Annotated in this window: 89 protein-coding genes (1 of these 89 running past the window's edge); 39 read left to right on the top strand and 50 right to left on the bottom strand. The window is 52.2% G+C overall.

Annotated elements, in window-relative coordinates:
• Together HF324_RS11830 and HF324_RS11825 are read right to left on the bottom strand one after the other, a co-directional pair.
• Positions 1–2,464, bottom strand: the 5' portion of a protein-coding gene (locus HF324_RS11830; RefSeq protein WP_168802660.1) for a PAS domain S-box protein. The gene continues 1,733 nt to the left of window position 1, outside the view; the window shows 2,464 of its 4,197 coding nt (coding positions 1–2,464); it begins with the start codon at positions 2,462–2,464; the stop codon falls past the left edge of the window.
• Positions 2,465–2,537: 73 nt separating this feature from the next.
• Positions 2,538–3,749 carry an MDR family MFS transporter gene (locus tag HF324_RS11825; protein ID WP_168859846.1) on the bottom strand — a complete coding sequence of 404 codons (1,212 nt, stop codon included), beginning with the start codon at positions 3,747–3,749 and terminating at the stop codon, positions 2,538–2,540.
• A 270-nt stretch (positions 3,750–4,019) separates the two neighbouring features.
• Here HF324_RS11825 and HF324_RS11820 point away from each other — a divergent pair, with 270 nt between their 5' ends.
• Together HF324_RS11820 and HF324_RS11815 are read left to right on the top strand one after the other, a co-directional pair.
• Positions 4,020–5,219: a sensor histidine kinase gene (locus tag HF324_RS11820; protein WP_168859845.1), complete on the top strand. Its 1,200-nt coding sequence runs from the start codon at positions 4,020–4,022 to the stop codon at positions 5,217–5,219.
• A 243-nt stretch (positions 5,220–5,462) separates the two neighbouring features.
• On the top strand, positions 5,463–7,055 hold the full coding sequence (locus tag HF324_RS11815) for an ABC-F family ATP-binding cassette domain-containing protein (protein WP_168859844.1): 1,593 nt from the start codon (positions 5,463–5,465) through the stop codon (positions 7,053–7,055).
• Between the two features lie 26 nt (positions 7,056–7,081).
• Here the strand turns inward: HF324_RS11815 and HF324_RS11810 are convergent, their stop codons facing one another.
• The 8 genes from HF324_RS11810 to HF324_RS11775 all read right to left on the bottom strand — a co-directional run bounded on the left by HF324_RS11810 (position 7,082) and on the right by HF324_RS11775 (position 16,441).
• Positions 7,082–8,269, bottom strand: a complete 1,188-nt coding sequence (locus tag HF324_RS11810; RefSeq protein ID WP_168859843.1) for a M20 metallopeptidase family protein — start codon at positions 8,267–8,269, stop codon at positions 7,082–7,084.
• Entirely contained in the window at positions 8,262–9,317 is a 1,056-nt protein-coding gene (locus HF324_RS11805) for a dihydrodipicolinate synthase family protein (protein WP_168802655.1), read from the bottom strand. Before HF324_RS11805 ends, HF324_RS11810 begins: the two co-directional genes overlap by 8 nt.
• Positions 9,318–9,350: 33 nt before the next feature.
• Complete coding sequence (locus HF324_RS11800) at positions 9,351–10,370, bottom strand: NAD-dependent epimerase/dehydratase family protein (RefSeq protein WP_168859842.1); 1,020 nt, start codon at positions 10,368–10,370, stop codon at positions 9,351–9,353.
• A 60-nt stretch (positions 10,371–10,430) separates the two neighbouring features.
• On the bottom strand, positions 10,431–11,606 hold the full coding sequence (nagA, locus tag HF324_RS11795) for an N-acetylglucosamine-6-phosphate deacetylase (RefSeq protein WP_168802653.1): 1,176 nt from the start codon (positions 11,604–11,606) through the stop codon (positions 10,431–10,433).
• Positions 11,587–12,963 (bottom strand): sugar MFS transporter, encoded by a 1,377-nt coding sequence (locus HF324_RS11790; protein ID WP_168802652.1) that lies wholly within the window; start codon positions 12,961–12,963, stop codon positions 11,587–11,589. The genes nagA and HF324_RS11790 overlap by 20 nt, the downstream gene beginning before the upstream one ends.
• A 98-nt stretch (positions 12,964–13,061) precedes the next feature.
• Positions 13,062–14,402, bottom strand: a complete 1,341-nt coding sequence (locus HF324_RS11785) for a Gfo/Idh/MocA family oxidoreductase (RefSeq protein ID WP_168802651.1) — start codon at positions 14,400–14,402, stop codon at positions 13,062–13,064.
• Positions 14,403–14,437: 35 nt separating this feature from the next.
• Positions 14,438–15,451 (bottom strand): Gfo/Idh/MocA family protein, encoded by a 1,014-nt coding sequence (locus HF324_RS11780; RefSeq protein WP_168859841.1) that lies wholly within the window; start codon positions 15,449–15,451, stop codon positions 14,438–14,440.
• 414 nt (positions 15,452–15,865) lie between these two features.
• Positions 15,866–16,441: a hypothetical protein gene (locus HF324_RS11775; RefSeq protein ID WP_168859840.1), complete on the bottom strand. Its 576-nt coding sequence runs from the start codon at positions 16,439–16,441 to the stop codon at positions 15,866–15,868.
• A 396-nt stretch (positions 16,442–16,837) separates the two neighbouring features.
• On the opposite strand from HF324_RS11775, the gene HF324_RS11770 reads away from it, so the two are divergent.
• The 4 genes from HF324_RS11770 to HF324_RS11755 are packed head-to-tail and all read left to right on the top strand — an operon-like array spanning position 16,838 to position 22,140.
• The gene (locus tag HF324_RS11770; RefSeq protein WP_168859839.1) at positions 16,838–18,082 is read left to right on the top strand and encodes an Nramp family divalent metal transporter; all 1,245 of its coding nucleotides are present in this window, start codon (positions 16,838–16,840) and stop codon (positions 18,080–18,082) included.
• Between the two features lie 22 nt (positions 18,083–18,104).
• The gene (locus HF324_RS11765) at positions 18,105–19,655 is read left to right on the top strand and encodes a PQQ-dependent sugar dehydrogenase (protein WP_168802647.1); all 1,551 of its coding nucleotides are present in this window, start codon (positions 18,105–18,107) and stop codon (positions 19,653–19,655) included.
• Positions 19,656–19,659: 4 nt separating this feature from the next.
• Positions 19,660–21,024, top strand: coding sequence for a putative oxidoreductase C-terminal domain-containing protein (locus tag HF324_RS11760; protein WP_168802646.1), 1,365 nt, complete (start codon positions 19,660–19,662; stop codon positions 21,022–21,024).
• Positions 21,025–21,069: 45 nt separating this feature from the next.
• Positions 21,070–22,140 carry a LacI family DNA-binding transcriptional regulator gene (locus tag HF324_RS11755; protein ID WP_168802645.1) on the top strand — a complete coding sequence of 357 codons (1,071 nt, stop codon included), beginning with the start codon at positions 21,070–21,072 and terminating at the stop codon, positions 22,138–22,140.
• Positions 22,141–22,143: 3 nt separating this feature from the next.
• On the opposite strand, the gene HF324_RS11750 is transcribed toward HF324_RS11755, so the two are convergent.
• The 13 genes from HF324_RS11750 to HF324_RS11690 all read right to left on the bottom strand — a co-directional run bounded on the left by HF324_RS11750 (position 22,144) and on the right by HF324_RS11690 (position 37,458).
• Positions 22,144–23,715 carry an SLC5 family protein gene (locus HF324_RS11750; protein WP_168859838.1) on the bottom strand — a complete coding sequence of 524 codons (1,572 nt, stop codon included), beginning with the start codon at positions 23,713–23,715 and terminating at the stop codon, positions 22,144–22,146.
• A complete protein-coding gene (locus HF324_RS11745) occupies positions 23,712–25,070 on the bottom strand; it encodes a hypothetical protein (RefSeq protein ID WP_168859837.1) in 1,359 nt (452 codons plus the stop codon). The genes HF324_RS11750 and HF324_RS11745 overlap by 4 nt, the downstream gene beginning before the upstream one ends.
• 12 nt (positions 25,071–25,082) lie before the next feature.
• Positions 25,083–25,847 carry an SDR family NAD(P)-dependent oxidoreductase gene (locus HF324_RS11740; RefSeq protein ID WP_168802642.1) on the bottom strand — a complete coding sequence of 255 codons (765 nt, stop codon included), beginning with the start codon at positions 25,845–25,847 and terminating at the stop codon, positions 25,083–25,085.
• A gap of 10 nt (positions 25,848–25,857) precedes the next feature.
• Positions 25,858–27,036 (bottom strand): galactonate dehydratase, encoded by a 1,179-nt coding sequence (gene dgoD / locus HF324_RS11735; RefSeq protein WP_168802641.1) that lies wholly within the window; start codon positions 27,034–27,036, stop codon positions 25,858–25,860.
• Positions 27,033–28,355, bottom strand: a complete 1,323-nt coding sequence (locus tag HF324_RS11730) for an aspartate aminotransferase family protein (protein ID WP_168859836.1) — start codon at positions 28,353–28,355, stop codon at positions 27,033–27,035. Before HF324_RS11730 ends, dgoD begins: the two co-directional genes overlap by 4 nt.
• A 37-nt stretch (positions 28,356–28,392) precedes the next feature.
• On the bottom strand, positions 28,393–29,643 hold the full coding sequence (locus tag HF324_RS11725) for a glycosyl hydrolase family 28-related protein (RefSeq protein ID WP_168859835.1): 1,251 nt from the start codon (positions 29,641–29,643) through the stop codon (positions 28,393–28,395).
• Between the two features lie 37 nt (positions 29,644–29,680).
• A complete protein-coding gene (locus HF324_RS11720) occupies positions 29,681–31,147 on the bottom strand; it encodes a RagB/SusD family nutrient uptake outer membrane protein (protein ID WP_168802638.1) in 1,467 nt (488 codons plus the stop codon).
• An 18-nt stretch (positions 31,148–31,165) separates the two neighbouring features.
• On the bottom strand, positions 31,166–34,240 hold the full coding sequence (locus HF324_RS11715; RefSeq protein WP_168859834.1) for a SusC/RagA family TonB-linked outer membrane protein: 3,075 nt from the start codon (positions 34,238–34,240) through the stop codon (positions 31,166–31,168).
• A 366-nt stretch (positions 34,241–34,606) separates the two neighbouring features.
• Entirely contained in the window at positions 34,607–35,245 is a 639-nt protein-coding gene (locus tag HF324_RS11710; RefSeq protein WP_168802636.1) for a GntR family transcriptional regulator, read from the bottom strand.
• A gap of 96 nt (positions 35,246–35,341) precedes the next feature.
• Complete coding sequence (locus HF324_RS11705; RefSeq protein ID WP_168859833.1) at positions 35,342–35,929, bottom strand: TlpA family protein disulfide reductase; 588 nt, start codon at positions 35,927–35,929, stop codon at positions 35,342–35,344.
• A 76-nt stretch (positions 35,930–36,005) separates the two neighbouring features.
• Positions 36,006–36,587, bottom strand: a complete 582-nt coding sequence (locus HF324_RS11700) for a hypothetical protein (RefSeq protein WP_168802634.1) — start codon at positions 36,585–36,587, stop codon at positions 36,006–36,008.
• Between the two features lie 54 nt (positions 36,588–36,641).
• Entirely contained in the window at positions 36,642–37,103 is a 462-nt protein-coding gene (locus HF324_RS11695) for an SRPBCC family protein (RefSeq protein ID WP_168802633.1), read from the bottom strand.
• Between the two features lie 25 nt (positions 37,104–37,128).
• On the bottom strand, positions 37,129–37,458 hold the full coding sequence (locus HF324_RS11690; RefSeq protein ID WP_168802632.1) for an ArsR/SmtB family transcription factor: 330 nt from the start codon (positions 37,456–37,458) through the stop codon (positions 37,129–37,131).
• A gap of 100 nt (positions 37,459–37,558) precedes the next feature.
• On the opposite strand from HF324_RS11690, the gene HF324_RS11685 reads away from it, so the two are divergent.
• Together HF324_RS11685 and HF324_RS11680 are read left to right on the top strand one after the other, a co-directional pair.
• Positions 37,559–38,353 carry a DUF3658 domain-containing protein gene (locus HF324_RS11685; protein ID WP_168859832.1) on the top strand — a complete coding sequence of 265 codons (795 nt, stop codon included), beginning with the start codon at positions 37,559–37,561 and terminating at the stop codon, positions 38,351–38,353.
• A gap of 72 nt (positions 38,354–38,425) precedes the next feature.
• Positions 38,426–39,877 (top strand): sulfatase family protein, encoded by a 1,452-nt coding sequence (locus tag HF324_RS11680; protein ID WP_168802630.1) that lies wholly within the window; start codon positions 38,426–38,428, stop codon positions 39,875–39,877.
• A gap of 55 nt (positions 39,878–39,932) precedes the next feature.
• On the opposite strand, the gene HF324_RS11675 is transcribed toward HF324_RS11680, so the two are convergent.
• From HF324_RS11675 to HF324_RS11665, 3 genes are read right to left on the bottom strand one after another with little or no spacing between them, the layout of a single operon-like run.
• The gene (locus HF324_RS11675; RefSeq protein WP_220101300.1) at positions 39,933–42,692 is read right to left on the bottom strand and encodes a glycoside hydrolase family 78 protein; all 2,760 of its coding nucleotides are present in this window, start codon (positions 42,690–42,692) and stop codon (positions 39,933–39,935) included.
• Between the two features lie 18 nt (positions 42,693–42,710).
• The gene (locus tag HF324_RS11670) at positions 42,711–44,219 is read right to left on the bottom strand and encodes a RagB/SusD family nutrient uptake outer membrane protein (RefSeq protein WP_168859831.1); all 1,509 of its coding nucleotides are present in this window, start codon (positions 44,217–44,219) and stop codon (positions 42,711–42,713) included.
• An 18-nt stretch (positions 44,220–44,237) separates the two neighbouring features.
• The gene (locus HF324_RS11665) at positions 44,238–47,366 is read right to left on the bottom strand and encodes a SusC/RagA family TonB-linked outer membrane protein (RefSeq protein ID WP_168859830.1); all 3,129 of its coding nucleotides are present in this window, start codon (positions 47,364–47,366) and stop codon (positions 44,238–44,240) included.
• A gap of 319 nt (positions 47,367–47,685) precedes the next feature.
• Here HF324_RS11665 and HF324_RS11660 point away from each other — a divergent pair, with 319 nt between their 5' ends.
• Positions 47,686–48,291 carry a hypothetical protein gene (locus HF324_RS11660; RefSeq protein ID WP_168859829.1) on the top strand — a complete coding sequence of 202 codons (606 nt, stop codon included), beginning with the start codon at positions 47,686–47,688 and terminating at the stop codon, positions 48,289–48,291.
• Positions 48,292–48,294: 3 nt separating this feature from the next.
• Here the strand turns inward: HF324_RS11660 and HF324_RS11655 are convergent, their stop codons facing one another.
• Positions 48,295–48,660: a winged helix-turn-helix transcriptional regulator gene (locus tag HF324_RS11655; protein WP_168802626.1), complete on the bottom strand. Its 366-nt coding sequence runs from the start codon at positions 48,658–48,660 to the stop codon at positions 48,295–48,297.
• A gap of 81 nt (positions 48,661–48,741) precedes the next feature.
• On the opposite strand from HF324_RS11655, the gene HF324_RS11650 reads away from it, so the two are divergent.
• Positions 48,742–49,218, top strand: coding sequence for a group II truncated hemoglobin (locus HF324_RS11650; RefSeq protein WP_168802625.1), 477 nt, complete (start codon positions 48,742–48,744; stop codon positions 49,216–49,218).
• 58 nt (positions 49,219–49,276) lie between these two features.
• Here HF324_RS11650 and HF324_RS11645 read toward each other — a convergent pair whose 3' ends face one another.
• Positions 49,277–49,552 carry a hypothetical protein gene (locus HF324_RS11645; RefSeq protein WP_168859828.1) on the bottom strand — a complete coding sequence of 92 codons (276 nt, stop codon included), beginning with the start codon at positions 49,550–49,552 and terminating at the stop codon, positions 49,277–49,279.
• Positions 49,553–49,645: 93 nt separating this feature from the next.
• Here HF324_RS11645 and HF324_RS11640 point away from each other — a divergent pair, with 93 nt between their 5' ends.
• A complete protein-coding gene (locus tag HF324_RS11640) occupies positions 49,646–51,169 on the top strand; it encodes a sulfatase family protein (RefSeq protein ID WP_168802623.1) in 1,524 nt (507 codons plus the stop codon).
• A gap of 74 nt (positions 51,170–51,243) precedes the next feature.
• Positions 51,244–52,524, top strand: coding sequence for a hypothetical protein (locus HF324_RS11635; RefSeq protein WP_168859827.1), 1,281 nt, complete (start codon positions 51,244–51,246; stop codon positions 52,522–52,524).
• On the opposite strand, the gene HF324_RS11630 is transcribed toward HF324_RS11635, so the two are convergent.
• Entirely contained in the window at positions 52,521–52,925 is a 405-nt protein-coding gene (locus HF324_RS11630) for an Hpt domain-containing protein (protein ID WP_168802621.1), read from the bottom strand. The two genes, HF324_RS11635 and HF324_RS11630, sit on opposite strands and share 4 nt — an antisense overlap.
• A 160-nt stretch (positions 52,926–53,085) precedes the next feature.
• Between HF324_RS11630 and HF324_RS11625 the strand changes: the two genes are divergently transcribed.
• Both HF324_RS11625 and HF324_RS11620 read left to right on the top strand, forming a co-directional pair.
• The gene (locus HF324_RS11625; RefSeq protein WP_168802620.1) at positions 53,086–54,924 is read left to right on the top strand and encodes an ABC transporter ATP-binding protein; all 1,839 of its coding nucleotides are present in this window, start codon (positions 53,086–53,088) and stop codon (positions 54,922–54,924) included.
• Between the two features lie 52 nt (positions 54,925–54,976).
• Entirely contained in the window at positions 54,977–56,101 is a 1,125-nt protein-coding gene (locus HF324_RS11620; RefSeq protein ID WP_168859826.1) for a glycosyltransferase family 2 protein, read from the top strand.
• Here HF324_RS11620 and HF324_RS11615 read toward each other — a convergent pair.
• The 3 genes from HF324_RS11615 to HF324_RS11605 form a co-directional block, all read right to left on the bottom strand.
• The gene (locus tag HF324_RS11615; protein ID WP_246269503.1) at positions 56,057–56,773 is read right to left on the bottom strand and encodes a glycosyltransferase family 2 protein; all 717 of its coding nucleotides are present in this window, start codon (positions 56,771–56,773) and stop codon (positions 56,057–56,059) included. The two genes, HF324_RS11620 and HF324_RS11615, sit on opposite strands and share 45 nt — an antisense overlap.
• Before the next feature lie 572 nt (positions 56,774–57,345).
• The gene (locus HF324_RS11610) at positions 57,346–58,785 is read right to left on the bottom strand and encodes a DNA/RNA non-specific endonuclease (RefSeq protein ID WP_168859825.1); all 1,440 of its coding nucleotides are present in this window, start codon (positions 58,783–58,785) and stop codon (positions 57,346–57,348) included.
• 68 nt (positions 58,786–58,853) lie between these two features.
• Positions 58,854–59,270, bottom strand: a complete 417-nt coding sequence (locus tag HF324_RS11605) for a hypothetical protein (protein WP_168859824.1) — start codon at positions 59,268–59,270, stop codon at positions 58,854–58,856.
• Between the two features lie 194 nt (positions 59,271–59,464).
• On the opposite strand from HF324_RS11605, the gene scpC reads away from it, so the two are divergent.
• Positions 59,465–60,967 (top strand): succinyl-CoA:acetate CoA-transferase ScpC, encoded by a 1,503-nt coding sequence (gene scpC / locus HF324_RS11600; RefSeq protein WP_168802616.1) that lies wholly within the window; start codon positions 59,465–59,467, stop codon positions 60,965–60,967.
• Between the two features lie 78 nt (positions 60,968–61,045).
• On the opposite strand, the gene HF324_RS11595 is transcribed toward scpC, so the two are convergent.
• Positions 61,046–64,663, bottom strand: coding sequence for a T9SS type B sorting domain-containing protein (locus HF324_RS11595; protein WP_168859823.1), 3,618 nt, complete (start codon positions 64,661–64,663; stop codon positions 61,046–61,048).
• A 167-nt stretch (positions 64,664–64,830) separates the two neighbouring features.
• Here HF324_RS11595 and HF324_RS11590 point away from each other — a divergent pair, with 167 nt between their 5' ends.
• The 3 genes from HF324_RS11590 to HF324_RS11580 all read left to right on the top strand — a co-directional run bounded on the left by HF324_RS11590 (position 64,831) and on the right by HF324_RS11580 (position 68,880).
• Positions 64,831–66,069, top strand: a complete 1,239-nt coding sequence (locus tag HF324_RS11590; RefSeq protein ID WP_258539495.1) for a multidrug effflux MFS transporter — start codon at positions 64,831–64,833, stop codon at positions 66,067–66,069.
• 359 nt (positions 66,070–66,428) lie between these two features.
• Positions 66,429–67,436, top strand: a complete 1,008-nt coding sequence (locus HF324_RS11585) for a helix-turn-helix transcriptional regulator (RefSeq protein WP_168859821.1) — start codon at positions 66,429–66,431, stop codon at positions 67,434–67,436.
• Between the two features lie 205 nt (positions 67,437–67,641).
• A complete protein-coding gene (locus HF324_RS11580; RefSeq protein ID WP_168802612.1) occupies positions 67,642–68,880 on the top strand; it encodes a cation:proton antiporter in 1,239 nt (412 codons plus the stop codon).
• 43 nt (positions 68,881–68,923) lie between these two features.
• Here the strand turns inward: HF324_RS11580 and HF324_RS11575 are convergent, their stop codons facing one another.
• Positions 68,924–71,080 carry a glycoside hydrolase family 3 N-terminal domain-containing protein gene (locus tag HF324_RS11575; RefSeq protein ID WP_258539494.1) on the bottom strand — a complete coding sequence of 719 codons (2,157 nt, stop codon included), beginning with the start codon at positions 71,078–71,080 and terminating at the stop codon, positions 68,924–68,926.
• A 132-nt stretch (positions 71,081–71,212) separates the two neighbouring features.
• Here HF324_RS11575 and HF324_RS11570 point away from each other — a divergent pair, with 132 nt between their 5' ends.
• Complete coding sequence (locus tag HF324_RS11570) at positions 71,213–72,340, top strand: aminotransferase class V-fold PLP-dependent enzyme (RefSeq protein ID WP_168802611.1); 1,128 nt, start codon at positions 71,213–71,215, stop codon at positions 72,338–72,340.
• Here HF324_RS11570 and HF324_RS11565 read toward each other — a convergent pair whose 3' ends face one another.
• The 4 genes from HF324_RS11565 to HF324_RS11550 form a co-directional block, all read right to left on the bottom strand.
• A complete protein-coding gene (locus HF324_RS11565) occupies positions 72,341–72,736 on the bottom strand; it encodes a DUF1634 domain-containing protein (protein ID WP_168802610.1) in 396 nt (131 codons plus the stop codon).
• Between the two features lie 9 nt (positions 72,737–72,745).
• Positions 72,746–73,579 carry a sulfite exporter TauE/SafE family protein gene (locus HF324_RS11560; RefSeq protein ID WP_168802609.1) on the bottom strand — a complete coding sequence of 278 codons (834 nt, stop codon included), beginning with the start codon at positions 73,577–73,579 and terminating at the stop codon, positions 72,746–72,748.
• An 11-nt stretch (positions 73,580–73,590) separates the two neighbouring features.
• Positions 73,591–74,244: a FadR/GntR family transcriptional regulator gene (locus tag HF324_RS11555; RefSeq protein ID WP_168859820.1), complete on the bottom strand. Its 654-nt coding sequence runs from the start codon at positions 74,242–74,244 to the stop codon at positions 73,591–73,593.
• A 162-nt stretch (positions 74,245–74,406) separates the two neighbouring features.
• Positions 74,407–75,240 (bottom strand): aldo/keto reductase, encoded by an 834-nt coding sequence (locus HF324_RS11550; RefSeq protein ID WP_168859819.1) that lies wholly within the window; start codon positions 75,238–75,240, stop codon positions 74,407–74,409.
• A gap of 555 nt (positions 75,241–75,795) precedes the next feature.
• On the opposite strand from HF324_RS11550, the gene fusA reads away from it, so the two are divergent.
• Complete coding sequence (fusA, locus tag HF324_RS11545; RefSeq protein WP_168802606.1) at positions 75,796–77,844, top strand: elongation factor G; 2,049 nt, start codon at positions 75,796–75,798, stop codon at positions 77,842–77,844.
• A 45-nt stretch (positions 77,845–77,889) separates the two neighbouring features.
• Here fusA and HF324_RS11540 read toward each other — a convergent pair whose 3' ends face one another.
• Together HF324_RS11540 and dusB are read right to left on the bottom strand one after the other, a co-directional pair.
• Positions 77,890–80,157 carry a hypothetical protein gene (locus tag HF324_RS11540; protein ID WP_168859818.1) on the bottom strand — a complete coding sequence of 756 codons (2,268 nt, stop codon included), beginning with the start codon at positions 80,155–80,157 and terminating at the stop codon, positions 77,890–77,892.
• Between the two features lie 174 nt (positions 80,158–80,331).
• Positions 80,332–81,369, bottom strand: a complete 1,038-nt coding sequence (gene dusB / locus HF324_RS11535) for a tRNA dihydrouridine synthase DusB (RefSeq protein WP_168859817.1) — start codon at positions 81,367–81,369, stop codon at positions 80,332–80,334.
• A gap of 433 nt (positions 81,370–81,802) precedes the next feature.
• On the opposite strand from dusB, the gene HF324_RS11530 reads away from it, so the two are divergent.
• The 5 genes from HF324_RS11530 to HF324_RS11510 are packed head-to-tail and all read left to right on the top strand — an operon-like array spanning position 81,803 to position 87,925.
• On the top strand, positions 81,803–83,182 hold the full coding sequence (locus HF324_RS11530; RefSeq protein WP_168859816.1) for a mercuric reductase: 1,380 nt from the start codon (positions 81,803–81,805) through the stop codon (positions 83,180–83,182).
• 45 nt (positions 83,183–83,227) lie between these two features.
• Positions 83,228–84,190: an ABC transporter ATP-binding protein gene (locus tag HF324_RS11525; RefSeq protein ID WP_168802602.1), complete on the top strand. Its 963-nt coding sequence runs from the start codon at positions 83,228–83,230 to the stop codon at positions 84,188–84,190.
• Positions 84,177–85,745 carry an ABC transporter permease/substrate-binding protein gene (locus HF324_RS11520; protein WP_168802601.1) on the top strand — a complete coding sequence of 523 codons (1,569 nt, stop codon included), beginning with the start codon at positions 84,177–84,179 and terminating at the stop codon, positions 85,743–85,745. Before HF324_RS11525 ends, HF324_RS11520 begins: the two co-directional genes overlap by 14 nt.
• A gap of 12 nt (positions 85,746–85,757) precedes the next feature.
• Positions 85,758–86,906, top strand: a complete 1,149-nt coding sequence (egtB, locus tag HF324_RS11515; RefSeq protein WP_168859815.1) for an ergothioneine biosynthesis protein EgtB — start codon at positions 85,758–85,760, stop codon at positions 86,904–86,906.
• Between the two features lie 23 nt (positions 86,907–86,929).
• The gene (locus HF324_RS11510; protein WP_168859814.1) at positions 86,930–87,925 is read left to right on the top strand and encodes an L-histidine N(alpha)-methyltransferase; all 996 of its coding nucleotides are present in this window, start codon (positions 86,930–86,932) and stop codon (positions 87,923–87,925) included.
• Here HF324_RS11510 and HF324_RS11505 read toward each other — a convergent pair whose 3' ends face one another.
• Complete coding sequence (locus HF324_RS11505; RefSeq protein ID WP_168802598.1) at positions 87,926–88,402, bottom strand: DinB family protein; 477 nt, start codon at positions 88,400–88,402, stop codon at positions 87,926–87,928.
• A 12-nt stretch (positions 88,403–88,414) separates the two neighbouring features.
• Positions 88,415–88,849 carry a DUF2867 domain-containing protein gene (locus tag HF324_RS11500; RefSeq protein ID WP_168802597.1) on the bottom strand — a complete coding sequence of 145 codons (435 nt, stop codon included), beginning with the start codon at positions 88,847–88,849 and terminating at the stop codon, positions 88,415–88,417.
• Between the two features lie 270 nt (positions 88,850–89,119).
• Between HF324_RS11500 and HF324_RS11495 the strand changes: the two genes are divergently transcribed.
• Positions 89,120–91,822, top strand: coding sequence for a carboxypeptidase-like regulatory domain-containing protein (locus tag HF324_RS11495; RefSeq protein ID WP_168859813.1), 2,703 nt, complete (start codon positions 89,120–89,122; stop codon positions 91,820–91,822).
• On the opposite strand, the gene HF324_RS11490 is transcribed toward HF324_RS11495, so the two are convergent.
• Positions 91,816–92,727 carry a DsbA family protein gene (locus HF324_RS11490; protein ID WP_168802595.1) on the bottom strand — a complete coding sequence of 304 codons (912 nt, stop codon included), beginning with the start codon at positions 92,725–92,727 and terminating at the stop codon, positions 91,816–91,818. The genes HF324_RS11495 and HF324_RS11490 overlap by 7 nt on opposite strands.
• A 172-nt stretch (positions 92,728–92,899) precedes the next feature.
• The gene (locus HF324_RS11485; protein WP_168859812.1) at positions 92,900–93,763 is read right to left on the bottom strand and encodes an OmpA/MotB family protein; all 864 of its coding nucleotides are present in this window, start codon (positions 93,761–93,763) and stop codon (positions 92,900–92,902) included.
• 286 nt (positions 93,764–94,049) lie between these two features.
• On the opposite strand from HF324_RS11485, the gene HF324_RS11480 reads away from it, so the two are divergent.
• The 3 genes from HF324_RS11480 (at position 94,050) to HF324_RS11470 (ending at position 97,212) form a co-directional block, all read left to right on the top strand.
• Entirely contained in the window at positions 94,050–95,075 is a 1,026-nt protein-coding gene (locus HF324_RS11480) for a LacI family DNA-binding transcriptional regulator (RefSeq protein WP_168802593.1), read from the top strand.
• A 260-nt stretch (positions 95,076–95,335) separates the two neighbouring features.
• The gene (locus tag HF324_RS11475) at positions 95,336–96,421 is read left to right on the top strand and encodes an SGNH/GDSL hydrolase family protein (RefSeq protein WP_168802592.1); all 1,086 of its coding nucleotides are present in this window, start codon (positions 95,336–95,338) and stop codon (positions 96,419–96,421) included.
• A 122-nt stretch (positions 96,422–96,543) separates the two neighbouring features.
• Positions 96,544–97,212 carry a DUF1349 domain-containing protein gene (locus HF324_RS11470; RefSeq protein ID WP_168802591.1) on the top strand — a complete coding sequence of 223 codons (669 nt, stop codon included), beginning with the start codon at positions 96,544–96,546 and terminating at the stop codon, positions 97,210–97,212.
• A 170-nt stretch (positions 97,213–97,382) separates the two neighbouring features.
• Here the strand turns inward: HF324_RS11470 and HF324_RS11465 are convergent, their stop codons facing one another.
• Together HF324_RS11465 and HF324_RS11460 are read right to left on the bottom strand one after the other, a co-directional pair.
• Positions 97,383–99,596 (bottom strand): S9 family peptidase, encoded by a 2,214-nt coding sequence (locus HF324_RS11465; RefSeq protein ID WP_168802589.1) that lies wholly within the window; start codon positions 99,594–99,596, stop codon positions 97,383–97,385.
• Positions 99,597–99,712: 116 nt separating this feature from the next.
• Entirely contained in the window at positions 99,713–100,666 is a 954-nt protein-coding gene (locus HF324_RS11460) for a HEAT repeat domain-containing protein (protein ID WP_168802588.1), read from the bottom strand.
• 161 nt (positions 100,667–100,827) lie between these two features.
• Between HF324_RS11460 and HF324_RS11455 the strand changes: the two genes are divergently transcribed.
• The 9 genes from HF324_RS11455 to HF324_RS11415 all read left to right on the top strand — a co-directional run bounded on the left by HF324_RS11455 (position 100,828) and on the right by HF324_RS11415 (position 108,694).
• The gene (locus HF324_RS11455; protein ID WP_168802587.1) at positions 100,828–102,093 is read left to right on the top strand and encodes a dihydroorotase; all 1,266 of its coding nucleotides are present in this window, start codon (positions 100,828–100,830) and stop codon (positions 102,091–102,093) included.
• 6 nt (positions 102,094–102,099) lie between these two features.
• The gene (locus HF324_RS11450; RefSeq protein ID WP_168802586.1) at positions 102,100–102,636 is read left to right on the top strand and encodes a DUF4199 domain-containing protein; all 537 of its coding nucleotides are present in this window, start codon (positions 102,100–102,102) and stop codon (positions 102,634–102,636) included.
• A gap of 15 nt (positions 102,637–102,651) precedes the next feature.
• On the top strand, positions 102,652–103,599 hold the full coding sequence (locus HF324_RS11445; RefSeq protein WP_168802585.1) for a glycosyltransferase family 2 protein: 948 nt from the start codon (positions 102,652–102,654) through the stop codon (positions 103,597–103,599).
• Positions 103,600–103,709: 110 nt separating this feature from the next.
• Positions 103,710–104,831 carry a glycosyltransferase gene (locus HF324_RS11440; RefSeq protein WP_168802584.1) on the top strand — a complete coding sequence of 374 codons (1,122 nt, stop codon included), beginning with the start codon at positions 103,710–103,712 and terminating at the stop codon, positions 104,829–104,831.
• A gap of 24 nt (positions 104,832–104,855) precedes the next feature.
• Complete coding sequence (locus HF324_RS11435) at positions 104,856–105,881, top strand: GHMP family kinase ATP-binding protein (protein ID WP_168802583.1); 1,026 nt, start codon at positions 104,856–104,858, stop codon at positions 105,879–105,881.
• A gap of 17 nt (positions 105,882–105,898) precedes the next feature.
• The gene (locus HF324_RS11430) at positions 105,899–106,477 is read left to right on the top strand and encodes a D-sedoheptulose-7-phosphate isomerase (protein ID WP_168802582.1); all 579 of its coding nucleotides are present in this window, start codon (positions 105,899–105,901) and stop codon (positions 106,475–106,477) included.
• Positions 106,474–107,172, top strand: a complete 699-nt coding sequence (locus HF324_RS11425; RefSeq protein WP_220100729.1) for a nucleotidyltransferase family protein — start codon at positions 106,474–106,476, stop codon at positions 107,170–107,172. Before HF324_RS11430 ends, HF324_RS11425 begins: the two co-directional genes overlap by 4 nt.
• A 2-nt stretch (positions 107,173–107,174) precedes the next feature.
• On the top strand, positions 107,175–107,696 hold the full coding sequence (locus tag HF324_RS11420) for a D-glycero-alpha-D-manno-heptose-1,7-bisphosphate 7-phosphatase (protein WP_168859811.1): 522 nt from the start codon (positions 107,175–107,177) through the stop codon (positions 107,694–107,696).
• Between the two features lie 26 nt (positions 107,697–107,722).
• Positions 107,723–108,694 carry a hypothetical protein gene (locus HF324_RS11415; RefSeq protein ID WP_168859810.1) on the top strand — a complete coding sequence of 324 codons (972 nt, stop codon included), beginning with the start codon at positions 107,723–107,725 and terminating at the stop codon, positions 108,692–108,694.
• Between the two features lie 141 nt (positions 108,695–108,835).
• On the opposite strand, the gene HF324_RS11410 is transcribed toward HF324_RS11415, so the two are convergent.
• The 4 genes from HF324_RS11410 to HF324_RS11395 form a co-directional block, all read right to left on the bottom strand.
• Positions 108,836–111,367, bottom strand: coding sequence for a DNA gyrase/topoisomerase IV subunit A (locus tag HF324_RS11410; RefSeq protein ID WP_258539491.1), 2,532 nt, complete (start codon positions 111,365–111,367; stop codon positions 108,836–108,838).
• An 18-nt stretch (positions 111,368–111,385) separates the two neighbouring features.
• Complete coding sequence (locus tag HF324_RS11405) at positions 111,386–111,790, bottom strand: hypothetical protein (RefSeq protein WP_168859808.1); 405 nt, start codon at positions 111,788–111,790, stop codon at positions 111,386–111,388.
• Entirely contained in the window at positions 111,787–112,674 is an 888-nt protein-coding gene (locus tag HF324_RS11400) for a DUF1835 domain-containing protein (protein ID WP_168859807.1), read from the bottom strand. The genes HF324_RS11405 and HF324_RS11400 overlap by 4 nt, the downstream gene beginning before the upstream one ends.
• 99 nt (positions 112,675–112,773) lie before the next feature.
• Positions 112,774–114,675, bottom strand: a complete 1,902-nt coding sequence (locus HF324_RS11395; RefSeq protein ID WP_168802576.1) for a DNA topoisomerase IV subunit B — start codon at positions 114,673–114,675, stop codon at positions 112,774–112,776.
• Positions 114,676–115,013: 338 nt separating this feature from the next.
• Between HF324_RS11395 and HF324_RS11390 the strand changes: the two genes are divergently transcribed.
• Positions 115,014–115,163, top strand: coding sequence for a hypothetical protein (locus HF324_RS11390; protein ID WP_168802575.1), 150 nt, complete (start codon positions 115,014–115,016; stop codon positions 115,161–115,163).
• Positions 115,164–115,343: the final 180 nt, after the last annotated feature.

The raw sequence follows: 115,343 nt of genomic DNA, 5'->3' as shown, positions 1-115,343 counted from the left end.
CCTGGGCTTCATAAGGCTCACCGGTTTGCAATACCTTGTCGAGCAGCTCCCGGTACCCGTTGGTATGCAGTACCGGCGCAATGTCCAGCAGGGACTTGCCGATAAGCTCCTCTTCTTCCATGTTTACCGTCTCCAGGTAGCGGCTGTTGGCCAGTTCCACCACATGATCAGGGCCATGCAACAGCAGGATGGCCACCGGCGCCTGCCTGAACAGGTCGCGCAACTGGCTGGCCGCATGGTTGCGGGCTTTGGCAGTGTTAATATTGGCATCCACCCGGGACATCAGTTCGCGGGAAGAGAAAGGTTTGGCCAGGTAATCGTCCGCGCCGGCCCCCAGTCCTTCTACCGTGGCATCTTCGCCTGCGCGGGCAGACAGCAGCAGCACGGGCAGGTGCATGGTGAGAGGGTTCTGTTTCAACAGCTTCACCAGCGCGAAACCATCTATCAGCGGCATCATCACGTCACTGATCACCAGGTCGGGCGGACGGCGGGCAATGGCCTCCAGCGCGGCGGCACCATCCCTGACGGCAATCACTTCAAAATGATCGCCCAGCAATCTCCGGATATATTCCCGCATGTCGGCATTATCATCTGCCAGCAGCACGTAAGGTCTGCCTTCATCCGGACCGGTTGTTTTAGGATGTGCGGGATCGTCCCAGCGGGAAGCTTCTTCCATAAAGGCATAGCGGCTATCCGTGCCGGCATGGCCGGCAGTATGTATTACCTTGTCGGCGGGCAGATGGACATGTCCCAACGGCAGGCTGACGGTAAACACCGTTCCTTCTCCTTCCCGGCTGTTCACCTGTATGGTACCGCCATGAAGCTTTACCAGCTCGTTGACCAGCGACAGCCCGATACCGGTGCCTTCCTGGCTGCGGCCGTTTTTATTCTGCACCCGGTGAAAACGCTGGAACATCTGGGGCAGTTCCGCTTCCGGAATGCCCACACCGGTATCTTCCACGGTCAGCTCCACGTTTTCAGCGTATTCACGCAGGCTGATAGTGATCCGTCCTTCCAGGGTGTATTTAAAAGCGTTGGAGACGAGGTTCAGCACTATTTTCTCCCACATGTCCCTGTCCACATACACGGGCTGGGAAAGATGTTCATAATCAGCGACCAGCGTTACCCCCGCTTTTTTGATGGCAGGTTCGAAGTTGCTCACCAGGTCGCGGGTGAGCGCCGCTATATCCACAGGAGCATAGCTGGCCTGCATCCTGCCGGCTTCTATGCTGGAGAAGTCCAGCAGGGAATTGACCAGTTTCAGCAGCCGCCGCGTATTACGCTGTGCCAGTTGCAACTCCTCCTTCATTCCCTCCGGTAGTTCGCCGGCACGGGCCAGCATATCTTCCAGGGGTCCCAGCATGAGGGACAGCGGCGTCCGGAATTCGTGGCTGATGTTACTGAAGAAAATGGTTTTGGCCCGATCTATCTCCATCAGCGAATTAACCCGCCGTTGTTCTTCTTCATACGCTTTGGTACTGGCAATGGCGCCACCGATTTGATCGGCAACCAGCTGAAAGAATGCAAGGTATTTTTCGTCCGGCTTCCGGTGCGGGTTTAACCCGATGATCAGCACTCCATAATGCGCACCGGAATTGTTATGCTGTACCGGCAGCACCAGCGCCTTGTCCGGCGATAACTTCCAGGAGCCGGAGGGCAGCGGACCGGCCTTGAGCTGCAGCTGCTCCGTCAACAGGGGACTGTTGCGCCGGAGCACCTCTGCCAGCGGCCAGATCAGCGTACTGTCATCCGCGTTCGCCTCCCGGGGAAATACGTTCTCCGGCAGGTCATGGACCGTATAACCCTTCAGATGAGGAACGGCATGATCGATGGCATAGAAAAAAGCGAAAGGAAAATCGTGTTCATTCTCCTGCAGCGCGAGCAGGCTGTTGGTATAAACGTCCTGTACCCGTTTGCTGTTGAGATTATACCTCGCCAGGTCTTTGAGCGTGCGCATCTGCCGTGCCGATAAGATACGATCGGTATCGTCAGTATTGGCGCAGAGGATACCTGCCGGCACGCCGTCGTCGCCGGGGATGGGACTGTACGAAAATGTATAATAGGTTTCTTCCGGGTAGCCGTTGCGTTCCATGATCAGCAGCATGGCCTCGTCGTAGGTGCCTTCATTGTTGTGCAGGCATTGCTCCACGCGCGGCACGATATGGCCCCAGATTTCCGTCCATACTTTATGGGCCGGTTGTCCGAGGCTGGCCGGGTGTTTACCGCCCACGATGGCACGGTAAGCGTCGTTGTAAAAATTGATCAGCTCCGGGCCCCACCATACGAACATGGGCTGGCTGGAAGTGAGAATGATCCTCAGACAGGTTTTCAAACTCTGTGGCCATCCATCTGCCGGACCTATCGACGTCTTCTCCCAGGGATAATTCCGGATCAGCGCACCCGTTTCTCCTCCGCCGGCAAGAAAGGGATACCTGTCTGTATTAACTGTATCAACAATGGCCATCAGCGATATTTCATTTAAATCCGCTATAAATATAAGGATTTAAATGGTCCGGCTCACACGAAATGGTTATGGATCAAGCCGCCACGGCCTTTTTCAGGGAGAGGCGCCACAATCCCGCCGCACAGATAAGACAAACCCCTATCAATATAGACCACAGCATACCAAAGCCCCAACGCTCCGCCACCAGGGCGCCGCCGCCGGGACCTACCACCTGCGCTACCGACCAGGTCAGCGCATAGGCCGCCGCATAACGGCCCCTGTTAGTATCGTTGGAACGGCCCATGATCACCGCATTGATAAAAGGAAACGCCATCATCTCCCCCACCGTAAAAAACACCACTCCCAGGAAAGCCAGTGCAATCGGCACTACCGGGGGAATAATGAAAAACAGGTAACCCGCCGCTGTTACCACCACGCCGCCTATAATATAGTACATAGCTGATTTACGGCTCTCCCAGCGTCTTACCAGCACCATTTCAAACAGCGCGATAATAACGCCGTTCACCCCCAGCAGCAACCCGATCACCGATTCGTTGATATGCCAGTCTTCTTTCCAATAGATAGGCACCAGGCGGAAAATGAGCCCGAAAGAAGCGGTATACACCGTTACCCAGATAAGGAACCGGAACAGGAAAGGATCTTTCCAGATAGGCAGATCGCGGGCGATGCCGCTGACAGCGGACTTGCGCGGAACGCCTTTATAAGCAGGCAATAAAAAGGTAATTAACAGGCCGACGGTGATGTATACACCGCCTTCCACCCAGAACAGCAGGTGATAATTGATGGCTGCCAGTATGCCGCCGAGGGAACTGCCCAACGCCCAGCCCAGGTTCATGGCAAACCGGTTAAGCGAATAGGAACGGGTCAGGTTCTCCGGTTTGGAATAAGCGGCAATAGCTGCCCCATTGGCAGGCCGGAAGGCTTCCGCCACAAAACTCAGGATGACCGTCATCACACACAGCGCCGGGAAATGAGTGATATAACCAAAGGCGATGAACAAAACACCGCCGGTGACGGAAGTAAAAATCTGAACGGCCCGGAAGCCCAGTTTGTCAATAAAATAACCGCTGGCCAGCGATCCCAGTACAGCGCCTACGCCAAACAGGGTGATGATGAGGCCCGCATCTGCAATGTCGCGGTGCAGGTTTTTCGTGAGATAGATGCTCAGAAACGGCGCCACCATGGTGCCCGTACGGTTAATCAATATCACCAGGCTCAGTAACCATGTCTCTCTGCTCAGGCCACTGAAGGAAGACCGGTAGGTCTGCGTAATCTTCGCTATCATTCTCCTTTCGTTGTTTCTTTATGTGATTCGTCGGACCCTTTAAAAAAATATGGTACGCTTTTTAGTATGTAAATTTCACATTATGTAGTTATTTTTAATTAGTCCAGTTTGCAAATTTCAGGTAGACCAGTTCTAATCTTCCTATTTTTTTAGCTTTGCTATATGCCATCATCTATGAGAATTGACTTTAGAAAGCAGCTACAAGCGAAACTCCTGTACCTTGTGGGCCCTCCTGCTGAAGTAACCCTGGAAAACCGCATTTTTAATTCTATGTGCCTCCTAGCAATGGTGGTGAGCATCGTACAGGCGCCTTTCAATTATTTTACCGGCCTCCGGACAACAGGACTGATCTTCATTATCCTGCTGCTGGCCCTGGCGGGCCTGTATTATCTGTCCCGTTTCAAAAACCGGTCAGCACTCAGTATAGCCGTCTCCGTAGTGCTGGTCAACCTCCTGTTTGCCTGGATCTATTTTGTAAGTTCCGGCATTTCCGGCGCCAGCCTGTTGACCTTCACCCTTACTTTCTTCCTGGTGATGATCGTGGCGCCCCCCGGGCAATACGTGATATGGCTGGTGTTTAACCTGCTGCTGGTGACGACCATCATTCTTATCGAGTACTATCATCCTGAGCTGGTGCCTGACATGTATGTCAGCCGCGCATCGAAAATCGTGGACCTCTCCGCCACTTATCTGACCAGCGTACTGGTCATTTTCTTCGGTACCATCTACCTGAAAAATGCGTATAACCGCGAAAAGCAGCAGGGAGAAGAAAAGACGCGGGTGCTCGAAATGCTGAACACGGAAAAGAACAAGCTGTTTTCCATTATCTCCCACGACCTTCGCAGCCCGATGGCTTCCATACAATCTTATCTTGAACTGATGAAAGACATCCAGCTGCCGCCGGAGCAAAAGCTGCAGATGGAAGCGGAACTGCTGGCCATGGTCAATACCACGCAGGACATGCTGTACAATATGCTGCTGTGGTCTAAAGGCCAGCTGCAGGGCCTTACCGTACATCTCGCGCCTGTCAACGTGTTCAAGGCCGTGATGCCGGTGCTCGACATCCACACCACCTTTATCACCAACAAACGATTACACCTGACCACGGATATTGATAAAAACCTCACTGCCATGGCCGACCTCAACATGCTGCAGCTCATTATCCGCAACCTGGTAGGCAATGCCATTAAGTTCACCGCCCCCGGCGGCCAGATCATCCTCGAAGCGCGGCCGGAAAACCGGCAGTGCCTGATCACCATCCGCGATACCGGCACCGGCATAGACCCCAAACGGGTGCCGGAGATCTTCTCACTGAAAGCCCGCTCTACTTTTGGTACAGGCAACGAAAAAGGCATCGGCCTGGGCCTCTACCTGTGCGGAGAATATACCGCAGCGCAGCATGGCCGTATATGGTTCCAGAACAATCCAGACAAGGGTTGCTCGTTTTTTCTGTCATTTCCTTTGGCCTGATCCGAAAAAATTGTACCTTTGCTCCATCATGTGAGAATTACCCACACACATATAACCTTTTGTTCCGCTCCGGAACCCTGGCCATCAGGTCATTTTTCCATTTAGTCATTTAGTTTATTTACTGATTTTAATAAATCATACGGCATGGCCGGTGATTATTTTCTTATCTAAAATTTACACCCATGAAACAAGTAGCTCTCAACGCCGCCCGGAACCTTATTGTTTACAAGACAAACGACACGCATGCTACTGACCGCACAACATATCCATTTTCAACTGCCGCCCAACAGGGTATTATTTGATGACCTGCATTTCACACTGGACAAGAACGAACATGCCGCCATCACCGGCGATAACGGCGCCGGCAAGTCCACCCTGCTGAAAATACTGGCAGGCCAGCTGGCGCCGCAAAGCGGATCGATTGTGCGGAATGCACCGTTGTATTATGTACCACAGCATTTTGGGCAGTTCAACGACCGTACCGTAGCGCAGGTATTGGGCATCGACGCCAAAATACACGCGCTGCAGGCCATCCTGGCCGGCGACACGCAGGAAGCCCATTTCGACGCCCTGGGTGACGACTGGGATATTATGGAGCGCTGCGAACAGCTGTTCGCCCGGTGGAACATCGCCCATATTCCGCTAACGGCCGCCTTTTCACAGCTTAGCGGCGGTGAAAAAACGCGGGCGTTCCTCGCCGGCAGCGACCTCACTGTACCGGCAGCCATCCTGCTGGACGAGCCCACCAATCACCTTGACAAGACCGCACGGGCACAGCTATACGACTGGGTGGCCCGCAACAGCAAATCGCTGCTGATCGTGAGCCACGACCGGCAATTGCTGGAGCTGTGCAGCCCCATCTGGGAGCTGAACAACGCACGGCTGCAGGTGTATGGCGGCAACTACGCCTTCTACGAGAAGAAAAAAGCCGAAGAAACAGCAGCGCTGCAGCAACAGATCGCGCATGCGGAGAAATCGCTGAAAGAGGCGCGGGCTGCGCAGCAACAGGCCTTTGAAAGACAACAGCGGGAAAATGCCCGCGGAAACAAAAGCCGCAGCGAAGGGAACATTCCAAAGATCCTGATGAACGGACGCAGGGACCAGGCCGCCAAAACCACCGCCCGCACCCAGGAGGTGCATGCGGAAAAAGTAGCCGGCTTGCAGGCCACGCTGGACGCCGCTTCGGCCAACGACCAGGTGGCGCGTATCATGAAGGGGCATTTCGCCACGCCGCCGGGACATAAAGGCAAAATACTGGTACAGGCAGAACAGTTGAACTACGCCTGGCCCGATGGAGCGCCCTTATGGCCGCAGCCACTGGATTTTATTATCAAAAGCGGCGACCGGCTGGCTATTGCCGGCAACAATGGCAGCGGTAAGTCTACCCTCATCAAACTTATCACCGGCCAGCTGCCGGCCCAACAGGGACGCCTGTACGTAGCACCATTCAGCAGCCTTGTGCTGGACCAGGACTACAGCAGTATAGACCGCAGCAAGACCGTGAGGCAACAGGCGGCCGCCAGCAACGATATCAAATTGGACGAAGGGAAACTGAATACTATGCTGGTGCGGTTCCTTTTCGGGCCCGACGACTGGGACAAACCCTGCAGCGCGCTGAGCGGCGGAGAAACGCTCCGGCTGGCCCTGTGCTGTATGACGCTCCGCAGCCAGTCGCCCGACATGATCATCCTCGACGAACCGACCAACAACCTGGACCTGACCAACATCCGGATGCTGACACAGATATTCGCCGCGTACCAGGGTACGCTGGTCGTGGTATCGCACGACGCCCGCTTCCTGGAAGAAACGGGCGTCACGGAAATACTACAGCTATAGTTTTAAAATTTTTAAATTTTAAAATTTCAATTGCCCAGTGTTTTCAGGGCGAGGTAAGCCATCAGGCCCGCGCCGGTTTCCAGCGCATGTTCATCGGCATCAAAAGTGGCGGTGTGCAGGCCGGAGACGATGCCGCGGGCCTCGTTGCGCACGCCCAGGCGGTAAAAGCAGGCGTCCGCCTGCTGGGAGTAGTAGGCAAAATCTTCTGCCGCCATCCAGATATCCAGGTCCACCACATTATCCGTGCCCAGGAATTCTTCCGCATGGGTACGGGTAATGCTGGTTAATTTTTCATTGTTGATCAGCACCGGGTATCCCTGATGTATTTCGATGTCACACGTAGCTTCCATGCCTTTCGCAATGGAGATGGCCATCTTTTTGATTTTAGCGTGCGCTTCGCGCCGCCATTTTTCGTCGAGAGAGCGGAAAGTGCCTTCCAGCCTTACCTGGTCGGGGATCACGTTGGTAGCGCCATTCGCCAGCATTTTGCCGAAAGACAGCACAGACGGCAACAGCGGGTTTACACGACGGCTCACGATCTGTTGCAGGGCGATCACGATATGGCAGGCCACCACCACCGGGTCTATCCCCAGGTGAGGCATAGCGCCGTGGCCGCCTTTACCTTTCACTGTTATAAAAATTTCGTCGTTGCTGGCCATATAACGGCCCCCTCTGAATCCTACCTTGCCGGCCGGCAGTTCAGGCATGGTATGCTGCCCCAGCACATGATGCGGACGGGGATTTTCCAGCACGCCCTCTTTGATCATCATACTGGCGCCGCCGGGAATCAGTTCTTCCGCCGGCTGAAAAATGAATTTCACGGTGCCCGCAAAATCTTCCTTCATCCTGCTGAGGATGGTAGCGGTGCCCAATAAAGAGGACGTATGCACGTCATGGCCGCAGGCATGCATCACCCCATCATGCCGGGATTTATAAGGCACCTCATTGAGCTCCCGGATGGGCAGGGCGTCAATATCCGCCCGCAGCGCCACCACCTGGCCGTTTCCCGGCTTGCCGCCCTGCAACAGGGCCACCAGTCCGGTGTTGGCCATGGGTTCAAAAGGGATGCCGAGGTCCTTCAGTTTGCCGGCAATAAAAGCAGCCGTATTCACTTCCTGGTAGGAAAGTTCCGGATGTGCATGAAGATGGCGCCGGTTGGCGATCGTTTCTTCCTGGATACTGCCGGCCAGCTGCCGGATTTTTTCTTTAAGCATTGACAATATTTTTTTCCTTTTCCAGGAAAGCTTTCACGAAACTGTCGTCTGTCAGCTGCGGATAAGCAGCCGTCACACGGTCAATTTCTTCCAGTTGCCCGGGGGATAAAGTTTCAGCTTCATCCAGGCACCAGATACCTTCCAGTAGCCCCTGCCGCCGCAATACCTCGTGGATACCGGCGATAGAGCCGTGGAAAGCATTGGATGGATCGAACAGCGCCGCATTCATATCGGTGACTGCTATTCCTTCCGTCAACAGTTTTCCTGCGCCTGAATAATCCTCAAGTATACACTTTTTTACGCGATCGAAGAGCGGCACTACCTGACTGCTCCAAACAGACCAGTGCCCCAACAGTCCGCCGGCAAACCCTTTGGTCACCTCTCGGCCGTTGACAGTAAAGCGATACGTCGTGAGGAGGTCGGCCACAATATTGTCGTCGTTACCGGTATACAGCGCTATATCCTCACAGCGGGAAGAGTGGCAGACCGCTCTTACCACATCGAGGGTCTGGTAACGGTTGAACGGCGCAGTTTTGATCGCCTTCACGCCGGGTATCTCCACCAGCTGTTCCCAAAAACTATAACTCAGGATACGGCCTCCCACAGAGGGTTGCAGGTAAAAGCCGAAGATGGGAATTATTTCAGATACCGTCCGCACATGGGCTATCAGCTCGCCTTCCGACAAATGGTTTAAGCCACCCAAACTTAGTAAACCCAGATGGTAACCGTATTTCAGTGCCACCCGCGCTTCATCGGCGGCCTGTGCGGTAGGACCACAGAGGCCAGCCACTTTTATAAACGGACGTTTCAGCTGTGCGGCAGCTATTTCTTCCGATGCCAGGCGGAGTACGGTTTCATATAACCCCACTTTGGGATCGCGGATGGCAAACTGGGTGGTGTGTACGCCTACCGCCACGCCACCCACGCCGCTGGCGATGTAATAACGGGTGAGCCGCCGCTGGCGGTACTCATCGAGCCGGCGGTCAGCATCCAGCGCCAGCGGGTGCGCCGGGATAACGGTACCGCTGTATAATAAATCCGGTATCATGATTCGGTTGATTGTAGTAAATGATGGAGAAAATTAAAACTGGCCTTCCCTTTCCTGGAAGTGGGTGGCCTTGGAGATGGTGCGGCCGCCCTGTTCCAGCCAGGCTGCCGTGAGCCCGATCATCTGCTTCAGGGACACTTTCGGATAGCCGAACAGCCGGAAGCTCTCCGCTGCATTGCTTAGTAAGGCAGTGGATTGTTCTTCATTCACGAAAACGGGCTCTTTCCCGAAATGCAGGCCGAACTCCTTCGCGATCCAGCGTACAGGCGCTGTTTCAGGGCCGGTGATATTGAGCAGTTTTGCCGGCGCGGAGCAATGTGCGAAGGCACGCAGCGCCATCTCGTTGGCATCGCCCTGCCAGATAACGTTCACATGTCCCATGCGCAGGTCGATCGGTTTGCCGTCGCGTACAGACTTTGCTATTTCCAGCAGTACGCCGTACTGCAGATCGTTGGCATAGTTCAGCCGGTATATCAGCACCGGCGTACCGTATTGCCGGGAGAAATGCTGAAAGATACGTTCCCTGCCGAGGCATGACTGGCCATACTCCCCTACCGGCGCGGGCGCTACCGACTCGTCTGCACCACCCTGAAATACCGGCGTGAGCGGATATACGTTACCGGTAGAATATACCACAATGCGGGAGTTGCGGTACTTTTCCGCCACCCGTCCGGGCAGGTAGGCGTTCATGGCCCAGGTAAAGGCTTCTTTGCCGGTTGTCCCGAATTTGGTGCCGGCGAGGTACAATACGTTTTTAACGTCCGGCAGTGCGGACAGCTCGTCTTCATTCAGCAGGTCGGCGGCGATGGTTTCGATGCCGTCCTGTTCCAGTTGTTCTTTCAGTCCCGGTTCTGTTAACCGCGACACGCCGATGATCCTGCGGGGCACGCCGGACTGGTCGACGGCCTGTTTGGCCAGCTTCGCCAGGCTGGGACCAATTTTCCCGCCTACGCCTAGCAGAAGGATATCGCCTTCCAGCGCAGCCATCGCCGCCACCAGCTCGTGCGATGGTTGCAGCAGCGATGCTACCGTTGCCTGTATGTTACCTGTCATATGATGGATGGTTTTATGTTGAAAGATGATAAAGCGTTCTAAACCGTATAGCCGTTTAGGTTAGCATTCGCCTCCGATGAAGACGGTGCTTACCCTGATTTGTTCATCAAAGAAAATAATATCTGCGGCCTTTCCTTCCACCAGCGTCCCTGTATGGCCAGCGATGCCGGCGATGGCCGCGGGTGTGGCGGTAGCCATGCGCACCGCCTCCACCAGCGGTACTTCTGCGAGGTTAACCATCGTGCGCACCAGCTGGTCTGCCGTAGCCACACTGCCTGCAAAAGAGCTGCGGTCCGGTAGTTTGGCCACGCCATCTTCCACGATCACGGGGATACCGTTGTCCAGTCCGCCGAGGATGCTTTCTCCCGGCCCCATTCCGGCAGCGCGCATCGCGTCGGTGATGAGGGCCGTTTTTCCCGGGCCTTTTATTTTATAGACCAGTTTCAACAATGGCGCCGGCAGATGTACGCCGTCGGCGATAATCTCCACCGTCATTTCATCGATCAGGTAGGCCGCTTCGATAGCGCCGGCGTAACGGAAAGCATTGCGCCGCGTTACCCCCGACATCGCCGAATACATGTGGGTGATATGCGTATAGCCGTTCTCGTATGCTTCCAGCATTTCTTCGTAGATGGCGTCGGTATGAGCAGCTGCAGCAAGGATACCCCTGGAGCGCAGGTAGCGGCCGAAAGGCAGGGCTCCCGGTAGTTCCGGCGCAGCACTCCAGCGCGTCACCACTTTGGAAGCGGACAACACTTCCATGTACTCCTCCGCATCCGGATGACGGATGTATTTCGGGTCCTGCGCGCCCCGTTGGTTCATGGAAACATAAGGTCCTTCCAGGTGCAACCCCGCAAACCGGGCGCCGGAAGTATTATGTGCCGCTGCCGCTTCATATACTTCAACGGCCTTCAGCAGACTGGCTTTGTCGCTGCTCAATGTTGTCGGCACAATGGATGTAGTGCCAAATTCCCGGTGCTTTTCCGCTACTGCCAGAAAAGCTTCTACCGTGCCGTCCATAAAATCATGACCGCCGCCGCCGTGCACGTGCAGGTCTATAAAACCCGGAGACACATACTGTCCTTTCGCATCCACGACAACGGCATCCGGCATCTCCACATCACGGCCGCTGATGGCGAGGATGCGCCCTCCTTCCGTGACCAGCGTACCATTGCGGATGATCCGGTAAGGGGTGATAATGTGCCCGTTGACAATCTTATACTTTCTCTGTTCCATGTAATTCTTTTTCAGGGTAAACTTTCAACGAACGGGCCACCGGCGTCCAGTGCCTGATCTTATGCCCATAGAAAGCGTAAAATATCAGGTACAGGTAACAGGGAAACAATACCCAGTACGCATGACGCACATCGTAATGGTCCGCGAAATAACCGTATAACGGCGGCAGCATGGCGTTACCGCTTAATCCCATGATCATCAGTGAACCGCCCAGCTTCGTAAAGCGGCCCAGTCCATCCAGTGCCAGCGGCCAGATACCGGCCCATACCAGTGAATTGGCAAAGCCCAGCAGCACTACAAACCAGATGGAGACATCCGCCGTATGTCCCAGCAGCCGGACTTCTCCCCGCATATAAATAATACCGACGGTGAACAGCGCGCCCAATAAAGTACAGATACGCAACGCATTCACCTGGCTGAGGAGTTTAGGAATGGTGACAATTCCCAGCATATAACCGCAGATCGTTACGAACAAGGTGTAGGAAGGAAAAGTCTTGGCTTCCATCAACGGTATATGCATAGACGTGGCATAACCGATAATAGTATCGATGGCCACCACCTGTGTGCCCACGTGGAGAAATATAGCGACGGCGCCGAGGATCAGGTGCGGAAAACCGAAGATGGTCTTCTTACCGGCGTTGGCAGCAGCCACCGCCCCTTCTTCTTTCTCGGTATCGATATCCGGCAGCGGAGAATACCGGACCAGTAATCCTAACAAAAACAACACGATGGCCACCACACTGTAAGGTGTGATCACCCGGCGTATCAGTTCGTCCAGCGCCGCTTCTTTCGCATCGCCGGCCATATGCTGCAGTTGGGCAAACAACGTGCTGTCTGTAGGCTTCAGGATCACGGCGGCAAAAATCAGCGGCGCGATAATACCTGCGCCTTTATTGCAGATGCCCATGATACTGATACGCTGTGCCGCGCTTTCTTTCGGGCCCAGGATGGTGATATAGGGATTGGCGGCCGTCTGCAGCACAGCCAGTCCCAGCCCGATTGTGAAGAGTCCCAGCAGGAATACTTCGTACGTACGGGTGAACGCTGCCGGGACAAAGATAGCAGCGCCCAGCGCCATGGTCCAGAACCCCAGCATAATCCCCTTCTTGAAGCCTACTGCTTTCAGCAGGTAAGAGGAAGGCACCGACATGATGAAGTAGGAAATATAAAAAGCGAAGGCCACGAGATAAGACTGAAAGTTCGTCAGCTCGCAGGCGATCTTGAAGTACGGTATCAGAATGGCGTTCACCCAGGTAACAAAGCCGAAGATAAAAAACAGCATCCCGATAATGAGGATGGAGATAACAGTATCCCTGCGGCTTAGCTGTCCCGGATCTACCCGGTTAGTGTTTTGCATAAATTACGAATTACGAATTACGAATTACGAATTAAGCGCTTACTGACAGAATAGTTCCCTATAGAACTACCCATTCGTAATTCGTAATTCGTAATTAATTATAAAGTAGGTTCCCATCCTTTTTCGTACTCGCGTTTCCAATACTGTTGCGCAACCGCATCATTCAGGATGTGACCATTGCTGGTGTCGATATGCAGGGCGTTACCGGAGCGAAGGGAAATATTTCCCAGCTGGCACAGCAGGGTGCTTTGATAACCGCTGAGGATATCTGCGTTCAGCTTTGCACCTTTCCGGATACCGTCAAAGAAATTCCGGATATGCAGCGCATCGAGGCTTTCCGCAGGATTCATCAGGTTGCGCGGATCGATGATCGCCTGGTTCTTTACTTCCTTCACTACTTTGTTGTCCAGGTCATAAATCGTATAGGCGTTACCGTCAATCACCAGCGAGCCTTTTTCGCCGTAGAAGATGACGCCTACGGAGTTGCCTTCCACGGTGCGCCCGTTGCAGCTGCGGCCTTCCCAGGTCATGCTGGTATTGTTGGGAAATTCCAGCGTGATGACCTGTGTATCCGGCGTTTCCCAGTCGTCTGAATAACGGTACCGGCCCCCGGCGGAGACAACGCGGCTCGGATAGTCTGCTCCAAGCCCCCAGCGCATCAGGTCTATCATATGAGTACCATTGTTGAGCGCTTCGCCGGTGCCCCAGTTCCAGAACCAGTGCCAGTTATAATGTATCAGGTTATCTTTCAGCGCGCGGCGCGGAGCGGGGCCCTGCCACAGGTCGTAGTCGAGCCATTCCGGAACAGCCATTTCCTTGCCGTGGCCAATGGATTTACGGTTATTGGTATACCACCCTTTAGCGAAATAGGCGCGGCCGATGGTACCCTGGTGCACCTCGCGGACAGCTTCTTCCACATTGGGCCAGGAGCGTCGCTGGTTGCCCATCTGGATAACACTTTTGTATTTATCCGCCACTTTTACCAGCAGTTCCCCTTCATGCGGGTTATGACTGCAGGGCTTTTCGAGGTATACATGTTTGCCTGCCTTTGCCGCGAGGATGGCCGCCGGTGCATGCCAGTGGTCCGGCGCCGCCACGATGAGAGCGTCCATGTTTTTATTCTCGAGGGCTTTCCGGAAGTCCGGAACATCTTTTGGTTTCCTTTGGGAGATCTTAAACACACTGTCGATGCACTTTGCCGCCGCGCGGGTATCCACATCAGACACTGATACCACTTCACAGTTCTGCTGACGGGCATAGTTGTTGGCCAGCGCCAGCCCGCGGGAGTTCACGCCCATCATGCCTACCCGCATCCGCTCGTTGGCGCCTATGATGCGGGCATAACTTGCGGCGCTGATACCGGGCAGCATGCTACCCAGCACAACAGCTGCCGTGCCTTTGGTTGTTTTCTTCAGGAAGTCTCTACGGGACGCCTTCATAAGCTATCAGGTTTTTTGGTATTGGAATTACAGGTTTATATAATATTGATATTCGCCAGCGCTACCGGTTTACCGCCATTACGTTTGCTTTCCTGCGCAGCTTCCATAAAGGCCAGTATCTCCAGTGTCTCTTCCGGTTTTACCGGCGCCACGCCGGTACGGAAGAAAACAGCTATCTCCTGCAACAGCGCTTCGTAGCCTTTAAAGGGACCGAGCAGCAGGTTGCCTTTCTCGCCGAAAACGCGGCCGCCGAATTCATCCGGGCTGTTGCGCGTACCCCTGAAAGTACCGATGCGGTCATCTGCCCATTGTCCCACAACCACGTCGCTGCCGGGGGTACTGAAGCGGGTCACCGTCTTACACCCGCTGCCCATCACGGCAAAGAGTGTTTCTATGCCGTGGATGCCGTACCAGAAAAGGTCGGGGTGTGTTTTTTCCAGGGCTGCCGGACTAAAAGTGTCGGCGCCGGTTACTTTCCCGATAGCGCCCTGTTGTACCTGTTTTACGCTGTCCATAAAGCGCAGCGCGGAAGAAGAGAAAATAGGGGCGTTATATTTTTTTGCCGCTTTGGCGATGGCGATGCCATCTGCCAGAGAGGCCGCCAACGGCTTATCGATAAACACTTTTTTACCGGCTTTTATAGCCGGCATGGCCTGCGCCAGGTGCGGACGGCCGTCATTGGATTCCACCAGTATTACGTCCGACTTATCAAGCAGCGCCTGCATGGAATCTACGATTTCCACACCCATGGCTTTTATCTGTTCCGTATATCCCGGCAGTCTTTTTTTATTCAGTTCGATGTCCGGGCTTGTTTGCGGTAAAGCGGCCACCACCCGCATGCCTTCCAGCCCGGGGACCGTCGCCGGGTTATTGAAGCCTTTGGTAAAGGCGATAGCGTGAGAGGTGTCCAGTCCGATGATACCGATACGTATCCCGTTTGTTTGCTGCACCCCGCTCCTGCCGTACAAAGGCCGGATGCCTCCCAATAGTCCTGTTCCTATGCCTGCCAATGCGGTATTACGGATAAAATTGCGGCGACTGCTTTTCATGTTGGAATTTTTACGGTTGCTTTAATTGATCTGGACGAGCTGATGAATGTCCTTTTATATAGTATAACAGTTGGCCTGTTATCGAAAATTTCAGTTGATTGCTGCGCCGCCGGAAGTATTCGTTTTTCAATTTCCGGGTACGTACCCGAAAAATAGTTATTTTTTTGAAAACGCACAATGTTTTTTTTGTACAAGAGGAGATGACGGAATGTTTTCCGGGGAACGGGAGCTGCGGGGGATAAGCTGTTACAGAAAATGAGAGCTGCGGGGATGAGGCTGCGGGATGGGGAGTTGCGGGATGGACAGCGGTTACTGAAAGCCGGGAGCTGCGGGGATGAAGCTACGGGATGGGGAGTTGCGGGATGGACAGCGGCGCTCCGGATAAAAGGCGGAGCCCGCGTCCGTTAAACATGTTTATTGAACGTAGTTATCAAAATACGTATTGCCCAAAAACGAACCGTTCTCTTTTTCCGCTTCTATAAAATCCCTGTAAGAGAAGTTTTTACCCTGATGTTCCGGTTTCTTCTTTTCCTTCAGGTATTCGCCATAATAAGAGAATCCGCCGCCGGAGCTATGCCACTCCAGGAAAACCGGGCTTTTTTCACTGATAACCGTCAAATCGCCGGTGGTGGTTTTCTCTCCCATATTGACGATCGTATTGTTCGTATTGAAAAAATAATACAAGCCATCTTTATACCACACCTGGTTGGTAAACTCCTTACTGCGATAGTGATAATCGGTTTTACCCAGTTTTTCGTTCATCAGTTTGACCAATGCCGCTGTCTTGTCTTTTGTTTCCGTATGGAGGGTATAAGCGCCTACCTTGTTATTTTCAGGGGTTACGAAAAAGAGGGCGTAGTTGGAAAAGCCATTGCCTTCATCGTTGCCGGCCGCCATGCTTCCGGAAAAAGACTGGCCATACAACCGCAGCAGTTCCGGCTGTTTGGACGAGTACCCGATACACTCATTCAACTCCAGTTCTTTTTTCAAATGGTGTTTACTGATTATGCTGGTATCAGCGGGCAGGGAGAAGGCCGACAAATCAAAATCATTCTGTTGACAAGATAACATCATTACACACAACAAAAGGTACAGTACATTTTTTTTCATTTTCTATAAATTGATCAGCGGGCAATCGGTATTATTCACGCCTCACTGAAGGGTTAAGATTTAAAAGTATCACTTTTCCATCTTTTTTTGACGACCGTATGAAAAAATTCTTTTCTTTCCCGAAGAATGTACCTATCTTTCGGTAACGTACCCGTAAAAACACCGGCCTTCATCCAAAGTCAATACCGCAGAGGATTTCACACCTCTTCAGCCAATATCAGCAACACATTCGAAAAACGTTAAAAAGTCAACCTGATGTCATCAACCGGATCTACAATGGAAAAAGCTCCCGTTACCGCCGGGGGCAGCGCACAAAAAGGCAGTCAATACAAGGCATGGCTGCAGTCCCTCGGGCCGGGATTGATCACGGCCGCGCTGGTATTTGGTCCCAGCAAGGTCACCATCGCCTCCATTATGGGCGCCGGCTATGGCTTTTCCCTGTTATGGATTGTAGCGGTAGCTATCTTCTTCATGATCATCTTCACCACTATGGCAGCGCGGGTAGGTATTGCCACCAACGAATCATTGCTGAGCACCATCAGCCGTAAATGGGGCCGACCAGCGCGCATCGCCATTGGCGTAGGCGTTTTCCTGGTGACCGCTTCCTTTCAGGCAGGCAACTCCATCGGTTCGGGCATTACGCTGGCAGAAGCCACCCATACCAATAAAACTGTCTGGATCATCGCCTGTAACATAGCGGGCATCAGCATCCTGTTCTTCCGTACTTTCTACAGGATGCTGGAAAAGATCATGATAGCGCTCATCATCATGATGTTGTTTGCCTTTATCGTGACCATGGTCCTCTCCCATCCGCCGGCAGCGGGCATCGCATCCGGCTTCGTGCCTACGGTGCCGGCCGGCTCACAGAAACTGATCATCGCCTTCATGGCTTCGTGCTTTTCGATTGTGGGCGCCATCTACCAGTCCTACCTGGTACAGGAGCGTAAACGCATTCGTCCGGATGTGGTGCAGACCGGCAGGGAAACGCTGCCCGGCATGCTGATACTCGGCTTTATGAGCGCTACCGTTATGATATGCGCCGCTACCGTATTACATCCGGCCGGCATCAACATCACCACCGCCACCGACATGGCGATCGCACTGGAACCGGTATTTGGCAATGCTGCTTCCGCCCTTTTCCTCGTCGGCCTTTTCGGCGCCTCTTTTTCCTCTCTCCTCGGCAATGCCGCGCTGGGAGGCACCCTGCTGGGCGATGCGCTGGGATATGGCGGTCAGCTTAGTTCCCGCATGGTACGCACGTTTATCGCCGTTATCATGCTGATCGGCGCCGGCGTAGCCATCACCTTTGGCAAACTGCCGCTGGAGCTTATTGTGCTGGCACAGGCAGTCACCATCTTCATCGTACCGTTCATCGGTATCGCCTTGTACCTGGTAGCCAACGATGCCGCCATCATGGGCAAAATGAAAAACAACACCTTTACCAATATTGCAGGCGCCGCGGGCCTGATCATCATGCTGCTGCTGGCGGTGAGCAACGCCATTACGCTCTTCTTTTCTTAAACCAACTACCTGTTACCACCGTATGAAACGTACCGGCATTCTTCTTTTGATAGTCCTGATAGTGGCCGCCGGCGCTTACTGGCTGCTGCGGCCCGCAAAACCGGCGGAGTTTACCCAGCCCATCGAAGCCACGCTGCAACTCGATAAAACCATCCTGGGTATCAGCACCATCGCCTCCGATCTCAATGTTCCCTGGGAAATCGTCTGGGGACCTGACAATCAGATCTGGTACACCGAACAAAGCGGCAGCATCAGCAAAGTTGATCCGCATACCGGTATCAAAAAACTTTTGCTGACCATTCCGGAAGTATACCGTCATCGTACACTCGGGCTGCTGGGCATGGCCATTCATCCCGACAAGGACAAACCTTACGTGTTTATAGACTACACGCATCTGAACAAAGACTCCTCCATCGTGTCAAGACTGGTACGGTATACCTATACGGCCGATACGCTGAAAGATCCGCTGCTGCTGCTCGAACTGCCCGGCAACACCGGGCATAACGGTTCCCGGGTGGCCATCTCCCCCGATGGCAAAGTGCTGCTCTCCACCGGCGACGCCGCCCGCGATCAGAACGCTCCCGACACCGCGTCGCTCAACGGTAAAGTGTTACGCCTCAATACCGACGGCACCGTGCCCGCCGACAATCCCTATCCCGGCAACTACATGTGGTCCCGTGGCCATCGTAACATCCAGGGATTGGTATTCACGGACAAAGGCCTGCTCTTTGCCTCCGAACATGGCGATGCCACCGACGATGAACTGAACCGCATCGGGAAAGGCGGCTACTATGGATGGGCGCGCATCGAAGGATACGCGGACCGACCGGACGAGAAAGCCCATGCAGACTCTTTCCCCTTCATCGCGCCACTCAAAGCCTGGACGCCGACCATCGCACCTGCCGGCATCGATTACTATTCTTCCGGTAAAATCCCCGAATGGAAAAACAGCCTGCTGCTGGGAACACTCAAAGCGGCGAGTCTTCACGTAATACACCTGAACAACGCACAGGACGCCGCCACCGCGGAAGAGATCATTCTCGCCGGCAAATACGGCAGGCTGCGGGACCTCTGCGTTTCTCCGGAGGGCGACGTATATATCGCCACCAGCAACCGCGACTGGAATCCCGGCAAAGGTTTTCCTTTACCGCATGACGACCGTATCCTGCGCATCGCGGCACTGAAGCCCGGCCAGGCGGTACCTGCCACGGCTACACGGGAAAATGCACAACCGGCAACAGTAACGGCTGCCGCCAACAGCGGCGCCACGCTGTACAAAAATTATTGCGAAGCCTGTCACAAGCCTGACGGCAAAGGTGTACCGGCGTCCTTCCCCCCGCTCGCAGGAAACCCGCTCGTTACCGGCAAAGCCGCACCGCTGGTACAAACCATCCTGCACGGCCGCACCGGCGACTCCAAAAGCAAGAACAGCAGCTATGGCGAACAGATGCCGGCTTTCAACTTCCTGAAAGACGGAGAGATCGCCGCCATTACTACGTATATCCGTAACAGCTGGGGCAACCATGCCGACAGCATCAGCGCCGTAACTATCACCCAGGAAAGACAACCCTGACATCATGAAGCAAAATATTATCTTTGCCGGCATGGCAGCGGCCCTGCTGTCATGCGGCACTACTCAACAAAAACAATCGTCTATGCAACTGATCGCGTTAGATCCCGGGCACTTCCATGCTTCACTGGTACAGCAACAGATGTACCCCGGCATAGATTCCACTATCCGTGTGTTTGCACCCGAAGGACCGGAAGTAAAACAGTACCTCGCCAGCATCGGACGGTTCAATCAACAGACCGACCCGCCCGTACACTGGGCAACCGACGTATACACCGGCCCGGACTACCTGGAGAAAATGCTGCAGCAGCCCGCAGGCAATATCGTGGTAATTGCCGGCAACAACCGGCTCAAAGCCACCTACATCCGCCGCTCCGTCAATGCCGGTCAGCATGTGCTGGCAGATAAACCCATGGCTATCGACGCCGCAGGCTTCGACTCCCTGCAGGCAGCTTTCCGGGAAGCAGCAGCGAAAAAAGTACAGCTCTATGATATCATGACCGAACGGTATGAAATCAGAAATACCCTGCAGCGGGAACTCTCGCAGTTGCAGGATGTTTTTGGCACCCTGGAAACCGGTACTCCCGGCAACCCGGCCGTTGTCAAGAACAGCGTCCATCATTTCAAAAAGCTGGTCGCCGGCAAAACGATGGTACGCCCTGCCTGGTATATGGATGAGACCCAGCAGGGAGAAGGTATCGTAGACGTCACTACTCACCTGGTGGACCTCGTGCAATGGACCTGCTTTCCGGGTCAGACGATCGACTTTCAGCATGACATACAGGTAGACAGCGCCCGCCGCTGGGCCACCACCATGAGCCTGCAGCAATATGCAGACATCACCGGGCAGACCGCTTTCCCGCCTTACCTGGCGAAAAACGTCGGTAAAGACAGTCTGCTGCAGGTATATGCCAACGGCTCTTTTGACTATACGATCAAAGGCATCCATGCCAATATATCCGTTACCTGGAACTACCAGGCGCCGGAAGGCACCGGTGACACGCATTATTCGCTGCTGCGGGGCACAAAAGCGTCGCTGATCATCCGCCAGGGAGCGGAACAGCAGTACAAACCCGTACTGTACATCGAGTCTGCCCGGCATCACGATAGCGCCTATGCGAAAACTGTCGCGGCGCATATCGCCAAATTGGCGCAGCAGTATCCGGGACTTTCGCTGAAAGAAAATAACAAAGGCTGGGAAGTTGTCATCCCCGAAGCGCTGTCCAAAAAGCACGAAGCGCTCTTCGGCAGGGTGATGCAGCAATTCCTCGAATACATCCGGAACAACAACATGCCCGCCTGGGAAGTGCCCAATATGCTGGCCAAATACTACACTACCACGCAGGCGCTGGCGCTGGCAAAAAAACAGTAACCCCGGATTATAGTATATTTGGAAAAATTATAACCATCAACCGATATGAAGAAAAAAACGGCCGAACAACCCCTCGGTGTGAAGGAGATCGCCCGAAGGGCCAATGTGGCCATCGCCACGGTGGACAGGGTTATCCATAACAGGCCCGGCGTCTCCCCAAAAACAAAAAGTAAAATAGAAGCCATCATACAGGAGCTGAACTATCAGCCCAATATACTGGCCAGACGGCTGGCATCCCGCCATGTACTCCGGCTGGCTACCGTGCTGCCCAAAGTATCATCGCAGGAAACCGACTTCTGGACATTGCCGGTGGCCGGCATACAGAAAGCAGAAGAGGAAATCAAACAGTTCGGTGTGAAGGTAGATCCTTATTACTTCGACCTCAACGACCGGAAGTCTTTTGTAAAAGTCACCAGACAGGTACTTAAAAATCCGGTGGACGGTATCCTGCTGGCGCCTTCCTTTATCGAAGAATCTGTTTCGTTTATCCGTTCCTGCAGAGAGCGCAATATCCCCTACGTTTTTATCAACTCTGATATTCCTCAGCAGGAGAGCCTCTGTTACATCGGGCCTGACCTGTTCCGCAGCGGCTATCAGGCAGGACAGCTGATACACTACTGCACGCCCCGCAACGCACGTGTGCTGGTGCTCAACATCTCCCATGAGATAGAAGACCATCACCACCTGCTTCGCAAAGAAGAAGGGCTACGCGCCTACTTTAAAGACACCAAACGGCCTATCATCAAAAAAGACGTCCGTCAAACAGATCAGGCCTCTATTGAAAAAGAACTCTCGAAAGCGTTTCAGCAGTATCCCGACGTTCGCGCCGTTTTCGTTACCAACTCCAGGGTTGCCGCCGTTTCCCGCTACCTGGAGAAACACAGTCCCGGTAAAGACCTCCTGCTCATCGGCTACGACTTTACCAAAGAAAATGTTTCACGCCTCGACCAGGGACATATTGATTTCCTGATCTGCCAACAGCCCCAGGAACAGGGATATCGCGGTATTATGACGCTTTACCAGCATCTTGTTATGAAAGTGCCGGTAGAGAAAACGCATTTTATGCCGATCGATATTATCACGAAAGAAAACCATGCTTTTTATATCCAGCCGTAACGCTTATGCGTATACGATATAGAAGTATAACACAACCGCTGTAATCAATGCCCACCATAAGGTTGGGTTACGTAACCCTCGCGACTGCTGCAACAGGTCTGCCGGCAGCTTCAGGCTTTCCCGGTTCCAGATCAGTCCTTTCAGTTCGGCTTCCGGTACCGGTTTGGTCAGCAGGCTCACAACAATGCACAGCAGCACACAGCTCCAGAAAACAATGCCTGTCCTGTTAAAAAAAGGCATGGCGGGGAAAATGATTTCCATGGCCACCGACATCGGGATCGTGAGGATACCGGCTGCCAGCGCACCCGCGTGTGTGGTGCGTTTCCACAGGATGCCCAGCAGGAACATCGTTGCAATGCCAGGGGTAAACAACCCGTAGGCATTCATCAGGTACAGGAAGATCGGCTTTTTGGAATGGGTCAGGAACAGTCCTGTGCACAGGATACCGATGACAATAATCACGGCGCCGGCTATACGTCCAAAACGCACCGCCTCTGCCTCGGTCGCTTTCTTACGGAAATAAGGCAGGTAGATGTCAACCGTCAGGATGGTGGTGCAGGAATTGATGGCGCCGGAAAGATGTGACATCACAGCGGCGATAAGGCCGGCCATGACCAACCCGACGAGACCGGCAGGCAGCAACTTCTCCACCAGCGTAGGAAACAGCAGATCGGGTTTTTCCAGGTCAGGAAACAGTTTAGGCGCCACCAGCGCTGGCACGGTAATGATTACGGGCACCAGGAACTTCAGATAATCGCCAAAGACCACTCCCATACGGGCATGCCATTCGTTTTTAGCAGCCAGTACCCGTTGCACGATAAACTGGTTGGTAGCGCAGTAAAACACACTGATACAAAGCACCCCGCCGAGATACATCGTCCACGGGAAATCGGGGTCATTCGCCGGAAGGATCAGGTCCCAATCCTTAACCGTATCGGTAATGGCGCTCACGCCACCGGCGGCGTTCACCGTCGCGATGGTGAGCGCAATACCACCCATCACGAGTACTATCAGCTGCAACATCTCCGTATATATCACCGCCCGCAATCCTCCGGCGATCGTGTATACACCGGTGATAGCTGCCAGTATCACAACGCTGGTCATCACGGAGATGCCCAGCAGGGAATGTAATGACAACGCGCCCAGATACAGTACCGCACTGATTTCCACAAGCACATAGGTTAGCAGGATAAGGCCGGCGTAGGTAGTACGGGCGGCGGTGCCAAAACGTTTCTCAAGAAATTCGGGTACGGTATAAAAGCCGTTGCGGATATAGAAAGGCAGAAATATCCATAGCAGCGCATTAAAACCCATCAGGATAGCGCCCCACTCCATGGCGATGGCTACAAAGCCCCTGCTGTAAGCCACTCCCATCGCTCCTACCAGGTGATGGCTGCTGATATTGGCAGCAATAATACTACCACCGATCATCCACCAGGGCAGCTTATCGCCTGCCAGAAAATAGTCGCGTTTGGTCTGCTGTGCCTTACGCGAGGCATAGATGCCAAGGCCGATAACGCCGAGAATATATACGCCGAATATAATAGCGTCCGGCAAAGTGAGGTTCAGGTTCATGCAGTTTGAATCATTCGTTGGGAAATAGTGGTGGCGGAGCGTATCAGCCGCTCCAGGGAGCCTTTCTCAAAAGGCGTTTGCCATACCGCATAACTCTGATGGTTAAACGATTCCTCCGGCGGCAGATAACCGGCGTAACCATTGACGATATTCATCACGGCAACAGTTGCGGGAAACAGCTCCTGCCGCAGCGCCAGCTGGAAGCCGGAGTAGGCCTCATTGGGCTGGCCGGCCAGCATGGAATTGCCCAGCCGCCATATCCACAGCGGCATCCTGGCGACAGTCCCTTCTCCCACCGTTTTGCGGATACCCCGCTGCCGCCATAACCGTTCTTTGATGACGTGGTCTTCACAAGCTTCCCAGGAAGCTTCTATCTCTGCGAGCGAGGGCATTGGCTTCAGCACCATTTCCACTTCCGTCATTTCCGCCATGAGCGTAGTCGCTGCCGGCACAGGTGTTTTTTTCCAGATAGCCAGCGAGGCGCCGGATTCCACTACACCGGTGTAAGTCAGTTCCGTATCAGGCGGCAGCATGCCTTCCAGCACGGACAATACTGCAAACCCCAGTTGCCGCCCGTAGCCGTCTGCCAGCGATGTGTCACCGCTGTATTGCTCCGCCGGCGAGAGCTCGCCGGAAGCGCCCTGTAAAAACAAACAGAACGCACCGGTAGCCGGTTCCACCACGCTACGCATGCCGCCAATGTAATCGGGCGACAGCAGCTGGTTGTCCCATGCCAGCGTGGTAGGATGACATGCATAATTGACGATCGTACCGATGATACGGCCGGCGGCATCTGTGATACGGCCTGCCAGCAGCGTATCATCGGCGGCGGCAGCGGGATTATATCCTACCACCAGCCGGCTGCCGCCCGGTTCGGGAAAGTCGCGGTTGACCGCCAGGCCGCAGCGGCCGTACTGCCACGTCAGCGTGGCCGGTTGCGCGGAGGCCATGGCTTCCCTGGCAGCATCGATGGCTGCCTGCTGCACCTGCTGCAGGTACGGGATAATGAAATGACCACCGGGCTTACCGGCATCTTCACTGAAGGTGCTGGGGCCCGCGTGGGTATGGGTCAGACAGAACATCAACCGTTCTTCCGGCAGCGACAAAGCTGTCAGGATGCCGTGCCTTAAATTTCTTTCGTCCGCGGCGCTTTTCCACCATCCGAGATCAGCGGAAATGAGTACCAGCGGCGCTGTAGCAGCGGCTGTCTGAAAGGTAATACAGGTGAGGGTCAGCGGCATATGCACCCCGGCGGCCACATCGTGGGTGGCAGCGCCCCAGTTGCGGGCAAAGATGCCCACCGGCGGCGTGATGTCTTTTCTGGCAATGCCTATGATTCCGTGGTAGTTGGTCATGTCGTTGGTTTGTTACAAGAGAGACAGGCCGCCATCCATCAGCAGCACGCTGCCGGTGATATGCCTGTTTTCCGGATCACAGAGGCGCACTACTTCGCGGGCCACCTGCCGGGGTGTGATCAGCTGCCGAACAGGTGTTTTCAGGCGCGCATTTTCTTTCTGTTCCGGCGCCTGCTCCCATACTACGCGGCTAAGGCCGGCATCTACATAGCCCGGTGCGATCTCGTTGACCATAATGCCGTGCGGCGCCAGTTCCAGCGCCATACATTTGGATAACATGCGCAGACCGGCTTTGGACACCGAGTACGCCGGGATATGGCTATGCGCCACTTCCGCCGCCCAGCTGCCTACGAAGACAACGCTGCCGGTTATACGTTGTTCCAGCATACGCGCCGTGACCGCCCGCGCTACATAAAAAGCGCCGTCGAGGTTCACCCGCAGCTCCTGGCTCCACTGTTCCGCCGATATCTGGTACAGGCCGGCGATAGTGACGGTAGCAGCGTTGGCAACGGTGATACTCACCAGTCCCAACGCCGCTTCTGCAGCCTGCAGCCAGCGGTCAACCGCCGCTGCGTCGGACACGTCTACCTGCGTATAGTGACAGGGTGCGCCCATCGCCATCAGTTCCTCCAGCAACGGCCGGGCTGCTGCCTCGGGCTGCAGGTCCCCCAGCGCCACGCCGGCGCCCTGCGCCGCAAACGCCAGGGCCACTGCCCTGCCGATGTCGCCAAGGGCGCCACTGACCAGGACTGTTTTCTTCTCCAATAGTTTTTCCATAACTGCTGTTTTACCAGTCACCAACACTGCCATCTTTATAGAACGTCCGCTGTAACACCTCCTGTTGGAAAGGGTGTTTTTTCACGGCCGCTTCGTTGATCTCTATGCCCAATCCCGGACGGTGATTGGGTTTTACGATTCTTCCTTTTTTTTCTACCGTAAAGCCTTCGCTCACCACTTCTTCCCGCCACGGCACATCGTTGTGCACACTCTCACAGATAGCATAAGACGGCGTGGCAAAGCCCAGCTCAATCGATGCCGCGGTGCTTACCGGCCCCTGTGGGTTGTGCGGCGCTACCGCCACCCGGTAGGCTTCTGCCAGCGCGGCTATCCGTCTTACTTCACTCAGTCCGCCACAATGGGTGATATCCGGCTGGATCACGCTAACAGCGCGTTTCTCCAGCATATCTCTGAAAGCATGTACCCCCACCAGCCTTTCTCCACTGGCAATAGGTGTTTTCACGGCCCGTTGTATCCGGGCGATGTCTTCCATCGTCTCCGGCCAGCAGGGCTCTTCAAAGAAATACAAGCCGTACGGCTCCAGCGCCTTCGCAAATTGAAGTCCCATCAGCGGGCTGGGACGAGCGTGACAGTCCACCATGATATCGATGTCCTCTCCCACCGCTTCCCGCATAGCCCTCACACAAGCTTCCGCATAACGGACAGGCTTCAGTCCTTCCAGCGGCATGGTTTCCGGCACGGCCATGGATTTGAACGCGGTAAAACCGTCCTCCACAGCGCGTGCCGCCAGTTCACCAAAACGGCCGGCATCATCCGGGCGAGTTTCATAGAAGTCCTCCATTTTGCCGCCGCCCAGATGACAATACAGGCGGATATAATCTCTTACGCGGCCGCCCCACAGCTCATGACAGGGCACGCCGTGAATTTTTCCGAGGATATCCCACAGGGCGATGTCGATACCGCTGATGGCCGTACCGCGAACGATACCGTTGCCATGCCAGAAATGCTGGCGGTACATCATCTGCCACAGGTATTCAATACGGCGCGGATCTTCGCCGATCAGCAGCTGGCTGATATCTTCCACAGCGCCTACTACCGCTCTCGTGTGCCACTCCAGCGTCGCTTCGCCCCATCCCCACAGGCCGGGCTGGTCGGTGACGATTTTGATAAAGATCCAGTTGCGCATCCGCGCGTGACAAACCTGTGTTTCTATCGCCGTTATTTTCATAGCGCTGCCAGTATTGATTTGGTTTTATCTAATGTTTCTTCGATGTCTTTGGTGGTATGCGCATAAGAGATACTACCCTGTTTGATCGGTAAAGGGAAATTAAAAATTCCTTTTTCAATCAGTTTCAACCGGTATGTTTTATCAAACGTAAAATCATGGTGTTTCAATATGTCATGATAATCCACCGGGTTGTGGTCCATAAAATACACACAAAAAGCGGAACCCTGGCGGGCAATATGAAAAGGCCGGCCGGAAGTGCTGAAGATATCGTTTAAGCCCTCTTCCAGCATTTGTCCCAGGGCGTTCACATGATCGTACACTTTAAATTCAGCAGCAGCCAGCTTCCGTACGGTAGCGATGGCCGCCGCCGTGGTCAGCGGGTGTGCATTGAAGGTACCCGCGATCAGTACTTTTTTGCTTTTATCGGGATGAATGAAGTAATCCATGTATTTTTTCTTCCCGGCGATCACGCCTACAGGGTAACCGTTGGCCACCGCTTTGCCAAAAGTGCTGAGGTCCGGCGTCACGCCACACAGCTGCTGATAGCCGCCCAATGCATGCCGGAAACCTGTCTTCACCTCGTCGAAGATCAGCAGGAAGCCATGTTCGTCGGCCAGCCGGCGTAATGCTTCCAGGTAGCCCGCCTGTGGTTTTACCACGCCGATGTTCTGTAAGACAGGCTCCAGCAGGATAGCTGCTACCGGGTAACGTCGCAGGACATATTCCACAGAGGCGATGTCGTTATAGTTGATCACATGCACCAATGTAGAATGGCCCTCCGGAATGCCGGCAGAAAGGGAATCGAACGGATACTCTCCCGGGCTTACCCGTTCGCCCACATCCGCGAGGCTGCTGATCACGTTACAGGCCACGTCGTTATGCCAGCCGTTATAACCTCCCTGCATAACGATGATATGATTTTTGCCGGTAACGGCGCGGGCTATACGTATCGCGTGATAGGTCGCTTCAGACCCCGTCGTGGTGATTTCGATGCTTTCCGCCGAAGGTACGCTGTCACAGAAAAGCTGTGCAAACTCACCTTCGAGGTTGGTAGGACCGGCGCCCATCAGGAGTGTTTCGTTATCCAGCGCAGCGCGTACCGCCCTGTTTACGTCCGGGTCGTTGTGTCCCAGGAAAGACGCTGCGAAACCTGCCTGGTAATCGATGTATTCATTTCCTTCCAGGTCTTTCACCCGGCTGCCTTGCCCGCTGACAAAACAAATATTGGGATCTGACTTACGGTTCAGTGATACCACGCCACCGGGTATCCATTGTTCATTGCTCTTTAAAAGCGAAGATGATTTGGGCCATGCGTTCATAATAGCGATGCTGTTAAAATTTTATGTAAAATCTCACCTATTTCATGTTCCGGACAGACACCCCGGTGATGCGGCTGTTTTTAATGACCGCACCGGCAGCCTGCCACAGCAGGTCGCCCTGTATTTGCTGATGCCGGATGTCTACCTGATCGATGTTAAGAGAATCGATAATCGTATGTTTATCGAACGAAAACTGCGGATTGGCGTAGCGCCTTTCCTCCCGGCTCACGCGGCTGATATTCAGCCGGTCTATCACCGATTGTCTCACGCAGATAATGCCGTACTCCGTGGGATACCATGCCTGGGTGGAGCGGCCGTATACATTGGCACCCGACACATCCCTGACGGTTACGTTGGAGAAGTAGCCGGTCTTGTCGAAAAGGCTGTAAAACAGGACAGAAGCCATCGCTGTATTACCATGCACATTTTCGATGGTGATATCACTCACCTTCCTGTTTTCAAACGTATAAAAAGCCACCGCCTTCAGTGCAGGAATGGAATCGCAGCTATTCTCAGGGGTAATATTCCGTACGGTGACGTCCCGGTAATCCACCGCGGGAAAGGGGGCCATTCTCCCCTGAAAACAGGCGCCTCCCGCAGCAAATGCCACCAGGTCGTCGTTGGTAAAACCGGAGATATTTTCGATGCGGACATGATTGCCGCCGCCGGTCACCCCGTCACCGTTTTGGCCGAGGGCGCTGGTATGCCGCGCATCTTTGAATGGGTTTTGCTGAAAACGGATGTCGTGTATGTGTACGGTATCGCATTCCATGTAAGCAATGCCCCAGCTGCGGGTACTGTCTACCTGCAGGTTACTGACTTCCAGCTGCCGTACTTTGTAGAAGAACATGCCAAAACAAAATTCAGAGCTGTCGACCGTACTGCGGATACTGCGCGTCTGCGTCCAGCCGTTGCCGTTCCATTTGCCGCCGGTCACTTTAATATGTGCGTTGCCGTTGACCAGGTCTTCATTCTGCAACAGGTATTGGTTGCAGGATGGCTTCAGTTCGATGTAGGCGTCCGGGCTGGCTTCCAGCGTAAAATAGGATGGTAGCCTGATGGGCTGCGCGATCAGATAGTGCCCTTTCGGAACAAATATTTTCCGTGTACCGTTCTTCTGTGCTTTGGCAATTGCCCGTTGAAAAGCTCTGCTGTCGTCCGTTTTACCGTCCGCCAGGGCACCATGAGCGCGCACGCTGGTCACATGCTGTGCATGGGACATTATACCACCCAGCATTACCATGCCGGCAAGTATGATCCGTTTAACAATTCCTTCCTGGTATAACATCCCGTACAATTAAGCGTATGGTTGGTTACTGATGATTTTAATATCCTTCGTTCTGTTTCAGTACGCCGGGCGCATACTGATCGATCTGGCGCTGCGGCACCGGGAAAACCGCCATCGTAGCCCTGGGCGACAGCGTCGCTTTGGTGGCCGTGCCCGTGGCCGGGTTATAGTCCCGCTCCTCTTCTGTCATCACCGTCATGAAACGGCCGGTACGCACCAGGTCGGGCCAGCGTTCGTTTTCGTAGGCCAGTTCCAGTTGTCTTTCCAGCAGCAGCTTATCCAGGAAGCTGTCGGCCCCCGCAATGTCAGCAGCAGTGTAGTTGTGCGCAGCATCTCCGAAAGCCCTTTCCCTGATCATATTCAGCTGTATCAGTGCATTGGCTTTGTCACCGCTGTTGTACAGCGCTTCCGCATAAAGCAGGATGACATCGGCAAGGCGCAGCACGGGCAGGTCCTGACCGGAAGTAGCGCCGGTGAATTTGGTCGCGTACTTTTTCACATAAGGGCCCCATGCCGGCGGATCATTGGGAGAAGTGGCTTTCACCACGTAGTCGGAGATGGTGGACGCCTTGCGACTGTCGCCGTCCGCGTATTTTTTGTTCAGGCTCCAGGCAGGAAATGCGTACTGGTTGCCCGAGCCTACGACACCGGCGATGCCGCCGATCGGTGCATAGTCGATACCCAATGAATGGCCATTGGACCCATCGGTATATTTAATGGCGAGGATGATTTCTTTGTTGTCTTCTGAAGCCAGGCTCCACAGGGTGGCAAAGCCGGGTTCCAGCTGGTAGCCAAAATCACGGATGGCTTTTTCCAGGTAAGTTTTGGCATTGGCCCAATCTTTCCGGTATACGTACACCTTGCCAAGAAGCCCTGTGGCAGCGCCTTTGCTGGCGCGACCCCTGGCCGCGGTGGCGGGAGCCGGCAGCAGATCGATCGCTGCTTTTAAATCGGAGATAATCAACTCATAGATTTTATCGGCCGATTCCCGCGGCATATTCTTCGCTTCGCTGATAGACGGTGTTTTGGTCACCATGGGTACGCCACCAAACAGTTTCACCAGGTCGAAATAAAAGAGGGCGCGCATGAATTTCGCTTCACCGGCGAACTGCTCCTTTTTACCGGAGGCGTAATCTGTGGGGCGGTCAATATTTTCCAGCACAGCATTAGCGCGGCCGATGCCGTAAAAACATTTCTCCCAGAAATCAGCGACAGCAGTATTTTCCGCGTTTACGGTGAGATAGTCGAGATCATTTACGCCGGGCATGGCAGTGCCCATGTAGAGGTTGTCGCCGGGCATCTCCATCAGCAGGTAGTCTTTCGGCTTACGGTCCTGCATACTGCTGTAGATACCGATGACTGCCTGGTCCATATCGTTGGACGTTTTATAGAAGTTGTTGGTCGTCAGGGAGGAATCCGGCGTCATGTTCAGCAGGCTGTTGGTACAGCTGCTGCCGGCGAGTGCCAGGAGGAGTACCGGTATATATAGTTTGTTCTTTTTCATGGAATACGCTTTTGCTGATTAGAAGTTAAAGTTGAATCCCAGCGCATAGATGCGGCTGATAGGTTCTGCTCCGTAGTTGGCGCCCGGCATGCTGGCCACCCCGTTCACTTCTCCTTTCGTATAACCTTCGGGGTTATATCCATGGAATTCTTTTTTGGTGAAGATGAACAGGTTGCTGGCAGAAAGGTATACCCTGAAGTTGGTCACCCGCAGTTTGCGGATAAGTGTTTCCGGCAGGGTATACCCGAGGTTTACGTTACGAATGGCGAGGAAGGAGGCGTCTTCTATATAAGCGTCAGACATTGTCTGGAATCCCAATGTATTGAGGGCGCTGGCAGGCACTTTCCCGTTGCCCGGGTCCGATGGCGACCACCACTGGTTTTCCACCAGCGAGCGGCGCATTGCGCCGAGCAGGGCGCCCTGGTAAAACTGGTTTTCGTAGTTGTACATTTTGGCGCCAAGGGATGCCTGCATGGCGATGCTCAGGTCAAAATTGTTGTAGGAGAAATTGTTCACCATTCCAAGGATGGCTTTGGGCTGAAAGTTGCCCAGCAGCTGTTTGTCGTTGGCATCGATTTTTTTATTGCCATCGGTATCTTCAAATTTCGGATTGCCCGGGCGGGAGCCGGCGATGCCCGGGTTGGCCGCCACATCGGCGGCATCTTTATAGATACCGTTGATCTTATAACCATAGTAGGAGAACATGGGCTCCCCTACGCGGAGGATCCAGTTCATATTGGAAGAAGGGTCTGCGATGATCACATTGTTGACGCCGCCGAGGTCTTCTACCGTATTGCGGTTACGGGAATAGTTGAACGATGTTTGCCAGTTGAATTTGCCGACGATGTTACGGGTATTCACTTCAAACTCTATCCCGCGGTTGCGTATCTCCCCGATGTTGGTCATGGTAGTACCGAAACCGGTGGTTGCCGGTACAGGCATGCTGTACAGCAGGTCGGTGGTGCGTTTGTCGTAGTAATCGAAGACGATGCTGATACGGTTGTCCAGGACAGACAGTTCACCGCCGATATCGATGCCTTTGGTTTTCTCCCAGCCGAGCTGGCTGTTACCGTAGCTGATGGCCGCCTGTCCTTTGGACACCACGTTACCGGGAGAATAGAACGTGTTGCCCATCAGTCCGAGGTACTGGAAGTCGCCGATGTTGAAATTGCCCGTCACGCCCCAGCTGGCTCTCAGCTTCAGGTCACTGATCGGTTGGAAGTCTTTCAGGAAACTCTCCTGTTTTACGCGCCAGGCGGCGGATACGGAGGGGAAGTAACCCCAGCGGTTGTCCGGACCGAAGCGGGAGCTGGCGTCTGTACGGATGGAGGCTGACAGGAGGTATTTATCTTTATAACCATAGTTCACGCGGGTGAAGTAGGAAATAAGTCCCCATTTGCTTTTCACGGTATTGCTGTTGGGCGCCAGGGTAGCGTTGCCCATCGTATGTACGATATCGTTATTATAGCTGCCGGCGACAGCGTAGAGGTTTACCGCCTTGCTGTCGTTACGCTGATAGGAAGCGCCGGCGATGGCAGACAGGTCGTGGCCCCCCTTGAAGGTGGTGTTGTAGCTCAACACGTTTTCGTTGAGGATATTGATATTGTTGGTCGTAATATCGGTACCTGAATTTTTGGCGGCGCTGGTGGCCCAGGAAGCCTGGAACTCATCGCGGTTGCTGAAGTCCATGGTGGTACCCACGGAAGAGCGGAAGCTCAGGCCTTTGGCCAGGTTTAGTTTCAGATAGGCTTCACCGATGTTGCTGAAGCTGCTGCCATAGTATTCAGAGCCCTGCAGTGTAGCCATCGGGTTTACCTGTCCGGTGACTACAGCGCCCCAGTATTCGCGGGCTGTGGGATAGGTACCGTTGGGACGCTGCACGTCTACAAAAGAAGGATATTTGGAATAGTTAGGAATCTCTGAAGGGTTATAGCGGCGTTTGGAATAGGTGGGATTCAGCATAAAGCCTACACTCACCACTTTGCTGGCCTGCACATCTACATTGGCTCTGAGGCCGTAGGTTTTAAACCATGTGTTGACCATGGAGCCTTGTTCATCTTTATAAGTGGCCGCCACATAGTAAGTGGCTTTGTCGGTACCGCCGCTGGCGGAGATGTTATAGCTCTGGATGGGGGCGGTGCGCATGACAGCGTCCTGCCATATTACGTGACCGGTTTTCAATACGTCGCTTACCTGGTAGGCGGCGGGCCTTCTGGCGTCGCCCCATACCGGGAGACTAACGTCGCCGCCTACCCAGCCGTATTCGCGGTTCTGGTATTTAACAGCGTAGTTGTAGTATTCATCGCCGGTGATCCAGTCGTTGTGCACAATGGCTTTACCGAGGCCTGCATAGCCGTTGAAGTTAAATTTGGGTTTACCGGCCACGCCTTTTTTCATGGTGACGAGGATAACCCCGCCGGCTGCACGCGAGCCGTAGATCGCTGCGGAAGACGCATCTTTCAGCACTTCCACGGATTGCACATCATTCATGTTGATCATGCCGAGGTTACCGCCGGGGATACCATCGATGACTATCAGCGGATCGTTGCCCGCGCTGATGGAGCCGATGCCACGGATACGGATGGTGGGTGCGGAGCCCGCCTGACCGCGTGACTGTGAAATGTTTACGCCGGCCATGCGGCCTACCAGCGCCGCTTCCGGCCGGCCGGCAGGTACCTGGTCGAGTATTTTATTTTCCACTTTGGCTACAGCGGCAGTTACCGAACTTTTCTTTACTGCACCATAACCGATAACCACTGTTTCATTTAATGTTGTTTTGCTCTGAGGCAGGGAGATAAAAACAGTATTACGGTTGCCAACAGCCGTTTCTTTTTTATCATAACCGATGTAGGTGAAGGAGAGCACATCGTTGCTGGTGGCGCGGATGGTAAAACGGCCTTCCGCGTTGGTAGATGCACCGGTTTGGGTGCCTTTGATAAATACAGTGACACCCGGAAGCGCAGCCTGGGTAGCACTGTCGAGTACTGTCCCTTTGATTTCCCTGACCTCCTGTGCTACCAGCTTTTGTGGCTTGCAAAGACCTGCGGCGAGCGACAGCAGGGTTGCAAACAGGTAAAGGTGTGTTCCTTTCATAATTCTGGTTAGATAAAAATGGTTAGATAATCCCGTGCGCATGATAAGTCATGCGCCGGTGCTGTTGACATCTCATCCGCTTCAGTGGAGGATGATTTTTTCGCGATTTACTTTATGGACCGTTCACTGTTCCGTCAGATTGATAAGAACATATGCCGGCATTACAGGTTGATGATACGGGCGCGGCTACACGATGCGTCGGCACTGCCCGCAAGTTTCACATAACGTTGGCTTTGGTACCGGCCGGGATCGGTCAGTTGCTCGCCACTCTGTTTACAAATATATTCAAATTTTGTAAACAAAAAAATATTTGCGAAAAAATCCCGGAAGGGGAAATCCGGGAGTAAAAGGGAAAATAAGGAGGGGCTATTCTTCTTCCAGGGTGGTGACTTCTCCGCGCAGCAAATGCTTTACCAGCGCTTCTTCTGCCTTCTTCACATCTTTATTTTTCAGGGCCTGGAGGATGGCGCGATGCTCTTCATCGGTTTGTTCGTAGTCGTCCATCTGCACCAGCATCTTGCCCAGCTTCATATGAAACAGGGGAATATTGCTGGACTGGTAGATCTCCATCAGTTTGTTATTGCCGGAGAGCGCGATCAGGGTTTCATGGAATTTCATGTCCGCCTCGCAGGCGCCGCTCATATAGCCACTCTTCACCATATTGCTAAAGTCGTCGCAGATCTTTTCCAGTGCGGTAATATCTGCTTTACCGAGCTTCGGAACGGCCATACGGATGGCGCCCAGCTCCAGCAGTTCGCGCAACTCGCGGATCTGGCGGATATCTTCGGCCGTCATGGACTTTACAAAGTAACCACCCTTCTCCCCAAACACGACCAGATTCTCGCCCAACAGCCTGGTCAGCGCTTCCCGCACCGCCATCCGGCTAACCTCCGTCTTCTTGGCCCACACGTCTTCTTTCAGCCGCATACCCGGCACCAGCTGGTTGGACAGGATTTTGCGACGCAACTCAACATACACTTTATTGGCTAATGAATCTGTTTTCATAGTAAAATAATGTAAACTAAATATTTATTCAAAAGTAAACAATTTTGGAGATAGCTATGTGCTTTTAGCGGTCAACGCCCACAAAATTTACAAAAACTACGGTTTTTCGGCCAGCAACCGCTGGATATATTTTTCCAGCCTGCGGCTGCTGTAATCTGCCGCACCGGTTTCCCGGAATACGATCCGGCCCGCCTTATCTATGATCAGCGTGGTGGGCAGCGTACCATCGTATACGTTTTGAGGCACATTTCCTGTCAGCATAACAACGGGCAACACATAACCGTTGTCCCGCATGAACGCAGCTGCTTTTTCCGGCTGACCGTCGGCATCCACGATCAGGAACGCCATGCCGGGATTATCTTTCCATTGCCGGTACAACCGGTCAACAGAAGGCATCTCCGCCCGGCAGGGCGGGCACCAGGTAGCCCAGAAATTAATAAACACCACCTTTCCTTTCAGGGAAGACAATGCTACCGGTTCTCCTGTGGCGGCATTACGGAAAAGCATCTCCGGCGCCGGCCAGGCATCGTCCGCCGTTTTTGGGACTGCCGGCTGGAACAAACCCACTTTCATCAGCTGTTGCAGGAACCACACCTTCCCTCCGGGGATGAACAAAATGGCCAGCAATCCACCTAACAACAAGGTGTAAATAACATTGGATACAGAAAAAGAAGATCGGCGCATAAAGGGCAAGATAATAAAAATCCCAGGGCCATGGAGCGCCCCGGGATGTGATATCAATGATGTTGGTGAAATCCGGTCAACGGTTTTTGAAATACGCTTTCGCTACCTGTAAAAACTCTTCTTTTGTCATATAGTTGTCCAAAAAATCCTCCAGTGTCCCGTAGTTACGGATCTCACTGAAATACACTTCATGGTCCGTGCCATATACCGTCGGATTTTCCGGATGAGGGTCCGTCAGGCACACAAAGTAATGGTCCGGATAGCCATAGGAAGAGAAGACACAGATAAAGTCCATATCACTGCCCTGTACAGTTTCCCGGACCTCATCTTCTTCCACCAGCCCGTCCAGCTCCCCTTCATCGCGGGAGCCGGCCTTAAAAGGTGTAAAGAGCCATGAACGAAAGAAATCCTGCCCGTAAGGAATTTCATGGTCCGAGAAATAATGCGCCAGCAGCCGGCTGTAGAACATCTCCGGATCGCTGTTATATAATACCTGATGTTCTTCATAAAATTTATCCAGCCCATACCCTTCCCAGTCTTTGTTCCAAAGCGGATGACCGAAGGTAATGCCCTCCCATATTTCCTGAAAGGTGGCACCATTCGCCCGTTGAATGTTGCCACCCAGCTTTTCTATTTTGTCTAATGTCTCCTGCTTCATAATTCAAATGTAAGCCCTTCATCCGAAAAGCAACACATGGCCCCTGCTTTAGCCCTAGCAACGGGTTTCACTCTCAGGCGCCGGTATAAATTCCGGATCGAGGTACTTCGGCAGCGCATTGTTGATAAAGTAATTCCAGCCACCGGTGAAACTTTCTCTCGTAAAGGATTTCAGATGTTGCGGGAACGTCTCCAGTCCTTCGTGTGTCAATATCAATCGTGTTTTATCCCCCTCCGGCTGTAGTTCAAACGTCAGCAGGGATTCGCCTTCATAATTTTCATACTTCCAGGTGTAGGACAGTTTCCTTGCGGGAACTACGGCCGTCACCACACAATGATGGATGTATTCAACACCCTCGTCTGCGCCTGTAAAACTAAACGCAAACCCTACTTCAGGTTTAAAATCAGATACCTCAAAGTACCATACTTTCATTTTTTCTTTTACTGTCAATGCCTCCCAAACTTTATTGACAGGTGCATTCAGTAACCGTTCAACGACCAGCGGTTGATGTTTCATAAAGCGTGATTTATAGCGTGAATATTTATTTCTTCTTTCTTTTCTTTTTACTATCCTCTTCCAGGAAAGCCTCCAGGGCATCCAGTTTTTTATTCCAGAACCGGCGGTAGCGCTCCACCCATTCCGCCACTTCCTTTAGCTGATGCAAATCCGCCCTGCAGTGACGCTCCCTGCCCTGCTGCTGAATAACTATCAGGCCACATTCCGTGAGTATCTTCACATGTTTGGATATCGCGGGACGACTGATATCAAAATGGTCCGCCACCATGTTTAAGCTCAATGACCTGTCGGCCAGCAAGTGAATAATTTCCCTTCTCGTAGGGTCTGCTATCGCCTGGAAAACATCTCTGCGCATAAAAGTTGTATTTGTAACCGTTCAGTTACAAATATAGGTAACCGATCGGTTACAAAAAAATAAAAGTTTTCAACCGGGACGATTTGACTATTTTCATTGTATGTCAGACTTACACCTCACGGCCTCTATCATTGCCTTCGACATACTGTCAGCTGCTATCAGGAAAGGGCTATTGGCAGGGGAAGCGTATGCGGTCAACGATATACCCGGCACCGGCCCGTTGGACGACGGTATTAAAAGGAAAGCATTTCTCCGGAGCCTGAATTTCCGGAAAGAAGGTGTTAACTGGTCGGATGCCGAACCGAACGCCTTTGCGCCCTGGTTGCGGTTACAGCAACGATTGTGGCACCTACCGCCGACACAGTTGATTATATGGGCCGCGGGCGATGGAGACGACTATGTATTCCTCAGGATGGCTTGCCGCTGGCTGGAAAACATACCCGTTAATGTTATGGTGGTAAAAGTACCACCGAAACAAAACCACTATAGCCTTTATATATATTCCGATGAAGAACTGGCGCCGATGGCCCATCAGGCTGTACCTTTGGACGACATGAAGCGGCACGCGCTCGCCCGTGAATACGATACCATCGTATCCCGGCCGGAATTACTCAGAGAATGTGATAAGAACGGAATGTTGCAGTTTCTGAAACTTTCAGCTTATGACGACCGGCTGCTGGCAGAATGTAACCAGCGCTGGAAATCCGCAATCAGGGTGATTGGACAGGTGCTGGGACTGAGCAATACCCGCAACAATGTCAATGACGCATTCCTCTGCTCCCGGCTGGAACATCTGATCATTACAGGACGCATCATAGCAGATGCTCCACGCACCGAGTTGAGAGCCTTCCGGGTAAGACTGCCCTACAAACGAAAACCCGCCCGCAGCATTTAGCCATCGGCTTTTGAGAAAATAATACAACCCCGCCTCGGAATACCGGTGTATTTTCATGCAAAACTATTGCTGATGCGATTTCATGTAGTAAGATGGTGGTGTATGTTATGCCTTTTGCCGGTCAACATGCTTGTTCATGCACAATCACCCAAACGGTACAACGTACTGGTGCTTTTTACAGATGACCAGCGTTTCAACACCATCCGCGCGCTGGGCAACCAGGAAATTCACACCCCCAACATCGACCAGCTGGTCAAGAGTGGCACTACCTTCACCCAGGCGCACATCATGGGCTCCCTGGGCGGCGCCGTCTGTGCGCCCAGCCGCGCTATGTTACTGACCGGCCGCACCGTATTCCAGGTACATAGAGACGGAGGGCTTATCCCTGCTACCGAGAAGACCTTTCCGGAAATGTTCCGGGAACAGGGCTACCGCACTTTTGCCACCGGTAAATGGCACAGCGATTTCGCGTCTTTTAACCGCTCCTTCGCCAATGGAGACAACATCTTCATGGGTGGCATGCACCAGGAGAAAACAGGCGGCCACCTGACGCCCCGCCTCCACCACTATGATAGCAGCGGGAAATACAACAACGCTTTCACGGGCAATCAGTTCTCCTCTGTATATTATGCCGACGCCGCCATCCGTTTCCTACAGGAACCGCAACAGCAGCCATTCCTGATGTACGTGTCTTTTACCGCGCCGCACGATCCCCGTACGCCGCCGGCGGAATACCTGTCACGTTATGATACCTCCCGCATCTCGTTACCCGGTAACTTCCTGCCGCGTCATCCGTTCGACAATGGTGAACTTACCGTGCGCGACGAACAGTTGTTGCCCGTTCCCCGCGAGCCCGGCAGCGTAAAACAGGAGATTGCCAAATACTATGCGATGATCAGTGAAGTGGACCACGAAATAGGCAGAGTGCTGCAAGCCTTGCGCGAAAGCGGCCAGTATGACAATACCATTATTGTATTTGCGGGAGACAACGGCCTCGCAGTAGGGCAGCACGGCCTGCTGGGCAAACAAAACCTCTACGATCATTCCATGCGGGTACCGCTGATCTTCTGCGGCCCCGGCATTCCGGCCAACCGGCAAACGGATGCTTATTGTTATCTGAGCGATGTCTTCTCTACATTGTGCGATATCACCGGCATACCGCAACCCGCTACGGTGAGCGGCCAGTCCCTGAATAAAGCCTTTACGCAGCCGGCATTCAAAGGACGTCCCCGGCTTTTTATGAGCTACGCCAATTTGCAGCGGGCCATTGTAAAAGACAACATGAAACTGATCATATATAACGTTGACGGTGCACACCCGGTACAGCTTTTTAATCTCTCTAAAGATCCATTGGAAAAACACAACCTGGCGCCGGAAAAATCCTATCAGAAAAAAGTCGCTGCTTTACGTGCGCAGCTTTATGCAGACATGCACGCCTATGGCGACTTCTGCGATCCTGCAAAAAAAAGCTGGGGATTCCCCGGCAGATTAAAATGGGAAGACGCCCTGCGCATCCATCCATAAAAAACAGCCCCCACAGGCATTCGCCTATGGGGGCCGCATTCATCATCATCCACCATCAATTATCCTGCAGGATCTCATAATCCCCTGACGGAATCTCATACACCGCATATCCATCCTCCATCCGGAGGAATTTTACGTCCTTATTGTCTGCAAGCGGCTTTCCGCCCTCTTTTATATTTTTATTGTCTTTTGCCGGCACATACACTGTTGCATGCGTATTAACGGGAACGCTTATACGCCATTTAAAAGACTTGTCTGTCTTTTCCCAGTTGCTGCGTATCATGCCGTAACCCGAATGATAAGAAGCATCTGCTTTTTTCAGGTCTCCTGCTATCAGCGGTTTCATGATAATCTTCTTGAATCCGGGCGCATCAGGGTCCGGCTGGATGGCGCCGAGATGCTGGTAATACCACACCACCAGGTCACCCAGCAACATCACGTGGTTACCGGAGTTCATAGCCGGATCGGCAGTATTGCCGTTCCATAGCTCCCAGATAGTAGTAGCACCTTCCTTCGCCATATATCCCCAGCTGGGATAGGTAGTGTTGGTTGCCAGCTGATAAGCGATATCGCCACGGCCATAGTTGGTCAGCGTGCGCATCAGCCACTCCGCTCCTACCAGACCGGTACTGATATGACCTTTATAGTCGTTGAGCGTTTTGTCGGCGATATGCTGGAACACCTGCTTTTGTTTGTCTTCCGGCGCCAGCTGATAAGCCAGCGAGAAGATATTGGCAGTAGGCGTATTATTCGCATAGTACCCCCCTTCCTGGTTCAGGAATTTTTTATTGAAGGCCATTTTTACATTTTCGCCCAGCGCTTTAAAAGACGCCACATCAGCGGTATTACCGGTAATAGTGGCAAAACGTTCCATGAGCGTCAGCAGGTGATAATAAAAAGCAGTGCCCAGGAAATCGCCGGCAGTCTTGCGGGCCGGATCTTTGGAATGTATCAGCTCTGGTGACTCTGGTGGCATGCACCAGTCGCCGTAAGTATCTTTGGTGAGGATATACTCTTTCATGTATTTGTCCTTCATATAGGCCATCCACTTTTTCATGGAAGCGTAATGCTTACGAATAGGCTGGTCGTCCCCATATTGTTCATAGAGCAGGTTGGCAATGATCAGGTACGCGGCAGGCCACGTCATGTTATCGGAGTACATCCGCCAGTAAGTGGGCGCCACGTCCGGAACGCTGCCCGCCGGTGTTTGTGCATCTTCGATGTCCTGCAGCCATTTGGCGTACAGCAGGTGGTTATCGAAAATAAAACTCTCTCCACGGGCGCCCACGGCACGGTCTCCCAGCCATCCCATCCGCTCGTCACGCTGCGGGCAATCAGTAGGCATCCCACGGTAATTGCCACGGATGCCCCAGTAAGCATTCTTGTAAATCTGGTTGATCACCTCATTGGACGTTTCAAAATGGCCGGTAGTAGCCATATCGTCATACACCACCCTTCCCTCGATGGCCGACAGGTCCGGCTTCCCGGGGTACCCCGTCACCTCTACATAACGGAAACCATGGTAGGTGAACCGCGGCTCCCATTCTTCTGTATCCTTTCCGCTCAGTGTATACTTGTCCGTTACCTTCGCGGATCGCAGGTTAGCCATATAGAGCGAACCATCGTCGTTCAGCCTTTCTGCAAACCGTAGCGCCACCTGCGTTCCGCTGGCGCCTTTCACTTTCAGCCTTACCCATCCCACAAAGTTCTGTCCCATGTCGTAGATAAATACACCGGGCTTTATTTCCTTCACCTGCAGCGCCTTAACGGTATCCATTACACGGATATTGTTGTTCATCTGCGCTACGAGCAGTTCACCCGGTTTGGACACCAGCTGCACCGGCAGCCAGGAAGCAGCGTTAAAACCAGGCTTGCTCCATCCGGGCATTTCTTTAGTGGCGTCATATTCCTCACCGTCATACTCATTATTGGCGCCTACAGGGCCGGCAGCCGTCACCTTCCAGCTGTTATCGGTAACGATCCTGTCAGTCGACCCGTCTTCGTACACCACATTCAACTGGCAGATCATTTTCGGATAACCGAAATTGGTGACCGGCGGCAGGCCGGAGCCGTTGCCCCTCATGGAGAAATAGCGGCCGTTGCCAAGGATAGCGCCAATGGCATTATCGCCCTGCTGCAGCTGCGAAGTAACGTCATACGTATTGTAAAAAGTCCTTTTGTTGTATTCCGTAGGACCCGGCGCCAGTACGTCCTTACCGGTCTTGCTGCCGTTGAGATACAATTCATACAATCCTACCCCGCTGATATAAGCGGTCGCTTTTTTTACTTTTTTAGGGAGACGGAAATCTTTTCTCAGGTATCTTGCCGACAAGCGGGTAAAAGTATCCGTGGGCCTGTCGCCGGCGAAAGCGCTGTCCAGGCCGATCCATACCGCCTGCCAGTCGGACGGCTGCAACAACCCCATCGTCCAGGACCCAGGTTCGCTCCAAGCAGACTCTTTGCCGTCGCTTGTCCATACTTTAACTTTCCAGAAACAGGCATTGCCCGTCTCCAGCGGTTTACCGGCATAGGTTACGCCGAGCGACTGGTCCGAGCTGACTTTGCCGGAGTTCCACAAATCCGCCTTATCGGCTTTCAGGCTTTCCAGCGAAGAGGCGACCATAATCTGATAAGCCTGCTGCATCACATTCCGCTTATTACTGGTGATCTCCCAGCTCAGCCGGGGCACGGTAGCATCGATGCCAAGCGGGTTTTCACGGTATTCACAACGCAGACGGGTCAACGCCGTCTGACCTGTTTGTGCAGTACAGGCCACCGTGATAAACAATAACAAAAGAACAATCTGTCTGATCATGATAAAAGGTTTTGAATACTATTGCGGGTTTTGAGTCAGGTTATCGAGGTTGATGTCCGTTTGCGGAATGGGCAACAGCAACCGGTTCGTGGTCACCTGGTAAGCGTTGCCGGGTATATAGTTTTTCTGTTGTTTCTCCCGGACACCATGTGCATTCATGGTTTCCACGGCTTTACCGGTACGCACCAGGTCGTACCAGCGGTGATTTTCAAAGGCCAGCTCCACCTGCCGTTCGTGGTACACGGCTTTTCTGAAGTCCTCCTGACCGGCGATATTCAGGCCAGGATCGGGGTTCCCTGCCGTTTTCTTCGGCAGGCCCGCTCGGAGACGCACCTGGTTCAGCAAGTCAAACGCCTCTCCGTTAGGCACAAAAGACTGCTCATTCAGGCATTCCGCGATCATCAGGAGCACGTCAGCATAACGAAGCACCGGGAAGTTATCGTTCGTGCGGCCTACCTCCGTATAGCCGTGATTGTATTTCTTCACATAGGGTATCGCCACAAAACTACCGTTGGCCGCTTTATAGCCTTCCGCCAGCGAAACGTCCTTCCGTTTGTCATTCGGCTCATAGGCGCTGATCATATCCGTTGTAGGAATATTCCATCCGGAGCCGCTGCCGTTGATACTTGTCTTGCTGTCGCCTGTCACGGCGCTGCCGGAAGTATATGGCGCAAATATGTACATGAACGTACTGAACAGGCCTGTCTGCGAGCCCAGGTATTGTATTTCAAAAATGGACTCCGGCCCGTTCTTCTTTCCCGGATCAAAGTTGTCCGCATAATTGGGCACCAGGCCGTATCCCATGGCGGCCGCTTTTTTGAGCGCCGTCAGCGCCTCACTGTATTGACGGCGGGTCAGGTATACCTTGCCGAGCAACGTATAGGCGGCGCCGGATGTAGCCCTGCCGACGGAAGCGCCGGTATAGGATGCCGGCAGTTTCGCCGCCGCATCGGTCAGGTCTGCGATAATGCGTGCATATACTTCGTCCACCGTGGCGCGCCCTTTCGACAACGCTCCTCCGGGCGCCACCACGGAATGGTCCCGCAGCGGCACGCCGCCAAACTGACGCACGAGGTTAAAATAGTGAAAAGCCCGGAGAAATTCAGCTTCGCCGGTATATTGGTCCTGCTTTCCTGCGGCGAATCCCGATTTTACATTGGGAATATTATCCAGCACATCGTTGGCCCTTGAAATTCCAACATAGCTGTTCTTCCAGAAATTGGTGATACACTCCGCCGTGGCGCCTGCCAGGAACTCGTCCACAAACTCCCACTGTTCGTGGCCCCTGTCTGCGGTATTGTACTGAAAAGCGGTGTTATCGGAGCGCATCTCCCCGAAAATCCAGTAGCTCTCTGTCCCTAAAGGCTGCAGGATGTTATATGCGCCATTGACCGCCTGTTCTATCTCTCCTTCGGTTTTATAGAAAGCAGCGCCGTTGATGGATGTCTCCGGGTTGAGGTCAAGGAAACTTTTACCGCAGCTGCATAAACAGATACTGATACTTAAAAAATAACATACCCTTTTCATAAGACACATTTTTTCCTTTTAAAATGACAGGTTAATACCCAGTGTGTAAGTCCTCGCCAGCGGATAATTAGTAAAATCCTCGCCCGGCGTCAGCGCCGTACTGGTGGCGTTACCGGACACCGTTTTGCGGCTTACTTCCGGATTAGCGCCGGAATAGCGGGTGAACGTATGCAGGTTCTGCACACTGGCGTATATGCGTGCCCGTGAAATGAACCGGGTACGTTGCAGCCAGTCCTTGTTCAGGTTATAACCTAAAGTGATATTCTGAATGCGCATAAAAGAACCATTTTCAATCCACGACGAGTTGACATCGCGGTAAATTACCCGGGCGCCGTTGGTGGTGGGCGTTTTACCATCTCCAGGATTCTGGGAAGAGCGCCAGCGGTTCAGCACACTCCTGTCGGTATTGAAAATACCATCGATGTTCTCGAGGTACTGGTTGGCCGCTTTCATCACCTGGCCGCCCTGGGCGCCTGTCAGCACAATGCCCAGGTCGATGCCTTTAAAAGAGAAATTGTTGGTCAGCCCCCATACAAACTTAGGATTAGGATCTCCGATGATGGCAAAATCGTTGACCGGCTCTATCACGCCGTTGCCATCCACGTCTTTGTATTTGATGGAACCTACCACGGATGTAACATGCTTCGGCGATTTGTCCAGGTCTGCCTGGTCTTTATAAATGCCTTCCACTACGTAACCATAGAAAAGCCCAACAGGTTTACCGACTTCGGTAATATGGGTAAAAGAGCCTTCTCCGCTTCTGCCGCTGTAGATAGGATCGTTACGATCGTTGAGCGCCAGGACTTTGTTCCGGTTGAAGGCTATATTGGCGTTGGTGGTCCAGGTGAAAGCTCCGCTGATATTTTCGCTGCTCACACCCACTTCCAGCCCGTGGTTCTGCACTTTGCCGGCGTTGATGATCACGTTGGTGTATCCGGAAGAGAGCGGGATCTCTGAATTGTACAACATCCCTTTGGTGAGACGTTTGTAATAGTCTACGGTCACGGTAATACGATTACGGAAAAGACCTACGTCCACGCCGGCGTCCAGCTGCGAAGACTCCTCCCAGGTGAGGTCCGGGTTACTGAGTGACGAGGTGGCGCGGCCGCTGGCAATCTGATTGCCCAGCACATAGTTGTTGGTGATCACATTGGACATGTACGTATAGTTGCCGATGTTATAGTTACCGGAGAGGCCGTAGCTCACTCTTGCTTTCAGATCGCTCAGCCATGAAACCTGCTTCAGGAACGGCTCTTCTGAAGCCCTCCAGGCGATGGCGGCGGAAGGAAAGGTACCGTAGCGGGTATTGTAGCCAAAACGGGAGGAGCCATCGGAACGGACTGTTGCGGTGAACAGGTATTTATCTTTGAACGCATAGTTGACCCTGCCGAGATATGACAGGATGGCCCATTCCTGCACGTCCTGCGTATAGGAAGGAATGGTGGCTGCGGCGCCTATGGGCTTGATGAGATCATCAGGGTAGTTGCTGGCGTTGATCACCAGCACGTCTTCGCGGGATTTCTGGGCAGTGTAGCCCAGCACCAGGTTGAGCGAATGGTCTTTATGAAAGGTCCGGTCGTAAGTCAGCAGCATCTCTCCCAGCCAGTTGAGGCCATTGGCCTTGGACTGCGAAGAGTTGGGGATGCTGGGCGGCGGGTTGTTGACGCCTCCGAGAAAAGACGGATTGAAGACAAACGTTGATCCGTTACCGTAGCTGACATTAAAACTGCCTTTGGCTTTCAGTCCCGGGATGACTTCATATTCCGCATAAGCCGTGGCCAGCCCTGTGAGCGATTTAATTTTGGTGGCGCCATACTCGAGGGAGTTCAGCGGATTGGCAGCGCTGAACATCCCCGGGGAACTGATGTAAGGCGTGCGGGCGCCGTTTTTGTCCGTCACCGGGATGAGAGGACTTAACCACAGGCTGCGGGTCAGCACGTCTGTAAAACCATTTTCAAAATCGTTGACCGCCTGTGTATGATAAGTTGGCGCAAGGTTCAGTCCTATTTTGATTTTGCGGCCGATATTGCTTTCGATGTTAGCCCTGACGGTATAACGATCATAGCCCGTGTAGCGCAGTACGCCATCCTGTTTGAAATAACCGAAAGAAAAATAGTAGCGGGTGTTTTCTGAGCCGCCGCTTACGCTGACGGTCGTATTATGCTGAGGCGCTTTGCGTAATACGGTGTTGTACCAGTTGGTGCCTTCTCCGTACTGTTCCGGATGGCGGTACTCTTCGGGGATATCTGCATCGGTGGCTGTCTGGCCGCGGGAGGCGAAATCATCTACGATGATGTCTTTTCTGAACTGGGCAAACTCGCGTGCGTTGAGCATCTGCGGGCGGCCTTTTTGCGGCACCTCCTGCATACCATAGTAGCTGTTGACCTGCACCAGCGGTACGCCTTTCTGTCCTCTTTTGGTGGTCACGATGGCGACGCCGTTGGACCCGCGGCTGCCGTAGATGGCGGTGGAAGAGGCATCTTTCAGGATAGTGATATTCTCAATATCATCGGGATTGATGAAGCCCAGCGGGCTTGCCTGTTGACCGAAACTGGCGGCAATGGGAAATCCGTCTATCACAAAAAGGGGATCGCTGCTGGCGCCGAAGGAGCCGGAACCCCTGATTTTAATGGCCGCTCCGCCACCCGGTGTTCCCGACACGGCGCTCACCTGTACGCCGGGTATCTGCCCGGTGAGTTTCTGATCTACCCCTGCTACCGGTAGGTCCTGCATTTGTTTGCTGCTGAGCGTCGCTACAGCGCCGGTGAGGTCCTTTTTCTGCCGGGCGCCGTAACCGATAACGACCACCTCGCTCAGGCCGGCGGTATTGGCTGTTAGCAGAACATTGATGACTGCCTGTGTACCTACCACCACCTTTTTTTCTTCATAACCGATAAAGCGGAAAGACAGCGTTTCACCAGGTGCTGCCGTAATGTGATAGACGCCTTTGGCGTCCGTTTGGGTACCGATAGCTTTACCCGCAACCTGAACGGTGACGCCGGTCAGTGCACCGGAGGTGGAATCCGAAACGATACCGGTAATTTGTTTTTGCTGGGCCAGCACGAGCTGGGAACATAGCAATGGCAACAACCCACATAGCCAGGCATGGCGGTGCCATAGCCATAAACGTGCATAACGTTTAGACATAACGTGAAATCTTTTGTTGAACAATAAATGTTGACTATTGGAAAATTTCAGGCACAACTGTCCTGGCACGGGCTATAGTCCCGTGTAACAGCAACGGTTATACGGCATATTATTCATTATGGAATCTGGCTGTCACAGCCCGCTGGTTGATATACTCAATGGCCCCTCCGGCATAACGTGGAATTTTATCATGCAGTAATACAAAAGGTAAATTAGGGCAAAAATACCGGGCAACTATCCTGTCCCATGCTGAGGCGGTTAAAAAAACATGCGGGGGCATAATTGTTGAAGCGTTTCCGGTGTACCAATTTGTGGAATTATGCATCCGTCATTGGCAGCAAGCGGGCTCATTCCCGCGCAACACGAAGGAGGGCAATCCAACACCAGCTACTGCCGGCGTGCGGCAGATCCTGAAGCAGCGGTGGTGTTATATGAAGTAGCCCGGCGCAGACTGCTCGATGTAAATCAGTGGCACCTGCTGAGCGGGCCGCTCAGCGCCCGCTTCCAGCTGGTGGACCAGCAGGGCGAGCCTGTGTACCGCTCCGTCCGGGAGGGAGATTATATCCGTATCAATCTACCCGGGCCCGGCACCCACGCCGGCAGAGGGTTCGACTGGGTACAGGTGGAACAGGTGGGCAGCCAGGAACAGGTGTATACGGGCATGCGCGTGCGACCGTTACCGTTGCCGCATTCGGCTGACCGGGAGACAGCGCACTTTTTTAAACGTTACGCCACCAGTTCTTTTATCGTAGAGAAAAACGGGCTGGAAGTAAAAGCCAGCGTTTATGGCAGAAATGAGGTCCCGAATACGGGTGTGCGGGGATTTCTGGACAAAATCAGGAATTTATTCACCGCCATCGGCGCCATCCTGGGGATGTCCAAGGCACAGTGGGGCAGCCTGGTAAAAGGTCTTATTGATGGTTAACACCTATTTATACAAGTGCTGGTCCTGGACATAATCGATGCCGTGTTGTTTCAGATACCGGACACCCCAGCTGCTCGCAAATTCGTATAGTGGTGCCAGTGATTTGCCTTCGGCTGACAGGGAGTAACTGACCCGATAAGGTTTTTTTGAAAGAACAGTTTTGGTGACCAGCAAGTCGCGTTCCAGCTCTTTCAACTGCTGGCTGAGCATCTTCTCCGATATCCCCGGCAGGTTCTCTTTCAACTTTGTATAACTGCTCTGCTCCTGCCAGTGCAGGTGCGACAGTATCAGCAGTTTCCATTTACCGCCAATGAACCCCAGGGTGACGTCCACCGGGCAGGTATATGTTTTATCGTTTAGTGTGATCATAGTTCCCTACTTTTTGGTAAGTTCTTGCTCCCGGAATGCATCTTGTATACATTTGAAAGCAATTTTCACTAAATTAACAAGATGACGACCGATAAAAAAATTCCTACTTTATACGAATGGGCCGGCGGTATGCCGGTGTTTGAAAAACTGACAGATGCTTTTTATAAAAAGGTATTAAAAGATCCTTTACTGGAGCCGATCTTCAAGCATATGAGCCCGGAACACCAGCAGCATGTGGCGCATTTTATCGCCGAAGTATTTGGGGGGCCGACTACTTACAGTCAGGAGGAAGGATCTCATCACCGGATGGTGCATAAACATCTCGGCAAACATCTGACGGAACAGCACCGTCAGCGGTGGGTGGCGCTGCTACTCGAAACTGCAGACGAGCTGGGATTACCGGCAGATCCCGAATTCCGCTCGGCCTTTGTGGGCTACCTGGAATGGGGTACGCGCATCGCAGTGATCAATTCCCGGGAAGAGCAGCTGGAAATGGACAAGGAACAGCCCATGCCTAAATGGGGATGGGGAGAAACCGGCGGGCCGTACGTACCGTGATAAAAAGATGAAAAGATGAAAAGCTGATATTGTAACCATGCTACTCACCGTACTTTCATCACATCCATATTTTCTGTACCAACAAAAAAACCACCATCAATATATACATCCAGAAACAACAAATCGCCACTACGTATAGCCGTTTCGTTATTCTCAGGTAACGTATGTCTTCCGGCGTACGGGCAAATGGTTCGCTTTCCCTGAATACCCGCAGGGAAATTCTCTTGTGCGTCCTGATCACCCACCGGTTACGCAGCTCCTCGCCGCGCAGTCCGCAGTAAATACCCAATATTCCATAGATACAGCTTGTTGCTATGATAATAATCCCCTCCATCTACCCTAAAATATCAAATTTTTATAATATTACCTAGCAGTTCAAATAATAGATATCTTTATCCGCCACCGTTCCTTTATAACCAGAACAGATATGAAAACAATGAAACGCCTCTCCTGGCTGTTACTGGCTTTCCTTAGCCACACCGGTTTCAGCCAGCAGAAACAACCGAACATTATCTTTATTTTCTCAGATGACCATGCTTATCAGGCTATCAGCGCCTATGGCAGCAAACTGGCGCAAACACCCAACATCGACCGGATCGCCCGTCAGGGAGCGCTGTTCCGCAATGCGCTGGTCACCAACTCTATCTGCGGCCCCAGCCGAGCAACGCTGCTGACAGGCAAGTACAGCCACATCAACGGCTATACGCTGAATGAAAAGAAATTTAATGTCGGCCAGCAACTGTTTCCCAAACTGCTGCAGCAGCACGGCTACCAGACCGCATGGATCGGCAAATGGCACCTGGGCAACCTGCCCGAAGGGTTCGACTTCTGGCGTATCCTCAACAACCAGGGACAATACTACAACCCGGACTTCATCGGTCCCCGCGATACCACCCGTGTGGAAGGTTATGTGACCAACCTGATCACACAGTTCTCGGTAGACTGGCTTAATCGCCGCGATACCTCCAAACCTTTCTTCCTCGTGGTAGGGGAAAAAGCCACCCACCGCGAATGGCTGCCAGACATCCAGGACCTCGGTGCTTACGATGACAAAACCTTCCCGCTGCCGGCCACGTTCCGCGACAGCTATAAAAACCGCATCGCTGCACAGAACCAGGACATGACGATCGACAAGACCATGCGCCTGAAGGAAGACCTGAAAGTGCACGCCAACTACGAAAAAGGCATCTATGGTAGGTTTACGCCTGAACAGAAAGCCGCTTTCAAAGCGTATTACGAAGGGAAAGTCAGCAAAGAATTCGATGAGAAAAAACTGACCGGCGACGCGCTCGTGGAATGGAAATATCAGCGCTACCTCAAAGACTACCTCGCTACCGCCCGCTCCCTCGACCGCAACATCGGCGAACTGCTGGACTACCTCGATAAAAACGGGCTGGCAGACAATACGGTCGTTATCTACGCGTCTGACCAGGGCTTCTATATGGGCGAACACGGCTGGTTCGATAAACGTTTTATGTACGAAGAATCACTCCGTACCCCGTTTGTCATCAAATACCCCGGCGTAACCAAACCCGGCACCACCGTTAATGAGCTGATGCTGAACATCGACTGGGCGCCTACGATCCTGCAGATGGCCGGCGTAACGGTACCGTCGGACATACAGGGCACTTCCTTCCTGCCGCTGCTGCAATCCGGCGGAGACAAATCGAACTGGAGAAAAGCGGCATATTATCACTATTATGAGTTTCCCGAACCGCACCATGTATATCCCCACTTCGGCGTACGTACCGAACAATACACGCTGGTACGCTTCTATGGCGCGGGCGACAGCTGGGAACTGTATGACCTGAAAAAGGATCCGCAGCAGATCAATAACATCTACGGTGGTAAAGGCACAGAAAAAATTACCGCAGCACTGAAAGCCACGCTGAAAAAACTGATCCTTCAGTACAACGACCAGGAAGCACTGAAAATACTGGAGTCACACTGATACCTTGCCGGTCACGCAAACGGCCATACGTTGCGTGACTGGTCCCTCCCGCTGAAAAACCTTATCTTCGGCCTATGAAGAATTCCGCGACCTGGCAGTTTACCGTGTTAGACAGGCAACGAAGCTTATGGGGCGCTGCAGCAGTCATGGCCGGCTTTCTCGGCACCTGCATCCCTGGTTTGGTATTAAACTTTAGTGTTGGAATAGTCATTGGCGCCGTACTGCTGGTGACGCTCCCCCTCATGTATTTTATGATGACGTGGTCCTGGCGGCAGGAAACCATCACCCTTTATCATGATCGTATGGAGTCTGCTTTGTACGGTACTGTTTACTTCTCCGACATCCGGAAAATAACCCGTCCCTGGGGCGCCAACGCACCGGGAGTCAAACTGCGGCTGGCCAATAGACGTATTTCCTGGTATATGACCCGCAGCAGCCGCGCGGTCAGGCAGAACACACCGGAAGAAGTGGCCATCTTCGGAGACTTCCTCCGTCACCTCGAAGCAGCGCTCAGCAAACAGGAACAAAAACAGTTTAAAACCAGTGACGTCAAAACCGAAGACACCCATCCATCTCCGGCCGCTCAACTGAGCCAGATCAACAACCATCCTAATGATAACACAAGCCTCATTGTCGGCGCAACGTTTATCCTGCTGATAACGATGGTAGTGGCCATGTGTGCCACCCGCGGGAGGAAGCCCGATCTCGCCCGTATGAAAGCCGCTTCGCAGGAACGTTTCTACAGTAACAAACAAAAGCTGGACGAGCTGGTGGCACGAAGAATGGAAAAAGAAGGCGGCGCTTTTCTCTATACTAACGATCACGCAGCTACGATAAAATTGCTGCCTGAAATCAGCACCGGCAATCCGCTGAACATAGAACTGTTTCAATACACAGAAGCCAGCAGGGATATAGAGGCGATCCTCGCCAACCCGGACTCTGCGCAACTGGACATCTACATCATCGCCGGTGATTCCGCCATCCGCAGGATGAGGTCCGATACTTCAGAGCGGCAGTTTTTCTTCCGGGCATACGATCCCCGGCAACATATCCGTCCGGCGGGAAAGCCGTGGGGTGATACCACCGGGCAGTATAACGATCCCGTGCTGGATGTCAGCTGGACTGTTACACTGAAGGACACCTCCCATATGCTGTACGCCATAGACAGGAGCATCCCCGGCATCTCCATGATGCTCAGCCAGATCAGGCTGCATCCCTCCTTCCGCTTTTATATGACCGGCAAAGTAAAGCAAGGCATGAATGAAATGGCTTTCACGGAAGCGGTGATCACGCTCAATAAACTGCTGCATCGAAACAAGGTAGACACGATTACTTTCAGGATCACCCGGATTTAAAGGTCCCGCGATTGCAAAAAGGCCCGGAGCCGCTCGCGTTCCAGCCACACCGGCTGCATCGACAGCCGCACCCCCGTGCTGATCTCCCCGAAAAGCTGCGCGATGGTGTCCGGACTGCCGGCCATGCTACAGGATTCCAGCCGCCCGGAGGCCGACTGGACCCTCGTGAGGCCCACAATACCGGTGAACGCCCGCAGCTGATGCGCATAGTATTTGACCTGCTCCCGGTTATTCGCCGCAATGGCATTACCCAGTTGTGTTATCCGGGCGCCGATCTCCCGGAGAAATCCGTCGAACATATCAAAAGCATACGAGGGCTCATGCTGATAGAGTCTTTGCAGATAGGCGACATCCAGCGCCTGGTGACGGAATTCGAAGGAAGTGGAAGATGGTTTTTCCATATGGGGTATTTTGGGGGAAGATGACTGCTATAAAGATACCGAATTGGCCTTAATTTCTTTGACAATTCCCGGCAAAAGACTTAATTTTGCCCGCTGTGAGAGAAGCCGCATCAGCTTTGCTTTGATGCGGCTTTTTTATAGATAGTTATTATACAGTGATATGAAGACATACTTCCGACTTTTAGCTTTCGCCAAACCGATTAACAAGTTTGCTATTCCCTATATCCTCTGCACGTTGTTGTCAATTATTTTCAGCACACTGAACCTGGCGTTGCTGGCTCCCCTGCTGGCTACCATCTTCAGTAACGTAAAAGATATACCACCGAAACCGGATAACTGGATAGACATCTTCGCAGTGTTCAACTATTACACCGCTCTCGTTTTTAACAAATATGGCGCCGTACAAACGCTCCGCTTTGTCTGCGGCTGTATTGTGGCTTCTGTATTGCTCGGCAACCTGTTCCGCTATTTTGCCGAAAAAACCATGGAAAGCCTCCGTATCCATACCCTGCTGAACCTCAGAAGGGCTGTTTTCAATAACGTGATGGACCTCCACCTGGGCTACTTCAGCAATGAACGCAAAGGCGATATTATCTCCAAAATCGCCAGCGACGTCCAGACCGTACAATATTCCGTGACCGGCACCCTGCAGGTGATCTTCAAGGAACCGGTTACCCTCCTGTTTTACCTGGTGATGCTGTTCATCATCTCCTATAAACTGACGCTGGCCTCTATGCTGGTAATACCTGTTGCGGGTTTTATCATCTCCAAAATTGTTAAAAAGCTGAAAGAACATGCAGTAGAAGCCCACCGTACCTACGGCCTGATGATCAGCTACCTCGACGAAGCGCTGCACGGTATCCGTATCATCAAGGCTTTTAATGCCGTGAAATTCACTACCGACCGCTTCAATAACGAAAACCTCCGCTATTCCAAAATCGGCCGTGCCATGGCCAGAAGACAACAGCTGGCTTCTCCGGTGTCTGAAACACTGGGCGTAATCATGGTGGCCGGTATCGTACTGTATGGCGGTACGCTGGTCCTGTCTAACCAGGGCGACCTCAGCGCTGCTGCTTTCATCGCCTATATCGCCCTGTTCTCCCAGATAATGCGGCCCGCTAAAGCCATCTCCGCCTCTTTCAGCAGTATCCACTCGGGAGTAGCCGCCGGTGAGCGCGTACTGGAACTGATCGATGAAAGACCCGCCATCGTGGATGCCCCCGATGCGGTAAACATCACCGGCTTCGAAAAAGAAATTGAATTCAGGAACGTGTCTTTCGCCTACGGCGAAAAACCCATCCTCCGCAATATCAACCTGACGATCCCCAAAGGCAAAACAATAGCGCTGGTAGGGCCTTCCGGCGGTGGCAAATCCACTATGATGGACCTTATCCCCCGCTTTATCCAGCCGCAGTCCGGCGAAATCCTCATCGATGGCCGCAACCTGCAACAAGTAACCATGGAATCCCTGCGCTCCCAGATCGGCATGGTGAACCAGGAATCCATTCTTTTCAACGACAGCATCTACAATAACATCGCTTTCGGTAAGCCCGACGCCTCCCCCGAAGCAGTGGAAGCAGCCGCCCGCATCGCCAATGCCCACGAATTCATCATGGGTACCGCTGAAGGCTATCAGACCAATATCGGTGATAAAGGCTCCCGGCTCTCCGGCGGACAAAGACAAAGGCTCTGCATCGCCCGCGCGGTACTTAACAACCCGCCGCTGATGCTGCTGGATGAAGCGACCTCCGCACTGGATACCGAATCCGAAAAAATGGTGCAGGACGCGCTCAATAACCTGATGAAGCACCGTACCTCCCTGGTTATTGCACACCGCCTCAGCACCATCCAGAATGCCGACATCATCATTGTGCTGGAAAACGGACAAATAGTAGAGCAAGGCTCGCACCTCGAACTGCTGGCGAATAACGGCCTCTACAAAAAACTCATCGACATGCAGACCTTCGCTTCCAACAAGGAAGAATCGGTAACAGAATAGATAGATTAACAAGGATCTATATATTAATATAACTGTATGTATATTTACGGCCATGATTAAACCCGATGCGATCGATATTGTGGTGCCTTCGTTCAGGCTGACGGAAGCACTGCTGCTGAATATTATCCGGCTGGAAAAACCTGCCGGCTTTGAGGTGAATACCTACATCGTGGCCGACAACCCTGCGGCTGTTATTCCGGAAAAATTAAAAGAACTGCACCAGGCAGGCGAAATACACCTGCTGGTCAACGAAGTGAACCTGGGCTTCTCCGGCACCCGCAACAAAGGCATACGGGCAGGACATGCCAAATGGGTCCTCCTGCTGGACGACGATATCGTACCGCAACCCGACCTCCTGAAGGCATACGCAGCAGCCATCGCCCGGAATAACAATGCGCTGGGCTTTGCAGGCGTCACCTACTTCCCCGAAGCTATCAACGCCGCTACCCGCGCACTGCAAATAAACGGTTCCGTACATCACTTTAAACTGGCGCTGTATTATCCGGAGATCACCTGGGCGCCTACCACCAATATGATGATCAACCGGGAGAAACTTGACCCGGCACTATTTGATATCAATCTGAAAGCGGGAGGAGAAGACGTAGACTTTTTTGTGCGCCACTGGCTGCAATTCAACGAAAAATACCAGTCGGTGCCCAATGCTGTGGTCACACACCCCTGGCATGACAACGGCGCCGTGCAGACCCGGCGGATGTTCCGCTACGGCATCGCCGCCAATCAACTCGCCCATAAAGAACCGGAGAAAAGATATACCTACCGCGATTTTACCAATACGCCGGAAACCCTGCTGCTGCTGCTGGTCCTTTTTCCGGCAGCGCTGTTCACAGGAACCCTCAAAATATGGTTATGCCTGATAGTCGCCGTGCCGCTGGCCGAATACCTGACCAACTGGCTCAAGGCTATCAGCGTCGGCAAAACAGGTTCGCCGGCCGTAGCCTTTCAACTGATGTGGGTAAAAAATTGCTGGGAAGCAGGTTATCTGTACGACGCTATTATGGGCGGCCGCCCGGGGGGCTTTGCGAAAAGAATCGATATGGGCTTCGCGAAAGAAAATCCCAGCTCTTTTCGCACTAACCGGTGGAAAATCGTAAAAACCCTGTTGTTGGTGATTTTAGTGGTGGTAGCCGTTTGTACAGTAAGTAATGCCTCTTTTTAACGTATCCAGGTAAACCCGGTAATTGACATTCTCATGCACCCGGTCATTGAAGGGATGATGCAGGTGATAACAAACAGCCTTCATCTTTACCTTCTTCTGGCTAAGGCCGGAGTTGATAAAACGGGCAGCCAGCTCAATATCTTCATGGCCCCACCCTTTCAACTCATTATTGTACCCGTTTACACGCAGGAAATCCTTTTTCCAGAACGCGCAATTGGCACCGATAAGATTACGGGAACGCTTGCTTTTTTTGATCAGTAGCGGCGCCAGGAACGGAATACGCAGCGCATTGAACCGGTTCTTCACACCGCGGTCAAATGCAGTCACATTCTCAAACTCGCCGGAACGCAGAAAATAACGGGTCTTGTCTTCCGGCAGCAACACACGGCTGCCGCGGATATAATACCCCTCTTCCGCTTCACTGATGTGGTCCTTGATGAAGTTCTCGTGCAGTACGATATCGCCGTCAATCTGGATAATATAATCAGACTCTGTCCCGGTAATAGCCTGGTTGATGATGATGGTCTTCCTGAAACCTTCATCCGGATGCCAGAAATGTTTTACCGGAATAGTAGTACTCCGCTTGAACGCATCAATAACATATCTGGTTGCGTCGCCTGACCCATCATCCGCGATAATCACCTCGTTCGGCAAAACAGTTTGCCGCAGCACACTCTCCAGAACAAGTTTTAACGCTTCTGGCCAATTGTAGGTAGTTACTAATAAGGCCACGGACATGCTATCACCCATATAATCTGAATCTTATATTATTTTTTAATTTTTGTTTCACCGCGCGCGACTGATACTGTCTGGTATAACGCCTGCCTTCTGCTGTTTATTACGGCTGCATACCCGCTTACCCGGCGGTATTGGGTGCATGGATGCTGCTATCAGCGAAAATTGTAGGTCTTATGTCAGTTTCACATTCCGCTCGTCTCATTACAATACCAGCCATTCTCTATTGTAAGCTAACGAATTAAGGTCTTCATATGTTACACATACATTAATACAAAAGGTTAAATTCTTCAATAAAGCAAAAATAACTAATATGGTCTGTATGACAATTAGCGTATTTCTTACATTTATTATCTACCAGGAAAAAAACTTTACGCTATTAAAAATATGGCAATTTTATGCAATTTATAATTAATTATTACAATGACATAATAATTTTTTACCCTACAAGCGCTGCCTGTTTCCTGTTACAGGAAAAGTTTATCGCTGCAACTTTCATGCTAACCTCGTCAATCGCCGGTATCTATCTTCTTCACCAACTCCTCCCGCACAGCTGCCGGCACATTGGACAATAACTTATATCCCGTGGCTTTTTCTATTTCTTCAATGGAAGTAAGATAGGCTGACCACTTTGTGTTCACGTCATTGTTATTAGGCGTATTAACAGCAATCACCCGCGTTTGCCGGGAAACCCGCTTCAGATCATTATTCCCCTCCGGTAACACCACAATCACCTTCCAGATCCTCGCCGGCACATTCACCCGGTTATTGCCAATCTTTTTAGACATCCCCTTACTACCCTTTCCACCACTGCCGTAATTACCCATGATCACATACACCTCATTACCGTTCTTCACCAGCGAACGGGTGTAATTCTCCAGGTTGGACCATAAATGCTGGTTGTGATTAGGCGCCTGCGGGATCATATTGGTCATCAGGAAAGTAGCCTCATTGGCGTCGCGCGTAGCGGTACGGTCGCCCGACGGACAGTTATGCCCCCGGTCAAACCCGCTGCCATTATAGCTGAACTGGGTGACCTGGAACCACCCCTCCGGCACATCGGCATCCGGCCGGAAGTCATTGCCCCTCGCCATACGCCCCAGGTCCCGGGAGGAAATATGCCAGCTTACCCAATTCGGCGTGCCGTTATCCCGGTTGTAAGACAACGTATAATATCCTTTGTCCATCAGGTAGTTGTTGGACATCACCACCGCAGCCGCCGCATTGCTGGGATTGCCCAGCAACAGGTTGTCATCATCACCACGTACAGCCTCCTCTCCTTTCTCCGGCTTCACGGCAGGCATCTCCTTTCCGCCGGCACTCACCCTGATCGCATCAATATTGAGGCGGCTGCCGCTTTTGTCCGTCTTCCGTATCCGCAACCGGACCGTGGAAGAAGTCGTAACGGTAAAAGTGGCCGTCTGCAAGCTGCCGGAGGTTACTTCCACCGTATTACCTACCCGGGTAAAACGCTGCCCACGGTTCACCGATGCCCACAACTCCCACGATCCTGTCTCATCTCTTCCGTAAAGCGCATATTTTAGTGTAACCGTCACCGTGCCTTTCACAGCAATATCAAATTCCATGGTGGCCATCCCGTTATCACGAAGACGCAACGCCTGCGCACCCGCTTTATGGTCATCCTCCAGGCGCCCGGTCACGGCGTCTTTCAACTCCCAGCTGCCGCTGGAGAAGCTCACACTTTCCGTATTGTAATTGGTTTTACTGCCTTTCTCAAAATCTTCCTGTAAGAGGTACTTAGTGGTCTTCTTTTTTGAGTGCGATTTGGCAGCAGTCTTTTGCGGAGGCTCCTTTTCTTTTCTGCCGGCGATCTTCCTTGAACAGGTAGTTACAGCGAACGTGACAAGGATCAGTATAACGGCTACGACTAAACTATTATTCGATTTCTTCTTCGTCTTCTTCTGAGTCTTCTTCTTTGGCTTTGGCATAGGGTCGCGAAGATAGTAAAGAAGATGTTTTCACGCAAAGATATCACGCAAAGACGTCTTTGCGTGATCTAGTAGAACAACTGCGACAAAACATTCCCGGCATCATTGGCCTTTGGTTTCAGTCCCAGGAATTTAGTGTACTGCGCAGCCGTCAACAGCAGTTTGAGCCTGGAGAAAAGTCCGCTCTGCAGACCACTGAACTTAGAAGCATAAGCTGCGGGATTGCTCTGCTGCAATGGCATAATACCCGCTTTTTGTTTCAGGAAACCGGTCACCAGGTCGGTTACCTTGGGTTGCTGCGCTGCTGTAAGTCCCAGGGCCGGCGTCAGCTTCGACAGAATACTGCTGGCCACTCCGCTGTAATTGGCAAGAGGATTCTGCACCGTACCTGCCGTTTTCTTTGCCTGGTCCAGAATGCTCTGTGCTGGTACAGACGCGGTACTAAAAATACACACACATAACATGGGGATAAACACTTTTTTCATGTTGCAGGTTAATTTAGGTGATGGAAATGAAAGTGACAGCCTGTGTACTATAAATATAACAATAAAAACTGTCCGCCGGATTGGCCGGAATGAATAAAAATTTGTCCCGGATACACTAACCGGCCACCGGAAACCGTCCTAATATTGTATCCGCAATTCGCAAGCAACATTTGCCTTTGCCACATTCCTGCACCATGTACGAAGAACGCATCAAAAGAAGAGATTTACTACAGAAGATCACCAGCGCCGAACAAGCCGCCACGTTGTTTAAAGACCAGATGGTCGTCGCCTCCAGCGGCTTTACCAAGGCAGGCGACAGTAAAGCAGTATTAAAGGCACTGGCATCATCAGCTCCTGCTACCCCTCTCAGAATAACGCTGCTCACAGGCGCCTCACTGGGTCACGACACAGACGGGGCCCTGGCTGAAGCAGGCATATTGTATAAACGCATGCCTTTCCAGGTAGATCCTGCATTACGTAAGAAAATCAACAATGGCGAAGTGCTCTTTACAGACCAGCATCTCGGTGAAAGTGCCACCCTCGTGGAAGAAAAAATCATTCCCCGCCTGGACATCGCCGTTATCGAAGCCTTGCTGATTGAAGAAGACGGCAGCATCGTACCTACTACTTCTGTGGGCAACTCCGCCGCTTTCGCCGCCGCTGCAGACAGGATCATCGTAGAGATCAACCTCTCTGTACCTCTTTCGCTATACGGTGTACACGATATTTTCTCCGCCGGTATATGGCCGGAAAAACAAATCATCCCGATCACAGCATCAGGCGCACGCATCGGGCGAACGTCCATCCCGGTAGACCCGGAAAAGATTGTCGCGGTAGTGATCACCACCACGACCGACAGCCCGGCCGCTATCAACGAAAGAGACGAAAAAACCACGGCCATCGCCGCCCACCTGCTGGATTTCTTCTCCCACGAAGTCAGAAAAGGCCGCCTGCCACAGTCGCTGCGGCCGCTGCAATCCGGTATCGGCAAAGTAGCCAACGCTGTCATGGAAGGCTTTATGGACGGCGACTTCCATCACCTCACCATGTATTCGGAAGTAATACAGGACAGCGCTTTTAACCTGATAGACGCCGGGAAACTGGAGATAGCCTCCGCCTCTTCCATCACCGTCTCCCAGGCCTGCTACAACAGGGTCTTCAGCAACTTCGAAAAATATAAACCGCATATCGTCCTGCGGCCGCAGGATATCAGCAACGCAGCGGAAGTCATACGCCGCCTGGGCGTCATCAGCATCAATACGGCCATCGAATGCGATATCTACGGCAACGTCAACTCCACTCACATTGGCGGCACCGCCATGATGAACGGTATCGGCGGCTCCAACGATTTCGCCCGCAACGCCTACCTGGGCATATTCGTCACACAGTCATCTTCCAAAGCCGGCGGTATTTCGCACATTGTTCCAATGGCTTCTCATATAGACAATACTGAACATGATGTCGACATTATAGTAACAGAGAACGGCCTGGCTGATTTACGGGGACTTGCGCCCCGGGAACGGGCAAGACTGATCATATCCAAATGCGCGCATGCCAGCTACAAAGACGAACTGAACAACTATTTTACCAACGCCTGCAACCGCGGAGGCCACACGCCTCACCTGCTGCAGGAGGCCCTTAGCTGGCATAACCGCTTTATCGAAAACGGGACCATGCTTAAAACTGTTCATGTATAGTGTGTGTGAAAGGATGAAAAAAAGAAACCGGCTCTTCACTGCGAGCCGGTTTTCCTTTTTTTATAACAAGTCCTTCTTTTACCGGATAAGCGTCACCGCGCCTTTAATCAGTTTTACGGAACCGTCTGTATATTCCACCGTAGCAAAATAAACATAGGTGCCCATATCCGCCTTCTGTCCTTTTACCATACCGTCCCAGCCATAGGCACGGTCGTTGGCCGGCGTATTCACCGCCTCAAACACCTTGTTGCCGGAACGGTTAAACACCGACAAATTCCTTACCTGCCGGATATCCCAGCTGCCAATCACATAGAAGTAATCGTTCTGCCCGTCGCCATTGGGCGAAAAAGCATTCGGCATACTGATACCTGCATTGACAAAGGTCTGTATCTGCACGCTCGCCGTATCTGTACACCAGTAATCATTCCTGGCTGTCACAACATAACGCATGGAGGATGTGGCGGCAGCTACCGGGGACGGACAGGTCGCACAGGACAGGCCCGAACGGGGCTCCCAGGCATAAGCGGCGGCAGCGCCACCGGTGACCGCCGTACGCAAAGGCACGCTGGCCGGTCTCGGCAACGATATCAGCACCGGTGTGGCGCGAATGGCAAACCGTTCATAATCCAATGCACTCCGGTTATTGGTATAATCTGTTTCTTTCCATACAACGCCGCTTTTGTCATTAACCACCGCTACTACTTCTGCCGTGACCGGAGCGCTGACCACATGCGTAAACTCACGGCAATCGCCCTCCTGCGGCGCAGGCGTATAAAACAACGGCTCCAGTACTTTCGTACGTTCATTACCGGGATCACCGTTGTAAAAAGAAACCGGCAGCTTCCTGAAAATGCTGTCGTAACCGTTCGCCACACATACCTTAAACTTCACAAGGATATGCTCATTATCATAACAACGCGCCGATAATAAACTAACCGTCAGGTCCGGCGGAACAAGGTGCACATACTCCTCTCCTTTAAGCACACACCCGTAACGGTTTGTCAACGTTAGCCCTATCCGGCTGCTATCCAGCATCCGGACGGATGGCGCGGGACAGTCATTGCAGTCCATCGTATAAGCGTCACTGTTATCCCATCGGACCGCAGCCGGATCAAAACCGGTCACTTTGTAATAAAAATGAAAAGGCGCCTTGCGGAATACGGTCGTATCCTGCGGGAAGACTGTCAACACCGGCGGCACATAACCCAGCGTATGCGTATTGTTGGTATAATCTGTCTCATTCAAACCCGTAGTGGGCGGGAAGGGCCGGTGATCTTTATTCACCACCGCCACCACCTGCCCCGTGGCTGTATTCCGGAGATACTGCCCGTAACTGCTACAGGTGCCTGCGGAAGCCATTGGTGTAAGAAAGGTGTTGCCCAGCTTCACCGCGGCAGGATTTCCCGGCGCACGGTCGTAAAAGTCGACCTGCAAGGTAGCAGGAATATTGCCCGGAGCATAGGCGTTGCACAGGGAAAAGTCCACATGCAGGCTGTCGCCGCGGGAACAGGTCACCTTGTCCAGCTTGACGGTATAATCATCTACCGGGGGGATGTGCAAAGTGGCCATGGTATCGGCATAACACGCGTACTGGCTATAGCCGCGCACCTTCACGGCAGTAACCGTGTCTTTGCGATAGGGTGCGGTAAAAGTAGCGTTGATGCAGGTGCTGCAATCCAGATAGGGAGATGTTTCCCATACCGCGCTGGTGAGGGTACCTCCCCTGGAAGAAGGCTTCAGCACCAGCTGCTGCTGTGGCGTGAGCGTATAGTCGCCCGGCGCAAGAGACACATGAAAGCGGAAGCCTTTTTTAAAGCTGAAGTTGTTGCCATAATTGCTTTCTTCCACGCTGGTATTGGGCAGCACTACCGGGAAAACAGCGCCGTTGTCGTTCATCACCGTCACCAGCGTATCTATGCCTTCACGGCCAGCATCCACAATGGTGGTATACAATACGGATACGCATTTACCGGGCAGGTCTGCCGGCAGCAGGAAAGGTGTGCCTAACCGCCTGCCTTTGCCCGGCCGCGGATCATCGTCATAAAAAGAGACAGGGGTATTTTTAGGGATGGTCTGGTATCCCTTGTTTTCAAAATAAAGTTTCACGCGCAGCTTGTTCTGCTGATAACATTCCACCCCCGATACGTACACCACCCCGTCGGCAGTGGGATCGTCCACCACGATGGTCACCGGGTTGGTATAGTCTTCACAGTGTCCGTCGGTAGCGTACAGGCGTACTTTATAGTTGCCGGGCGAATTGAAAACATAATCCAGTTGTTCGTCCGTACTCACCACTGTTTCGGCCATGCCTTTGTCGTTGCTGACCAGCCATTTCCAGGCGGTCGCATTGCGGGAGCGGTTGGTAAACACTACATGGTCAGTCTGTATGCCCAGTTTGGAAGCGATTTTGCGTTTATCAGGATAGAATCGGGCCACTACGCCGCAGCTCACCGGCATGGCGTCTGTCGTGGAAGCCTGGCAGCCGGTCACGTTATCGGTTACACGCAATGCCAGCTGGTAGGTTTTCTGTGTGGTGACCGGCAGCGCCAGGGTAACGCCCGTTCCGGCAGGTGCGCCGTCTACCAGCCACTGTACGGATTGTCCTGCAGCTACGGCAGCCGTAAAGGTCACCACTTCCCCTACCACGGGATAGGCGATGTCGCGGGTGAAGGCGGCGGTGAGTGAGCCGGCGCAGGGATCGTTGCAGACGGTGCTGGCTTGCATCAGTGGCAGCGCGGCAGCGATGAAATTACGCATGCGTTCTGTCTGCCCCGGCGTGAAGCCCAGGATACAGCCGGTGCCCTGGCCATAGTCCATGAAATTGTCCGGCAGGTCGGGCACGTCGACGGTGAAGCCGGACAAGGTATCCGAGCTGCAGGAGTTTTGCGGGGCGCTGCAGGCGTAGCCGCCGGTGATGGTTTTTTCGGGCGGGGTATCGCAGACCATATCCCCGTCGGTGAGACAGTCATTGTTTTTACAATCCCGCGCCGCGAAGGTATGCAGCAGGCTGAGGTAGTGCCCCATTTCGTGGGCCAGCACGCCTGTGCCCAGTCCGGCGACCACAATATCTCCGCCGGCGCTGGCATAACCGCCCATGGTCAGCCGGCTCCATTTACCGCAGCTAAAGTCCTGCATATAGTCAGAGCGGATGGAGGATACCACCCAGATGTTAATATAACGGGCACGGTCCCACGCGCCCATATCCGTTACTTCTCCCCCTTCCATGTCTACGTCAAAATCGTTCAGATAGGAGTAGCTGCGGAGGATACCGCTGGTGCGGCCGCCGTCGGGGGCTGTTTGGGCGAGGCAGAAACGGATTTTAGTGTCCGTACGGCCGCCGGTAAAAGCCCCTGTGGCGCTGTAAGCTTCATTCAGTTGCCGGATGGCGTTGGCCACGTCCAGGTCCGTATAGGCGTTGAGGTTTTCATTCAGGATGTGCACCACTACCGGCAGGGTGATGATGGCCGGATCTGCTGCCGGTGCGCCCGGCGCTTTTACGTAATGACGTTGGAGCAACGCCTGGTTGATGGCTTGCTCCCGCGCCAGAAAAGACGGATCCTGCCGCCATTGCTGTAGTAAAAGATCAGTGCCGCAGGGCCGTACCGTGGCCGGCATTCCCTCCTGGGCATAGGTCAGGAGAGGGCCCAGCGCCAGCAATAAAGCGGCGGCCAGGCTTTTCAATATGGAAGTGCTCATCTCGACAATTATAGGAAGCGCAAATATATATAAATTAATTATAATTAATTTTCAACCGGTAGTTATCATTTTCGTCTATGTTGCTATCAATATTATCATTCTGCTAAGGGGATGCAGGTGTAAAACTGATGTTCTACTTTTGTTGTTTGACGCTAAACCAACAGACTGTGACACAAGAACATACCCGATCCGGCTATTTTTTCCTGATATTGATCCTGGGCGCTATGACGGCGTTGGCGCCTTTTTCCATAGATATGTACCTGCCGAGTTTTCCTGCGATCGCCAAAGATTTTGGCGTAGAGCAGGCGCGGGTGGGGCTGTCCCTCTCCAGTTTCTTCATTGGCATTTCGGCCGGCCAGCTGCTGTACGGGCCATTGCTGGACCGCTTTGGCCGTAAAACGCCGCTGATACTGGGACTGCTGGTATATATCGCGGCCTCTCTGGGCTGCGTATATGCGGGCACGTTGAATAGCCTCGTGGTCCTTCGTTTTATACAGGCGCTCGGCAGTTGTGCCGCTACGGTGGCCTCTGTGGCAATGGTGCGAGACCTGTTTCCCGTAAAGGAAAATGCGCGGGTGTTTGCATTGCTGATGCTGGTGGTGGGCGCCTCCCCTATGCTGGCCCCCACCATTGGCGGCTATGTGTCCGCTGCATTTCACTGGCATGCGGTGTTTGTGGTGCTGGGCGGTATCGGCCTGCTGCTCCTGCTGGCCACTGTCCTGTGGCTGCCGGAAAGCTACAAACCAGACACGGCCCTCTCTCTCAAACCGGGCCCTATCATTCAGAGCTTCTGGACAGTGGCAACCACGCCGCAGTTCTATACGTACGCCTTCACCGGCGCCATCGCATTCTCCGGGCTGTTTGCCTACGTATCCGGCTCACCGCAGGTGTTTATGGATGTATATCATCTCGACGGCAAGACCTACGGCTGGATCTTCGCCGGCCTGTCCATCGGTTTCATCGGCTGCAGCCAGGTCAACAGCGTGCTGCTCAAACGGTATGAAAGCAAACAGATCGTGCCCGTTGCGCTCACGCTCCAGGGCCTGATAGCCGTAATCATGGCGGTCAGCGCGTGGAACGAATGGCTCGGCCTTACCGGCCTGCTGGCGCTGCTGTTTTTTTTCCTCTGCTGTATGGGCTTCATCAATCCCAATACCGCTGCATTGTGTCTTGCGCCGTTTACCAGGAACGCAGGCACGGCTTCTGCCCTGATGGGCGCACTGCAGATGGGTATCGGCGCACTGGCTGCGACCGTAGTGAGCCTCTATGACACCCATAACGCCGTTCCGCTCGCCTTCACCATGTGCAGCGCTTCACTTCTCGCGATAGCCGTGCTATTCACCGGCCGCCGGCAGATTAAAACGACCGTCGCCGCCGAAAAAGGCAGCGCCGTACTGTCCCATTAGAAAAAAATGTGCATCTCCTTGTAAACAGGGAGATGCATATACACCGTTTTCCCCGATCTTTGCAACAGGTAAAGTAACTGTAGCTATCAACCCAATCTCTGCCGGAAAAAAATTTCTCCGGATGAAAGAAAGATGTTAATTTATAAACATATTTAAAGACTGGATAAATAGTCTTCTATTTTGTTTGAAAAAAACCCAATTTTGACATAGTACTTTTCTGCGTGATACACTGTTTTAAATAATGACAAAACAATTATCACCGGCACAAATAACCATTGATTTTTCAACTGACCTATTCCTGAAAGTAAGGATTATGTATTGATCGATTTAGTTTAATCGCATTTTTATTCATTTAATTTATGGATGATCAAAATACTATCAAGCCCATTCCGGAACGCAAAATACTCCTGATAGAACGAGATGACCAGTATTTTACCCCTTTGGAACTGATCCCTGACGATTTCAACGATACGGTAATTCCCTTTGCCCGTCAGTACTTCAAACAGGATAATGATTGCGATATGTTCTGTCAGAACATTAAAGTGAGAGATTTTTCCATCTGGCATCACGAGGTGCTGGCGAAAAAGAATATCCTGCTTACGCCTTATTCACCCCGTCATATCCTGGCGCTGCATTTTAACCAGGCAGACGCCGTGGTGGCGAACATTCACGGGAGAGGCGACTTCAACATGGTAGGCCGGCAGATCTGCCTGTTCAACCTGCCGGAACAAATGCATACCGTTCCGGTGATTCCCGGCATACAGATCAGCAGTTTCCATATCAACATCATCCCCGGTTGTATGGGCGCGCTGGTACGGGAATTCCCGGAACTGAAAGGCCTCCTCTCGAAAAAAATTACCGACCAGAGCGAACCGCTGAACCAGCGCGACTGCACTACCAACATCGCCATCCAGCTGTTGCTGGATGTGATCAAGGATTGCCGCCTGATAGAAGACCAGGCTGAATGCCTCCTGCGCCGCTGCTGCGTAGCGATCTTCAGCAACTACCTCTGCCAGGACGCCACGCCTGAAGGTATCCGCCGCCCGGTAGACGACGACACGCTGATCAAAGTCTTTGACTACCTGAAAGACAATGTGCACCTGGAATCACCCCTGATGCATACCGCCTTTCTCTTCAACCTGCCCAGCGCCGTGCTGGCAGGCGCCTTCGAAAACATGTTCTACATTCCACTGGAAGACTTTGCCTTTCAGCAGAAAATGCTCAAAGCCTACCAACGGCTGGTATATGAAAATATTTCCCTCTCCGACATCGCACAGAGCATCGGCCTGCCGGACGAAAACGTATTCACCATCGCATTCATCAACTATTTCCATTGCGATCCCGTATACATACGGAACGCACAATGACCATGTCCTTTGCATCTATCCGCTGCCGCCTGAAGTCTTTCAGGCGGCAAGCGGAATATCTTCTCCTTTCCTTCTGCTAAAAAAGTAGCCATTCCGGGCCGCCAGCAGGCCGATTTACAAATGTTTTTCTATCTTTAGCGCCCCCTATAGTGATAGCATTATCATTTTTAAATCTGTATTCTTTAACTGGCATTATCTGGAGGCTATGAACACTTTTACAATTATTACGGCTTTAATCACTATCAGTGCGCTGATTTCGTACATCAACAACCGGTTTATCAAACTGCCCGGAACCATAGGCGTGATCGTGGTTTCACTGCTATTGTCCTTATTGATCCTGTTTACCGGTAAAATTTTTCCCGATGCCTATGCGTTCATCAAGGAACTCACCAGCAGCATCGACTTTACACAAACACTGCTGGATATTATGTTAGGTTTCCTCCTGTTTGCGAGTGCCCTGCAATTTGATTTTCAGAAACTGAAAGAACAGCGCTATCCAGTACTGGTACTCAGTACCGTCGGCGTTATCGGGTCTACCTTCATCTTCGGCTACCTGCTGTATTGGGCTACCGGCATGTTAAATGTTGAACTGCCGCTGCTGTACTGCCTGTTGTTCGGCGCGCTCATTTCCCCTACCGACCCGGTGGCGGTGATGTCCGTGCTGAAAAAATCCAAAGTACCCTCTTCGCTGGAGACCATCATCGGGGGCGAATCCCTGCTGAATGACGGTACCGGCATCCTGCTCTTCGTGATCCTGAAAGAACTGGCGGCCAGCGCTGATGCGCACGTCTCCTTTTCCCACACCGTCGCCCTCTTCTCCCAGGAAGTATTCGGCGGTATCCTGTTAGGCGTCATATCCGGCCTGGTGGCTTACCGCACCATGAAACGGGTGGATGACTTCCAGATCATCGTCATGGTGTCTCTATCCATGGTGATGGTCATTTCCGTTACAGGCGCCATGCTGCACGTTTCTATCCCGCTGGCTGCGGTGTCCGCAGGTCTCATCCTCGGCAACACCTCATTGGGTACCAAACAGTCCGAAGACATGCAACGTTACTTTCATAACGTGTGGCACCTGATAGACGAACTGCTCAACACCATCCTCTTCGTGATGATCGGCCTGCAGATCGTGCTCATGCCATTCCTTAAAAACTACTGGCTCACCGGCCTCTTTGCCGTGGCCTTCGTACTGGTGGCCAGGGCCCTGAGCATCTATCTCCCTTCATTGCTGCTGAAAAAGTCGCTGAAAACAACCTACAAAGGCATCACCATACTGGTATGGGCCGGTCTTCGCGGGGGTATCTCCGTGGCACTCGCTATGTCGCTGCCCGAATCCCCCTATAAGGAAATCATCCTTTCAGGAAGCTATTTCGTGGTACTGTTCTCCATCATTGTCCAGGGCCTTACCCTCAAACGGGTGGTCAACAGGATGGTCGCCGCATAAACCAAAAAAAAATGCCAGGGCTTTCGTCCTGGCATTTTTCTTTTTATTTCACAACGATGTTGCGCGTCAGTCTGAAATCTGCGGATGATGACCCGATATGCACACCATACGTCCCTTTATACAATTTCCAGCGCTGCTGCTGCAGGTCCCACTTCTGCAATTCCGCCATCGGTATTTCCAGCGTTACGGCAGTTGTGCCGCCTTGCTTTACATGCACCCGCTTAAACGCTTTCAGCTCTTTCAGCGGCATCCTCTCCTGATTGGGATAAGTGATATACGCCTGCAACACCTCATCGCCATCCATGCTGCCGGTATTACGTACCTGAACGGACATACGAATAGTGTCATTCGCCTTGTAACCTGCTGCCGGCGCCTGTTGCCAGTCATAGGCAAACGTGGTATAGCTCAGACCGAAACCGAAAGGATAGGCCACCTTACCGGTAAAATAACGGTAAGTGCGGTTTTTCATGCTATAGTCCTTATAATCCGGCAGGTCTTGGAGCGACTGGTAAAAGGTGACCGGGAGGCGCCCTGCGGGCGAATACTTTCCGAAGATGATATCCGCGAGTGCATTCCCCCCTTGTTCTCCCGGGTACCACGCGAAGATGATCGCATCTGCATACGGTTCAATAGCGGAAACATCTACCGCGCTGCCGGCCGTTACCACGGCGATGATCGGCTTTTTGTGCGCAGCCCTTAGTTTCTGCATAAAAACCACCTGCGAACGGGGAAGGCTCAACGAATTTTTATCTCCTCCGGAAGCAGACAGGAAGGCATCCCCCTCTTCTCCTTCCAGCAGTGGCGTCAGTCCTATCACGGCAACGGTCACATCACAGTTCTGGGAAGCCCAGATACCGCCAAAATGCAGCGTGTCGGTAAAGTCGCACCCCTGGTCGTATTGCAGCGCCATACCGGGCCCCGCGGCTTTACTGAGGCCGGCGGTAAAAGTCACCATATTGCCGGATACGCCGTGATAGTTGCCCATCAGGGCTTCCAGCGAAGCGGAATTGGAACCGGTGACCAGCATGGAGGCGTATTTGTCGGCACGCAGCGGCAATACGCCGTTATTTTTCAGCAGTACCATACTCTCTCTGGCGGCCTGTAAGGCCAGTGCGGTATGCCAGGCGTTGTTAACGCTGTCGGCGCCGTAACCGCTGTAACGGCTGGCTCCCGGCGCATCGTACAGCCCAAGCTTCATCTGGGTACGCAGACTGGCGCTCAGCGCACTGTCTACCTCCGCCGGTTTCAGCCAGCCCTTATCGATCGCTTTTAACACATCGTCCTGTAAGATATTGGCGCAATCCAGGTTAACACCGGCTTTGATCGCGGCCGCAGCCACCTCTTCGCGCGTAGGGATGGCCTTATGGCGCAACCAGATATCATCCAGCGCCCAGCAGTCGGTCACCACCTGCCCGCCAAACTTCCATTCCTTCCGCAGGATGTCCTGCAACAGTGTGTTTCCGGTGCAGCAAGGCTGACTGTTCACCCGGTTATAGGCGCACATAATGGATTCCACATGACCATCCACCATCTTCTTAAAAGCATACAGGTAGGTTTCCCGCAGGTCTTTTTCATCCACCACAGCGTTAAAACTGTGACGGTCCGCTTCCGGTCCGCTATGCACCGCAAAATGTTTGGCGCAGGCAGCCGTTTTCAGCGCTCCCGGTTCGTCGCCTTGTAAGCCCTGCACAAATGCGCCGGCCATAACACCCGTCAGGTATGGGTCTTCTCCATAGGTCTCCTGGCCCCGGCCCCAGCGTGGATCGCGGAAAATGTTGATATTAGGTGTCCAGAAATTGAGCCCCATATATTGCACATGACGCCCTGCGGCCACCGCCAGGTTGTATTTGGCACGCGCTTCCGTGGAGATGGATGCCGCTACTGCCTTCGCCAGCGGTGCGTTAAACGAAGCCGACAGACCGACGGCCTGCGGAAAAACGGTCGCCTCGCCGCCACGGGCGATGCCGTGCAGTGCTTCATTCCACCAGTTATACGCCGGAATATGCAGCCGCTCTATAGCGGGACTGTTATACCCCAGCAGGGAGATTTTTTCGGATAACGTCAGCGTATGCAGCAGATCACTCACACGCTGGTCCAGCGGCGCGCCTGCCTTTCGGAACAACGGCTGTTCCTGTGCACACAATGTTCCTACCGGTAGCAGCGCCATCGCATATGCCAGCAGTTTTCTTTTTTTCAACATGCTAAAAGCCTTAAATTGTATATGAATTAATTCCCGTCGTACATCGCAAGTTATCGTGTTTATATTGTAAATAAAACGGGTGCGGGCGGTTTGTTTAGTAAGAATCAGCAATTAATAAAATAGTATAGAAAGATGGAAGCCAGCAATCGCAAATGGGAACAGATAAGAGCCGATTTCCCGGTCTTCAGTAAATACACTTACCTCTTTACCAATGGCGGCGGTCCGGTGAGCAAGCCGCTGGTGGCCAAAGCAACAAAACTACTGACTGACCTGAGTGAACAGGGCCGCGGGGTGATGCCCGCCTGGGATCCCGAAGTGCAACAGGTCCGCGCTGCTCTGGCCCGTACCGTGAACGCATCCCCTTCGGAGATGGCTTTTATCACCAATACCGCACAGGCGATGGGACTGCTGACGGGCATGTTCCCCCGAACGTTTGAAATTCTTACCATGAAAGATGATTTCCCTACCAGCTTCGTGCCCTGGATACATCACGGACATCCCGTGCGACTGGTACAGCCGGAGGCAAACGGCGCCATACCTGTCACCGCCATAGAACAGCAAATCACTTCCGATACCCGTATCCTGATCCTCAGCCATGTCATGTTCCGCTCCGGCTACCGTCACGACCTCGCGGCCATAGGCTCGTTATGTAAAAAACATGGATTGATACTGATCGTAGACGCCACGCAGTCTTTCGGCATCAATGAAATAGATGTGAAAACCGCCAACATCGACATCCTCATTTTCCATACCTACAAATGGGCAGCCGCGGGCTACGGCGCCGGTGGCATGTACGTGTCTCAGCAAATACTGGAAAAATATCCGCCCCAAACCATGGGATGGTACAATGTCACCTATCCCAACCCCGACTTTGATACGACGCAGGACTATACCCAGTTTACGCCGAAAAAGGACGCTACCGTATTTGAACAGGGCACACCGGCTTTTCTCAATATCCTGCTGCTCGGTGAAGCCCTGCGGTACCTGGAAGCCATCGGCATTGCAGACATCGACGCTTACATACACCTGCTGATTAACTACCTGCATGAACAGGCAGCGGCGCACCAGGTCGAAGTACTCTCTGACTTTGAACAGCCACATCTTTCGTCGATACAGCGACTGAAAATATCACCGGAACAAAATCAGCGGCTGGTACAACACAACGTGATGGCCCGTTATAAAAACAATACGCTCACAGTGGCGCTCAACTTCTACAACAACAAAACTGATATCGACGCCCTTTTCGCCGTGCTGCAATAACTATACTTTCAGGCCGCCGAACATGCTGAAGAGAATGATGCCCAACACGATCAGCGTGATCACCACGTACATCCTGTCTTTCTCCACAGCAAATCCAATGAGGGAAAAGCAGATGCGGAGTATAGGCGTGGCCAGCAGTATCAATGCCCCGAACTGGATGACGGCTGAAGGTTTGAATGTTGTCAGCCCGCGGAAGATACCGCTGAACGTCGTGTACTCTTTTCCTTCGCCGGTAAATGTGCTGTAATCGGGGATACTGTCTGCCCCATGTTTGGCCAGGTATAAGACGCCTCCCACAAAAGCAATGGCGCTGGCGGTGATCACGCCGGTACGCAGCACCTGTCCTACCAGTAAAGCAATATCTCTGTCGCCGGTGAGTGTTTTAATAAGTTTCATGGCCGGTATTTAAAACTGATGATGTAATCCGTTGTAGATCATTTCCAGCGCTACAAAAGAAATGGCTGCGCAGAAAATGTACCGCAACGTTTTCGGGTTCATCACGGTAAGCAACCGTGCGCCGGTAAAGGCGCCGCCCAGCACGCCCAGCACCACCGGGAAAGCGATGCCCGGATCAATGTAACCGCGTTGTAAATACACAACTGCGCTGGCGGCCGCCGTAACGCCGATCATAAAATTGCTGGTCGTGGTGCTGACCTTAAAAGGTATCTTCATGGCCCCATCCATCGCCAGCACTTTCAACGCACCGGAGCCAATGCCCAGCAGTCCGGATAAGACGCCCGCCAGCAACATGATGGAAAAACCGCCGCCAATGTTCTGCAGTTTGTAGGATACTTCACCCTGCGGCGTAGGGTAATTGCTGTTCAGTTTTAAGATGTAGGACAAGCGGCTGCCTTCCTGCAGGGCATGTTCATGTTTCTTGCGGACAGTCATCAGTGCGGAAAAAATCAATACCACGCCAAAGAGGATAGCGATGGTATTTGTCGGCGTAAAGACCGCTATCAGCGCCCCTCCTACCGCTCCCACCGTGGTCGCTATTTCCAGGAACATGCCCAGCCGCACGTTGGTGATCCCCTCTTTGATGTAAGCCGATGCCGCACCGGACGAATTGGCGATGGAAGCCAGCAGCGCCGCCCCGATAGCGTAACGGATATCTACATGAAACACCAGCGTCAGTAACGGGATAACGACCACTCCTCCGCCCAGGCCTGTCAGCGAACCTAGAAGACCCGCCACATAAGCGCCTGCCAGGAGTATCAGGCTGAAAATAAGTATGTTCATCTGTCAGAATTTTAGTAGTTGTTGTCCAGGATATCTTCCATCGCCTGCCGGGATAACTTCACATTACCGCTTTTAACAGCTTCATACAACTGTTCATGCAGATGATGACTGATCGCAAAATGACTGATGCTCTCGGTGTCCCTTTTGGCAAAGAAGTCACGGATCACAGCGGTAAAACTGCGATAGAGGTCCGCCAGCACATGATTGCCGCTGGCTTTGGCAATGGTTGTATGAAACGCGATGTCCGCCTCCATGCAGTCCTGGTACCGCTGCTCCAGGATCGCTTTTTTACGCAGGTCGAGGTATTTCTTCATCTCTGCCAGCGACGCTTTGGTATGATGCTGCGCCGCCAGCTTCACAATTTCATAGTCCAGCATGCGCCGCACCTGGTTGATCTCTTCAAAATCCGCACGCCGCAGCCGCTGGTCCAGCGATTCTGTCTGCACCGTCTCACTCACATAGGTGCCCGATCCCTGCTGCACACGCAATACGCCCGACATGGCGAGCGTCTTTATCGCCTCCCGGATGGTGGAACGCCCTACCGCGTACTGCACCATCAGCTCAGGTTCTGTCGGTATCTTCTGTCCGGGTTTATAAATGCCCTGTGAGATGTCTTTCTGTATAGCGTTGATAACGCGGTTGGAAAGTTTCGATGTCTGGTCCATCTATTTCAAAATTTGAAAATTTAAAATTCAGAAATTTCAACAAAGGTATGATGTTTAAATTAAACATCTGATGTTTTAAGGAAAAAAATAAAAAAGCCGCCTCTGCTGTGGAGAGACGGCTTAATACAAGCATGATCCGTATGCTTACAATCGATGAAGATCTTAGAAATTAAAGTTGTCCGGGTCGGGCCCCATTCTTTCGCCCCGGTCCAGTGCATCCATTGCCGCCACATCTTCAGCGGTGATCTCGAAATCGAAAATCTCTGCATTGGAAATGATACGTTGCTGCTGAACGCTTTTCGGGATAGTCACCACCCCTTTCTGCAAATCCCAGCGCAGCACCAGTTGAGCTACGGTCACACCGTACTTTTCCGCCAGCTGCTGCAGTTCAGGCACTTTAAACGCTTTGCCCTGCATCAGCGGGCTCCAGGCCTGGTATTGAATGTGGTGCTGACGACAGAAATCGAGCAGCGGTTGTTGCACGAGGTAAGGATGGAACTCCAGCTGGTCTACCATCGGCAATATGTTAGCGCTCTGGAACAGGTCTTCCAGGTGATGTTGGAGGAAATTGCTGACGCCGATGGCTTTTACCCGGCCGTCTGCATACAGTTTTTCCAGCGCGCGCCAGGTTTCTTTGTACTTTCCTTTTACCGGCCAGTGGATCAGGTAAAGGTCCAGGTAGTCGGTTTTCAGTTTTTCCAGGGAAGTGTCAAACGCCTTCAGCGTACTATCGTAACCCTGATCAGCATTCCAGACTTTACTGGTAATAAAAATATCTTTTCTGTCTGTTTTGTTATTGGCGACAGCGGTGCCTACGCCGTCTTCATTTTCGTAAACCGCCGCGGTATCAATGTGCCGGTAACCAGCGTCCAGCGCATAAGTCACGGCATCTATCACTTCCTGTCCTTCATTGGTCTGCCACACACCTAATCCGAAATAAGGCATCTTTACGCCGTTAGCCAATTGCACAGTGCCTGTAAGATCTGTAATATTCATTCGTTTAAATTTTATCATAAAAGGATGATGCAAAAGTACACCCAACCGGCCGATCGTCATCGGTACAATCCTGCGAATTTTCTGTACAAATAGAAGACAATCCGTACCGCATTTTGTTCACATCAGAAATATCATTATCTTTGCATCGCAAAAAATCACTCACATTAAAGAGATGAAAAACACCTTTAAATATCAGGCAAACAGGAAAAACGATTCCGTTATCAGAGCGGTAATTGCAAGTACTCGTATTGTCTTTATTCAAGACGGGGAGGCAGATCCAACCCGGATATAAGAGGTATCATCAAGTGAAATAACTCCCATTATCATATTGGAGGCCTCTTCATCCGAAGAGGCCTTTTTATTTTGTCTCCCCTGCCGTTCCGGCTCCCTTTTTACATACTGTAAATGATCACTGCCTTATGAAAGTATTGATCACAACAATGACTGTATACATCCGGCCACACCGGTAATGTCTGGCATGCTGTTGCCATAACGCAATGCCTCTCATTACCGTATGAGAGGCTTTTTTATTCCGATTTTTAAAGAAGATATTATATGAGACAACTGTCCCGATTCAGAAATATAGGCATCATGGCGCATATCGACGCCGGTAAAACAACACTCACGGAAAGAATGCTGTATTACACCGGCCTTACACATAAACTGGGTAATGTAGATGACGGTAATACCATCATGGACACCGATCCGCAGGAAGAAAAACGGGGCATCACCATCTCTTCCGCAGCGATCACCACGTACTGGAATTATGCGGATGAAAAATACCAGGTCAATATTATTGATACGCCCGGCCACGTGGATTTTACGGCCGAAGTAGAACGTTCTCTGCGCGTGCTCGACGGCGCCGTCGCGGTATTCTGCGCCCGCTCGGGCGTGCAGCCGCAATCAGAAACAGTATGGCGCCAGGCCAACCACTACAACGTGCCGCGCATTGTGATGATCAATAAAATGGACCGGCAGGGCGCCGACTTCCAGCGGGTTGTGGCCGAAATACGGGAACGACTGCACGCTAACGTTATTCCGCTGCAGCTGCCCATCGGGCAGGAAGACAGCTTCACCGGCGTAATAGACCTTGTCCGCATGAAAGCGCTGCTCTGGCATGACGACGACGGTAAACTGTTTGAAGAAACAGCCATCCCGGACGAGCTGCTGGAAGCGGCCATGCAGGCCCGCAGGAATATGCTGGAAGAACTGTCGCTGTTGTACGAACCACTGCTGGAACAATACACCGGCACACCGGACAACGTCAGCGAAGCAACCATCATAGCCGCCATGCGCTATGCCACGCTCAACATGCTGGCCGTACCGGCCTTCGCAGGCGCCGCCTACAGGAATAAAGGCATACAGCCCCTGCTCAACGCGGTGGCGGCCTACCTGCCCTCGCCGGAAGATATTCCGGTGGTACATGCCGCCGATCCTGATTCCGGCGAAGCCATTACCATACCGGCCACCCCTGAATCGAAGGTAGCCGGACTGGCCTTCAAAATTATGGTCGACGACTACGTAGGCAGGTTGACGTTAGTACGCGTATATGCCGGCATTTTACGCACGGGCGACATGCTGTGGAACAGCCGCTCCGGCCGTACCGTCCGCATCAGCCGCCTGCTGCGCATCATGTCCGATAAGTTTGAACCGGTGAACGAAATAGGCGCCGGCGACATCGGCGCAGTAGTAGGACTGAAAGACGTTAAAACCGGCGACACGCTGTCCCATCCGGACCATCCGGTATTGCTGGAACGTATCAGCTTCCCCGAACCCATGATCGGTTACGCCGTGGAAGCCAAAGCAGCCAAAGATGCCGACAGGCTGGGCGAAGCGCTGGCAGGACTGCTGGATGAAGATCCCACCTTGTCAGTAGAGGTAGACAAGGCCTCCGGCCAAACTATCCTCAAAGGCATGGGTGAACTGCACCTGGAAGTGGTGCTGGAAAAACTGGCCACGGAATACCAGCTGCAGATCAACAAAGGGGCGCCGCAGATTGCGTACAAGGAAATACTCACGCAGGCGGTCACCCATCATGAGGTGTTTAAAAAACAAACCGGCGGCTCGGGCAACTTTGCAGACATCACGTTTGAAATGTCGCCCCGGGAAGACGGTCAGCCGGGACTGGAATTTATCAACGACATCAAAGGCGGCGCCATACCGAAGGAGTTCATTCCTTCCATCAGCAAAGGCTTTGAAGCTGCGATGAAAACCGGCCCGCTCAAAGGGTATCCCCTTCATGCCATGCGTATCCGGCTGCTCGATGGTAAAATACATCCCAACGACTCCCACGCGCAGGACTTTGAACAGGTGGCCATGATTGCTTTCCGCAATATCGCGGCCCAGGCGGGCCCGCGTATGCTGGAACCGGTCATGTCCGTGGAAGTCACCACACCGGAAGAATATACCGGTGCGCTCGCCGGCGATCTTAACAGGCGCCGTGGCGTGATCCGTCACATGGAAATCAAAAACAATGTGCAGGACATCACTGCCAGTGTGCCGCTGGCCGACCTCTTCGGATATGTGACCACCCTGCGTACGCTCTCCTCCGGAAGAGCCAATGCCTCTGTCACTTTCGAAGCCTATCAACCGGTCAGCCGCTGATGCCTGCCTCAAATAAAAAGGGTGCCCCCGTCCGGGGGCACCCTTTCAATATCCCGGCGCCCTTCTCAGCACTATTGGCCGGGGGCTGCCTCCATGTGTTACGTCGTATAAATTCCAGGTATCAGCTATCGTCCCGGGCTCCAGCCTCCAGTTCCTGGCCGGATCTGCCAGCATCGTTTTTACCCAGCGGGGAAAAGCATTGGCGGCGCGTGCATCTTCCCAGGTACGGATCACTTTGAAAATGGCGTCCTTTTGCGGACAGCCTTCCACATCTTTCTGGTTCAGCTTCAGGCTGTAAGTTGTTCCCACACCTACGGAGATAGCTTGTATATGCTCATACTGCGCCGGCGTAGACGTTGCCGTTATCGGAAAGTTTCCTCCCATTCCCACCGGGAAAAAATTGGCATAGGTTACATCACGAAGATCTTTTCCCTGGCTGGTAGTACTTCCCCATTCCCTCGTATCCACATCATACAGGTTTTTTCCTCCGCCAACATTCCAGATGCTCTGGTAATGCCATGAGCCTTCCGATAAAGTAGATCCGGTAAAACGGATATACGGTACCCCCAGGGATGCGGCATGTTCAAACATCCGGCGGAAGAAACGTTTCACCGAGTAATAGCCGTGGCCGTTGTTAAACAGGAACTCCTGCCCGTCAAAATCATAATAAGCCAGGCCATTGACCTTGCAGATGTCCGCATAATGTTTCGCTATTTCATCCTGCAGCTGCATATTGGGGATCACGCCGTCATAACCATAGTTGACCGTCACCTGCAGCTTGCAGATGGTATCGCCCGCGGCATGGGCTGCCGGAGCCGTATTCCAGTATCCCCGCTTTACGTTTAACAACCGGTACGGCGGAGCGGCCGATACACCGAGGTAATGAATAAGCTCTTTACCGATCTTTATCATATTCAGGTTCTCACAATGCCCCTCCCAGCTGGCTATTTCTTCCAGGTACGCCGGATCGTTTACCGTAATGATGGTATCAGCCGGACCAATCTTTCCAACAAGCAGTCTTTTTTGCTGGCAACAAAGGCTGTCGCTCGGAACGGGGCTGGCATCCCTGGTACCGGGCGCCAAAGAGTTGGTGATAGGTGTTCTTCCGATCACGATCCCCTGCCGGGCCGCCAGCAAGGCAAATTCCTTGTGTGACATATTTCCGGCTGTCATTTTTATCGGTTTATTTTCAAAATGCTTTCCGTCGATATATCCGTCATTACCACGATTGGGCCTGAGAAATCCCTGATCGTATAAACTGATGGTCTTAAACCCCATCCTGGAAGTATAGGAGATGATACTATCGTATAAACCGCCGCCGGTTAAAGCATCCGGAACAAAAGCAGCGGGGTCTTTTACCCATTTGCCATTAATGGTCGGATAAGGTAGCTTCTCCTTCACCACTATCTCCCGAAGCACATCCAGGAGCGCTGTACTGTCCGGGCTCCCCCAAAACGCCACCGAAGATCCGATATAACCTACGCCGGGCAATGGTTGCACATCAATATGATTGGGCTTGTTAGCCTTCATATGCGGTATCAGCGAAAATAAAATTTCCCGCCTGCCGGACCGGTCCCTCGAATGATAGGAAACCGCAATGCGCCCCAGTGAATCCACCTGAGCCGCATCGCCATACATAATACGGTACCAGGGCTCTTTATGCGCATAAAATGCTACGTCGCTGATGCCATCGCCACCCAGGCTGAATACCTGGCCTTCATGCAGGCTGTCCGGCAATGGAAACCGCCCGGCGTCAGGCGTATGGATGATGTATTGAAAAGGCGCGGCATCCCCCGTTGTCGCCGAAGTTCCGCCCAGCGTATTGTCATCCAGCGCCAGCATTCCTATCGCATAATTGACAGCGGCGCTGGTATCCCTGGCAACGCCAATGATCTCTCCCAAAAGGTTATTGATGTTGGTATAATATGCTCCCCATTGAATCCCCTCGATGCTGGTTGCGGGAGTTAGCGACAACAGTGTCAGTTTCAGGTATTTTGCATGCTGCGTAAGGCGTATCCTCGCCTCCGATCCGTTGGAATAGGCCAGCAGTAGCGTCTTTCCGGCTGGCTGCCAGGTGGCTTTTACCGGCTCGTAATACATCTTCTTTTGCCCGTCGTACAGCTGCATCAGCGGCGAAGGTTTGTCAGCCGGGCTGAATTCCCGGGCTGTCTTCCCCGTGATGTTCTTCATACTGGTAATAAACCCGCGTTTATCGACACGGACCTTAAAATAGCGGGTCTGAAAATCCCATTGGGCCGATAAACAGCCGGCATACAGGACTGCCAGTAAAGTCAGAAAAATTCGTTTGTGCATCGTAGTTGCTTTATCTATCCTGCCTTGGGCAGACATCGTAAAGATGACCAAATAGTGGTAGTGCAGCAACAATAAATTTGACAAAATTCAATGCTATTTTTACCGGAGGCATCAAATGAAGAAGCTGCCTCGTAATGAGACAGCTTCCCTATGCTAACGTTTCTTCCTACATCCTTATAACGGGCACTTCTGATGATAATCGATCATCTCAATGGGTGCTTTTTCAATTTCGATGCCTTTGTAGTACGCTTCTATTTCATCCAGCACTGCTTCCACTTCTTCCACGGTTTTTAACGTTACCAGCCGGCTGCGGAATTCTTTGATGTTAGGCAGTCCTTTGAGATAGTTGGCATAACAGCCGCGCATTTCGTTGATGCCTGTCACAGGGCCTTTCCATTCCACGGAGAGGCGCAGGTGCTTTTTACTGACAGCAATGCGTTCTTCCAGGGTAGGTCCTGCCAGCAATTCACCGGTTTTCACGTAGTGTTTGATTTCGCGGAACAGCCACGGGTAACCGATAACCGCTCTTCCGATCATGATACCGTCCACTCCGTAGCGGTTTTTGTATTCCACCGCTTTCTGGGGCGAATTGATATCGCCGTTACCAAAAATCGGAATGTGGATGCGGGGGTTGTTCTTTACTTTTCCAATCAGCGTCCAGTCAGCTTCCCCTTTGTACATCTGACAACGGGTGCGGCCGTGAATTGCTAATGCTTTAATACCGACATCCTGAAGCCTTTCTGCCACCTCTTCGATGTTTTTGGTACCATCATCCCACCCGAGGCGTGTTTTAACCGTTACGGGCAGCTTAGTGGCCTTTACCACGGCATCGGTGAGACGCACCATCAGGTCGAGGTCCTTCAACACCCCTGCCCCGGCGCCACGGCCCGCTACCTTTTTCACCGGACAGCCGAAATTGATGTCCAGCAAATCGGGATTGGTCACATCCACAATTTTGGCAGCCAAAGCCAGGCTGTCCTCGTCACCACCGAAAATCTGGATGCCCACCGGCCTTTCATATTCGAAAATATCCAGCTTGCGGCGACACTTGATCGCATCCCGGATCAGTCCTTCACTTGATATAAATTCAGTATACATCAGGTCCGCCCCCGCGTCTTTACAGACAGCACGGAAAGGCGGGTCGCTTACATCCTCCATGGGAGCCAGCAACAAAGGGAAATCGGGCAGTGTTATGTTGTCAATCTTAACCAAAATCTGTATTTTCAGGAGCGCAAAGATACAGCATTTACCCCGGGCACAGCAAGCCACGGATTCAAATGTTTGTCAAAAACACGCCTTATCACCCCATTTTTGGGAACGAATATTGATCCGCATTTTCCGGTCCCGGGGCTCACGCCCCGGGCTACGATGTTGTTCAGGTCCTGTGAATGAAAATTACTAACTAATGGAGGAACCTCACAAAGCCTGGGTAACTGCAACATCATCCAAAAACAAGAATTAAGAATGAAGCACTAAGAATGAATCATTTATAGTCATTTCTGTGGAAGCATAATCCATGAAAACAGACAAACCATACATATCACATCTTTCCACTAACTAACCTGAACAACATCGTAGCCCGGGGCGTGAGCCCCGGGACCCTGGGAACGAAAACGCAACGAAACGTGATAAAACAACGAAGCTCATGCAGAAATTCGACGCAATTGTAATCGGGTCCGGACAGGGCGGCAATCCCCTGGCAAGGAAAATGGCGGAAAAAGGATGGAAAACCGCATTGATAGAACAGCGGCAGCTGGGGGGCACCTGTATCAACGATGGCTGTACGCCTACCAAAACGATGATTGCCAGTGCACGGATAGCCCACCTGTTATCCCGCAGCGAAGCATGGGGCGTGCCTAATCTGGGTTATACCATTGACCTCCCCGCTATTGTAGCCCGGAAAAACAATGTGGTAGAGCAGTTCAGGAACAGCACCGCCAAAAGCCTGGAAAAGGCCGGCGTTACTGTCCTGTATGGCACGGCAGCCTTCACGGGAGTAAAGACCCTCTCCGTGGAACTGAATGATGGCGGTACACAGGAACTCGCTGCGGAACATATTTTTCTCAACACCGGCGCAGCCCCTTACATCCCGGAAATACCCGGTCTGCGGGACGTGCCGTATTTTACTTCCACCACCCTGCAGGATGAAGTGAAAGTGCCGCCCGAACTGATTATCCTCGGCGGCAGCTACATAGCGCTGGAAATGGGACAGTTGTACCGGCGTTTGGGCAGCACCGTGACCATTGTGGAGAAAAGCCCGCAGCTGATGTCAAAGGAAGATCCCGACGTGGCGGCCGTCATCAAAAAAATCCTGGAAGCGGAAGACATACAGGTGCTTACCTCCGCTACCACGGAAAAAATTACCGGCAGCAAAGATAACATACAGGTTCAGGTACAGACGGGCGGCAAGTCCGCTACCATCACCGGTACCCATCTGTTGGTGGCCACCGGGCGCCTGCCGCAGACAGCGGCGCTGCAACTGGGAAATACCAACGTCACCCTGGACGAAAAAGGATATGTACAGGTAAATGAACAGCTGGAAACCAGCTGCCCCGGCATCTACGCCATAGGCGACGTAAAACCCGGTCCCGCTTTTACCCATATCTCTTACAACGATCATCTCCTGTTGTACAAAAACCTGTTCGAAGAAGCAGAACTCAGCATCAATACGCGGCAACTGCCCTATTGCATGTTCACCGATCCGCAACTCGGCCGCATCGGTCTCTCTGAAACGCGCGCCCGCCAGGAAGGATACCCGGTGAAAGTAGCGCATCTCAGCATGGACAAAGCAGCGAGGGCCATCGAAACCGGAGAGACGGCCGGCTTCATGAAAGCGATAGTACATGAACATACCGGTCAACTGCTGGGCGCTGCCGTTATCGGTACGGAAGGCGGGGAAATCATGACCATACTGCAAATGGCGATGCTCGGAGGTATAACGGCAACGCAGCTACGGGATATGATCTTCGCACATCCCCTGTATGCAGAATCCATCAATAACCTGTTCATGACGCTGGAAAAATAAAGGTCAATCTGAGTATTATTTTCCCCACTACCGTCTGTATTTTTTATGATCAAAGTATCCCATGTCTCAAAAAGTTTCAGCCACGGCAAAAATGCAGTGAATGATCTCTCCTTCGAAGTGCTGCCCGGAGAAACGCTTGTGCTCCTGGGCACCAGCGGCTGCGGTAAAACCACGACCCTCCGCATGATCAACCGGTTGCTGGTACCGGACAAAGGCGACATCTTTATCGGCGAAAAAAATATCAGCGCAGAAACACCGGAGACCCTGCGCCGCAGCATGGGGTATGTACTGCAAAACACCGGCTTGTTCCCCCACTATACCGTACTGGAAAATATCGGTGTGGTACCTCAACTGCTGGGGTGGGACAAAGCCCGCATCCGGTCCCGGGCGCTGGCCCTCCTGGAAAAACTGCGGCTGTCCCCTGCCTCCTACGCCGACGTATACCCGCAACAACTCAGCGGCGGGCAACAGCAACGGGTAGGACTGGCACGCGCCCTCGCCGCAGATCCGCCCATCCTCCTGATGGATGAACCCTTTGGTGCCCTGGACCCGCTCACCCGTATCAGCGTCCGCAAAGAATTTAAACTGCTCGATGAACTGAACAGCAAGACCATCATTCTTGTTACGCATGATGTGGAAGAAGCATTTGAACTGGGCAACCGTATCTGCATCATGAATGAAGGGCGTATTCAGCAACTGGGCACCGCCACGGAACTGCTGTTTAACCCCTCCAATGATTTTGTGCGGCATTTCCTCGATAAACAACGGCTGGAGCTGGAACTGAAATCGCTCCGGCTGCGCGACATATGGCCTTACCTGGATAGCGCCGGCGGCAGCACAGGCGCCGTTCTCCCTGCCGACACCAGCTGCTGGGACACACTCGAACAGCTCACGGAGGATAAAGCCCGCAGCACCTGGGAGGGACAAGACAAACACCTCGACGGAAACATCCTGATGAACGCCATTAACGCTTATAAAAAAACTGTCAGCCAGCATGGACACGCCTGAAACGTTTATTGATTTTGTCCGGCAGCAGTCCGGTAAACTGCTGGAGCAAACCCTTACCCATACCGGCCTTACGTTTATCTCTGTATTGATAGCCGTCTGCATTGGCGTGCCTGCAGGCATCCTGATATCCCGCCATAAAAGGCTGGCCGGCCCTCTGCTTGGCATTACCGGCGTTCTGCAAACCATTCCCAGCATCGCCCTGCTGGGGTTTATGATCCCCTTGCTCGGCATCGGTCCCAAACCGGCTATTGTAGCACTGTTTCTCTATGCCCTGCTGCCGGTGGTGCGCAACACCTACACCGGTATTCTTGGCGTAGATCCTAATATTACAGAAGCAGCCACGGGCATGGGTATGAATACCCGGCAACTGCTGCTGAAAGTACAACTGCCGCTGGCCATGCCCGTCATACTGGCGGGCATCCGCACGGCCACCGTTATTAATGTGGGCGTGGCCACGCTGGCAGCCTATATCGCCGCCGGCGGCCTGGGTGAATTCATTTTCGGCGGCATCGCACTCAACAATACCAATATGATGCTGGCAGGCGCCATCCCGGCGGCCTTGCTGGCCATCCTGTTCGACTGGATGCTGTCACGCCTGCAACGCCTCAATATGCGCAAGGCTCGGAAAACAGCGCTGGCACTGCCCGTTATCCTCGTGCTGCTGTCTTCTTTCTATCTTCTTCCGGAAACTTACAGCAGCCGCCTCAAAGCCGGCTTCACCCCGGAATTCATGGGCCGCAAAGACGGCGCTGTGGGCCTGCGGGAAGTATACGGCCTTCAGCTGCGCACCCTCGTGATCAGTGATATGATCATGTATAAAGCAGCCTATGAAAAAAAACTGGATGTGATCAGCGGCAGCAGCACCGACGGCCGCGTGAAAGCATTTGACCTCGTGGTGCTCAAAGATGACAAACACATCTTCCCGCCATATTACGCTGCTCCGGTGGTACGGCAGGCCGTTCTGGACAAATACCCTGAACTGGCGCCGGCACTGGACCAACTCTCTGGTACAATTAATGATAGCATCATGACGGAACTCAACTACCGGGTGGATTACCTCAAACAAAATCCGCAACAGGTGGCAAAAGATTTCCTCACGTCGGCCGGGCTATGGAAACCGGCACGGAACGGCAGCAAAGGCAATATCCGTATCGGCGCGAAAATTTTTGGCGATGGTTATATTCTGGCCAATATGTACAAAATGCTGATCGAAGGCCACACCGATCTGAGCGCCACCACCAAAACAGGACTCGGCGGCACTAAAATCGTCTTCGACGCACTGGTCAACGATCAGATAGACATGTACCCGGAATATACCGGCACCGGCCTGCTGGTCATCCTGCAGGCGCCACAGCCAACGGTCGACAGCATCATAAGTGACAGCAGGAAAGTATACGACTATGTAAAGAATGGATTTGCAACACAATACCAGCTCCGATGGCTGCAACCCATTGGCTTTAACAATACCTACGCGCTGATGATGCGTCGGGAACAGGCGACCCGGCTGCACATCAGCAGTATATCCGATTTGGCAACATATGTGCATCATCACTAACCACCAGTAGTCATGCAGTTGAAAAAAGATTATTTCACAGTACGTAAAAGAACGGAAGATATCTGCGCACCACTCAAAACGGAAGACTATGTAGTACAACCCGTAGTGGATGTCAGTCCGCCTAAATGGCACCTCGGTCATACCACCTGGTTCTTCGAGACCTTTATCCTGGTACCTAACGCTAAAGGTTACACGGAGTTTGATCCGCAATATAATTTTGTGTTCAACAGCTACTACGAATCGGTAGGCGCCCGCGTGATCCGCACAGACCGCGGCAACCTGAGCAGGCCCGCCGTGGAAGACATTATGCGCTACCGCCGCCATGTGGATGAAGCCATGGAGACATTCCTCGACACGGAACACGGGCCGGAACTGCAGTCGCTCATTACCCTCGGGCTTCATCATGAAGAACAACACCAGGAATTGTTGTACACCGACATCAAATACATACTGGGCCATAATCCGCTTTTCCCGGCTTATGATCCCGGTAAAACATCACCTGCCACAACAAAACCGGCCGGTTCATGGTTAGAGATGCAGGAAGGTGTTTATGAGATCGGCTTTTCGGGAAACGGGTTCTGTTTTGACAATGAACTGGGCCGGCATAAAGTATACCTGGGTGACTACAGCCTCAGCGAAGCGCTGGTCTCCAACGCGGAATATCTCGATTTTATCCAGGCCGGCGGCTACCACGATTTCCGCTACTGGCACGCGGAAGGATGGGACTGGGTAAAGAAAAACAACGTGGAAATGCCGATGTACTGGTACAACATCAACGGCCAGTGGATGCATTACAACTGGCAGGGGTTGCAACCCCTCCTCCCCGATGCGCCGCTGTGCCACGTCAGCTACTATGAAGCCGCCGCCTTTGCAGCCTGGAAAGGCATGCGCCTGCCGACGGAATTCGAATGGGAAGCCGCCGCCCCCCGCTTACCGTGGGGACAGCGCTGGGAATGGACGGAAAGCGCCTATCTCCCCTATCCCGGCTTTACCAAAGCACCCGGCGCCATCGGCGAATACAACGGTAAATTCATGATCAATCAGATGGTACTCAGGGGCGGCTCAGAAGTAACGCCCCCTCATCATAGCCGCATCACTTACCGCAACTTCTTCCATCCTTCGCTACGATGGCAGTTTACCGGTATCAGGCTGGCAAAATAGGCTTTCATCTAAAAAGACTGCGTATGCAAACCACTGTAATTCCAGGCAATACCGTCCTTTGTAAAAGGAAACCGGTGACCGGCACATTTTATCAGGAAGTAATAAAGGGGCTCAGCGCACCGCAGAAATATCTGGACTCCAAATATTTTTATGATGCAGAAGGCGACCGGCTGTTTCAACAGATTATGCAATGCCCTGAGTACTACCTCACCGGCTGCGAAATGGACATCCTCACCTCCCGCTCTTCCGAAATAGCCGCCACCCTTGCCCTGCAGGCCACCACCTTCGATGTGGTGGAACTCGGCGCCGGCGACGCGACCAAGTCCATCCACCTGCTGCGGCAGCTGCTGGCCAACGGAACAGATTTCACCTACTTCCCCATCGATATCTCCGCCAACGTGATCCGGCACCTCGAACAACAACTGCCCGCCAGGCTCCCGGACCTGCGGATGAAAGGACTGAACGGGGAATATTTCGATATGCTGCAGCAGGCCAACACCTACAGCCGCAAAAAGAAAGTAGTGCTGTTTATGGGGGGCAATATCGGCAATTTCAACACTGCCGCAGCGCATGATTTCTGCCTGGAACTCAGGGACTACCTGTCGCCCGGCGATCTGCTGCTGACCGGCTTCGACCTTAAAAAGGATCCACAGGTGATCCTCAGTGCCTATAATGACGACGCAGGTATTACCCGCGCCTTTAACTTCAACCTGCTGACCCGCATCAACAGGGAGCTGGGCGCCAACTTCGACATCAGCAAATTCGAACACTACCCCACCTACGACCCGGGTACCGGCGCCTGCAAAAGTTACCTGATCAGCCAGGAAAAACAACAGGTAAAAATCGGCCAGGACGCAGAGGTCAGCTTCGAAGCCTACGAACCGCTGTACATGGAAATATCACAGAAATATACGCTGGAAGAAACAGACCAGCTGGCACTGGAAACAGGCTTCCAGCCCGTCGCCCGTTTCTTTGATAACAGGAAATGGTTCGTGGACTCCCTCTGGAAAAGACTATAATTATTTCCAGGCGTTCAGCAACCGGCGAACAGCGATGATCTCACCGGTATGGTAACTGGTATGGTCCGCTATCAGCACCGCCTCGCGGAACAGATGCTGCCCGTCGCCATAAGGGAAAGGGGTAAACAAATCCGCTTCCGGCGCCTCCAGCAATTCAATAAAAGCATGGGTGTCGGCCTTTATCTGCTCGAGGCTCTTTTGCCAGACATGATCATTGGCCGGCGCCGGTGATTTGGGCCAGTAGCCTTCCGGCCAGCGGGGCGATTTATAATCGGCATCCCGGCTGAACTCCAGGATATCCGCCTGTGTGATCCGGATATGCTCCACCAGTTGCCAGATACTGTAAGGCAGCCCCTCCGGCACCACGCCGCGCAGTTCCGCCGGCAGGCCCTTTACCGCTTCGGCAAAGCTGACATGCGCATGCGCTTTTAATAACAGGTCTTTCAGCGTTTTAACGATCTCCTTTTTGATGTCCATAGAAAACATAGTTTAAATGAGTTGACGGATCATTCCCGGAAATATAAACCCATGAAAGGGTAACATGCTATACCAATACAATTTTCCTGCTAAACCCCGGGCCCTGAAAGAGGCCGTTTGCACCAGTTCCTCCCCGGCTATTTTAAACTCCAGCCAGGCTTCTCCCGGCAACTTCATCTCGGCCACCAGCAATAACCGCCCGGCTTCCCGGTCCGCTACCGCCACCCGCCATACATCCAGGTAGTCCCCCGGCTGCAGGTCCAACGGATGCCTGCGGCCCCGCCGGAGCCCCGGCCCTCCCGCCAGCTCGTCCATATAACCACGCAACCGCCACATCCAGTTACCATAATACCAGCCACGCTTTCCCCCGATGGCCCATATCCGCTGCAATGTCCTTTCCCTGTCTGCTATCTTCGCTATACGCCGGTCCTCAAAATACTTTCTCATTCCTAAAAAATTTTTATCACCTTTGCCCACACCTCACTGCTGCTACGCGAATTTAGACAAACAACCATTTGTAAATCCAGAAACTTAACTTTGTTAACCGGCCATCGATAACAATCGCTTAACAACTGTTTACGAAATTGTATTTCGCCAATCATCTGCACAAATGCGAACTTAGACGCAATGCAAGCATCTCCGGCCGCCAGCTTAGTGCGGCTGACACCAAAATCTTATAACCCAATATATTCACTCCTACATGTACAGAAAAATCTAATGCAGGTCACTACAACCGGATCCAACCAGATCAAGCGGTGTCTCTTCATCCTTTTATGGGGGTGTTGTGCCTGCTCGAAGCTTTACGCTCAACATACCATTAAAGGGACCGTCTATCAGAAAGACACCAGGAAAACGCTTACCGGCGCCGCCGTATTGCTTTACGATGAGAAAGCCCGTATAAAAGCACAGACACAGTCAGATGAAAAAGGCAATTTCGCCATTAACAATATACAGCCAGGGTTCTACCGGCTACTGGTCAGCTTCATGGGCAACCGTACAGAAATGATCCCCGTAGAAATCAACGGCAGGATAAAAACACTGACCTTTAGCTATATCCAGCTGTCTCCCAGCATCAGTCTCAGCAGGGTGGAAGTAAAAGCAGACCGGCCCCTGATGTCCATCCGCAAGGATACCATCGAATTTAACGCCGGCGAACTGCCCTCACTGCCCAATGCCAATATGCACGAACTCATCGAAAAAATCCCGGGCCTTACCATGGACGAAAACGGGAACCTCTTTTACCTCGGCGCCCCCATCAAAGAACTGTTCATCGACGGCCGCTCACTGCTGCAGAACATGTCCAGCGCCAAAAGGGTCATGGAAATACTGAAGGCCGACCTCGCAGATAAAATCCAGATATCAGACAAAAAGAATATCTCCGGTATCACAGAACCCGGTAAAAATGAAAAAGTACTCAACATCGTCGTGAAAGATGAAATGAAAAAAGGCGTCCGCGGCACCGTTACCGCCGGCTACGGCACGCACGACCGCTACAATGCCGGTACCACCTTCAACCTCCTCCGCAAAAAAATCACCGTGCTCGGCGATGTTCTCGCCAACAACAACAATACCCAAAGCGACGCCGGCACCAACTATGCTATCAGTTTCAACGGCTTCAATCAACAGGGGACCAATAAAATATTCAACTTCAGCACCTATACCACCATGGAGGTCAGCAAAAAAATCAAGCTGACCGTCAACCTGCGGCACCAGGAACAGGACATGACCAGCAATGACGTACAGGAGCGGGAAAACATCCTGTCCGGCAACAGCACCTTCTATCACAGCAATACACAGAACCACCAGGTCAACAAACTGAACGGCGGTATCATGTTTATGGAGATACAACCTGATATCAATAACAAAATTATCGTAGCGGCCAATGTGATCAGGGAAACGAAGGAAGTAAACAAAAAACGGCTGTACAATACCACCAGCGGCCGTATGGACACGCTCAACAGCGGCATGCTCAACACCAATGACAGCGCCGTCAACAAAACCCTGGATGCCAATATCAGCTACTCCCATAAATTCGGAAAAACAGGCAGGATACTGTCTCTGAATGCCGGCATGAAAAATGGCTGGCAGGACAATTATCAGCTTAACCTCAGCGAGAACTACGTCTTCCATCCGCTGATCAGCGCCGATACCATCCATCAGCACGTAGACCCTAAAAACAACGTCAGGGACCTGATGCTGAGCACCAGTTACAGCGAGCCGGTGGGAAAGTACTGGGCATTGGCCATCAACTATGCCTACGAAAACCTCCTTACCAATAACCGGCAAAACACATCAGACTTTGATATCTTCTCTCACGATTATGTCCCCAATGACTCGCTGACCTATCGTTTCGACAGCAGGGTTGTCAATCATACGGTGAAACCTTCCATCACCTACAACAAGGGCAAACTGATGATTGTCGGCTCCGCCGGTTTATCTCTCAGTACCCTGAACAGTAACAACCACACGTCAGGGGAAAAATTCGTCAGGCACACCACTTACATAGACCGGGCGCTGAATATCGCTATCAAGCTGGACCCCTATAAGACCATTATGATTAATACAAACGGGATGACCATGCCCCTGCCAGCCCAGATGTTATGGCCGGTGAACAACAACAGTAACCCGCTGTATGTACAACTCGGCAACCCCGACCTGGTGAATGCGTTCATCAATACACTGTCTGTCTCCTATTTCTCCAACAGCATTAAAGGAGTGGCATTTGCGCATAACCTGGAAGGACGCTACTTCCAGAATTCTTTCTCCAACGCTGTGTTTACCGATTCCCTGGGCAGACAGGTAACCAAACCGATCAATGTGTCCGGCAACTGGGGCATTGTTGATAACAACATGCTGGGCTTCCGGATCAAACATCCCGGCATCACTGTCAATTACAACGTCGCTTTTGACTACAACAGGGTGCTGTCGCAAATCAATCATCTCAGCAACATCAGTAAAAAAATCTCTTTCCTGCAATACATTGCCGCTTCCTATAACTGGAGAAAAACGCTGGAGTTAACGGCCAAGCTGGGCATGGATTACCAGGGAAACATGCTTTCCCTGCAGGGCGATTATTACACAGACTATATCCAGTACCGGCTCACATTCAATGTCAACGCATGGCTGCCGCTGGATTTCAATATCGGCTCCAGCGTCCAGTACACTAAAAACACAGATGCCGGTGCACAGTTTACCCTGCTCAACGGGTGGATCGGCAAAAGTTTCCTGGCCAGCAAAGCGCTGGCAGCGAAATTTTATGCCTTTGACCTGTTAAGACAGAATAAAAGCGTGGTGGCCTTCTATGGCGCAACCTACCGGGAAAGGCTGGAAACCACCAACCTCTCCCGGTATTTTATGCTCAGCCTCACCTATTCCTATGGCCGTAAGGGTGGTAAACATCCGCTACCGCCGGCTCACTGACAACGCAGCCATAAGGCTCCGCCACCGGCGATGGTCACCTCCAGGTGTCCGTCCCGGCGGAAGGCGTCCAGCTGGTCATAGGCCGCTTCCATGCTCAGGTCATTCAGCACTGCATATTCTTTGGTAGTCAGCGTGGGGAAATAAGAGAAAGTATCCAGCCCGCGCAGATAGGTGCGCGCCTGCGCCCCGGGGAAAAGTTTATGCAGGGTGGTCGTAAATACCGTATAGGGTTTGGCGCCATACACCAGTTCTTTATTGCCGGCGGCATTGATCATAAACACCGAAGGGAAGCCACGTACGCCCATCTGCGCCCGCAGCTGCAGGTCCTGCTCAAACAACGCCGGTGCGGTGCTTTCGAAGCCCTGCTGTAATCTTGCTGCATCCAGCTGAGCATATGCGGCAGCAGCCAGTACAGGCTCCGGCCGGCAGATATTCTTTTTCTGCAGGAATAACATTTCGCGCAGGCGGCGCAGGAAAATCACGGCTTTGTGCTCATCCTGCAGCTGTGCTGCTTTAAACCAGATAGAAGGCGGATAGGAGGACGGCAACGGGTCTTCCAGCCATACGTTGCCATCTATCGGCATCTGGTAATGCCCGCTCACCTCTTCCCAGTGATGGGCCACATCGGACGGACCGCTGATACCTCCGGAGTTGTAGACGTCCCACGATGGCAGCAGCCCTCCCATATGGTAACGGATGTCCAGCAGATGGCCGTACTCCAGTTTTAACCGGCGCCATTGTGGTTCTATACCCCAGCAGGTGGAGCAGATCGGGTCCGTAAAATAAACAAGCTGCAACGGTTTGTCAGTAGGCAAGGTGTCAGGTCTCGCGCCCGGGGCGGCACCTGTGGCGCCCGGGATCTCGCACACGCCGGTTTCCGGGTCACAGAATAAAGGCTCTTTCATACAGTGAAAATATTTACGGATTTTGGAATTTACGGATTTTGGAATTTCCTGAATTAATATAGCGAAGATCGACTGATATGATCTTCCCGGTTAATTCAGAAAATTCCAACATCCGTAAATTCCAAAATCCGTAAATCAAATAAAAAAATAACCAAATATCAAAATATCCAAATTAGTTGCCTGCTGGTTTTTCCAGTAATTTGAAGAACTGGTCCAGCTGCGGCAGGATCACGATCCTTGTTCTGCGGTTAGCGCCACGTCCTTCCGGCGTATCGTTGGAAGCTACCGGTTGGTATTCGCTGCGGCCTGCGGCAGTCATACGGGCAGCCGGTATCTGGTACTGGTTCTGCAGAATACGCACCACGGATGTTGCTCTCTTCACGCTCAGGTCCCAGTTGTCGAGCAATACATTCGGACGGTAAGGCACATTGTCGGTATGGCCTTCCACCATAAACTCGATATCAGGCTGGGCGATGAGCACCTTGGCTACTTTACCCAGTACTTCTTTCGCACGTTCTGTTACGTCGTAGCTACCGCTCTTAAACAGCAGTTTATCGGAAATATCGATATATACTACTCCTTTTTCTACCTTGATGTTGATGTCTTTGTCATCCATGTTACCGATGGCGCCTTTCAGGTTCATCACCAGCTGCATGTTGAGGGAGTCTTTACGGGCAATGGCAGACTGCAGGTCTTTGATATAGGCGTCTTTCGCACCGATGTTGTCGAGTGACTTCTTGATGCTTTCCGCCTGGGCATTGGATATAACGGACAGCTCTTTCAGGTGGTCCAGCATCTGTGAGTTGTTGGCCTTCAATTGTGTCTGTTGTTCCTGCAAGTTTTCCATCTTGTCTTTGTAGGCAGCTGCTGCCCTCGCGGCGTCTTCTTCACATTTTTTACGCTGGTTCTCTGTTGACCTGTATAAACTGTCCAGCCGGGCATATCTTGCTTCAGATTCTCTCAGTTTTCTGGGTGCTGAGCAGGAGGCCATAATGGTAATCAGTGCCACAGGTAAGGCTAAGTATCCTATCCTCATAAAATAGATTTTAAATAAAACTAATCTAACAAATAAAATATATAAAAAATGGCAGAGGTACAATGGAGGATGCACGAAAGTAACAAATAACAAGCCGAAGAGTACAAGGGGGAAAAAATTCGCATCCGATTGCATTAAACTACTTTTTCATATCTTCATTTAATCCGTGTAAATTCAATTCGTTAATCGAACCCATAAAAAAAAGTTAATATTATTCAATAACTAAGTAACTTGGCAACGAGGCGCATATTGCTGCATCTATTTTCCATTAATTGCTGTAAAATGTATGAGAAAGGTGGTTTCTTCGGGTCAACCAACAATAAAGGAAATTGCAAAAAGGCTGAATATCTCTGTATCTACTGTATCAAGGGCATTGCATGACCATCACAGTATAGGATTGAGGACCAAAGCCCGCGTGAAAGCGCTGGCGGCGGAACTGAATTATGAGCGCAACCAGACCGCGGTTTATTTTCAGCAGGGAAAAACTTTCACCATCGGCATCCTGTTGCCCGAACTGTCTGAAGCCTTTTTCTCCAGCGCCATCAGCGGTATTGAAGATACCGCCTACAGCAACAACTACACCGTACTGCTGGGCCAGTCGCACGACGACGAAGCCCGGGAAAAGCAGATCATCCAGAGCATGAAACAGCACCGGGTGGATGGCTGTATCGTGTCTATCGGGAAAAACACCCGTAACTACGATCACTTCGAAATGCTGCGCCAGGCACGCATTCCGGTAGTATTCTTCGACCGTGTGCCGGACCTGCATGACATCCATGCCGTTTCCTGTAACCTGGAATCGGGCACCATACAGGCAGTGGATTTCCTGCTGAAAAAAGGGCACCGCGTCATCGGGATGATCAACGGCCCGGAACAGCTGGTGGCCAGCAAAGAAAGGGCTACCGGCTATATCAAGGCACTGCGCAAGCACCGGCTCAAGTACGACCCCGAACTGATAGTCAACGCCGATCTCACCGCCGCCGGCACCGACAGCGCCATGGAATACCTCCTGTCGCTGAAACGGAAAGTCACCGCCATCGTCACGTTCAACGACTACGTGGCCATGGATGCGGTACAATATGCACTGAAAAGAAAACTGGAAATAAATAAAGACATTACTTTTGTATCTTACGCCAACACGCCGGTCAGCGGGTATACGGCCTTTCCCCCGGCAGCTTCGGTAGAACAGTTCCCCTATGAACAGGGGCAGGCTGCTACTAATATGCTGCTGTCGCTGCTGAATGGAGAACACCCGCTCAACGACTATACCAATACCATTATGGAGTCACGCCTGGTGATTCATGACCGGTAAAAACCAGCCCGCTTTGGCGATAACCCTGCCACAGTAGGACACCGTGGCACAGGCTTATCGACCTCATTGTTCGCTGTTCTGTTATTGCTGCTTGGAGCTAATCTATTTTCTGTAATTGCACCACTATTTTAGAGAATTCTTTTCATATTCCGTGTACGCAAACGCTTGCGTTATCCGCGCAAGCGTTTGCGTAAAGGCGTTAAAACGTGTATTTCTCTCTCTTTTCCTGTATATTGTCCGGTGCTAATCAATAATCACGTATGATGAACAAAACGATGCTATCCCTGGTGGCACTGCTGATCTGCTGCGGCAGCCTCTTTGCACAAACGCCTGCCCTTGTTTACCACGATGCCATGACATTCCCGGTGATCGGTAAGTACCACACAGAAACCAATTACAACCGGCTTCCTGCGAAATATGAAAAAACAGTCCGGCCCGCTGTATGGGCGCTGAGCCGCAACAGCGCCGGCGTCGCCATCCGGTTCCGTACCAATGCCACCACCATCGGCGCCCGCTGGAAAGTACTCAACAACAACGCCATGAACCATATGACCGCTACCGGCATAAGAGGGCTCGACCTCTATGCCCTGGTCAATCATCAATGGCAGTTCGTTAACAGTGCCATCCCCGGCAATGATGCCCGTTCCGAAAAAACCATTCTCAAAAAGGGCGACGGCTCCTGGCGGGAATATGTGCTCTTCCTTCCTTTGTATGACGGCGTAGACTCCCTCTCCATCGGCGTGAATACTGGCGCTGTTATAGAGAAACCACAGCAATCCCTGCTGATAGACAAAAAACCAATTGTTTACTATGGCAGCAGCATCGCCCAGGGCGGATGCGCTACCCGCCCCGGCATGGCGTATACCAATATCCTCGTCCGCCAGCTGCAACGCCCCTTTATCAACCTCGGCTTCAGCGGCAACGGCATGTTTGAAACCGCTGTAGGCGAAGCCATCTGTGAAACAGATCCTTCGCTTATTGTCATCGATTGTAATCCGAATACGGCACCGGAACTCATCCATGAACGCGCCGTGAAACTGGTGGAACAAATACGCGCCTGTAAACCGCAAACACCGGTGCTGCTGGTGGAGAACTACATGTATGAACATGCTTATTTTGAAAAAGATATTCACGATATCGTTTTCCGCAAAAGAGCGGAGCTGAAAAAAGCATACAACGACCTGAAAAAAGCAGGCGTTAAAAACCTTCACTACATCAGCGGCGACGGCTTCCTCGGCGCCGATCACGAAGGCACGGTAGACGGCGTACATCCCAACGACGTAGGCATGGAACGCTTCGCGGCCCACATCCTCCCTACCCTGCGCAAACTGACCAAAGGGCTGTAAACACTTCAAACACCTGAATATCACGCACATCATTATCCCGGGACTACCACCCCGGGAAATTTATCGTTTCTTCATTTTTTAGTTTATATATTGTTCGCCAGTATTTATTTAAAACCACGATAGTGAAAAAGAAACTTTTTGTACTCGGCAGCCTGGTCCTGGCTTTCTTCAGCGCTGTGGCCAACCCGGCAGACAGCGTCCGGATCAAAGGCATACCCTATCCCTGTAGCTGGATCAACACACCGAAAAATTTTTCTGCCACCGCAGACAGCCTCTCCATCACCGCCGGACAAGGCTCTGATTTTTACAACTACCCCGGCGGCAACTACAACATTGCCACCGCTCCCATCCTGGCGTTCAAACCGGATGAGAACTTTGTGCTGACCGCCAAAATCAAAGTGGACTTCAAAAAAACGTACGACGGCGGCGCCATCTATGTCATGGTGGACTCTACCCAGTACATCAAATTCCTCTTTGAAAACAGCCACTATGGCAAACTGGCCGTTTGCTCCGGCGTGACCAACACCTATACGGATGACAGCAACAACGCCATCACGACTAAAAATGAAGTGTATTTCCGGCTGGCGAAATCAGGCAATATGTTCGGGCTTTTTTATTCGCTTGAAGGTAAAACCTGGGAAGCAGTACGACTCGTCAACTTTGTACCCAAAGCGCCCATCCGGGTGGGTTTTTCTTCCCAGTCCCCACTGGGAGAAACATGCACCAGCACTTTCTCCGAGATCGTATACACGCCGGGCGTATTTAAAGATGCTAAAACAGGCGGTATGTAGTCTCGCAAAGGCGCAAAGCAGCAAAGCACGCAAAGATTTTTTTAAGATTAAAATAAGAAAGCAAAGGGGCGGAGATCAAATTTGGTCCCCGCCTCTTTGCTTTTCTTTAGTCGCTCCTCTATAGTCTTTACTTTCTTGTCTTCTTTGCTTTCTTTGCTTTCTTTATTTTCTTATTTATCTCTTTGCGCGCTTTGCTGCTCTGCGTCTTTGCGTGCAAGATGCGCGTCGAAATAATCCGTGATCTTCTGCATCAGATGAACCCTGTCTTTGCCCAGCACGTTGTGCAGGTGACCGGGATATACAAAGTAATCCACCTGGACGCCATTGTCCACACAGGCTCTCAGGAAGTTCACGGAATGCTGCCATACCACCACGTCATCGTTGGTGCCATGGATCAGCATCAGTTTACCTTTCAGGTTTTTTGTTTGGGTGAGCAGGTTGGCGTTGGCATAGCCTTCGGGATTCTGCTGCGGCGTGTCCATGTAACGCTCTGTATACATCACTTCATACATGCTCCAGTCAATCACCGGACCACCGGCTACGCCAACTTTAAACACGTCGGGATGGCGCAGCATCAGCGAAGTGGTCATAAAACCACCGAAGCTCCAGCCATGGACGCCCATTTTCTGCTGATTTACATAAGGCAGTGATTTCAGATAAGATACGCCCTGCAACTGATCGTTCATTTCCACAGTGCCCAGCCGGCGGAAAGTAGCCTGTTCGAAAGCCATGCCCCTGTTGGCGCTGCCGCGGCCGTCCATGGTAAATACTACATACCCGCGCTGCGCCATGTACTCATACCACAGGTTGCCGCTGTAAGGGAAAGTATTGCGGATCAACTGTACGTTAGGCCCGTTATACAGGTATACGATCACCGGGTACTGACGGGTGCTGTCGAAATCTACCGGCAATATCAGTTTACCGTAAAGCGGCGTGCCATCGTCGGCTTTCAGCGTCACCTGCCTGATCTCCGGCCGTTTGAAATTTTTCAGCGGATCTTCGGCTTTCAGGATGGTTTCTGCATACTTGCCGTTCAGCCCCGTGATAACTGCCATAGAAGGCACATTTCCGGAAGTATAGCTGTCCAGCACATAGTCGCCGGTGCTGCTCACCTGTATATCATGCCAGCCTGCCGCCTGGTCCAGACGACGCAGGGCGCCGGTTTTCAGGTTCACGGCATAACCGTGCTTTTCCATCGGGCTTTCTTTCGCAGCCGTGATGATCATTTCATTGGCGGCGTTATGAAAACCCTGCAATTCATTGACTACCCAGTCGCCTTTGGTCAGTTGCTTTTGCAGTTGCCCGGCAGTATTGTACAGATACAGGTGCGTATAGCCGTCACGGTCACTCCACCAGATAAACTGGTCTGGCTTGCCCGGCAGGAAAGTGAGCGGGTGTGACGGATGTACATATTTGGGATCTTTCTCTTCAAAAAGTGTTTTGATCAGTTCTCCGGTAGCAGCGCTGTACTGGTTGAGCGACAGGTGGTTCTGGTCCCTGTTGAGCAGCGCCACATAAACGGACTGCTGGTCAGGCGCCCAGGTAACACAGGTCAGGTAGTGATCTGCTTCTCCGGTTGTTTTCAGGAAGACGGTTTTGCGGGTAGATGGCTGATAGATGCCCAGGGTTACCTCGTGGGATTTACCACCGGCCATGGGATATTTGATGATATTGGCATGTGCAGGCACCACCGACCAGTCGATGACCGGGTAATCGTTGACCATCCGCTGGTCCATCCGGTAGAACGCTACCAGGTCGCCCTGCGGAGAGAAAAAGATGCCTCTGTCGATACCGAATTCGTCGCGGTGCACGCTTTTACCGTTTACTATATTGATGTCCGCATCCTGTGTGACGGGCAATTCCTGGCCATCGGCGGTACGCAGCAGGAGATTGTTTTTTACCGTATAGGCAATGTGGCGGCTTTTGGGGTTGACGGTTACGTTTTCAGCCTCCTGCGGCAGGGAGCACCATTTGCTGAAAGTGATCGTTCTGTTTTCCAGGGTACCGTTATACAGGTCGTTGCCCATGGCAAACCATGCATGGGTATTGTCCAGCCAGTGCAGGACGGGTAAAGCGCGTAAAGGTCGTTGGGAAAAAAGTTGCTGGTTGAGCGTATTCAGTGCCAGCAGGGTATCTGTTTTGGGTAAGGCTCTGCCGCCTAATACGGTGTATTTCACCCATACCTGCTGATTACCGGCCATTACCGCCCTGGTGTAGGCGTTTTCGCCGGGCAGCCATTCGAATTGTTTCAGTCTTTCAGGCGCCAGGTCGGCACGGAGCCCATTGGTGGCCTGTGTCATGGTGTACATTTGCTGCTGGGCGCGGGCATTTTGGATGCCGCCGGCCATAGCACCTGCCAAAAGCAGTATCAGTCCTCTTTTCATCCTTACATTTTAAGGTTCCAAATGTAAAGAATTACGAGGTATGCACCACCGTTAGGGAAGCTATGCGGGCAAATATCAGGATAAAAGGAGGGGGAAGATGCGGGGCTGACGGGGTATCAACCTTTATTCATGACAAGGTTGCGTTGTATCCATTCGCGTTCTTCTGGCAGCAGGTATTCTGCTCTTTTTTCGGTGATCCAGGAGAAAGTCTTTTTTACTTCGCTTTTAACAGTACGGAAGCGGAACAGGAACTCCATGCCCAGCATCAGGTCAGTAAAGCCGTTTTTAAATGTTTCCAGTGAAAGCCGGCCACTGCTGCGTCTTTTGGAAAGCATCTCGGTAATGCGGGTGATGACCGCCTGTATGGCGCTTTCATCTGCATATTTATAGATCGCCTCCATCGCCTCTGATTTCAACTGGCCGCGGAGCAGGCAGCGGGCGTAGAACAGCGCTTCTTTCTCTTTCTCAATGTCCGCGATGGTGGCAAATGCCAGCCCTTTCACATCCTGGCGCGGGTGCTCCAGCAGGCGCTTGAGCGCAGGCAGGCTTTTTTTTGTGGCCACCTTGTGCAGCAATAAGACTATATAATATATATCATATTCATTTACAGTCCGTTTCAACAAGTTTAGCGCCCATTCTTCTACCTGTGGGTTGTTGGTGCCGCGGAGGGCGAAAAGTGCGGAGCGGCGCACATTATTATTGAGCGACAGGGTATTGTTCAGCAGCGGGTCGAGGTTCATATAACCGGGGATCTGCGGGCCGCGTTCCAGGTCCTGCTGGATAGCGGTGATCATGTCCGGTTCCTGTTCCACCCGCAGGCGGTCCAGCATAAACCGGATCACTTCCGGGTCATTGGTGTTCCTGGAGAGCTGAATAATAATAAAGCCGGCGGCTCTTCGTTTTTCCTTATCAGGTTCTGTTGCGATATATTGGTACAGAATCGGCACATACGCGTGGTTGGCCAGCTGTTCGGCCTCGCGGAGCGCCTGCCAGCTGATGGTTTGGGAGTCATTCAACTGTTCCGAGCGGTCGCATATACGTGTGACAAGGTTAATGAGATAATCATTCATCCTGAGTTATTTTGATCTGCTACCCTCTGTTTTCAATTATCATACCAACCTGAACAAAAAGCGGGAAAAGGGCTACGGGAGGGCTTTATCAATTAACAGTTTTATGTTACATTTGCCCCTGTATTTTTGGACAGGTTTTGATACTGAATAGAACGAAAAGCATGCACATACTACTCAAAAACGTAAAGGTTATAGCGCCTTCCTCTCCCTTCCACGGGCAGCAAAAAGACATTTCCATACAGAACGGCATTATCCAACAGGTAGGCGACCACCTGGAAGATGCACGGGCGACGGTGATCTCCGGAGAGAACCTGCACGTGTCTGCAGGCTGGATGGACATTTTCGCCCATTTCTGCGATCCAGGGCTGGAACACAAGGAAGACCTCTATACCGGCGTAAAAGCTGCGGCAACAGGCGGTTACACTACCGTAATGGTGGTGCCCAACACCCAACCGGCCCTGCATACCAAACCGCAGATCGAGTACGTGCTGAGCAAAACCCGCCATGCCGCAGCCACCGTACTGCCCATCGGCGCGGTCACCAAAAACCTGGAAGGCACCGGCCTCGCCGAAATGTATGAAATGCAGCAAAACGGCGCAGTAGCTTTCTCCGACGGCCTCAAACCGCTGCAGTCCCCCGGACTGATGCTCAAAGCATTACAGTACATCAAAGCATTCGACGGCACACTGATCCAGCTGCCGGACGACCAGAGCATCTCCGCCCATGGCCTCATGCACGAAGGTATCTACTCCACGCAACTCGGCATGCCCGGCAAACCTGCGCTGGCAGAAGAACTGATCATTCAGCGTGACCTGGAACTGGCTAAGTACACCGATTCCCGCATTCATATCACGGGCGTAAGCACCCGCAAATCCATAGAACTGATCGCCGCCGCCAAAGCAGACGGCATCAAGGTTACCTGCTCTGTCACCCCCTACCACCTGTCGCTCACCGACGGGCAACTGGTCAATTATGATTCCAACCTGAAGGTAAACCCGCCGCTGCGCAGCGCAGACGACGTGAAAGCCATCCAGGAGGCCATCGTACACGGCACGGTGGACTGCTTCGCCACTCACCACGTGCCCCAGGAATGGGACGCCAAACAAGTAGAGTTCGAATATGCGAAAAACGGCATGATCGGCCTGGAAAGCAGCTTCGGCGTCATCCGCCACTACCTGCCGCAATTGCCGCTGGAACAACATATCGCGATGCTGACAGAGAAACCGCGCGCCATCTTCAAACAGCCGCAACCTGAGATCCGGGACGGCGCCGCCGCCAACCTCACCATCTTCGATCCGGCAGCCACCTGGGAATTCACTGCCGGCCATATCGCCTCCAGATCGAAAAATTCGGCTTATATTGGCACCTCACTGAAAGGCAAGGTTATTGCTACAGTGAATGGTCCTATTTTTCACATCAACAAATAAACCTATATGCTGCAGTCTTCCAATCCCGGGGTGAAATGGGGTATCATCGCCGGCGTCGTTCTTATTTTGTTGAATGTGGGGTCATGGATAGCCGGCCATGAAGTATTGTTTTCCTTCCTGAACGGCATCGCCCAGATGATACTGCTGATCGTTTTCGCTGTCCTGGCAGGCAAAGAGCGTAAAAGACAGGTGGGCCCTTACGTCGGTTTTAAAACCATGATAAAACCAGTGTACACCACTTTTATTATCAGCACACTAATGATAACAGTCTATCAGTTTGTATTGTATAAGTATATCGATCCGAATCTCTCCGAGGCATTCAAACAACACACGCTCGCTACAACGGAACGTGTATTGCGGACTTTCGGGGCGCCACAGGACCAGCTGGAAAGCCAACTGGACAGCATCAACAGCACTGACTTTTCAGTAAGCTTTTCCAAGTCCTTCCTCGATTACCTGAGAAACGTGATCTTTTATTTTGCTGTATCCGCTATCATTGCGCTGATCCTGCGTAAAAAAGCGCCGGAGCAAAAACATTCATAATACTATTCTATAAAAATGAACATATCCGTAATCGTTCCTTTAAAAAACGAAGAAGAATCACTTCCTGAACTGGCCGCCTGGATAGACCGGGTCATGCAGGAACATCGTTTCACCTACGAAGTATGGATGGTGGACGATGGCAGCACCGATGGTTCCTGGGAAGTGATCCAGCAACTGGCTATGCAAAACCACTGTATCAAAGGCATCAAATTCCAGCGCAACTATGGTAAGTCCGCCGCCCTCAACGAAGGCTTCAATGCCGCCCAGGGCGATGTGGTGATCACCATGGACGCCGACCTGCAGGACAGCCCGGATGAAATACCGGAACTGTACCGCATGATCGTGGAAGATGGTTATGACCTGGTCAGCGGCTGGAAAAAGAAACGTTACGATAATGCTTTCACCAAAAACCTGCCGTCCAAACTGTACAACTACACCACCACCCGCATGAGTGGCGTAAAATTGCACGATATGAACTGCGGCCTCAAGTCCTACCGCAGGAAAGTCATCAAATCCATCGAAGTATATGGCGAAATGCACCGCTACATCCCAGTGATCGCCAAATGGAACGGCTTCCGCAACATCGGCGAAAAAGTAGTGGAACACCGCGCCCGTAAATACGGCGTCAGCAAGTTCGGGCTGGAACGTTTTATCAACGGCTTCCTCGACCTCGCCTCCATCATGTTCATCGGCAAGTTCGGCAAACGTCCCATGCACCTCTTCGGCGCATTGGGCACCCTGTTCTTCTTCTTCGGTTTTGTGATCGCCTTCTACCTTGCCTTCGCCAAAATATTCTATGATAAATATAACATGACAGACAGGCCGGTATTTTACCTCGCCCTCCTGTTTATGATCATCGGTTCACAGCTGTTCCTTACCGGATTTATCGGCGAACTGGTCACCCGTAACGCTCCCGAAAGAAACAGCTACCTCGTGGAGGCAAGAATGGACAAATCAAAGTAAATTACGAATTACGAATTACGAGTTACGAATTAAGGGCCTGTTTTTTGTTACAGCCCCTTCATCATTCGAAAATCCTAATTCGTAATTCGTAATTCGTAATTCGTAATTTTATGAAAGTGCTCATACTCGGCACAGCCTATCCCTTCCGGGGTGGGCTGGCTGCTTATAATGAAAGACTGGCAGAAGAGCTGCAGCTGACAGACGACGTGGAAATATTCACTTTCACCGTGCAATATCCCGGCTTCCTGTTTCCCGGCAAAAGCCAGTATTCCACCGACCCGCCGCCGCAACACCTGCGGATAAAAAGGCTCATCAATTCCGTGAATCCCCTCAACTGGCTGATCGTTGGGCGCAAGATCCGGAAAATGAAACCAGACATCATCATCTCCAAATACTGGTTGCCCGTCATGGGCCCCTCGCTGGGCACACTGCTCCGGCTGGGCAAAAGCCGCAATACCAAGGTGATTGCCGTACTGGACAACGTGGTGCCGCACGAAAAACGCCCCGGCGACGTGGCTTTTACCAAATACTTCCTGAAGCCGGTAGATGCTTTCATCGCCATGAGCCAGTCCGTACTCGATGATCTGCGGGTATTTGAGCCCACCAAAAAGGCATCGCTCATCCCCCACCCGATCTACGATAACTACGGCACCCCCATCTCCAAAGCGGAAGCACGCCAGCGGCTGCAGCTGCAGCCCGGCAAACGCTACATCCTTTTCTTCGGCTTTATCCGCCAGTATAAAGGCCTCGACCTGCTGCTGAAAGCAATGGCCGACGAACGCATGAAAAAGCTGGACGTCCACGCTATCGTGGCCGGTGAATATTATGAAGACGCCGCCCCCTACCAGCAACTGCTGCAGGAACTGCAACTGGGCGACCGTGTGCTGATGCATACCGACTTTATCCCGACAGATGCCGTAAAAAACTATTTCTGCGCCGCCGACCTGGTGGTACAGCCCTATAAAAGCGCCACCCAGAGCGGTATCTCACAGATCGCCTACCATTTTGAAAAACCAATGGTAGTCACCCGCGTGGGCGGCCTCGTGGAAATGGTGCCCGACGGCGTTGTAGGCTTCCAGTGCGATCCGGAACCTGCCGCTATCGCCGCCGCCATCGAAAAATATTTCTTGGACAACCGCGAGGCAGATATGACTGCGGCCCTGCAACAGGAAAAACAACAATATTCCTGGTCACGCCTCGCCCGGGAAATTCATACATTAGCAGAAAGCTGATCATCAGCCTAAAAATTTAAACCATTGATCTACAGAAGTAAAGCACCATTACGTATAGGCCTGGCCGGTGGCGGCACCGATGTAAGCCCGTATTCCGACCTGTATGGCGGCGCCATCCTCAACGCCACCATCTCGTTGTATGCCCGCGCTTCCATAGAACCGCTGACCGACGGCAAAATTGTTTTTGAATCTGCCGACAGAAGAGAACAACTCAGTTACGACGCCGTATACCCGCTGCCGTTAGACGGCAAGCTGGATATCCTCAAAGGCGTTATCAACAGGATACATAAAGACTATGGCGGCCTGCCCTCCTGCGGCTTCCGGCTCACCACCTACGTGGACGCGCCCCCCGGCTCCGGCCTCGGCACCTCCTCCACCCTCGTGGTAGCCGTGCTCGGCGCTTTCGCCGAATGGCTCAAACTGCCGCTGGGAGAATATGACATGGCCCACCTCGCCTACTCTATTGAGCGGGAAGACCTGCAACAGGCAGGCGGCAAGCAGGACCAGTACGCTGCCACCTTCGGCGGCGTTAACTTCATGGAGTTCTACGGCGGCGATAAAGTCATCGTCAACCCGCTGCGCATCAAAGAAGTACACCTGCATGAACTGGAAAACAATCTTGTGTTGTTTTATACATCTACCAGCAGGCTGTCTTCCACCATCATCTCCGAACAACAGAAAAATGTGACCGACAAAAAGGACGACTCTATCGCTGCCATGCACCACCTCAAGGAACAGGCCGTGATGATGAAAGAAGCCCTGCTGCGCGGTACCATCGATAAAATAGGAGACATCCTCAATTACGGCTTCGAATACAAAAAACAGATGGCCAAAGGGATCACCAACCCACAGCTCGACGAGATCTACGAAGCGGCCCGCAAAGCAGGCGCCAGCGGCGGTAAAATCTCCGGCGCCGGCGGTGGCGGCTTCATGATCTTCTACTGTCCTAAAAACACCCGTTTTAAAGTAGTAGACGCCCTCAACAGCTTTGGCGGCGATGTAAAACGTTATACCTTCACCCATCATGGTATTCAAACCTGGAGTATCTGACCTTAAAACATTCCGATATGAAAACGAAAATCGCCCGGACCATCCGTGAAAGCATCGCTGTGAAAGAGGCTATCTGTCAGGATGAACGGCTGTTACATACCATCCAGCAGGTAGCGGAAACGATCGGCCTCAGCCTGAAACAGGGCCATAAAGTACTGTTCTGCGGCAACGGCGGCAGCGCTGCCGATGCGCAGCACCTCGCTGCGGAATTCTCCGGCCGCTTCTATAAAGACCGTGAGCCGCTCTATGCAGAAGCCCTGCACTGCAATACTTCCTATATGACCGCTGTAGGCAACGACTATGGCTATGAACACGTATACGCCCGCATGCTGCGCGGCATGGGACAACCCGGCGATGTGCTGGTAGCCCTTTCCACTTCCGGCAACTCCGCCAACATCCTCGAAGCCATGAAAGTGGCCCGGGAAAAAGGCATGACCATCGTGGGAATGACAGGCGCCACCGGCGGCAAAATGAAAGATGCATGCGACTACCTGATCAATATACCTTCCACTGATACGCCCCGTATCCAGGAAGCCCATATCACCGTAGGACATATCATCTGCGAAATCGTGGAAAACAACCTCTTCGGCGAATGAGTATGGAATGTATTGTACTGGCCGGAGGCCTGGGAACCCGCCTGCGCAGCGCCGTAGCAGACAAACCCAAATGCATGGCGCCCATCGGCGATAAACCTTTTCTGTATTTCCTTTTACAATACCTGCACCAGCAAGGCATACGCCATGTGGTGCTGTCGCTCGGCTACCTGTCTGAACAGGTGATCGCCTGGTGCCGGCAAACACCGCTGCCACTAAGGGTGTCTTTCAGCGTGGAACAGGAACCCCTCGGCACCGGCGGCGGCATCCTGCACGCCCTCCCCCTGCTGGAAGGCGATCAGCTGTTCATCGTTAACGGTGACACCTTCTTCGATGTGGACCTGCTGCAAATGGTGCGGTTCAACCGCAACGCTCCCTGCCCGGTAACCCTGGCGCTGAAGCCCATGCAGCAATTCGACCGCTATGGCAGCATCGTGCTGGGCGCTGAAAACAAAATAGCCGCCTTCCGCGAAAAACAATATTGCGATAACGGCCTGATCAACGGCGGCATCTACCTTACCAGCGCCTCCTTCCTCCAAAGCCTGTCCCTCCCGGTGAAATTCTCCTTTGAACAAACCGTCCTGGAACCACAGGCCGCACAGGGTAACCTCAACGGCTATATCAGCGATACCTATTTCATCGATATCGGTATCCCGGAGGACTATAACAAGGCTATCGCTCATTTTTCCAAAATATAGATATGTATCTCTTTCTTGACCGGGACGGTGTTATCAACGATGAAATTAAAGACGGGTATGTGCTTCACCCCGGTATGTTCCGCTTCAGTGAAGGAGTGCTCGAAGCCATGCCCCTGCTGGCCCAACGCTTTGAACGCATCTTTGTGGTCACCAACCAGCGCTGCATCGGACGCGGGCTGCTCACCGTAGAGGGCTTACAGGAAATCCACGCACAAATGCTGGATACCATCCGGCAAGCCGGCGGACGCATCGACAAAATCTATTTCTGTCCCGACGTGGAAAGCAATAGCCCATGCCGCAAACCCAACGCCGGTATGGCCCACCGGGCAAAAAACGATTTCCCGGACATTGATTTCAGCAAAGCCCTTATGGCCGGGAATACACTGAGCGATATGCAGTTTGGCCGTAATGCGGGCATGCAAACCGTATTCATTGCCACCACCCTGCCGGACACTCCTTTCCCCCACCCGCTGATCGATAAAAAATATCCCGACCTGCTGCGGTTTGCACAAGACATACAATAATTTAAAGCCTGAACCGTATTATAGATATGATAAAAAAAATAATACTGTCACTGCTATTCCTCGTACCCGTCGCTGGTATTTGGGCGCAACGACCTGACGCCGCCGGCTACGCACGCCTGCGGAAAGATCAGGACACCCTGCAGCAGCTCAGCCGGGAGATCTTCGCCGGAAAAGGCGATGCCGGCCGGGAAGCTGCCACAGAACAGTTTATCCCCGCGCTGGTACGGGCCCTTAAAACACCCTGGTCTTTCCGGTTCCCGTTCGACTCCCTGCATACCGTCTCTATACAATATCCGCAAGACAGCAGCTTCCGCATCTTCAGCTGGGCACTGGAAAGGGAAACCGGCTTTTACCGCCACTATGGCGCTATCCAGATGAACACGCCCGATGGCCAGCTGAAACTGTTCCCGCTGTTTGATGTGTCCGACTATATCACCAATACGGATACCATCGCCGGTAACAAAGCCTGGTACGGCTGTTTGTATTACAACATCGTGCAACGCCACTACTTCAACCAGGAGTACTACACCCTCTTCGGCTGGGATGCCAATAATCCCCGCAGCCAGAAAAAAATTGTGGATATGCTTACCTTTAAAAACGGCGCACCGGTTTTTGGCGGCGCATTCTTCAGCTACGCGGAGGACTCCGTCCCCAAACCCACCCGGAACCGTTTTATTATGGAGTACAAAAAAGAAAGTACCGCTACGCTCAACTACAACAAGGAACTGGATATGATCGTGTTTGATCACCTCGTGTCCGAAACCAACGAGCCGGCAAAAAAATACACCTATGTGTCCGACATGGACTATGAAGGTTTTAAATGGAAAGGCGGCAAATGGATGCATGTCAACAAAGTATTCCATGACGCTATTCCCCAGGGTAAAGGCGCTCCTGTACCGCAACCGCTGGACCAGAAAAAGAAAAGTATGACCAACCCGCGGTCAATGGAGGACTTTGAAGCAGAGAGTACCAACAAACAAGGCAAAAAGAAACAATAGGGATTTACGGATTTTTTGATTTACGATTTATTGATTTCATAAGATGATAAAAGCGAAGACCGAAGCGACTAAATTAAATCGCTTTGGTCTTCGCTCTTTTATTCGTAAAATCAAAAAATCGCAAATCAAAAAATCTCCAAATCAGAACAGCTCTCCCTGTACCTGTGTATCCTCGTTAGGGTCCGGATCTTCATCTTCAGACAACAACTCGGCACTGATCAGGTCATCTCCTGCAATACGGGTACCTACTGTCCTCCAGCCGGTTACTTCCACGAATTCGGAGAGATCGATCTCTTCTTCTTCAGGACTGCGTTTCTTACCTGTTTTCAGTAACACCACCGGTTGGGTGTGGGTGGTCACCATCTCCAGGTAGTTGCCGCTGCCTTCTTTAATGAAGAGGAATTTATTGTTCAGCGTTTGTGTTTCGATACGGAAACGTTTTACGTTGAACTGCTTTTTATCGGCGTCGAAATAGATGGCCGTTACTATTTTTTCCGGATTGAACTTCTCGATATAAACCACATCGTTGGATTCATAGCGGTTGGTGAGCTCATAGTTGGTCAGCTCGTAGGTACCGTTCTTGAACGCCACGAAGATCTTGTCTTCTCCTTCAAAGCTGCCGATGTATACGCCTCTTTCTTCCGTGTTCAGGCGGCCTGTTTCGGAATCGTACCAGATTTTCTGGCCGGCGAGGGTGGATACGCCTTTTTCCTTGAATTTCACGCTGCGGATCGGGTACTTCGTTACCTGGTTACCCATAGAGATACGGCCTTTGATAGCGATGGTTTCAAAGAACAGGTCAAACTCCTTGTTACGGGCGGAGCAGTTGGGGCTCAGCTTGATGGTCACTACTTCTGCTTCTCCGTTGGGGTTGGCAGAGAAGTAGTGCACTTTGGAATTTTTCTCTCCTTTATGGGCCAGGTCATATTCTTTGTCGCGGGTAACGCCGGTTACGTTGAAGCGTTTGGCGTAGCTCACGCCGGTTTTACCTTCCACATAGATCATGTTGTAGGTAGTACGTTCATCGTTTTTACGGAACACGTCCACATGAATGATGTCTTTACCCACGAAGGTTTTATCGGCTACTTTGGTCACCAGCATTTTGCCATCCCTGCGGAACACGATGATATTGTCCAGGTCGGAACAGTCGGCCACAAACTCGTCTTTCTTCAGAGAAGTGCCGATGAAGCCGTCTGCACGGTTTACATATATTTTGGTATTGGCGATCGCTACCTGTTGCACCTGGATGGTATCAAAGGTTTTGATTTCTGTTTTACGTTCGCGGCCTTTACCATATTTCTTCTGTAGCCCTTCGTAATACGCCACTGCGTAATCCACCAGGTTTTGCAGGTCATTTTTCACCTGCTTGATATCGGCTTCCAGTCCTTTGATCTGCTCGTTCAGCTCGTTGATATCGAGGCGGTAAATACGGCGTACAGGCTTCTCCGTGAGTTTCACAATGTCTTCGCGGGTAATCTCGCGTTTCAGTTGTTTCTTATACGGCGTAAAACCTTTATCGATGGCAGCCAGCACTGTTTCCCAATCTTTGTGCTTCTGTTCCAGTTCCTTGTAGATCCCTTTTTCGAAGAAGATTTTTTCAAGAGAGGTGTAGTGCCATTTGTCCTGTAATTCCGCCAGTTTGATTTCCAGTTCCTGTCTCAGCAGTTCTTTGGTAAAGTCGGCGGACGCTCTCAGTAACTCGGAGGCAGTGAGGAACTGCGGTTTATCGTTCACGATCACGCAGGCGTTGGGTGAAATCGAAATTTCGCAATCCGTGAACGCGTACAGTGCGTCGATGGTGATGTCCGGAGAGATGCCGGGCGCCAGCTGCACTTCAATTTCCACTTCAGCGGCGGTATTGTCCACCACTTTACGGATCTTGATCTTACCGCTGTCATTTGCTTTTACGATAGACTCCATCACCTGGGTGGTGGTGACGCCGTAAGGCACGTCTTTGATGAGGAGCGTCTTTTTATCTTTCTCTTCGATATGGGCGCGCACTCTTACTTTGCCGCCGCGTTTACCATCGTTGTAAGCGCCTACGTCCACCATACCGCCGGTAGCGAAATCGGGGAACAGCTCAAATTTTTTCCCTTTGAGATATTTGATGGAAGCGTCTATCAGCTCGTTGAAGTTGTGGGGTAATATTTTGGTGGACAGTCCCACCGCGATACCTTCCGCCCCTTGTGCCAGCAGCAGCGGGAACTTCATGGGCAGTGACAGCGGTTCGTTTTTACGGCCATCGTAGCTGAGCTGCCAGGTAGTGGTTTTAGGATTGAACGCCACGTCCAGCGCAAATTTGGAGAGACGGGCCTCAATGTACCGGGCCGCCGCTGCATCGTCGCCGGTGCGCACATCGCCCCAGTTACCCTGTGTTTCTATCAGGAGATCTTTCTGGCCGAGGTTTACGATAGCGTCGCTGATGGAAGCGTCGCCATGCGGATGGTACTGCATCGTTTGCCCGATCACATTGGCCACCTTATTAAAACGGCCGTCATCCATCTCTTTCATGGCGTGGAGGATACGACGCTGTACGGGTTTCAGCCCGTCTTCCACGCTGGGTACGGCGCGCTCCAGGATTACATAGGATGCATAGTCCAGAAACCAGCTCTCATACATACCGCCCACATGGGTGATATTATGCAGCGATTCGTCTGATGTTATATTTTCCATATCCATGTATAAATACTCTTACTGTTTTTCGATAATCATTTTTTCAAGGTCTGCCCGCCATACGCGTACGCTGTCTTTCTGCACGTCGGCCATGGAGTTCAGCTCTATAAAGCAGCAATCCGTTTCGGCGATCAGCTGGTGCCACAGATTAACGGGCACTTCCACCCGCGCCGGCGCGGTAACTTCCGTGGTATGGATCTCGTTACCTCCTACCGGGCACCAGTGTATCAGCGCTTTACCGGTAAGCAGGAACATGATCTCCGGGTTTTTATTGTCGCTGATACCGGTATGGTAGTGCTGACCGCTGCTGCTGCCGGCGTGCCGGTAGCACAGCATAAATTCCCCGGTCCGGGTACAGTCCCAGAGATAGTTGCTTCCCCGGTCATCTTCTCCTGCCAGAGACAGGGTAGTTACTTTTATCATTCCGATACAGGATTTTCGGTGTTCGTTTCTCCCGGCAGTTTCACTTCAAAGTCACGGATGGTTTTCAGGTCGCCTTTACTTTCCACTTTACCTTCTTTCACCAGCTCTTTCAGACGCCATCCGAGAAACAGGTCCAGCACCGGGTATTTCAGCTTGCCGGTCACCTGTTGTACCACCCGCCATGCCTTGACAAACTCCTTACCGGTTTGTGCCAGCAGTTCCTTGTCATAAAACAGGGTGGGCTCTCCTTTGATTTTTTTACCGCCTTCCAGCATCCGGATACCGGCGTTCTCATTCATGAGGCGGTGCCATTCATCTCCATCCAGTTCAAACTCCGCAAGGGAGATGGGCCTGGCCAGTTTCTTCGCTTTCAGGAATTCCCTGGGCAGTATCTGGTGCAGGTGGGTAGGATAAAAAATAGCGCCTTTTTCATTCAGGAAAGGCAGGTTATTGAGGTAGATGATATGGATGCGGCCTGCAAAGTCATACAGCTGGCTTACCAGCCAGTAGTAGCCGCATACGTCGCGGGCGTTCTGGCCGGCCCATATCCATACTTCCAGCTCCTGGTCCTCTTTCAGGCGTGTTTTCAGGGCTTTCAGCGCTTCTGCATCGCCCGGCGTTTCTTCCGCGGCCGGAGCAACGGTTTCCGTAGCAGGCGTTTCCGGCAGTAATTCCGGCTGCAGCTGCGGCTGTGAAGCCGTAGCGCTGATCTGCTGCCACCACTGGCGGCGGTTGGCCTGCCCTTCTTTGGTATCGAGGATAAACAACGGGCCAACAGACAGGTCGTCTTCAAAGCAAAGCAGTTCGCCCTGCATTTTTTCGTCCATGCTGATGGCTTCGGTCATTACCGGTATTGCAGCCTCGCCAAACACGATGTGTAACATTCAATTACGAATTACGAATTATAGTTTACGAATTATTAATTACGAACTACCAATGCCTTGAAAACTCCACATTCATAATTCGTAATTCGTAATTCGTAATTACTCTTCAATCAGGTCTTTTTCGTACCGCAGGTTGTTGATAATGAACTCCTGTCTGGTCTGGGTGTTTTTGCCCATATAATATTCCAGCAGTTTCTGGATATGAATGTCTTTCGACAGGATGATCGGCTCGATACGGATGTCATCGCCGATAAAGCGGCCGAATTCTTCCGGGGAAATCTCTCCCAATCCTTTAAAGCGGGTGATCTCCGGTTTGTTGCCCAGTTTCTTCACTGCTTTCTGTTTCTCCTCTTCGGAGTAACAGTAGATGGTCTGCTGCTTGTTACGTACGCGGAACAGCGGCGTTTCCAGGATATATACGTGCCCGTTTTTCACCAGGTCGGGGAAGAACTGCAGGAAGAACGTGAGGATCAGCAGACGGATGTGCATACCGTCCACATCGGCATCGGTTGCCACTACAATGTTGTTGTAGCGCAGCCCTTCCAATCCTTCTTCAATATTAAGCGCGTGTTGGAGGAGGTTAAATTCCTCATTTTCGTACACGATCTTTTTAGTGAGGCCGAAGCTGTTCAGGGGTTTACCGCGCAGACTGAACACCGCCTGTGTTTCCACGTTGCGGGACTTGGTGATGGAGCCGCTGGCGGAATCACCTTCCGTAATGAAGATGGTCGTTTCCAGCCGTTTGGCTTCCTGTTCAGCTTTGTCTTTGCCGGTAAACTCTTCATTGAGGTGGATGCGGCAATCGCGCAGTTTACGGTTGTGCAGGTTGGCTTTCTTTGCTCTTTCGTTGGCCAGCTTTTTAATGCCTGCCAGTTCTTTTCTTTCGCGTTCGCTCTGTTCGATGCGTTTCTTCATCGCGTCGGCTATCGCCGGGTTACGATGCAGGAAATCGTCGAGGTGTTTGGAGAGGAAGTCCAGCACAAATGCTTTTACAGAAGGACCGCCTTCGAATACCACCTGTGAGCCCAGTTTGGTTTTGGTCTGGGATTCGAACACCGGTTCCTGTACCCGTACGGAGATGGCCGCGCAGATGGAAGAACGGATGTCGGTGGCTTCATAATCTTTTTTGTAGAAGTCGCGTACGGTTTTCACGAAAGCCTCCCGGAAAGCCGCGAGGTGCGTACCGCCCTGGGTGGTATGCTGGCCGTTCACGAAGGAATAGTACTCCTCACCGTATTGGTTTTCGTGGGTGATGGCCACTTCTATATCTTCTCCTTTCAGGTGGATGATGGGATAGCGCAGGTCTTCCTCGTTGGTTTTACGCTGCAGCAGGTCCAGCAGACCATTTTTGGAGAGGTATTTTTTACCGTTGAAATTCACTGTCAGACCGGCGTTCAGGAAGCAGTAGTTCCAGATCTGGTTTTCGAGGAATTCCGGGATGTAACGATAGTTTTTGAAAACGGTATCATCCGGCGTGAAGGTCACGAGGGTGCCGTTCGGTTCGGAAGTAGCGGTTTCTTTATGTTCCTTGACCAGTACGCCGCGTTCAAACTCCGCCACTTTCATGCGGCCATCGCGCACCGACTGCACGCGGAAATAACTGGAGAGGGCGTTCACCGCTTTGGTACCCACCCCGTTGAGGCCGACAGATTTCTGAAAGGCCTTGCTGTCATATTTGGCGCCGGTATTGATCTTACTCACCACATCTACTACCTTGCCCAGCGGAATACCACGACCAAAGTCGCGCACCGTCACACTGTGCTCGGTTACTTTCAGGTCTATCTGCTTGCCGAATCCCATGGTGTGTTCATCGATACAGTTGTCGGCCACCTCCTTGAGCAGGATGTAAATGCCGTCGTCCATGCTGGAACCATCGCCCAGCTTACCGATGTACATACCGGGACGGAGGCGGATGTGCTCCCGCCAGTCCAGTGACCGTATGGAGTCTTCCGTATAGGAAGCAAATAGATCTTTGTTATCCGTCTTATCCGTGTTTGCCATATTATATTAAAGTTTCCTAAATATTTATTTTCCTAGGGTTTAAAAGGCTGCTGCAAGGATACTAAATCTTTTAGCAAAATCCGATTGCTGGCAAAAATAAAGGATTCATTGAATCATCCCAAGTATTAGTTATACAATATGTATGGAATATTAATTATCAATTAATTATCAATGTATTGGTCGTGTTAAATTTTGGGGAGTAGCCGGGGGGACCACCGAATATCTTTCTATTTGCCTCTCCGGATTCACAAAATTCTATGAAAAATATTTTTTATTCAAATAATTAATTATATTTACGAAAGACACATTTATCGAAAACATCCTAAACCTATGTCCTTATGAAAACGCTTTTTATCATTCTCATTTTAATGGCCCTGCTCGCCGCAGTTATTGCAACTTTTATTATCCGCCGCGAACAGGAAAACAACATCGGTAATAAATTTCTCCGTCTCATCCGGAAATTTGATTCCTGGCAGATGATGCGGTAATCTTTCACACACAGCGGGGTCTTCATACATTACTATCAGCAAAAGAGCATCAGTACGGCTATCGCCTTCAGAGGAGTGTCATGTATTTGTACACAGGGAAAAATTATTTAACCATACAATCCCCATCCTATGAAAACTGGTCTGTTATTCAAACTGGCATGCATGCTCATTGCCACCTTG

Source organism: Chitinophaga oryzae, from assembly GCF_012516375.2.
GTDB lineage: Bacteria > Bacteroidota > Bacteroidia > Chitinophagales > Chitinophagaceae > Chitinophaga > Chitinophaga oryzae.
Note: the sequence above shows the minus strand (reverse complement) of the source record. Positions and strands in the feature narration are given on the sequence as shown.

Coding starts and splice junctions, on each gene's coding strand:
- HF324_RS11825 (WP_168859846.1), bottom strand. CDS start 3,749: ATGATAGCGAAGATTACGCAGACCTACCGGTCTTCCTTCAGTGGCCTG.
- HF324_RS11820 (WP_168859845.1), top strand. CDS start 4,020: ATGTGCCTCCTAGCAATGGTGGTGAGCATCGTACAGGCGCCTTTCAAT.
- HF324_RS11815 (WP_168859844.1), top strand. CDS start 5,463: ATGCTACTGACCGCACAACATATCCATTTTCAACTGCCGCCCAACAGG.
- HF324_RS11810 (WP_168859843.1), bottom strand. CDS start 8,269: ATGCTTAAAGAAAAAATCCGGCAGCTGGCCGGCAGTATCCAGGAAGAA.
- HF324_RS11805 (WP_168802655.1), bottom strand. CDS start 9,317: ATGATACCGGATTTATTATACAGCGGTACCGTTATCCCGGCGCACCCG.
- HF324_RS11800 (WP_168859842.1), bottom strand. CDS start 10,370: ATGACAGGTAACATACAGGCAACGGTAGCATCGCTGCTGCAACCATCG.
- nagA (WP_168802653.1), bottom strand. CDS start 11,606: ATGGAACAGAGAAAGTATAAGATTGTCAACGGGCACATTATCACCCCT.
- HF324_RS11790 (WP_168802652.1), bottom strand. CDS start 12,963: ATGCAAAACACTAACCGGGTAGATCCGGGACAGCTAAGCCGCAGGGAT.
- HF324_RS11785 (WP_168802651.1), bottom strand. CDS start 14,402: ATGAAGGCGTCCCGTAGAGACTTCCTGAAGAAAACAACCAAAGGCACG.
- HF324_RS11780 (WP_168859841.1), bottom strand. CDS start 15,451: ATGAAAAGCAGTCGCCGCAATTTTATCCGTAATACCGCATTGGCAGGC.
- HF324_RS11770 (WP_168859839.1), top strand. CDS start 16,838: ATGGAAAAAGCTCCCGTTACCGCCGGGGGCAGCGCACAAAAAGGCAGT.
- HF324_RS11765 (WP_168802647.1), top strand. CDS start 18,105: ATGAAACGTACCGGCATTCTTCTTTTGATAGTCCTGATAGTGGCCGCC.
- HF324_RS11760 (WP_168802646.1), top strand. CDS start 19,660: ATGAAGCAAAATATTATCTTTGCCGGCATGGCAGCGGCCCTGCTGTCA.
- HF324_RS11755 (WP_168802645.1), top strand. CDS start 21,070: ATGAAGAAAAAAACGGCCGAACAACCCCTCGGTGTGAAGGAGATCGCC.
- HF324_RS11750 (WP_168859838.1), bottom strand. CDS start 23,715: ATGAACCTGAACCTCACTTTGCCGGACGCTATTATATTCGGCGTATAT.
- HF324_RS11745 (WP_168859837.1), bottom strand. CDS start 25,070: ATGACCAACTACCACGGAATCATAGGCATTGCCAGAAAAGACATCACG.
- HF324_RS11740 (WP_168802642.1), bottom strand. CDS start 25,847: ATGGAAAAACTATTGGAGAAGAAAACAGTCCTGGTCAGTGGCGCCCTT.
- dgoD (WP_168802641.1), bottom strand. CDS start 27,036: ATGAAAATAACGGCGATAGAAACACAGGTTTGTCACGCGCGGATGCGC.
- HF324_RS11730 (WP_168859836.1), bottom strand. CDS start 28,355: ATGAACGCATGGCCCAAATCATCTTCGCTTTTAAAGAGCAATGAACAA.
- HF324_RS11725 (WP_168859835.1), bottom strand. CDS start 29,643: ATGTTATACCAGGAAGGAATTGTTAAACGGATCATACTTGCCGGCATG.
- HF324_RS11720 (WP_168802638.1), bottom strand. CDS start 31,147: ATGAAAAAGAACAAACTATATATACCGGTACTCCTCCTGGCACTCGCC.
- HF324_RS11715 (WP_168859834.1), bottom strand. CDS start 34,240: ATGAAAGGAACACACCTTTACCTGTTTGCAACCCTGCTGTCGCTCGCC.
- HF324_RS11710 (WP_168802636.1), bottom strand. CDS start 35,245: ATGAAAACAGATTCATTAGCCAATAAAGTGTATGTTGAGTTGCGTCGC.
- HF324_RS11705 (WP_168859833.1), bottom strand. CDS start 35,929: ATGCGCCGATCTTCTTTTTCTGTATCCAATGTTATTTACACCTTGTTG.
- HF324_RS11700 (WP_168802634.1), bottom strand. CDS start 36,587: ATGAAGCAGGAGACATTAGACAAAATAGAAAAGCTGGGTGGCAACATT.
- HF324_RS11695 (WP_168802633.1), bottom strand. CDS start 37,103: ATGAAACATCAACCGCTGGTCGTTGAACGGTTACTGAATGCACCTGTC.
- HF324_RS11690 (WP_168802632.1), bottom strand. CDS start 37,458: ATGCGCAGAGATGTTTTCCAGGCGATAGCAGACCCTACGAGAAGGGAA.
- HF324_RS11685 (WP_168859832.1), top strand. CDS start 37,559: ATGTCAGACTTACACCTCACGGCCTCTATCATTGCCTTCGACATACTG.
- HF324_RS11680 (WP_168802630.1), top strand. CDS start 38,426: ATGCGATTTCATGTAGTAAGATGGTGGTGTATGTTATGCCTTTTGCCG.
- HF324_RS11675 (WP_220101300.1), bottom strand. CDS start 42,692: ATGATCAGACAGATTGTTCTTTTGTTATTGTTTATCACGGTGGCCTGT.
- HF324_RS11670 (WP_168859831.1), bottom strand. CDS start 44,219: ATGAAAAGGGTATGTTATTTTTTAAGTATCAGTATCTGTTTATGCAGC.
- HF324_RS11665 (WP_168859830.1), bottom strand. CDS start 47,366: ATGTCTAAACGTTATGCACGTTTATGGCTATGGCACCGCCATGCCTGG.
- HF324_RS11660 (WP_168859829.1), top strand. CDS start 47,686: ATGCATCCGTCATTGGCAGCAAGCGGGCTCATTCCCGCGCAACACGAA.
- HF324_RS11655 (WP_168802626.1), bottom strand. CDS start 48,660: ATGATCACACTAAACGATAAAACATATACCTGCCCGGTGGACGTCACC.
- HF324_RS11650 (WP_168802625.1), top strand. CDS start 48,742: ATGACGACCGATAAAAAAATTCCTACTTTATACGAATGGGCCGGCGGT.
- HF324_RS11645 (WP_168859828.1), bottom strand. CDS start 49,552: ATGGAGGGGATTATTATCATAGCAACAAGCTGTATCTATGGAATATTG.
- HF324_RS11640 (WP_168802623.1), top strand. CDS start 49,646: ATGAAAACAATGAAACGCCTCTCCTGGCTGTTACTGGCTTTCCTTAGC.
- HF324_RS11635 (WP_168859827.1), top strand. CDS start 51,244: ATGAAGAATTCCGCGACCTGGCAGTTTACCGTGTTAGACAGGCAACGA.
- HF324_RS11630 (WP_168802621.1), bottom strand. CDS start 52,925: ATGGAAAAACCATCTTCCACTTCCTTCGAATTCCGTCACCAGGCGCTG.
- HF324_RS11625 (WP_168802620.1), top strand. CDS start 53,086: ATGAAGACATACTTCCGACTTTTAGCTTTCGCCAAACCGATTAACAAG.
- HF324_RS11620 (WP_168859826.1), top strand. CDS start 54,977: ATGATTAAACCCGATGCGATCGATATTGTGGTGCCTTCGTTCAGGCTG.
- HF324_RS11610 (WP_168859825.1), bottom strand. CDS start 58,785: ATGCCAAAGCCAAAGAAGAAGACTCAGAAGAAGACGAAGAAGAAATCG.
- HF324_RS11605 (WP_168859824.1), bottom strand. CDS start 59,270: ATGAAAAAAGTGTTTATCCCCATGTTATGTGTGTGTATTTTTAGTACC.
- scpC (WP_168802616.1), top strand. CDS start 59,465: ATGTACGAAGAACGCATCAAAAGAAGAGATTTACTACAGAAGATCACC.
- HF324_RS11595 (WP_168859823.1), bottom strand. CDS start 64,663: ATGAGCACTTCCATATTGAAAAGCCTGGCCGCCGCTTTATTGCTGGCG.
- HF324_RS11585 (WP_168859821.1), top strand. CDS start 66,429: ATGGATGATCAAAATACTATCAAGCCCATTCCGGAACGCAAAATACTC.
- HF324_RS11580 (WP_168802612.1), top strand. CDS start 67,642: ATGAACACTTTTACAATTATTACGGCTTTAATCACTATCAGTGCGCTG.
- HF324_RS11575 (WP_258539494.1), bottom strand. CDS start 71,080: ATGTTGAAAAAAAGAAAACTGCTGGCATATGCGATGGCGCTGCTACCG.
- HF324_RS11570 (WP_168802611.1), top strand. CDS start 71,213: ATGGAAGCCAGCAATCGCAAATGGGAACAGATAAGAGCCGATTTCCCG.
- HF324_RS11565 (WP_168802610.1), bottom strand. CDS start 72,736: ATGAAACTTATTAAAACACTCACCGGCGACAGAGATATTGCTTTACTG.
- HF324_RS11560 (WP_168802609.1), bottom strand. CDS start 73,579: ATGAACATACTTATTTTCAGCCTGATACTCCTGGCAGGCGCTTATGTG.
- HF324_RS11555 (WP_168859820.1), bottom strand. CDS start 74,244: ATGGACCAGACATCGAAACTTTCCAACCGCGTTATCAACGCTATACAG.
- HF324_RS11550 (WP_168859819.1), bottom strand. CDS start 75,240: ATGAATATTACAGATCTTACAGGCACTGTGCAATTGGCTAACGGCGTA.
- fusA (WP_168802606.1), top strand. CDS start 75,796: ATGAGACAACTGTCCCGATTCAGAAATATAGGCATCATGGCGCATATC.
- HF324_RS11540 (WP_168859818.1), bottom strand. CDS start 80,157: ATGCACAAACGAATTTTTCTGACTTTACTGGCAGTCCTGTATGCCGGC.
- HF324_RS11530 (WP_168859816.1), top strand. CDS start 81,803: ATGCAGAAATTCGACGCAATTGTAATCGGGTCCGGACAGGGCGGCAAT.
- HF324_RS11525 (WP_168802602.1), top strand. CDS start 83,228: ATGATCAAAGTATCCCATGTCTCAAAAAGTTTCAGCCACGGCAAAAAT.
- HF324_RS11520 (WP_168802601.1), top strand. CDS start 84,177: ATGGACACGCCTGAAACGTTTATTGATTTTGTCCGGCAGCAGTCCGGT.
- egtB (WP_168859815.1), top strand. CDS start 85,758: ATGCAGTTGAAAAAAGATTATTTCACAGTACGTAAAAGAACGGAAGAT.
- HF324_RS11510 (WP_168859814.1), top strand. CDS start 86,930: ATGCAAACCACTGTAATTCCAGGCAATACCGTCCTTTGTAAAAGGAAA.
- HF324_RS11505 (WP_168802598.1), bottom strand. CDS start 88,402: ATGGACATCAAAAAGGAGATCGTTAAAACGCTGAAAGACCTGTTATTA.
- HF324_RS11500 (WP_168802597.1), bottom strand. CDS start 88,849: ATGAGAAAGTATTTTGAGGACCGGCGTATAGCGAAGATAGCAGACAGG.
- HF324_RS11495 (WP_168859813.1), top strand. CDS start 89,120: ATGCAGGTCACTACAACCGGATCCAACCAGATCAAGCGGTGTCTCTTC.
- HF324_RS11490 (WP_168802595.1), bottom strand. CDS start 92,727: ATGAAAGAGCCTTTATTCTGTGACCCGGAAACCGGCGTGTGCGAGATC.
- HF324_RS11485 (WP_168859812.1), bottom strand. CDS start 93,763: ATGAGGATAGGATACTTAGCCTTACCTGTGGCACTGATTACCATTATG.
- HF324_RS11480 (WP_168802593.1), top strand. CDS start 94,050: ATGAGAAAGGTGGTTTCTTCGGGTCAACCAACAATAAAGGAAATTGCA.
- HF324_RS11475 (WP_168802592.1), top strand. CDS start 95,336: ATGATGAACAAAACGATGCTATCCCTGGTGGCACTGCTGATCTGCTGC.
- HF324_RS11465 (WP_168802589.1), bottom strand. CDS start 99,596: ATGAAAAGAGGACTGATACTGCTTTTGGCAGGTGCTATGGCCGGCGGC.
- HF324_RS11460 (WP_168802588.1), bottom strand. CDS start 100,666: ATGAATGATTATCTCATTAACCTTGTCACACGTATATGCGACCGCTCG.
- HF324_RS11455 (WP_168802587.1), top strand. CDS start 100,828: ATGCACATACTACTCAAAAACGTAAAGGTTATAGCGCCTTCCTCTCCC.
- HF324_RS11450 (WP_168802586.1), top strand. CDS start 102,100: ATGCTGCAGTCTTCCAATCCCGGGGTGAAATGGGGTATCATCGCCGGC.
- HF324_RS11445 (WP_168802585.1), top strand. CDS start 102,652: ATGAACATATCCGTAATCGTTCCTTTAAAAAACGAAGAAGAATCACTT.
- HF324_RS11440 (WP_168802584.1), top strand. CDS start 103,710: ATGAAAGTGCTCATACTCGGCACAGCCTATCCCTTCCGGGGTGGGCTG.
- HF324_RS11430 (WP_168802582.1), top strand. CDS start 105,899: ATGAAAACGAAAATCGCCCGGACCATCCGTGAAAGCATCGCTGTGAAA.
- HF324_RS11425 (WP_220100729.1), top strand. CDS start 106,474: ATGAGTATGGAATGTATTGTACTGGCCGGAGGCCTGGGAACCCGCCTG.
- HF324_RS11420 (WP_168859811.1), top strand. CDS start 107,175: ATGTATCTCTTTCTTGACCGGGACGGTGTTATCAACGATGAAATTAAA.
- HF324_RS11415 (WP_168859810.1), top strand. CDS start 107,723: ATGATAAAAAAAATAATACTGTCACTGCTATTCCTCGTACCCGTCGCT.
- HF324_RS11410 (WP_258539491.1), bottom strand. CDS start 111,367: ATGGAAAATATAACATCAGACGAATCGCTGCATAATATCACCCATGTG.
- HF324_RS11405 (WP_168859808.1), bottom strand. CDS start 111,790: ATGATAAAAGTAACTACCCTGTCTCTGGCAGGAGAAGATGACCGGGGA.
- HF324_RS11400 (WP_168859807.1), bottom strand. CDS start 112,674: ATGTTACACATCGTGTTTGGCGAGGCTGCAATACCGGTAATGACCGAA.
- HF324_RS11395 (WP_168802576.1), bottom strand. CDS start 114,675: ATGGCAAACACGGATAAGACGGATAACAAAGATCTATTTGCTTCCTAT.
- HF324_RS11390 (WP_168802575.1), top strand. CDS start 115,014: ATGAAAACGCTTTTTATCATTCTCATTTTAATGGCCCTGCTCGCCGCA.